Below are 115070 nucleotides of genomic sequence, written 5' to 3' on the forward strand. Positions count from 1 at the left end.
GTTATTTTTATCTGCTATAGCCAAGAGGCGGCCCCGACAGGGTGGGCGGGGCCGCCTCTTCGTCGTTGAGGGCCGCTGCCACGTACGCGCAAGCGGCGAAGCCGCTTCCTCATTCACCACCTGAGCAGCTCACACCGCCACGGGTTCCGACACGTCGTCTGGCGAGGACGCCGCGACGCCGTGTCTGGCATGCATCAGGAGTGGCGCACGGAGTCCAGGCGGCGTGTCAGGTTCCGCCACCCGCACCGCTGAGCAGGGTGACCGAAGACAGGTTCCGGATCAGTACAGGAAGCGCTGGCCCGGGTCGACCTTGATGTGCAGGAGGCTGGGGCCTTGCTTGCCGGCGAACTCCTCGGGCAGGGCTTCGGCCAGCTCCTCCGGGGTCTGGATGAGCTTGGCCGGGCAGCCGAGGCTGGTGGCCAGAGAGACGAAGTCGATCCCGCCCAGGTCCACGCCCGGCAGCTTGCTGCCACCGGCGGCCTCGCCCAGCACGGCCACCGCGGCGTACCGCGAGTTGTCCATGATCACGAACGTGACGGGTGCCTGCTCGCGCACGGCCGTCCACAGCGACTGGATGCCGTACATGCTCGAACCGTCGCCGAGCAGCGCCACCGTCCGCCGCGCGGTGTTGGCCATGCCGACGCCGACCGCGGCGCCGACGCCGTAGCCCAGCGCGCCGGAGAAGCCGGTGAAGAACCCGCCGTCGGTGGAGCGGACGGGGAAGTACTCGTGCAGGTCGTTGCGGTGGCTCGGGGTCTCCTCGACCACGGCGGCGTCGGCGGGGAGCTGCCCGACGAGGGTGTCGAAGACGTAGGAGGCCGTCATCGGCGTGCTGGCGGCGGGCTTCTCGGGCCGGGCCATGGTCGTCGGCGCCGACCGGTCCAGGTCCTCGACCAGCGCGTTGACCTGCGGAACCGCGTGCGCCATCGTGCCCATCACGCCCCGCCCGGAGCGGGCGCGGGCCAGCACGTCGGCGTCGTCGTTGACCAGGAACAGCTCGGGCAGCGCGACCTCGGCCTCACCCCGGTAGACGTGGTAGGTGAACGCCGGAGCGCCCCACACCACGACCAGGTCGTAGCCGGAGAGCTCCTGGCTGAGCAGCCGCTGCTCGGGCTGCAGGAACCCGGCGAAGCACGGGTGGTCCTCCGGGAAGGAGCAGCGCGGCGACATCGGCGGTGCGTAGACGGCGGCCTTGGTCTTCTCGGCCAGCCGCACCATCTCGTCCACGACGCCGTCGGCGTCGACCGCCGGGCCGGTCACGAACGCGGGCCGCTCGCAGTCGCGCAGCGCCTCGGCGAGCCCGGCGATGGCCTGCGGGTCGGGCGCGAAGCCCGGTGTGCGCGGGCGCGCGGGGACCTCCACGCCGGGCTCGTCCCAGTCGTCGGCGGGCACCGACAGGAAGACCGGACCGTACGGCGGGGTCGTCGCCATCTGGTAGGCGCGCACCAGCGCGGCCGGGACGTCCGCGGCCCTGGCCGGCTCGTAGCTCCACTTCACGTAGGGCTTGGGGAAGTTCGGCGCCTCGGTGGCACCCAGGAACGGTTCGTTGAACATCAGGCTGCGGGTCTGCTGACCAGCGGTGATGATCATCGGGGTGCGGTTGCGGTAGGCGGTGAACACCGCGCCCAGCGCGTGCCCGACACCACCGGCCGAGTGCAGGTTGACCAGCACCGGTTCGCGGCGGGACTGCGCGTAGCCGTCGGCCATCGCGACCACCACGGACTCCTGCAGCCCGAGCACGTAGTGGAAGTCGTCCGGCCACCCCGTCAGGAAGGGGACCTCCGTCGTGCCCGGGTTGCCGAACACCGTGGTCAGCCCGAGCTCACGCATCAAACCCCGGGTGATGTCGCGAACCGTGCGATCCTCGCTGCCCATTCGTACTGCCTCCTCGCCCCACCGATCGTCGTGCTCCATCACAGCAGACCGGCTTCGTTAGCGGTAGTAAACATCAGATGCCCCGAACGTCCCCGAAGCACACGGTCTTGCGGGTGAAGACGTAATAGCCCTCGTTCTCCCCGCACGCGGACTCCGGGTCCTGCCCACCGACGACCCTGGTGACCTGGTCCTCCGACCGGGAGCACTCGATCTTCAACGGCAGGACGCCCTCGTCCTCCTGGAAGGGCGTCAGGCAGTCGCCCACCTTGACGTCGAGGACGACGCAGTAGGCGTTGCCCTCGGAGTAGTTGACGTAGTCGTCGCCGCACTCGGCGAGCCCGCGGTCCTGGACGTCGACGACCTCGTAGTCCGACTCGGCCGAACCGCAGTCGGCGGAGGCCATCGGACCACCCCGCTCGTCGAGCAGCTCCACGCAGTCGCCGGCCTCGACCCGGTTGCCGGCGATCACCGCCAGGGAGATCCCGATGATGCCCCCGGCCAGCAGCAGCACGCCGCCGACGACGAGCCCGACGATGAGACCGGTGCGCTTCTTCTTCGGCGGCGGCGGAGGTGGTTGCTGGTTGCCCGCGACCTGGCGCCAGAAGGCGTCGGAACCCTGCTGCGGGTACGGGTAGCCCTGCTGCGGGTGCTGACCGGGCCAGCCGCCCGGATACGGCCCGGACTGCGCACCGTGAGGATCCGGTTGCGGTGGGTAGGTCACAAGTCCTCCGTGGTCGAGTTCGCCACCCGCAATCTACCCAGCCAGGGAAAACGCGTTCCTACGCGGCATCGCGGCGCAGCACGAACACGAACGGCGCGGCCATGCCGCGCAAGTCCATCGCGCACAGCAGCGTGTCGTCGTCGACCTTGCGGAACGGGTCCTGGATCGGCAGCGCGTCGTAGACCATCGCCGCCGAGGACACGCCCCGGTACTCGACCATCCGCAGCCGCGCGCGGGGTTCGCTCGTGGTCATCAGCGGCATCACGATCCGGAACAGCTTCGCCACGACGGGGTTGTTGAGCTTGTCGGCGATGCCGAGCATCAGTCCGACCGGCATGAACGCCGGGTTGATGCTCACCACGCGACCACCGGAGGCGGCGAACAGCAGCGGATGGGCGTCCTCGGGGCCTCCGAAGCGCTTGCCGTACCAGCCGAACCGCTCCAGCAGCCCGTCGAACGGGTTGCCGGTGTCGATCCCGTTGCCCCGCCAGGTGCCCACCAGCTCCTCGACCCGCACCGGGGGCAGCGAGTCGAACAGTTCCAGCACGTCCTCCAGGCGGGCCCCGGGCTCCAGCTCCCGCAACCGCTCCCCCGCGTTCTCCGCAGCCATGTCACTCCTCGCACCCGAACAAGATCGACGAAACGCTCCCACCAGCCGGGCACCACCACAATCCCCCGACCGCCGGGCGACGCACCTGCCCGGGAGACCCTCCGGCCCGGGCGAGCAGGCGATGTGTGTCACTTCGGGCCCCCGCTGGGACTGGACCCGGCGGGGGCGGTGTTGCCCGGGTGGAATACTGGGCCGGGAGTCCTGCCGGTGGCTGCCGACAGTGTTGATCACCTGCGGAAACTCCACCCGATCCCCGAGGGAGCGCTCACCTTGACCGACGGACCTCTGATCGTCCAGTCCGACAAGACGTTGCTGCTCGAAGTCGATCACGACCTCGCCGACGACGCGCGCACCGCCATCGCACCCTTCGCCGAGCTGGAGCGCGCGCCGGAGCACGTGCACACCTACCGGATCACGCCGCTCGCGCTGTGGAACGCGCGCGCCGCCGGGCACGACGCCGAGCAGGTCGTCGACGGACTGGTCCGCTTCTCCCGCTACCCCGTGCCGCAGCCGCTGCTGGTCGACATCGTCGAGACCATGGGCCGCTTCGGCCGGCTCCAGCTGACCAACGACCCCGCGCACGGCCTCGTGCTGGTCTCCGTGGACCGCGCCGTGCTCGAAGAGGTCCTGCGCAACAAGAAGATCGCCCCGATGTTCGGCGCCCGCCTCGACGACGACACCGTCGTGGTGCACCCCAGCGAGCGCGGACGCCTCAAGCAGATGCTGCTCAAGGTCGGCTGGCCCGCCGAAGACCTCGCCGGCTACGTCGACGGCGAGGCGCACCCCATCGAGCTGGAGCAGAACGGCTGGAACCTGCGCGACTACCAGCGCCAGGCCGTGCAGTCGTTCTGGGCCGGTGGCTCCGGCGTCGTCGTGCTGCCCTGCGGCGCGGGCAAGACGCTGGTCGGCGCAGCGGCCATGGCCGAGGCGGCGGCGACCACGTTGATCCTGGTCACCAACACCGTCGCGGGCCGCCAGTGGAAGCGCGAGCTGATCGAGCGGACCTCGCTGACCGAGGAGGAGATCGGCGAGTACTCCGGGGAGAAGAAGGAGATCCGGCCGGTCACCATCGCGACCTACCAGGTGATCACCCGCCGCTCCAAGGGCGAGTACAAGCACCTGGAGCTGTTCGACTCCCGCGACTGGGGCCTGGTCGTCTACGACGAGGTGCACCTGCTGCCCGCCCCGGTGTTCCGGATGACCGCCGACCTGCAGTCCCGCCGCCGGCTCGGCCTGACCGCCACCCTCGTGCGCGAGGACGGCCGGGAAGGCGACGTGTTCTCGCTGATCGGCCCCAAGCGCTACGACGCCCCGTGGAAGGACATCGAGGCGCAGGGCTGGATCGCGCCGGCGGAGTGCGTCGAGGTGCGGGTGACGCTGACCGACAACGAGCGCCTGCAGTACGCCACCTCCGAGGCCGAGGAGCGCTACAAGCTGTGCGCGACCGCGCGCACCAAGGCCCCGGTGGTCAAGGCGATCCTCGACCAGCACCCGGACGAGCCCGCCCTGGTCATCGGCGCCTACCTGGAGCAGCTGCACGAGCTCGGCGAGGCGCTGGAGGCGCCGATCATCGAGGGCTCGACGAAGAACAAGGAGCGCGAGGAGCTCTTCGACGCGTTCCGGCGCGGCGAGATCAACCGGCTCGTCGTGTCCAAGGTCGCCAACTTCTCGATCGACCTGCCCGAAGCCTCGGTCGCCGTGCAGGTGTCGGGCACCTTCGGGTCCCGGCAGGAGGAGGCGCAGCGGCTCGGCCGGCTGCTGCGGCCCAAGGCCGAGCGCAAGCAGGCGCACTTCTACTCGGTCGTCTCGCGCGACACCTTGGACACCGACTACGCCGCGCACCGGCAGCGGTTCCTCGCCGAACAGGGCTACGCCTACCGGATCGTGGACGCCGATGACCTCCTCGGCCCGGCCCTTCCGGACGTGGGGTGACGGAAACTCCGGGTGAGCCCCGGATAGCTGTCATCCAAAAGGGGTCCGCGTTCGGCTGCTTTGCAGCTACCGTTGCGATGAACGAACGCAGCGTCTGAGCTGCAAGACACTGGAGATCGGATGGAAACCGAGCACCAACGGCCGGCGATGGGCGGTGCGCACCGCTTCGTCGGCCTCGCGGAGAACCTGGAACGGTACGCCGGCGCCCCCACGGGAGCCGAGCCGCCGAACGTGAACGGCACCAACCGCGGCTACGGTCTGGTGTTCTTCCACCTCGAAGAACTCCATCTGACGACGGTGATCAGCAGCGGCCTGCGGTTCCAGCCGCTCGGCGCCCACCCCGCTCAGGAGCTGGCCTGCACGGTCTACCGGGAGCAGGCCGAAGCCGCCCGCCACCTGGTCGACCTCACCTCGGAACTGCTGGTGCAGAACCGCACCTTCCTGGTTCCCGACCAGATCGTGCCGAACGAGAAGCCGCTGCTGCCGGGCACCGAGTTCCACGGCGTCCTGGCCAGCGGGCATCCGATCTTCCCGTCGGAGTTCACCCGCTTCACCGACCCGGAGGGCGTCGAGCAGCTCCAGGTCTTCACCCTCCTCCCGGTCACGCTGGGCGAGCTCAACTACATCCTCGACCACGGCGTCACCTCCCTGCGGCAGCAATGGGCCCGCTTCGAGGTGGACGTCTTCGACCTCGGCCGCCCGAGCGTCGCCTGACCCCACCCGACGCGCCTGATCACTCGTCAACCCGATTTCAGTGGAAGTCCGGAACCGGATTCCAGTGGGAATCGGGGGTCGGACTTCCACTGAAATCGGTGCACCTCGAGGGCGCGGAGGCGGGTCCGGGCTGAAAGGATTGGGTCATGGCGAGCTTCGATCCTGCGGAACTGGACGCCGTGCGGGTGTACGCGTTGCCGATGCGGAACCGGTTTCGCGGGATCACCGTGCGGCGCGGGGTGCTCATGTCCGGGCCTGCCGGGTGGGGCGAGTTCTGCCCGTTCGAGGACTACGACGACGCCGGCTCCGTTCCGTGGCTGAAGGCGGCGTTCGAGGCGTGCGGTGAGCACTGGCCGGAGCCCGTCAGGGACAGGATCCCCGTCAACTGCACCGTTCCCGCCGTGTCCGCCGAGAAGGCCGCGCAGATCGTGGCGCGCTCCGGGTGCCGGACCGCGAAGGTCAAGATCGCCGATCCCGGCCAGACCGCCGCCGAAGACCTGGAGCGGGTCGCCGCCGTCCGGGACGCGCTCGGGCCCGACGGCGCGATCCGGATCGACGCCAACGCGGCGTGGGACGTCGACACCGCCATCAGCCGCATCCGCGAGCTCGACGCCGCCGCTCACGGCCTGGAGTACGCCGAGCAGCCGTGCCCGAGCATCGAGGAGCTCGCCGCCGTGCGGCGCAAGGTCGACGTGCGCATCGCCGCCGACGAGAGCATCCGCCGCGCCGAGGACCCGATGCGCGTGGCCGTGGCCGGAGCGGCCGACGTGGCGATCATCAAGGCGGCGCCGCTGGGCGGAGTCCGCCGAGCGCTGCAGGTCGCCGAGGCGTGCGGTCTGCCGTGCGTGGTGTCCTCGGCGGTGGAGACCAGCGTCGGTCTGTCCGCGCAGCTGGCGCTGGCCGGTGCGCTGCCCGAGCTGCCGTTCGCGTGCGGGCTGGGCACCATGACGCTGCTCGACGGCGACGTGGTCGCCGATTCGCTGCTGCCCGAGCAGGGGTTCCTGCCGGTGCTCTCGAAGCCCCCGGAGCCCGACCCGGCGCTGGTCGCGGCCGCCACTCCGCCCGCCGACGTGCAGCGGTGGTGGCTTGACCGGCTCGGCCGGGTCGGAGCCCTCCTGCGGGACTGAGCCCCCTTACGAGGCGCGCTTGCGGGCGCGGCGCTTCTTGAAGCGGCGCAGCACGATGAACGCCACCAGGAGGCCGATCGCCGCGGGGGCGGCCCGCTTGAGGACCGGTGCGCCCGCGGTGCCCAGCAGGTCGATGGCCTCGTCGTTGGCGGCCGGCTCGGCGACGGTGGTCGGGCTCGGCGAGTCGGCGCTGGCCGGGGTGACCCGCCAGCTGGTGTCCTTGCGGGCCGAACCGACCGCGGCGCCCGCGGCCGCCGAACCCGCCGCCGCGGCGGCACCGTTGCCGTTCGCGCCACCCGGGGTCTCGGTGCTCTGCGGCTCGGCCGACGCCTTCTCCTGCGCGGCCGGGGCCTCCTGCTCGGACTCCAACTTCTTGGCGAGGTTGTCGGCGAACTGGTTCAGGATCTTGCCGCCCACCTCGGAGATCAGGCCGCGACCCAGCTGAGCGGGCTTGCCGGTGACCTTGAGGTCGGTGTCGACCGTGCCGGAGGTGGTGCTGCCCTCGTCGGTCAGCGTGACCACGACCGTCGCGGCGGCGGTGCCGCTGCCCCGCGAGTCCTTGCCGCTGGCGTCGATGACCAGGCGGCGGTTCTTCTCGTCGATGTCCTTGAAGACACCGGTTCCCTTGTACAGCAGCGTCACCGGTCCGAGCTTGACCTTCACCGAACCGGCGAACTCGTTGCCCTCGGCCTTGGTGAGCGTGGCGCCGGGCATGCACGGAGCGACCCGCTCGGGGTCGGTCATCGCCTTCCACGCCGCATCGATCGGCACCGGAACGCTGAACGTGTGCTGCATTTCCACTGGAAGGTCCTCCTGATTGACCGTGCTCGGCTCAGGCGCAGAGCCATCGTTTCAGTCTGAAGCTATAACGCAGTCCACCCACCAGCCTCCCAGGCCGGACGGCGCGCCGATAGCCCGATCGGCTCAGCGGGAAGGACCACCCGCCCACGAGAACGATTCGGGTCTGGCGGCAATTCCCCTGGATCGCCGCCAGACCCGATCTTCGCCGGAGCGGATCAGCCGCCTGCCGCCGCCAGCACCGCACGTCCCGTCAGCACCTCGGCGAGGTGCTCCCGGTAGTCGGCATCAGCGCTGGAATCGCCTGTCGCGCTGGTGCCTTCGGTCGCGTGCCGGGCGGCCGCGCGGACCGCGTCGGCCGTGGCCTGCTGGCCGACCAGCGCCTGCTCCACACCCATCGCGCGGATGGGGGTGGCGCCCATGTTGGTCAGCGCGATGCGCGCTTCGGCGATGGCGCCGCCGGAAACCCGCACCGCTGCGGCGACTCCGACGATCGACCACGCCTGGGCGACGCGGTTGAACTTCTCGTAGTGCGCGTTCCAGCCGGTCCACTTCGGCATCCGCACCTCGACCAGCAGGTCGGTGGGTTCCAGCGCGGTGGTGAAGTAGTCGACGAAGAACTCCGAGGCCGGGACGGTGCGCCGGCCCGAGGGACCGGCGATGACCATCTCCGCGTCCAGCGCGAGCGCCGGGGCGGGCAGGTCACCGGCCGGGTCGGCGTGCGCCAGCGAACCGCCGAAGGTGCCCCGGTGGCGCACCTGCGGATCGGCGACGGTGCGGGTGGCCAGCGTGATCAGCTCGGCGTGCTGCCGGATCAGCGGGTCCCGCTGCACCTCGTGGTGGGTGGTCATGGCGCCGACGACGAGCGTGTCACCGTCCTCGCGGACGCCCCGCATCTCGGGGATGCGACCGACGTCGACGATCGTGCTCGGATCGGCCATCCGCATCCGCAGCACGGGCAGCAGGCTCTGCCCGCCGCCGAGCACCTTGGCGTCCTCGCCCGCCGCCGCCAGCGCGGCGACGGCCTCGTCCACGGTCGAGGGCGCGACGTATTCGAACTGGGCCGGGATCACCGGGCACCTCCCTGGGGATTCATCGAGCCGAGTCCGCCGCCGGCCTCCGGCGCCGTCTTCCCGGACGCGCGAGCTCCGGTCACCGCCCGCCACACGCGCTGCGGCGAGCAGGGCATCTCGACGTCGTTGACGCCCATCGGGCGCAGCGCGTCGACGATCGCGTTCACCACCGCGGGTGTGGAGGCGATCGTTCCCGCCTCCCCCACGCCCTTGACGCCCAGGGCGTTCGAGGTCGCGCGGGTCTCGGTGCGGTCGGTGGTGAACTCCGGCAGGTCCGCCGCCGAGGGCACCAGGTAGTCGGCCAGCGTGCCCGTGGTGAGCGTGCCGCCCTCGTCGTAGACGGCCTCCTCGTAGAGCGCCTGCGCGATGCCCTGGGCGAGCCCGCCGTGCACCTGGCCCTCCACGATCAGCGGGTTGATCACCGATCCGATGTCGTCCACGCACACGTACTTGCGGATCTTCACGTGCCCGGTCTCGGTGTCCACCTCGGTCGCGCAGAGGTGGGTGCCGTGCGGGAACGAGAAGTTCTCCGGGTCGAACGTCGCGTCGGAGTCCAGGTTCGGCTCCACCCCGTCGGGCAGGTCGTGCGCGGCGAACACCGCGAGCGCGACCTCCCCCATCGCCACACCCCGATCGGTGCCGCGCACGCCGAACCGGCCGGAGGAGAACTCCAGGTCCTCCTCGGCGCATTCGAGCATGTGCGCGGCGATCGGCCGGGCCTTGTCGATGACCTTGTCGGCGGCGGCGACCACGGCCATGCCGCCCACGGTCAGGGAGCGGGAGCCGTAGGTGTCCATGCCGCGCGGTGAGACCTGGGTGTCGCCGTGCAGCACCTCGACGTCCTCGAAGGCGACGCCGAGCCGGTCGGCGACGATCTGGCTCCACGCCGTCTCGTGCCCCTGGCCGTGCGGGGACGAACCCGTGACGACCTCGACCTTGCCGGTGGGCAGCATGCGGATCGCCGCGTGCTCCCAGCCGCCCGCGCCGTAGGACAGCGAGCCCAGCACCCGCGAGGGCGCCAGCCCGCACATCTCGGTGAAGGTGGAGATGCCGATGCCCAGCTGGACCGGGTCGTTCTCGCGACGGCGCCGCTCCTGCTCCTCGCGCAGCGAGGTGTAACCGAACAGCTCCATCGCCTTGTCGGTGGCGGCCTCGTAGTTGCCCGAGTCGTAGGTCAGGCCCGCGACCGTGTCGTAGGGGAACTCGTCGTGGGCGATCCAGTTCTTGCGCCGCACCTCCATGGGCTCCATGCCCAGCTCGGCGGCGAGTTCGTCCATCATCCGCTCGATGCCGAAGGTGGCCTCCGGTCGTCCGGCGCCGCGGTAGGCGTCGGTCGGCGTCTTGTTGGTGAACACGTTGGTGCAGCTGAAGTGGTACGCCGGGATCTTGTAGATCGAGTTGAACATCAGCGCGCCCAGGATCGGCACGCCCGGGGTGACCAGCCGCAGGTAGGCGCCCATGTCGGCGAGGAGTTCGACCTTGAGCCCGGTGATCCGGCCGTCGCGCGTCGCCGCCATCGACAGCTTCTGGATCTGGTCCCGGCCGTGGTGCGCCGACACCATGGTCTCCGACCGGGTCTCGGTCCACTTGACCGGACGGCCGAGCCGCTGCGCCATCAGGAACGACAGGACCTCCTCCGGCGTGACCTGGAGCTTCCCGCCGAAACCACCGCCGACGTCGGGTGCGATGACCCGGATCTTGCTCTCGGCGACGCCCAGCGTCATGGCCAGCATGACCCGCAGGATGTGCGGGACCTGGGTGGCCGACCAGACGGTGATCTGCTCACCGGTCGGGTCGACGACGACCGAGCGCGGCTCCATGAACGCCGGGATCAGCCGCTGCTGCCGGAAGGTCCGCTCGACGACGACCTCCGCGCCGGACAGGGCCTGCTCGACGTCACCGCCGGTGCCGGCCTCGGCCGAGTCGAAGGTCCACACGGCGTTGGTGTTGGTGCCCAGGTCCTGGTGGACCAGCGGTGATCCCGGTTCGATCGCCGAGGGCATGTCCAGCACGACCGGCATGTCCTCGTAGTCGACGTCGATGGCGTCCATCGCGTCGCGCGCCTCGGCGGCCGAGCGGGCGGCGACCATCGCCACCGCTTCACCCGCGAAGCGCACCTCGTCGACGGCCATCGCCGGGGCCGCCGGGGCCTTCATGTCCTCGGTGATCGGCCACGCGCAGGGCAGGCTGCCCTGGACGTCGGCGATGTCGCGGCCGGTGACTACCGCGACCACGCCGGGAGATTCCTTGGCGGCCTCGGTGTCGATCGCGGTGATCTTGGCGTGCGCCATCGGTGAGCGCAGGATCGCCAGGTGCAGCGTTCCGCTGGGCGCGAGGTTGTCGGTCCAGCGCGTGCGGCCGGTGATCAGCCGCGCGTCCTCCTTGCGCTTGCGGGAACGCCCGAGTTCCGGCTCTGCCACAGCGGTCATGACTGGCGACCTCCCGTGGCCTCGGCGCCGGTCCGCTCGTCGGCGGGCTTGCGCTGCATGGGCGTGTCATCGGTGTGCTCGGCCGCGGGGCCCGCACCGGGTTCCATGCGCTGAGCGGCGTCGCGCACCGCTCGGACGATGTTCTGGTAGCCCGTGCAGCGGCAGAGGTTTCCCTCCATGCCCTCGCGGACCGCCTGCTCGTCGGGTTCGGGGTCCTCGGCCAGCAGGTCCAGCGCCTGCATGATCATGCCGGGGGTGCAGAACCCGCACTGCAGCGCGTGGTTGTCGTGGAAGGCCTCCTGCAGCGGGTGCAGCTTGCCGTCCTGGGCCAGTCCTTCGATGGTGGTGACGTCGTGGCCGTCGGCCTGGACCGCCAGGACCGAGCACGACTTCACGCTGTGGCCGTCCATGTGGACGGTGCAGGCACCGCAGTTGCTGGTGTCGCAGCCGACCACGGTGCCGACCTTGCCGAGCCGCTCGCGCAGGTACTGCACGAGCAGCGTTCTAGGTTCCACTTCATCGGTGTACTTGGTGCCGTCTACGTTGACGGTGATGCGGGACATGGAACGGCCTCCTCGCCAGGAGCGCGGACGTTCGGGAACACGACTATCCGCCGAGTGACGGATGTCACTCCGCTAGAGGGTCCTACTCCGTCCCTGCGAGAGCAAGCGGGCTCAGTCGTGGTGGATCGGGCCCTCCACGTCCGAGAGCCTCACACCGCGGCCGCCCCAGCGCAGCGCGATCAGCTCCGCGGCGATGGAAACGGCGGTCTCCTCCGGGGTCCTGGCACCCAGGTCGAGACCGATCGGCGAGGACACGCGGGAGAGCTCCTCCTCGGTGACGCCCTCCTCGCGCAGCCGCGTCAAGCGGTTCTCGTGCGTGCGGCGCGAACCCATCGCGCCGATGTAGCCGACGTTCATGCGCAGGGCTTCCTTGAGCACCGGCACGTCGAACTTCGGGTCGTGGGTGAGCACCATGACCGCCGTGCGCTCGTCGAGGCGCCCCTCCTCAGCCTCCTGGGCGAGGTAGCGGTGCGGCCAGTCCACGACCACGTCGTCGACGCCCGGGAACCGGCTGTTGGTCGCGAACACCGGACGCGCATCGCACACCGTCACCCGGTAGCCGAGAAAAGCACCCATCCGGGCCATGGCGGCGGCGAAGTCGATCGCGCCGAAGACGAGCATGCGCGGCGGCGGCTCGAAGGAGTTGACGAACACCCGCATGCCCTCGCCGCGGCGCTGCCCCTCCGGGCCGTACTCGATGACACCGCTGCGACCGCTGGCCAGCATGCCGCGCACGTCGTCGACCACCGCGTCGTCCACCCGCGACGCGCCGAGCGTGCCGCGCACCCGCTCGCGCCAGATCAGCAGGTGGGTGCCGACCTTGGCCTGCTCGGGGTGCTCGATGACGGTCGCGACCGCCACCGGCTCCTCAGCGCGCACCGAAGCGGCGACCTCGTCGAGGTCGGGGAAGGTCTCGCGGTCGATCCGCTCGACGAAGATGTCGAGGATCCCGCCGCAGGTCAGGCCCACCGCGAAGGCGTCGTCGTCGCTGACGCCGTAGCGGCGCAGCACCGGCTCCGAACCCTGCAGGACCGTGGAGCCCTCCTCGTAGACGGCGCCTTCGACGCAGCCACCGGAGACGCTGCCCACGGCCTCGCCCTCCTGCGTGACCAGCATCGACGCACCCGGCGGGCGAGGGGCGGAGCGGAAGGTGGCCACCACGGTGCCCAGCCCGACGGACTCGCCGGCCTCCCAGCGCTTGGTCAAGTCATCCAACACGTCACGCACGGTGCACCTACCTCCACGGGCCGTCCTGGCCCCTCCAAGCATCCACCCGGGTCGGCGTCAGGCGAAACCGACCGGGACGCCGGGGAGCTGCTCCCCGGACTGGGACAGTCTGCGAACCCACGACCAGATGTCTTCCAGCGACCGCAGACTGTGACCGGCCACCATTCGGTCAACGTGCGGGAGGGCCGCCACAATTCCGGATTGCACGGGTTGATACCCGTCGTGGCCCGCGTGCGGGTTCGCCCAGATCACGCCGCGAGCCAGTCGGCGCAGCCGGCGCATCTGCTCGGCCAGGTCGGTGGCGTCGCCGCGCTCCCATCCGTCGGAGAACAGCACCACGACGGAGCCGCGCGCCATGCCGCGCTGCCCCCACCTGTCCAAGAACACCCGGAGAGTGTCGCCCAGTCGTGTGCCGCCGGAGAAGTCGGGGACCGCGCGAGAAGCCGCCTGCAGCGCGGATTCCGGATCGCGCTGGCGCAACTGCCTGCTCACGCGGGTCATCCTGGTGCCGAGCGTGAAGACCTCCGTGCTCGCCGGAGCCCGGCGGACCACGACGTGCGCGAAGCGCAGCAGCGCGTCCGAGTACGGGCTCATCGAACCGGAGACGTCGATGAGCAGCACGACGCGGCGCGCACGCCGCGAGCGGTGCTGCCGGGGCAGCCGCACCGGCTCGCCCCCGGACCGCAGCATCGCGCGCAGCGTGGCGCGCGGGCTCAGCGCTCCGCGCTTGCCGGGTTGGCGCCGCAGCGCCGGGCGCGTCGGAGGTTCGGGGCGCAGCACCGCCAGCATCCGGCGCAGGTGGTCGCGCTCGGCCGCGCTGAGCTCGGTGACATCGCGGTTGCGCAGCACCTCCGCGTCGCTGGCGGCAGCCGCGAGGGGATCGTCGGACTCCCCCTCGCCCTCGCCGTCGGACGTCTCGGCGGTCAGCGCCGCGATCTTCGCGGGGCGCGACACCGGCTTCCCCGGCTGCTCCACCTGCATCGGCTCCGCGCTGAACCAGGTCTCGAAGGCCGCGTCGTAGCGGGCGACGTCGTCGGGCTCGGAGCACAGGGTCAGCCGACCGGCCCAGTACACGCCCTCGCGCTCCTCCACCCCCACCTGCTCCACGGCGGACAGGAAGCTCTGCACCCGGTTCGGCCCCACGGCCATCCCCGAGTGCCGCAGAGCCCGGGCGAACCCCACCAACCCGGTCACGGTCTCCGTCATCAACACCCCTCCAGGTCACCCCTAGTGCACCGGACTTCAGCGGAAATCGGGGACCGGATTTCCACTGAAACCGGGGACCCGAGTTCCACTGAAACCGCGGTCCCGAGTTCCACTGAAGTTCGGTCAGGGAGGGGTGAGGACGCCTGATGAGCGGACTCGTTCCGCGTCCTCCCGGTACTTGAGGACCGCGCCGAGGGTCGTCGCGGCGGTCTCCGTGTCGAGGGAGTCCGCGCCCAGGGCCTGGAGGGCCTGGGTCCAGTCGAGGGCCTCGGCGACGCCCGGGGGCTTGAGGAGCTCCATCTGGCGCATCCGCTGGAGGGATGCCGCGACCTGCTCGGCCAGGCGACCGTCGACGCCCGGCAGGCGCCGGCGCAGGATGGCGACCTCCCGTTCCAGGTCCGGGTGCTCCAGCCAGTGGTAGAGGCAGCGGCGCTTGAGGGCGTCGTGGACCTCGCGGGTGCGGTTGGAGGTGAGGATGACGATCGGCGGCTCCTCGGCGCGGACCTCGCCGTACTCCGGGATGCTGACCGCGTACTCCGAGAGCACCTCCAGCAGGAACGCCTCGAACTCGTCGTCGGCGCGGTCGATCTCGTCGACCAGCAGCACGCACGGCGCCTCCTGCAAGGCGCGCAGCAGCGGCCTGGCCAGCAGGAATCGCGGGGTGTAGAGGGAGGACTCGGCGGCGTCGGCGTCGAGCTCACCGCCGGAGGCGGCTTCCAGGGTGCGCAGGTGCAGCAGCTGCCGCGGGAAGTCCCAGTCGTAGAGCGCCTGGGCCGCGTCGATGCCCTCGTGGCACTGCAGGCGGATCAGGTTCACGCCGAGCGCCGCCGCCAGGGCCTGGGCGAGCGCCGTCTTGCCGGTGCCCGGTTCGCCTTCGGTCAGCAGCGGGCGACGCATCCGCATCGCCAGGAAAGCCGCGGTCGCGATCCCGTCGTCCGGCAGGTAACCGGTCTCGTCCAGCGCCGCCGCGACCTCGGCCGGTGATTTCATCTCGAGAGCGTCAGCCACCCCCCGAGCCTATTCGACCGGACGCATCCACCCCATAGGATGCGCGTCGGTCGAACTAGAGGTGGGGCATGAGCAGGTTCAAGGGGTTCCCGGCGCACGTGGAGAAGCACGTCGGACGCGTTCGGGGTGCCGACAGCCGGAGCGCCGGTGGGCGGGAGCGGGCCTACAACCTCGTCTACTGCGACCACGCCGACGGCACGCACGTGACCGTGCTGACCAGCGGACTTCGCGAGCACACCGCCGGGGCACCGCTGCCTCAGGAGCTGCTGTGCACGCTGCGCCGCGATCAGGAGGTCTACGCCAAGCACCTGGTGGGCGTGGTCGCCGAGCTGCTCACCGAGTCGCAGGCGCGCGTCGGCTACGGCGCGCTGATCATGAACGACCGCATCCTGCTGCCGGACACCGCGATCGCGGGCGCGATGGCCGCACCGCACCCGTACCTGGGCGACGAGTTCGACGTCCTGCTCGACGAGGGCGTCCCGGTCCTGCAGCTGATCACGCTCGTCCCGATCACCCGCGCGGAGTCGCAGCTCGTGGCCCGCTTCGGCCGCGACGCCCTCTACGACAGGTGGGAAGCCCAGAACACCGACCTGGTCGACATCTACCGAGACGACGCAGGCAGCGGGCAGTTCTAGTCCGGCCCGACCGGGTTGATCGCGGACGGGCCGGACTAGAACCGCCGCCTAGCGCAGGCCGGGGGCCTCGGTCAGGAAGGTGTCGAGGACTCCGTCGGCGACCAGGACCTGACCCGCCGGGCGGACCTCCGCGGTCGTGGAGCGGATGCGCTTGGCCGCGTCCACCGCCCAGCGCGCCTCGTCGAAGCGCGCCTTGGCCATCGCCTCGTCGCCGGAAGCCCGGGCTTCCAGGCCGTCGGCCGTCGCGAGCAGGGCCTGACCCCACTGGTCGGTCGCGGTCAGCCAGTGATCGGTGTCGGTGACGAAGTCCCTCGGCGCCCCCGCGCGAATCCGCTCCGGGGCGCCGGCGACGAGCTCCGCGTAGGCCCGCAGGTCCCGCACCGCCGCGCGGCGGTCGCCACCCGCCCACGCCTCGCGGAACGCGTCGAGGCGGCGGGACAGCTCCGGAGCGGGCGGCAGCCAGGCCGAACCGTTGGCGACCGGGGCCATGTGCTCCAGGTCGAAGAACGCCAGCAGCGCTTCCACCGTCGCCGGGTCCGCCTGCACGCCGGGGGAATCACCGGCGAGCCGCTTGCCCGCCAGGTACTCGGCGGCGGCCCGCCAAGCCCGCTGCGGGTCGAAGTCCTCGTCGTTCCAGGCGAAATCGGCCGCACCGATCTCCACGACCTTGCTCGCCGCCGCCTGGTTCATCGGGTTGACCACGTCACCGGCCAGCTGGTCGCTGAGACCGCGCTCCCGCTTGTCGTAGGAGCCGAGCATGATCCGGCCGCGGGAACCGTTGAAGTCGTTGACCGGGTAGTTGTCCCACAGGAAAACCTTGCGGCCCCAAACGGTTTCGGCCTGCTTGGCGTCGGAAACGGTGATCTGGCGCGGGATCACGCCGTCACCGGTCCACATCACCAGCACCCTCGGGTCCAGCGCTCCGCGGATCGCCGTCTTGTACTCCGAGTCCTCGACGTCGGAGTACTCGGTCGGCACGAACTGCAGCGGCGCCACCCCGGGATGGGTGTCGACGAACTCGCGCTGCACCTTGTTGAGCAGGTCGGCCTGCGCCCGCCCGGCCGAGCCCTCCGAGGGGCGGCCGTAGGCGCGCTCGTCACCCGCGCAGTTCCAGCGCGTGTAGGAGATGTCGTCCAGCGGCAGCGAGAAGTCGCGGATGCCCTCGTCGTACATGGCCTGCAACTTCGCCTGCAGCGCCTGGAAATCGCGCGGGTCGCTGTAGCAGATGGAGTTGCCCGGCGAGAGCGCGAAGGTGAACTTCACGTGGTGCGCACCGGCCTGCCGGATCAGCTCGCGGACCTCCCCGAGCTCCTGCGCCGGGTAGGGCTCGCGCCACTTCTCGCGGTGGTACGGGTCGTCCTTGGGCGCGTAGATGTAGGTGTTGAGCTTGACGTCGCCGTAGAACGCCAGCTGGTCCATCCGCTCCTGGTGCGTCCACGGCGGGCCGTAGAAGCCCTCGATCGCGCCGCGCAGCGGCATCGCCGGCCGGTCCAGCACGGTCACGCCCGCGATGCGGCCGGGCGAGACGAGCTGCCGCAGCGTCTGCACCCCGTAGTAGGCCCCGGCCGGGTCGGAGGCCCCGATGAACACCTCGAACTGGGTGTCCGGGCGCGCGGCGAGCACGTACGCCTCCTCCTCCATCGGGACGGGGGCGTTCATGCGCGTCTCCTGCAGGCCCTTGACCACGGCCGGCGAGGTGCGCTCGCCGATCCGCACCCGCAGCGAGGCGTCGGTGGCGGGAGCCCCCGGCTCGCGGATCGCGACCTCGTCGGCCCCGGCGAGTTCGAGCACCTGCTGGGCGAGGTCCTTGGTCTGCTGGTCGACCAGCGGGTCCACCACGACCTCGACCTTGCCGCGGACCGCGACGTCGTCACCGATCCTGTCGAGCAGCTCCGGCTGCGGCACCACCGACGGCACGCCCTCACCGGGCAGCGCGTCGGAGCTCTGCGGGGCCGGTTGCTCCGGTGGAGGCGCGGAGTTCGTGCACCCGGCCAAGGCCATGATCCCGGCCACGCACACCGCGAACGACCTGGACAAACCGCGCATCGAGCTCCACATCCAATCCACCGGCGACGTCCCCAGTTCAACACACCCGCAGATGACCCGACCGGGTCACCTGCCCGCGTGACGCAAAGCAGAAGGGCCGCCCCCGACGGGGACGGCCCTTCTCAGCTTGGGACTGGACTCAGAAGCCCATGCCACCCATGCCACCGGTCGGGTCGGCGGCGGCAGCCGCGTCCCCGCCCTTCTCCGGCTTGTCCGCGACCACGGCTTCGGTGGTCAGGAACAGCGCGGCGATCGACGCGGCGTTCTGCAGCGCCGAGCGGGTGACCTTGGCCGGGTCGATGACGCCGGCCTGCACCAGGTCCTCGTACTCGCCGGTCGCGGCGTTGAGGCCGTGGCCGGAGGTGAGGTTCTTGACCTTCTCCGCGACGACGCCACCCTCGAGACCGGCGTTGACCGCGATCTGCTTGAGCGGAGCCTCGACGGCCAGCTTGACGCTGTTGGCACCGGTCGCCTCGTCGCCCTCGAGCTTGAGGCCGTCGAAAGCGGTCTGCGCGGCCTGCAGCAGAGCCACGCCACCACCGGCGACGATGCCCTCCTCGACCGCGGCCTTGGCGTTGCGGACCGCGTCCTCGATGCGGTGCTTGCGCTCCTTGAGCTCGACCTCGGTCGCCGCACCGGCCTTGATGACCGCAACACCGCCGGCCAGCTTGGCCAGGCGCTCCTGCAGCTTCTCGCGGTCGTAGTCGGAGTCCGAGCGCTCGATCTCGGCGCGGATCTCGTTGACCCGGCCGGCGATCTGCTCGTCGTCGCCCGCACCCTCGACGATGGTGGTCTCGTCCTTGGTCACCACGACCTTGCGGGCCTGGCCCAACAGGCTCAGGTCAGCGGTGTCCAGCTTGAGGCCGACCTCTTCGCTGATGACCTGACCACCGGTGAGGATGGCCATGTCCTGCAGCATCGCCTTGCGGCGGTCGCCGAAGCCCGGGGCCTTGACGGCGACGGACTTGAAGGTGCCGCGGATCTTGTTGACCACCAGGGTCGACAGGGCTTCGCCCTCGACGTCCTCGGCGATGATCAGCAGCGGCTTGTTGGCTTGCATGACCTTCTCCAGCAGCGGGAGGAGGTCCTTGACGTTGGAGACCTTGCTGCTCAGCAGCAGGATGTACGGGTCGTCGAGGACGGCCTCCATGCGCTCCGTGTCAGTCACGAAGTACATCGAGATGAGGCCCTTGTCGAAGCGCATGCCCTCGGTGAGCTCGAGTTCGAGCCCGAAGGTGTTGCTCTCCTCGACGGTGATGACGCCTTCCTTGCCGACCTTGTCCATCGCCTCGGCGATGAGCTCGCCGATCTGGCGGTCGCCGGCGGAGATCGCGGCGGTGGCGGCGATCTGGTCCTTGGTCTCGATTTCCTTGGCGTTCTTGAGCAGCTGCTCGGCGATCGCCTCGGTGGCCTTCTCGATGCCCTTCTTCAGAGCGATCGGGGAGGCGCCGGCCGCGACGTTGCGCAGACCCTCGCGAACCAGGGCCTGGGCGAGCACGGTGGCGGTGGTGGTGCCGTCACCCGCGACGTCGTCGGTCTTCTTCGCGACCTCCTTGACCAGCTCGGCCCCGATCTTCTCCCACGGGTCCTCGAGCTCGATCTCCTTGGCGATCGAGACGCCGTCGTTGGTGATGGTCGGCGCGCCCCACTTCTTCTCGAGCACGACATTCCGGCCCTTGGGGCCGAGCGTCACCTTGACGGCGTCGGCGAGGGTGTTCATGCCGCGCTCAAGACCGCGGCGGGCGTCCTCGTCGAACGCGATCATCTTGGCCATTGCGGTGTGGTCCTCCACCTGTCTGGACGCCGACGGTGCACACTGGGGCGTGCACGACGGCAGGACTCTGCTCGGCCAGGCTCGGTGCCCGCGACGGACGATCGCGCGACGACGCCGTCATGTGGCGCCGCCGGAACGACCTCACCGTCCCGACCTGGCACTCAACCTTGATGAGTGCCAGTACCGTGTTTAGCACTCACCGATGGCGAGTGCAAGCGACCTGCCTCGGTCTCACCCTCCGGCGGTCGGCACCGACGTGGGCAGCTCGGCTGTCGAAGGCGTGCTCCCGGAGCTCGAACCGCTCCCGGACGTGGCCATCACCACGAACAGCAGCACGATCACCAGCAGCGCGACGCCCACCAGCACCGGCACGATCCACTTCGCCGCGCCGCCCGACGAGGTCTTGGTGAACGACGAGGACCCGGCGGGCATCGGCGGGCGCAGCCGCACCGGCTGCTGCTGGTAGCCGGGGTAGGACTGCTGCGGGTACGGCCCGGTCTGCTGGGGCATCTGCTGGGGCATCTGCTGCGGGAACGGCTGGGACGCGGGGTTCGCGGGCTGCGGCACCGGCTGCTGCGCGACGCGCGGCGGCGCCGGGGCCTCCCCGGCGGCCGGGCCGAGCGCGGCGCGGGCCGCGGCGATCAGGTCCTGGCAGCTCGCGTAGCGCTGGTCGCCGCGCTTGGACATGCCCCGGCGCAGCACGTCGTCGATCGGCGGCGGCAGCAGCACCAGCGATCCGGGCGTGGGCGGCTCGGCACCCAGGTGCCCCTGGATGACCTCCTGGACCGAGCCCGGGAACGGCGGACGCCCGGTCAGGCAGGCGAAGAGCATGCAGGCCAGCGCGTACTGGTCGGTGCGGCCGTCGACCGGCTCGCCGCGCAGGTGCTCGGGGGCGGCGTAGGTCGGCGAGCCCAGGAAGTCGCCGGAGGACGTGCGGTGGCCGGTCGCGCCGCGCCGGGTCAGCCCGAAGTCGGCGAGGTAGACGTGCTCGTGCGACGACTCGCGCGAGGTGACCAGCACGTTGGCCGGCTTGAGGTCGAGGTGCACCAGACCGCGCTCGTGCAGCATGTCCAGCGCTTCGGCGATCTGCCCGAGCAGCTCCAGGCTGCGCTTCGGCGAGATCGGCCCGTCGGAGATCAACCCCGCCAGATCGGTGCCCTCGACCAGCCGCATCGCGATGAACAGCATGCCGTCGACCTCGCCGAAGTCGTACAGCGGCACGATGTTCGCGTGGTCGATCGCCGAGGTGTTGCGGGCTTCGTCGACGAAGCGCTCGCGGAACTCCGCGTCGCCGGTGATGTGCTCCCCCATCACCTTCAACGCGACCTTGCGGCCGAGCCGGACGTCGGTGGCGCGGTACATCACGCTCATCCCACCGCGACCGAGCACGCCGTCGATCTTGTAGTGGCCGAGCCTACGACCGGTCAAATCTTCCGACACGTCCCGCAGCCTAACCGGCTGAGATCACGTGCGGGTGCGGGTTTCGCGGGAGGACGCGCTGCGGCCCGGTCCCCCGACCGGGAGAACCGGGCCGCACGACGACCTGGTGCGAAGTTCTCTTCAGACCTTGCGAACGCCGTCGGCTTGAGTTCGGCCATCGCGGCCGGCTTTCACCTCGAATTCGACCCGATCCCCTTCAGAAAGGGTGCGGAAACCAGACATGTCGATTGCGGAGTAATGGACGAACACATCGGATCCACCGTCCGTCGCGATGAATCCGTAGCCCTTCTCCGAGTTGAACCATTTGACCGTGCCGACCGCCACGGCGTCCTCCTCAAGAAATGTGATGCACGGCGCTAGCGCCGCTGGAGCATCGGCCACACTACTCCGGAAAATCGGGCTCGTCGCGGGTCCGGCAATACGACTTTTCCGTTAAACGCTGGGCCGAACGGGTGGCCTCTCCGGACACGTTCCGTCATCAACGGGAGCTAATTCCCCCGACTGTCGCAATCGCTTTCAAACCCGAACCAGAACCGGCAACGAATGCCCCGAACGGGAAAGGCGCTCGCGATGACGATCGGCGCGAATGGGTCAGACCAATTGCGGTCCGGCGCAATGAGCGATCGTTTTCAACGAGCGAAATCAGGAACGCGGACCGAGGCCATTCGCGCGCAACCAGCCGACCAGGCCGCGCGGGTTGCGGGTCTGGGTCAGCACCTGTCCCGGCCCGGCGAAGTCGAAGACCAGGCCCTCGCCGCTCTTGAGCGACTGCGCCACGCCCTGGTTCATCTGCCGCAGCTGGCTCTGCACCGTGTCGGCGTAGGCGACGACGTGACCGGTGTCGATCGTGATGTACTCGCCGGGCTGCAGGGTGACCACGTCCAGCGCGCCGTAGCAGGCCACCACCGCCGAGCCGTGCCCGCTGAGCCGGGTGAGGAACCCGCCCTCGCCGCCGAAGAGGTTCTGGAAGCCGCCCCACTGGGCCTCGACCTGCACCGTGCTCGCCGAGGCCAGCCAGCAGCCCTTGGTCACGCACCAGCCGACCCGGCCGTCGAGCTCCAGCACGTTGAGATCACCGGGCAGCGTCGGCGCCACGTCGACCCAGCCGCCCTGCTGCGGTGCCGTGTAGGTGGAGACGTAGAACGACTCGCCGCCCAGCGCGGATCGGGCCAGCGACTTGAGAAAACCGCCCTGCGCGCGCGACTCGACGGTCACCCCGTAGCTGGTGGCCAGCATCGACCCGGACTCCACCCGCACCGGCTCCCCCGGTGCCAGCATCAACCGGGCGACCCCGTACGACGGCGTGTGACGAGTACGGACCTGCACAGCACAACCCCCTTTACCGGCCCCACCGGTCGGCGCGGGCACGGCGATTCTATGTAGGTGGTGCCGAGGCCGGGGAAGTCCGCGCCACACCCGGAGAACCGGTGCTGGAGAGCGCGGGCGCCGGGCGAACCGGGCATTGTGCCATCGCGCCGTGGAGCGACCAATCCCACGCCGATGGCGACACGGCGGGTGCCGATGACAGATGATGCGTGCGTGTCGTCCAACAACCCCGCCCACGAGCTGACGTCGGTCGCCGATCACCGGGCGAAGGTCGCTTCGCTGCTGACCCGCACGCCGGTCGAGACCCGTCCGCTGCAGAACTGCCTCGGCCTGGCCCTGGCCGAGGACCTGGTCGCCCCGATCTCGCTGCCGCCGTTCAGCAACTCCGCGATGGACGGCTACGCGGTCCGCTCGGTCGATCTGACCGAGGCGACGCAGGACGAGCCGGTGAAACTGCCGGTCTCCGAGGACATCCCGGCCGGCCGGGTGGACGTGCCGCCGCTGCAGCCCGGCACCGCGCACCGGATCATGACCGGCGCGCAGCTGCCCCCGGGCGCCGACGCGGTGATCCCGGTGGAGCGCACCGACGCCGGCACCGAGACGGTGGCGCTGTTCGGTTCCGTGCAGCCGGGCGCCCACGTGCGCCGCGCGGGCGAGGACGTCGCCGCGGGAACCATCGTGCTCACCGCGGGCACCAGGCTGGGCGCCGCGCAGCTGGGCGTGGCCGCCGCCGTCGGCATCGCCGAGCTGCCCGTGCACCGGCCGGTGCGGGTGCTGGTGCTCTCGACCGGCTCCGAACTGGTCGCGCCCGGGGAAGAGCTGCAGCTCGGGCAGATCTACGAGTCCAACGGGCTGATGCTCGCCGCCGCCGTGCAGGAGGCCGGGGGTGAGCCGACGATGCTGCGCTTCGTGCCCGACGACGTCGACGCCTTCCACGAGGTCCTGCAGGCCCACCTGGACTCCGCCGACCTGCTGATCACCTCGGGAGGGGTCAGCGCAGGGGCGTACGAGGTGGTCAAGGACGCCCTGGCCGGCAACGGCGTGGAGTTCACCAAGGTCGCGATGCAGCCGGGGATGCCGCAGGGCTGCGGCCGCTACCGGGACGCGTTCGCGGTCGTCACGCTGCCCGGCAACCCGGTGAGCTCGATGGTCTCGTTCGAGGTCTTCGTGCGTCCGGCGATGCTGGCCGCGGCCGGGCACGCCACGACCACGCGGCACCGGCGGCAGGCCGTGCTGGCCGAGTCGCTGGTCGCCCCCTCGCGCAGGCAGCAGTTCCGGCGCGGGGTGTTCGACCCGGCATCGGGCGAGGTCAGCCTGCAGGGAGCCCCGGGTTCACACCTGCTGGGTAGCCTCGCGAGGGCGAACTGCCTGCTGGCGATTCCGGAGGACGTGACCGAGATGCCCGCTGGGTCCACTGTGGACGTGGTGTTGCTGGACTAGATCAAGTCGATATCGCTTGTCCCACCATCGTTGACGGTTCGACTTCCGGTCGCGAAGACTGCGAGTCCGACCTTCCACTTCCCCTCCGGAGTTTTGCACGTGCGTGGCCCCTGGCGCGCCGCCTTGGCGCTGGCGTTGCACATCGGTTTCTTCGTCGTGTCCCTCGGCCTGGTCACCGGCCTGCTGCTGATGGCGGGCATGACCTTCCGCCGCGACACCGTCGGAGGGATGAAGGTCGCCTTCGCCGCCGTCGTCGTGGGCGCGATCTTCGTCATCGGCCTGCGGGCGGTGCTGCGCAACCGGGTCCGCCCGCGCGGCGTGCCCGTGGACCGGGTCTCCCAACCCAACCTGTGGCGCACGATCGACCAGCTCGTCGACGCCACCAACTCCCCGCTGCCCGACGAGATCCGCATCACCTCCGAGCCGAGCGTCGTCATCCGCGAGGACACCGCGCTGCTCGGACTGCGCACCCGCACCCGGTACCTGGAGATCGGGCTGCCGATGCTCGCGGCGCTGACCACCTCCGAACTCGGCGCCGAGCTGGCGCACGCGGTCGGTCGACTCACCGGCCGCAGCAAGCTGACGGTGACCGCCCACCGGGTGCTGGCCAGCGTCCAGCGCACCGTCGACGGGCTCACCACGGGCCCGGTGAAGTGGCTGTTCGTCGGGTACGCCCGGTTGTTCACCGCCATCGCGGTCACCACCACCAAGGAGCTCGTGCTCGCCGGGGACGCCGCCGCGGTGCGCGTCGCGGGCAAGCGGACCGCGGTGATGGCGCTGCGCAAGTCCGTCGCTGTCGAGATCGGCTGGCGCGAGTACGCCGACGCGTACCTGAGCATGGCCGCCGGCATCGGCCACGCGCCCGACGTGCTGCTGGGCTTCCGCAGCTTCATGGACCACCCGGCGCGCAAGCCCGCGCTGGCAGAGCGCGCCAAGCAGGCCATCGCCGAGGAGCGCGGCGAGCTGCCGGTGCGCGCCAGGGTCGAGCTGATGAAGCGGCTCAAGGCCGCCGACAAGGAGGCCGACGAGCGCCCGGCGTTCGCGATCCTGCGCAAGCCGCGCAACGCCGTTCCCGAGCTGGAGGACCGGCTGCTGGTCGACTCGCTGGGCCCCCGGATGCAGTGGCCGGAGGTCGTCCGGCAGGCCGGCGCGGCGCAGGCCGCCGAGAAGGCCGCGCAGCTCAGCGCGGCGGCCCACCAGTGCGGGCTGGGCGTGGACCCGACGATCCAGGGCATCCTCGCCGCCATCCACCGCGGCCACGGCCGCGATCTCATCAACCCCGTGCTCAACCCGGGCCTGCACCCGTCGATGATCGACCAGACCGCCGAGGACACGCTCACCGAACTCCTCGGCTGCACCGTCATCGACGCGCTGATCTGCGCCCGCCGCGCCCACCACGAGCTGGACTGGGGCGGCCCGCCCGCGGTGCGGCTGGCCAACGGGCGCCCGCTGGACCCCGACCGCCTGGTCCGCCCGGCCGTCGCCGACCCGCGGCTCATCCCCGGGCTGCACCGGGTGCTGGTCGACCTGGGCGTCCCGCTGCACCACACCCGCGAGCCCGCCGAGGAGCCGGAGCCCTCGCTGGCCGGGATCGTCAGCCCGGTGCAGTGCTCCGGCGAGGCCTACGACCTGCTGGTCAGCGACCGCGGCCTGCTGCTGCTGCCCAGCGACGCCAGCGCCGCGAAGCGGCTGCTCGCGGGCACCCTGGCCCGGCTCAGGGAGGCGGAGCAGGAGCAGCTCAGCGAGCTGGCCTCGCAGCCGGTCAACGAGCTGCGAGAGCGCTCCGGAGCGCAGTGGGTGGACAGCCGCGACGTGGCCAGCGCCCGCCTGCACCAGGAGAAGGCCGGCTGGTCGCTGGAGATGGACCTCTACCTCGACGAGTACGCGATGTCGACGCTCGACGAGGTGCGCGTGGCCCCGGGCAACGACGACGGCGTGTCCGTGCTGACCCTGCACAGCACCGCCGACGGCGTCGAGCACGGAGATCCGTACCACGGGCTGGACGAGCTGATGGGAGCCCGCATGGAGCTGGACGAGCCCGCCCTGTCCCTGGAATGACCGCCACCCTGACGTGGAGACCCCAGGCGTCTTGTTGACGCGGAGTTACTGAATGCGTTCCCAACGTCCTCCGTTAGCGGCTACGGAGATGCTGTGAACTCAATTACACTAGAAACCGCGTCACGAAACGTTGATCACCTCCGTCTCCTTCGTGTCCGCAACGGCACCCTCGCTTGCCGGGTGTCGCGGACCGCGAAAAGAGGGCCGTGCGCCGTCGGGGGGCGCACGGACCCGAAATCAAAGAGGCCGTTCGGCACCTACGGGGAGGCGCCGAACGGCCTCTTTGTTCTCTTGTGGGGGGGTCGTGGTCGTTCTGCTGAGCGGTGCGGGTGGGGGAACCTGAGCGGCTCCGTGGACTCCGCGCGCCACTCCTCATGCATGCCAATGCACATCGTCGCGGCGTGCTCGCCACGAAGCCGCTCAGAACCCCCGGCGGTGCAGGTTGCTCAGGTGGGGCAAGGAGAAAGCGACTGCGTCGCTTGCCTGACGGTTGGGGGGTTCACCCGTACGTGTGACTCTTGGTCGTGTGGGCGGTAGCATTCCGCTTGAGATACGTGCAGGTCATGTGGGTTGTTCTTGATCGACTGCGCCCCCTGGCGACGGTGGGAACGAGGCGTCCGCGATGCTGTACGTCTACGGCGCAGGCAGGACTACCGCGCCGCGCTGACATGACCTCCGACGCAGGGGCGCGACTACCTCGATGAGCAGCACCCAAGAGAGCCCGCTGGCGCACCTGATCGCGCTGGCCAAGGACACCGTTCCGCCGATGCACCCGGCAGGCAGGCCGTTCGTCATCGGCGCCGCCGTCGCCACGCTGGTGCTCCGCCGCATCTGGCGCCCGCTGGGCGTGGTCGGCGCCGTGCTCACCGCCTGGTGCGCGTGGTTCTTCCGCGAGCCCGCCCGCACCACCCCGACCCGCGAGGGCCTGGCCGTGGCCGCCGCCGACGGCGCCGTCGCGCACGTCGAGAGCGCCGTGCCGCCGGCCGAGCTCGGCTTCGGCGAGACGCCGATGATCCGCATCAGCACCTTCCTGACCATCTTCGACGTGCACGTCCAGCGCGTCCCGGTCAGCGGCAAGATCGACAAGATCGTCTACCGGCCGGGCAAGTTCCTCTCCGCCGACCTGGACAAGGCCAGCGAGGACAACGAGCGCAACTCGATGGCCATCCGCGCCCAGGACGGCACCCGCGTCGCCGTCGTGCAGATCGCCGGCCTCGTCGCCCGCCGCATCGTCTGCGAGGTCGCCGAGGGGGACACCGTGACCGCGGGCAACACCTACGGCCTCATCCGGTTCGGCTCCCGCGTGGACCTCTACGTCCCCGCCGACAGCAAGGTCCTGGTCGAGCCCGGCCAGCGCACCATCGGCGGCGAGACCCCGCTCGCCGAACTGCCCAGGGGGAAGCGCGACCGATGAGCATGCGGACCACCCCCGGCGTCCGGCTCCTGCCCAATGCGATCACCGTCCTGGCGATGTGCGCGGGCCTGTCCGCGATCCAGTTCGCCCTCAACGGGCAGCTGACCTTCGCGATCGGGTCCGTCGCCGTCGCCGCGGTGCTCGACGGCCTCGACGGCCGGATCGCCCGGCTGCTCGACGCCACCTCCAAGATGGGCGCCGAGCTGGACTCCCTGGCCGACGCGATGTCCTTCGGCGTGGCCCCGGCGTTGACGCTCTACGCCTGGCACATGCAGGACAACCGGGCCGGTTGGGTGGTGTCGCTGATCTTCGCGGTCTGCATGGTGCTGCGGCTCGCCCGGTTCAACACGCTGCTCGACGACGCCGAGCAGCCGCCGTTCACCAAGGAGTTCTTCGTCGGCGTGCCCGCCCCCGCGGCCGGCCTGCTGGCGCTGCTGCCGCTCGCCCTGACCGCGCACTTCGGCTACCCGGGTTGGTGGGCCAACCAGAGCGTGGTCATGGTGTGGATGGTGCTAATCGCCGCGCTGGCCGTCAGCCGGGTGCCCACGCTGTCGCTGAAGACCGTGAAGGTCCCGCCGAAGTTCGTGGCCCCGCTGCTGGTGGGCGTCGCGCTGCTGGCCGCGCTGGTCGTGGTGTTCCCGCTGATCTCGCTGGCCGTCGCGATGGTGCTGTACCTGCTGCACGTGCCCTACGCGGTCTACCGCTACCAGTGGCTCTCGCGGCACCCGGAGGCGTGGGACGCCGCTCCCCGGGAGCGCCGGGCGATCCGCCGCAACACCCAGCGCCGGCTGGGCATCCGCCCCCCGCTGCGCCGCAGCGTGGCCGGTGCAGCGCGCCGCGTGCGACTCCCCCGCCGCCCCACCGGGCCGGGGCACCCCCGGCGCAGCTGGCGCCGCCTCGAACTCCGCCGCAACCGCGACGACTACTGAGGCACGTGGCGGTTCTGGTCCGGGCGAGATCGACATCGATCGTGGACCGTTCGGACCAGAACCACCCTGCCCCCACCCCCGCTGACCACGTCGCTAGCCGCTGCGAGCGGCTAGGGTCGGTGGGGTGGCTTCGATCAGCTTGACCGCCCGCGTCTCCACGTCCGCCCGCGACACCCGGCGCGGGGTCGTGCGGCTGCACCCCGAGGTGCTGGACGCCCTGGACCTGCGACCGTGGAGCGCGGTGCGACTCACCGGCGCGCGCGAGACCGTCGCCCTGGCCGCCGCCGCGGAGGGCACCTCACCGACCGGGTTCCTGCTGCTCGACGACGTCGCGCTGCTCAACCTCGGGGTGACCGAGGGCTCTTCCGTGGCCGTGGCCCCGGCGCAGGTGGAGGTCGCCAAGCGGGTCTCGATCACCGGCTCGCGGATGGCGCGGGCGACCGTCTCTCCCGAGACCGCCCGGCTGGCGCTGACCGGCAAGGTCTTCTCCCTCGGCGACGCGGTGTCGCTGCTGCCGCAGGACCTCTCGCCGTCCTCCTCGTCCCGCGCGGGTGAGGTGCGGCGCCAGATGTCCGCCGCCATCGGCCTGACCTGGACCAACGAGCTGATCACCGTCGCCGCGACCGAGCCCGCCGGCGCCGTGGCCGTCCAATCGTCCACAGTGGTCGAGTGGCTGGACGGGGCGAACTCCGAGAACCGCTCCGCCGCAACCGAGTCCCCGTCGCAGCCCGCGGCGCCGGAGCCCGTCGACGAGCCGCACGCCGCCGTGCCGCTGACCGACCTGGTGGGCTCGCGCGACACCGCGCGCCGCCTGACCGAATGGCTCCGGCTGGCCTTCGACCAGCCCGAACTGCTGCGCAGGCTCGGCGCCGAACCCCGGCTGGGCGCGCTCATCAGCGGCCCGCCCGGCGTCGGCAAGGCCACGCTGGTGCGCGCCGTGTGCGCCGAGATCGGCGCCGAGCTCGTCGAGGTCGCCGCCCCGACCATCGCCGCCCTGGAGGCGCGCACCGCCGCCACCCGGCTGCGGGAGGCCGTCGACCGCGCCACCGCCGCCTCCGGCGACGGGGTCCTGCTGCTCACCGACGTCGAAGCGCTGCTGCCGGAGTCCGACCCGCCGCCGCTGGCCACCGTCGCCCTGGAGACGATCCGCGACGCCATCGGCCGCGACGAGCTGGCCGTGATCGTCACCAGCTCGAAACCGCAGTCCGTCGATCCGCGGCTGCGCGAGCCGGGCCTGGTCGACCGCGAGCTCACCATCGGGCTGCCCGACGACACCACCCGCGCCGACCTGCTCGGCGTGCTGCTGCGCGGCGCCCCGCTCGACGAGGACATCCGGTTCGCCGAAATCGCCGAGCGCACACCGGGTTTCGTCGCCGCCGACCTGCTCGCGCTGTGCCGGGAAGCCGCCCTGGGCGCCGCGCTGCGCCACCGCGACGATCCCGCCGACCCGCGCATCCGCCGCCAGGACCTGCTGGACGCCCTGACCTCGGTGCGGCCGATCTCGATGTCCACATCGGACAACCTGCAGACCGGCGGGCTCACCCTCGACGACGTCGGCGACATGACCGAGGTCAAGCAGGCCCTCGCAGAGACGGTGCTGTGGCCGCTGCAGTATCCGGATTCGTTCACCCGCCTGGGAGTCGATCCTCCCCGCGGCGTGCTGCTCTACGGCCCGCCCGGCTGCGGCAAGACCTACCTCGTGCGGGCGCTGGCGGGCAGCGGCCGGCTCAACGTGCTCACCGTCAAGGGCGCGGAGCTGATGGACAAGTGGGTCGGCGAGTCCGAGCGCGCCGTCCGCGAGCTGTTCCTGCGCGCCCGGGGAGCCTCACCCGCGCTGGTCTTCCTCGACGAGGTGGACGCGCTGGCGCCGCGACGGGGTCAGTCCTCGGACTCCGGTGTGTCGGACCGGGTGGTCGCCGCCCTGCTCACCGAGCTCGACGGCGTGGAACCGATGCGCGACGTCGTCGTGCTGGCCGCCACGAACCGCCCGGAGCTCATCGACCCTGCCCTGCTGCGCCCCGGCCGCCTGGAACGCCTCGTCTACGTCCCGCCGCCGGACGCCGAAGCCCGCCAGGCCATCCTCACCGCGGCGGCGAAGAACACCCCGCTGTCCGACGACGTCGACCTGGCGGAGCTGGCCGGAACCCTCGACGGCTACTCGGCCGCCGACTGCACGGCCCTGGTCCGCGAAGCAGCGCTCACGGCCATGCGGGAATCGATCACCGCGGCCGAGGTCACGGCCACCCACCTCGCCACCGCCCACAAGGCGGTCCGCCCGTCCCTGGACCCGGCCCAGCTCGAAACCCTCGCCGCCTACGCCGACAACCACCGCTGACCCCATCACCACGCGAAAGCCCAGCCCCACCCCTGACCAGGACGTACACGCCCGAGCGCGGGGGGTGATTCGAATTTCGCGCGAAATTCGAGTCGGAACTTTCGCGTTCGAATTTCGCGCGAAATTCGAACGGCCCTGAGCACGGCGTCGCGGACGTGCGGGTGCGTGCGGGCCGAGGGCTCGAACTTCGCGTGGGTTCGAGGGGTCACTTCCCGACGGAAGGACCCTTGTAGTCGTTGGTGATGATGGCGATGAGGCCTGGTGTGGCGTCCTGTATCCCGTCGAAGCGGGCGTCGGCGCGGGCGCCGATGCGGGCGGCGAGCTCCTTGGCCTGGCGCTCCTCGTCGGTGCCGGGCCGGAAGTAGACCGTGGTGGTCGGGATCTTGCCCTTGGCGTAGTTGCCGACCTCGGGCACGTCGTACCCGGCCTTGCGCAGGTCCTCGGCGGCGCGGTGCGCCAGCCCGGAGATCGTCGAGTTGTTGTAGACCCGCACGATGATCTGCTCGCTGCCCTTGCCGGACCCGACCGGGACGTCCTGCCCCGAACCCGGGGTCTGGGCGTTGCCCGGACCCGGCTGCTCGGTCGTCGGCGGTTGAGCCGCCGGGGGCTGGACCACCGGCGGCTGCGCGGCCGGAGGCTGGACCGGCGGCGGCTGCACGGGCGGAACGACCGGGGACGGCGCGGGTTCCGGCGGCGGCTGCACCTGCGAGGTGGGCTCCTGCGGCAGCGGTTGGGCGGTGTCCGAGGACTCGCCGGACATCAGGGTCACGGTCCCGAACACGGCCGCGAGCACGCCGATTCCGATCAGACCCAGGCCGATCAGCTTGGCCCCGCCGGGCCCGCCGGACGGTTCCCCAACACTCATCAGTGCAACTCGATTCCCAGTCGTTGAGCGGCCCTCGCGCGCTGTCGTGCCGCCCGTGCCTTGCGCAGTCTCTTGATCAGCATAGGGTCCGCGCTGAACGCGGCGGGGGAATCCAGCAGCGTGTTGAGCAGTTGGTAGTACCGCGACGCGGACATGTCGAACAGTTCCCGGATCGCGATGTCCTTCTTGCCCGAGCGCTTCCACCACTGCGCTTCGAAGGCGAGGATCCCCAGCTCCCGATCGGTCAGATCCCGGTCCGCGGGGCCCTGTTCGGGCTCGTCCGGCGGCGGTTCGACGATCCGCTCGATGGGCTGGGTGATCGGCTCGGCGAGGGTCAGCCGCCGACGCTCCGGCGCCTGCTGACGCCCGTGCGTGCGCGCGAGTTGTTCGCACTGACGGGCGATCTCCTGCGCGGTCAGCATCTGAGCGGCGTCCATCCGGCTCCTCGCCTCGCGATTCGGTCGCGGAGAATCACATGGCTGTCATTCCCGGTGACCAATTGAACCATGCCGTGATCCGGACGGTGAGCCGATCACACCCCCGTTTCGCGCGCAAGAGCGCACCCGGCCGGGCCACCTGGGCAACCGATAGAGTCCGCGCATGGCTGTTCACCCCATCCGCGTCTACGGCGACCCCGTGCTGCACAACCCGACTCGCCGGGTGGAGCGCTTCGACGACGAGCTGCGCGCTCTCGTCGAGGACATGTTCGAGACGATGGCCGCCGCGAACGGGGTGGGCCTGGCAGCCAACCAGATCGGTGTCGACCTGCGGTTGTTCGTCTACGACTGCCCGGACGACGAGGGCGTGCAGCACCGCGGTCTGGTGATCAACCCCGAGCTGACGACCTCGGACGTCCCGGAGACCATGCCCGACCCGGACGACGACTGGGAGGGCTGCCTGTCGGTCCCCGGCGAGTCGTACCCGACCGGCCGGGCGAGCTGGGCGAAGGTCACCGGGTCCGATGTGGACGGAAAGCCGGTGGAGGTCGAGGGAACCGGGTTCTTCGCGCGCTGCCTGCAGCACGAGACCGACCACCTCGACGGCTACGTCTACCTGGACCGGCTCACCGGCAGGCACGCCCGCGCGGCCAAGAAGATGATCAAGCGCAACGAGTGGGGCGTGCCCGGCCTGAGCTGGGACCCGGCCGAGATGGGCGACCCGTTCGCCGAGTGAGCCGCGTGCGGCCGGACGGATGAACCTGTTGTCATCGGCCGCCGCTCCCCCGTAGCCTCGGCCGCGAACAAGTCAATCCGCGGGAGCTCGCACCAACAGCGGGCTGAGAGGGCGACTGGAGAACTCCGGGGTCGCCGACCGCACGAACCTGACCGGGTAATGCCGGCGTAGGGAGTGGACGGCAATGGCCGACGTGTATCCGAACGCATCCGGAATCACCACGGGACCCATCGAGGGGTCCCGAAAGGTCTTCAGCAGCACCGAAACCGGGCTGCGAGTGCCGTTCCGCCGCATCGAGCTGACCAACGGTGAGCACCTCGACGTCTACGACACGTCAGGGCCGTACACCGACGACAACGCCACCGTGGATGTCCACAGTGGACTGCCTCGAACGCGAGCGGGATGGCAGGACGGACGCGAGCACAACACCCAGCTGGGCTGGGCGAAGGCGGGCGCGATCACCCGCGAGATGGAGTACATCGCGCACCGCGAAGGGGTTTCGCCGGAGTTCGTGCGCGACGAGGTCGCCTCGGGCCGCGCGGTGATCCCGGCGAACCGGTGCCACCCGGAGAGCGAGCCGATGATCATCGGCAAGAACTTCCTGGTCAAGGTCAACGCCAACATCGGCAACTCCGCCGTCACCTCCTCGGTCGAGGAGGAGGTGGAGAAGATGGTGTGGGCGACCCGCTGGGGCGCCGACACGGTGATGGACCTGTCCACCGGCAAGCGCATCCACGAGACCCGCGAGCGCATCCTGCGCAACTCCCCCGTGCCGATCGGCACCGTGCCGATCTACCAGGCGCTGGAGAAGGTCGACGGCGATCCGGCCTCGCTGACCTGGGAGATCTACCGGGACACCGTGATCGAGCAGTGCGAGCAGGGCGTGGACTACATGACCGTGCACGCGGGCGTGCTGCTGCGCTACGTCCCGCTGACCGCCCAGCGCGTGACCGGGATCGTCTCGCGCGGCGGGTCGATCATGGCGGCCTGGTGCCTCGCGCACCACAAGGAGAGCTTCCTCTACACCCACTACAGCGAGCTGTGCGAGATCCTGCGCGCCTACGACGTGACGTTCTCGCTGGGCGACGGCCTGCGGCCGGGCTCGATCGCCGACGCCAACGACCGCGCCCAGTTCGCCGAGCTGGAGACCCTCGGCGAGCTCACCCACATCGCCCGCGAGCACGACGTGCAGGTGATGATCGAGGGGCCCGGTCACGTGCCGATGCACAAGATCGCGGAGAACGTCCGGCTGGAGGAGGAGCTGTGCGGTGAGGCGCCGTTCTACACGCTCGGACCGCTGACCACCGACATCGCACCGGCCTACGACCACATCACCTCCGGCATAGGCGCGGCGATGATCGCCCAGGCCGGCACCGCGATGCTCTGCTACGTCACGCCCAAGGAGCACCTCGGCCTGCCGAACCGGGACGACGTCAAGACGGGCGTGATCACCTACAAGATCGCCGCGCACGCCGCCGACCTGGCCAAGGGGCACCCCCGAGCCCAGGAGCGGGACGACGCGCTGTCCACCGCCCGCTTCGAGTTCCGCTGGACCGACCAGTTCAACCTGTCGCTGGACCCCGACACCGCACGCGCCTTCCACGACGAGACGCTGCCCGCGGAACCGGCGAAGACGGCCCACTTCTGCTCCATGTGCGGCCCGAAGTTCTGCTCGATGAAGATCACCCAGGACGTCCGCAAGTACGCCGAGGAGCACGGCCTCACCAGCGTGGAGGCCATCGAGGCGGGCATGGCGGAGAAGTCCGAGGAGTTCACCCGCACCGGCGGCGAGGTCTACCTGCCGCTCGCGGCCCAGGACTGACGGAGCGCTGGGGCGGCTCCTGCCGAGCCGCCCCAGCGTCAGAACTCGTCGGTGGGGATGGTGAGGTCGAACGGCGCCGGCAGCTCGACCGGCTTTCCGAACGGGAACCGCTCGCGCATCCGGTAACTGCCCTCATGCGGTTCCGAGTGCAGGAAAACCGCCGGGCCGTCCGCAGCGAAGCGGTCGATCAACGAGTACAGCGGCACCTCGGCTTGCCCGTAGGCCCACAACTTCTCCTTGCGGTCAACATCGGCGTTGCCCTTCGAGGTGATCTCTGCGACCAGCAACGCCCGTTCCACCGGCACTGGGCCCGGAGTGTCATCACTCGGCAACTCACCGAACGGAATCACTGCGATGTCCGGAACGAACAGACACCGCCGAAGCGGTATCGCGACTCCCGCAGTCTGAAAGACACCCCATTCATCCGGGATGGCCCGGTCCAGTGCTCGCTGCACACGAGCCGCGATTGCGTTATACGGATAACCCGGCGGCGGGGACATGACGATGGTCTCCTCAACGATCTCCGCGCGCCAAGCCTTGTCCGGCAGGTCCAAGTGCTGCCAGGTCTGCACCAACTCGTCCCACGTCGAGTACGACGGTGCCGGAGCAGCATTCATAGCGCGGTCACCTCCTGTGTTGTTGTCATCACGCACAGTACTCACCGCCTCTGACAATCTTGTGATCTGCCTGGTCACGAGCCTATCCGGAAACCATCGAGGCGTCAGCAGCTACGCCGTCGGAGGGGATCACGCGGCACGTAGCATTCTGGGAATGCACGACGAGACCGCTCCGCCCACCGCGCTGACCATCGCCGGATCGGATTCCGGCGGAAGCGCGGGCATGCATGCCGACCTGCGGACCTTCTTCGCCTGCGGGGTGCACGGCATGACCGCCGTGACGGCGGTGACCGTGCAGAACACCGTCGGCGTGACCGGGCTCGTGGAGATCCCGCCGGAGACGGTGGCAGCGCAGATCGACGCGGTGGCCTCCGACATCGGCGTCGGCGCGGCCAAGACCGGGGTGCTCGCCTCGGCCGCCACCATCGACGCCGTCCTGGACGCCTGCGACCGGCACGGGATCGGGCGCGGCGGCAGGACGCCGTTCGTGGTGGATCCGGTGGCCGCGTCGCGCAGCGGTGAACCGCTGCTGCGGACGGACGCGCTCGACGCGCTGCGCCACCGGGCGTTCCCCCGGGCCACGCTGGCCACCCCGAACCTCGACGAGGTGCGGCTGCTCACCGGCATCGACGCGCGCACCCGCGAGGACCTGCTGGACGCGGCCAAGGCGATCCACGCCTTCGGACCGGAGTGGGTGCTGATCAAGAGCGGTCACCTGCCCGACGATCCCGAGTGCGTCGACCTGCTCTTCAACGGCACGGAGTCCATCGAGTTGCCCGGCCCGCGCTACGCCACCGAGCACACCCACGGCGCCGGCGACGTGTTCGCCTCGGCGATCACCGCCGCGCTGGCCAAGGGCGCCTCGATGCCGGACGCGGTGCGCGGGGGCAAGCGGTTCGTCACCCGCAGCGTCGCCGACGCCTACCCGCTCGGCTCCGGAGTGGGACCGGTCTCGACCTTCTGGCGGATCAGCCCTCGCTCGTACTGACCAATCATTTGAGTGATTCTCGTCCGCATTCTGTAACCCGATAGGTGCTACTCGTCGACATATGTTGGAGAGGGGCGTAACTCCAGGCGCGGAACCTGGAGGGCGCGGCGAGGGACGACAGGGGTTTGCGAGAGCGTGGCTAGAGCGGTGTTGACAAGGGCACGGGGATGGATGGCCACCGAGGCGGGTGCGCCGGATCCTCGGCAGCGCCAGTACGTGCTGCTGGTGGTGCTCGCCGTGATCGCCGGAACGTTCGCGGGCTGGTTCTTCGAGCTGCAGACCCCGGTGCTGCTGGGAGCGCTGACCACCGTGCTGGCGCTGACCGCCACCAGCGGTCAGGCGCTGCGCTCCGACCTGCGCAGGTTCATGTGGCTGACGCCTGCGCTGGTGCTGATGATGGCCGTCGGCCCGATGCTGACCAAGGTCCCGGTGCTGGCCGGGCTCGCCGTCGCGGTGGTCGTGTTCGGCACCGGGATGCTGCCCGCGCTGGGTGAGCACTACCGCATCGGCGGGCAGATCTTCGCCGCCGCGACCCTGGTGACCACCACGACCGGCATCGGCAACGACCAGCCGTTCCTGGTCCTGCTGGCCTCGACCGCCGCCGGTGGGCTCTTCGCGCTGCTGCTGCGGGTGATCACCGGGGTCGGCGACCCCGGGCACGCGACCCGCGTCGCGGTGGCCCGGACGCTGCTGACCCCCGGTCCCGGCGTGCTCGAATCAGCCGCCGCCGCGTGGCGCGCCGACGGTTCCAGCACCTGGCTCGGGCAGGTCCTGGCGGGTTCTGCGCGGTTCCGAGCCGCCCGCGAGACGCTGCTCGCGCAGGCCCAGCAGAGCGACCGGATCGAGGCCGAACGGCTCCGCGAGATCGTCGCCGAAGCCGACCTGGTCGCCGCCGAGCTCGCCCGCGCGATCCGCTCCCGCGCCTGCACCGGCCTGCCGATGGCCGCCCGCCGCGACCCCGCCCAGGCCGTCATCGCCCGGGGCGGGCGGCAGGACATGCCCGACGCCGTCGCCGGCGTGAACCAGGGCCTGGACCGGATCCGCGCCGCCGTGGTCAACCGCGACGAGAGCCCGGTGCCGCCCGCCGAGGACGGCGCCCTGCGGGAGCGGCTGCTGGGCGCGGTGCGCGCGCACCTGTCGTTCCGGTCCTCCCTGTTCCGGCACGCGCTGCGCTGCACGCTGGCCGTCGCGGTCGGCATGGTGATCGTGCTGCTGCTGCGCGATCCGTCGGCGTCGAGCCTGCTGCTCGCGCTGTACGTGGTCCTCGCTCCGGCGGCCCGCGACAGCATGACCGGCGCGCTGGAACGCACCGGTGGCGCGGTGCTGGGCGTGACCGCCCTGGCCATCCTGATCACCCTGCTGCCGGGCGCCTACCTGCTGATCCCGCTGGTCATCGGCGGAATGCTGCTGAACATGCCGAGGCTGCGCGCCGAGTACCAGGTGGTGCTGGGCTGCCTGATCGTGATCACCGTGGTGGATCAGGCGATGGCGCTGGACCGCCCGCTGGTCAACGTCGGGATCAGCTTCGCCGCCAACACGGCGGTGGGTGCGGCGATCGCGCTGATCGTCGGCTACGTGAGCTACCTGGTGCTGCCGAGCAGCATCGTCCCGGACGTGCGCGGCGCGGTCCGCTCCACCGTCTGGTCGGTCTCGGAGCTGCTGCGCAGCGTCCGCGCCTCCGGCCAGGGCGCCGATCTCCCGAAGGCGCTGCAGGCCGCGAACGTGCTGGCGCTGCGCCGCACCCAGGACCTGCTGGGCATGCCCGCGCTGCTGGACGGCACCGGCGAGGAGACCGACGACAACCACGCCACCCGCGCCGCGGCGATCGCGCTCGACGCGCTCCGCCAGGACGTCGCCACGCTGGCCTTCCGGCCCGCCGAGGAGCGCAAGGTCGCGGTCCCGGCGCTGCGCGCGGTCGACGACCTGCTGGGCGGCAAGTCCACGGCGAAGATCCCCGACATCCCGGCCAGCGGCGCCCCGGCCTCGGAACTCCTGGCGAGCTCCCTGGTCGAGAACGCCCTCCACGCCCGCCAGGCCATCGACCGGACCTTCGGCTACGACAACCCGTGGAAGAGCTACACGATCAGCTTCGTCCGCCCCGAACGCCTCCACATCCGCTGAGACCGGGGGTCGGTTTCGCCGCGCGTCTCGGCCGGTCAGAGAAGGCCCGGGTTGGGGCTCGAACAACCCCAACCCGGGCGAGCGGTCAGACGCCGTAGGGGTTGTCCGGCACCCACGGGCCATTGCCCCAGTTGCGGGGATACCCGGTCGCCATCGGCCTCCTGTGCGCGAGGGCCCACATGATCGGGCAGCAGACCTGCGAAATCAGAAGCATGAGCACGTACATGTATTCGGAATTCATTGATCCTCCTTGAGTTCGTTCGGAACGAAAACGACGCTATCCACCCCGAAACGGGATTGTCGAATCTATTCGCAATAGCCGCCAAAAATCCGCCAGGCAGCCGATAAAACCCCTTGGCGAGAACTTGGCAAAAACAAATACCCCCGCCCGAATCCGGCAAACCGAATGGCAGATTCCTGGCGAGATCGTGGCGAGAATCTGGCGGAGACCTGGCAAGTTCTCGCCATCCTCCCTGTTCAGAGTTGACCTTGCCTCAACAGCTGTCTAACCTCCGGCGGTCTTGACGCCTGGGGGACTTGCTGGAATGACTTTGAGTCGAGAGCTGCTCGACGCCGTGGAGAGCCTGAACAAGGGACTCGGCGTCCGCAAGCGAGACCTGCGCAAGAAGCTGGGACCACTGCGCAGGACGTGGCAGATCGAAACCACCAATGCCGCCGAGGTGATGGCGCGGACCATCATTCGCGTGCGCCAGTCCGTAGCCGATCTCGATGCCGCGAAGCTGGAGATCGCAAGGGTCAGCTACAACCTCGATCCCGATCCCGTGCTCAACCCCCTCAATCACGGTGACCGCATCAAGGAGCTCAGCAAGCGCCTGGGGAAGGGAAATTCCGCGCGGACCCTCGACCGCGGCGTCGAGGTCATACGTGATCACATCGCGGGAAAGCTGAACAGGCCCTGGCCGCCGATCTCGCCGGACGAGATCAGAGCGGTTCTCGATCAGGAGCGGAGCCCCGCCGTCGCGGGAGCGGCACCCGTCGCCGGCTCGGGGGCTCCGACCACCCCGAGAACAACACCCCTGAGCAGTTCGATCACGATCACGCAAGGACCTCAGGCAGCCTCCGACTACTTGGTTCAGCGCTTCCTCGCGAGCCCGCTGCTCGTTCCGCGCAACGACAAGCACGTCGCCGCAGTCGCCGACATGGCGAGTTTCGGGAGCTGGATCTGCGCCTTCGAGGACATGGGGCGACTCGACGCCTATCGCAGGGCGGCACAACCGGACTGGGGCGGAACACCTCTGAACCTGACCGGCGCCGAACTCATCGCCCACTTGCGTCGCCGCGGCCGCCGCGTGGGCATTCTGGTGAACCCGCTGGCCGACCGCGACGGCGACCTCACCGGAACCCTTCCGCTGCCTCCCGAACTGATCGAGCAACTCCGACAAGCGCAAACATCAGAGCAATGAGCGGGTAGTTGCCCGATCAATTTCAGAATCGGGGAACCAGCCACGGCGAGAAGGATCAGTGCGGTATCTTCTCGCGCATGACTCGAGCGACGGAGCCGATTCGTGGCCGCTTCTCCGCCGACCCGCAGGAAATGCGCGAGTCCGCGAACAGGGTCCGCAAAACCACCCACGACTTCAGCTCCGGGTCCGTTCTGAAGTACCAACTCGGTGCCGGCGAGGTCGGCAACGAAACGCTCAGTGCGGAGCTGGCCGAATTCCAGCGCACCTCGTCGGCGACCTTCGACCTCTTGCTCGCCGATTCGACCGAGCTGGTGAACCGCGTGGTCGACGCGGCCCGCGACTACGAGGACCTCGACAACGGATTGGCAGACCGGCTCTCCGCGATGCTGCGGGACCAGTAGCGAGCGAGAACCGATGAACGACCTGATCCCGATTCGCGGCAACGCCCTCGGCCTCGCCGGCGAGTGCGATCGGCTCAAGGCCCTCGCCGACCGGCTGGAGTCCGTCGGCGAGACGATGCGCCTGGTCCGCACCGCCACCTGGGAAGGACCTGCTCGCGATCGCTACGACGAGGTCCAGTCGGCGATCGCGCTGAACTGGCTGCGAGTAGCGGACTCACACCGTCAAGCGGCCACCGCGCTGACCGGCTACAGGGGCACGCTCGAATACCTGCAGACGCTCAGCAACTCGCAGCTGGCAGAAGTGCGGGAGAGCGGGTATCAGCCGGACGCCGTCGCGATCGCGCGGACGAATCTCGATCGTTGGCACCTCCAGCTCGACGGCGAGGGGCGGCGAGCCGCCGAGGTGATCAGGAAGGCGAACCTGGAACTCGTTTCCCTGCGCCGCGTGCTGGGCGTCGTCCCGCAGCAACGGGCACCGGAGCCCGAGGAAAGAACCCCAGAGCCGAAAGCGACCTCGGAGCAGACGCAGGACCAAGAGGCGCCTTCACCTCAGACACCGACTGCGTCGCCCTCGCCCGCGCTCGCGTTCGTCGACAACGACGAGTACCGACGCCTGCTGCGCGATCTGAACGCCGCAGTGCTCGACGCCGTGCAGAGGTGATCAGCAGCGGAGCGGTTTGGGCCCGACCATGATCGACGTCCGTTTCGCCTGGTCAGGTCGGACCAAAACCGTCGGGGGTCAGCCCATGGGCGTGCCTGGGCTTGAGGCTTGGGCCCAGAAGCGCTGGGGGATCCTGCCCGCTTGGGAGGCCAGGCGGCCCGCTTCGACGGCGCTGCGCATGGCCGTGGCCATGCGCTCCGGGTCCTGGGCGCGGGTGACGGCGGTGGCCAGCAGGACCGCCGAGCAGCCGAGCTCCATCGCCAGGGCGGCGTCGGAGGCCGTGCCGATGCCCGCGTCGAGGACGATCGGGACGGTGGCGCGGGACACGATCATCTCGATGTTGTGCGGGTTGCGGATGCCCAGCCCGGTGCCGATCGGCGAGCCCAGCGGCATGACCGCCGCGCAGCCGACCTCCTCCAGCTTCAGCGCCAGGACCGGGTCGTCGTTGGTGTAGGCGAGGACGACGAAACCCTGGTCCACCAGCTGCTCCGCCGCGTCCAGGAGCTCGATCGGGTCGGGCAGGAGGGTGTCCTCGTCGGCCACCACCTCCAGCTTGACCCAGTTGGTCTCCAGGGCTTCGCGGGCGAGCTGCGCGGTGAGGACCGCTTCGGCGGCGGTGCGGCAGCCCGCCGTGTTGGGCAGTGCCTCGATGCCGAGCTTGCGCAGCAGGTCGAGGACACCGGTGCCGCCACCGGCGTCGGCGCGGCGCATCGCGACGGTCGTCAGCTCGGTTCCGGAGGCGATCAGCGCGCGCTCCAGCACGGCGAGGTTGTTCGCCCCGCCGGTCCCGGTGATCAGCCGCGAACCGAACTCGCGGCCGGCGATCAGCAATGGGTCGTCCACGGTCACCCTCCTTGCACTGCGGTGAGGACTTCGATGCCTGCGTCGGCGTGCAGCTCCGTGGTGGGCCACGACGCGCGCGGCACCACCGCGCCGTCCAGCGCCACGGCCACGCCTCGTTCCGGCACGCCGAAGTCGTCCAGCACGGACGCGAGCGTGGCGCCCGCGGCGACCTCCCGTGCGTCGCCGTTGATCACGACGTTCACTGCTGCCCTCCCAAACGGCTCGGATCGGTGGCCTTGATCAGCGGTTCCGGCTCTTCGCCGCGCAGCAGCGCCAGCACGGCGTCGACGGTGACCGGCGTGAGCAGGAACCCGCCCCGGTGGTGTCCGGTGGCGGCGAGCACTCCCGGCTCCAGCCAGCCGATCACCGGCAGGTTGTCGGTGGTGCTCGGGCGCAGCCCGGCGGTGGCCTCGACCAGCGCGTACTCGGCGATGCCCGGCATCACGGTCTCGGCGTCGGCGAGCAGGTCGCGGACGCCGCCGACGGTGACCTCGGTGTCGAAGCCGACCTCGTGCTGGGTGGCGCCGAGCACCACTCCCCCGTCGTCGCGCGGCACCAGGTAGCAGGGCCTGCCGCGCACCGGGCCGCGCACGGTGCGGGTCGGCGGGGGCAGCGCGGTGGCGCGTCGCCGGAGCCGCAGGATCTCGCCCTTGACCGGGCGGATCCGATCGGTGAGCGCCGGGTGCAGCGAACCCGAGTGCGCGCCTGCGGAGATCACCGCGACGTCGCACTCCACAGTGGACTCGGCGAGCTCGACCGCGCCTGCCCGGACCGCCTCGGCGCGTTCGGCGATGAACTCCACGCCCGCCGCCTCCGCCGCTGCCCGCAGCGCGGTCAGCGCCAACCGGTTGTCCACCGCGAGATCACCCGGGACCTCCAGCCCACCGCGCACCGCCGGGCCCAGCGAGGGCTCCCGCCTGCGCAGTTCGCGGCCCGTCAACCGGGTCACGCTGCGGCCCAGCCCGGCCAGGTATCCGGCGACGTTGTCGAGCTCTTCGCGGTCGGCGCCGTCGACGCCGAACATCAGCGTGCCCTCGGTGCGCAGCCCGGACGGCAGACCGGACGCGCGGCCGAGCTCATCGGCGAAGTTCGGCCAGCGGTTCAGCGACGTCGAGCCCAGTTCGAGCAGTTCTTCCTCGCCGGGCCACGCCTCGGCGAGTGGTGCGAGCATCCCGCCCGCGACGTACGAGGCACCTGAGGCGGGGGCCGGATCGACCAGGCTCACCCGGTTCCCGGCCGCTGCGGCGCGCCAGGCCACCGACAGGCCCACGACTCCGCCGCCCACCACGACGACATGATCGGTTCGTTTCCCAGACAACTCCACGCTCCCTGCGCCGGCATGACCCGGATCAGGTTCGACGGTCGGAGCCCTGCGCTCCCTCTCAGCCCGGTCCGCCGGGCTCCCGTGCTCACCACCGTCCACCGTACCCGTCAACAGATCGCCACGTCAGCGCCTGGTCCGGAGGATCTGCTGAAAGGGATCACCTCGCTTGGCGGTGGAGTTGAGTCCCGCGCGTGAAACAGCGGCTAGCCGCGTTTTCGCAACAGCTAGGCTGGGGACATGCCTGGATTGGACGGCTTCGGGATTCGCGCTCGCCTGGCCGAGGCGAAGTTGTACCTGTGCACCGACGCTCGCAGCGAGCGAGGTGACCTCGCGGAGTTCGCCGACGCCGCGCTCGCCGGTGGTGTCGACATCATCCAGCTGCGCGACAAGGGCCCGGGCGGTGCTCCGCTGGAGGCCCGCCACGAGCTCGCCGCGCTGGAGGTGCTGGCCGAGGCCTGCGTGCGGCACGGTGCTCTGCTGGCGGTCAACGACCGCGCGGACGTCGCGCTGGCGGCGGAGGCCGACGTGCTGCACCTGGGCCAGGACGACCTGCCGGTGGACCTCGCCCGCCGCGTCGTCGGCGACCAGGTGGTGATCGGTCGCTCGACGCACGACATCGCCCAGGCCGACGCGGCGGCGACCGAGCCGGGCGTGGACTACTTCTGCACCGGGCCGGTGTGGACGACCCCGACCAAGCCCGGACGTCCCGCCGCGGGCATCGACCTGGTCCGGCACACCGCCGAGCACCGGGGGCACGGCCGTCCGTGGTTCGCCATCGGCGGCATCGGTCCCGAGAACGTCGACGAGGCGATCGAGGCGGGTGCCGAGCGCATCGTGGTGGTCCGCGCGATCACCGCCGCAGACAACCCCGAAGCCGCCGCCCGCGACCTGCGGGCGCGGCTGCCCTGATCTGACGACGAACGACCCCCGGGGCCGAAGATCCCGGGGGTCGTCGTGCGTGACGTGGTGTCAGCGGGAGCCGCTGTCAGGCGATCACTGGGTCAGCAGGGAGACGCCGTAGGCCGACAGGGCCTCGTTGACCGGCTGGAAGTAGGTCGTGCCACCGCTGGTGCAGTCGCCCGAACCGCCCGAGGTCATGCCCTGGGCCTGGTCGCCCGAGATGAACGAGCCACCGGAGTCGCCCGGCTCGGCGCAGACGTCGGTGCGGGTCAGGCCCTCGACGGTGCCCTGCTCGTACTGCACGGACTGGTTCTTGGCCTCCAGCGTGCCGCAGTGCCAGCCGGTGGTGGAACCGGAGCGGCAGATCGACGCGCCCTCCGAGGCCACCGTGGAACCGGCCACGGCGACCGTGCCGCCGTTGTAGTCGTTCACCGCGGCCTGCGGGGTGTCGTCGGTGCCGACGGAGATGAAGGAGTGGTCATCACCGGGGAAGGACGAGCCCTCGAAGGTGCCGCTGGGCTCGGTGGTGGTGTCGCCCGTCCCGCCGCAGTGGCCGGCGGAGACGAACCCGCCCTCCACGGCGAAACCGACGGAGCAGCGAGCGCCGCTGCCGATGTAGTAGGCGTTGCCACCCACCACGTCCATCAGCGTCCGGGGCTGCTCCTGCGACTCGACGACCTTCACCGCTTCCGCGGGCACGCCCGCGGCCTGCGCGAACTGCGCGGCCTCGGCGGCGGCACCCGGCTTGACAGTGACGACGACGGCGTTCTGCTTGTTGCTCGCGTACCAGCCGGTGACGCTCTTCGGCGCCTGCGCCTTGCCCGCGTTGAGGCCGTCGACGACCCCGTTGAGCTGCTGGGTGCTGAAGGCGACCTGGCGGACCTCGGCACCGGCGGCGCGGACCTGCTCGGAGCGGGCGGCGTCGGTCACGCCGACCACGAGCTTGCCCGTGGCGGAATCGAAGTAGGCGCCGCCGAAGGAGTCGGCTAACGCGTCGCGCAGGGTGCTCTCGGTGCGCTGAGCGGCGGACTCGAGCTGGAGCCGGTCGAGGGCCTGCTCCTCGGTGAGGCCGAGGTCGCGCTGCATCGCGTCGAGCAGCGTGCCCGCCACCGGGACGGCGGTGGGTGCGGTGGCGGTGGCCGGCATGGTCAGCGCGGCGACCGTGCCCGCGGTGACCAGAACGGTCCCGGCAATGCGAGCCGCGAGTCTACGTTTCATCTCGTGTCTCCCTTGTAATGACCTGATCTCTCAAGGCCCCGTCGCCGGTCCAGTATCAGATTTTCTCAGGGGAATCACATCCAGCTTTTAGCGCAATGTGCGCAAAACAACTCCGATTGCCTCTTGATCAACATCTGAATGAGGCGCATTTCACCGTTTTTCGCATTTATCGGATCGGCAGCTCCGGAGCGGCCGACTCGGGTGCCGGTTCGGTGGTCGAGGATTGCGTTGCGGGCGAACCGGTTTCGCTCGGCTGCTGCGTCGCTGGTTGCGTCGGCGGCGCGCTCGGGGCGGGTTGTTGCGAGCTGGTCGGCGGAGCGGATGGTTCCGGCGTCGGCGTCTCACTGGTCGGCGCCGGTTCGCTGGTCGTGGGCTCGGCGGGCTCGGTCCTGACCGGAGCCCGCGGGGCGGGCTGGAGCACCCGGCCGAGCGTCGTGCCGTCACCGCCGGACAGCGGGCGGCCGGTGAGGCCCTCGAAACCGGTCACCAGCAGCATGCTCACCGCGAACACCGCCGCGCAGGTCGCGCCGACCAGGGTCCAGCGCCCCCACCTGCGGCGCGGCACCGGCGGGGAGAGCACGGTCCGGGTGCCGGCGCGCTCGGCGGCGGGTTCCTCGACGGCTTCGCCACCCGGCCACTGCAAGCCCGTGACCTCGATCTTCCGGGTCGCCGCCTCGGTTCCGGAGACCTGGGTGGACTGGGTCCGGCGCTGCCGCAGCACCGAGGCCCGCGCGGCGGCGACGACCGCCTTCTCCCTGGTCTTCTCGATCGACCGCTGGTAGAGCGCGCCGCCGATCGTGATGATCACGCTGGTCAGGCCCGCGCCCACGACGGTTCCCGCGACGCCGAGCCGCGAGCCCAGGAAGGCCGCCGTCACCGACGCCAGCGCAGCGCCACCGACCTGCGCCGGTGACACCTGCGTCTTCTTCTCGCTCTGCTTCTCCGGCTGATCTTCAGCCGAATCCGCTCCGCCCCTCGCCATTTCCCTCACACACGCAATTGGAGTCGCACATCTGCATCACCAACGCGCGCGCGGGGCCGGATTGCTCCGCCTCGGCCTCTTTCGTGAGGACTCCCACGACGTGTAACGAAAAGCGGTGTCGCTGCGCGAAAACGCGATTGCGCACCGTTATGCGATCAAGCGGGCGGGTTGAGCCGCGCGACGAACTTGTACCGATCTCCGCGGTAGATGGAGCGGACCCATTCGACCGGTCGGCCCTCGGTGTCGAAGGAGTGCCGGGACAGCAGCAGCATCGGCAGGCCGACGTCGGAGCCGAGCAGCTCGGCCTCCTCCGGGCTGGCCAGGGCGGTCTCGATGGTCTCCTCGGCGTGCCCGAGCTCGACCTCGAAGGTCTCCCGCAGCACCTGGTAGAGCGACCCGCCGGACTCCAGCTTCGCGGTCAGGCCGCGGAAGCGGGCCAGCGGCAGGTGCGTGGTCTCTATCGCCATCGGTTCGGCGTCGGCCAGCCGCAGCCTGCGCAGCCGCAGCACGGCGGAGCCGGCCTTGGTGCCCAGCAGGACGGCGAGCTCCTCGTCGGCGGCTTCCTCGACGACCTCGAGCAGCCGGGAGGTCGGCTGCCTGCCCTGGGCGCGCATGTCCTCGGTGTAGGAGGACAGCTGGAGCCGCTGGGCGACCTTGGGCTTGGCGGCGAAGGTGCCCTTGCCCTGCACGCGGAGCAGCCGGCCTTCCACGGTCAGCTCGGCCAGCGCCTGGCGGACGGTGGTGCGCGAGACGTCGAACTCGGAGGCCAGCGAGCGCTCGGTCGGGATCGGCGAGCCGGGCGGCATCGACCTGAGCAGGTCGAGCAGGTGCTGCTTGAGCCCCCAGTACTTCGGTTCCCGTGGTGCGCGGCCCTGCGAATCCGCCCCGCCGGACACGGTCGTGTCGAGCATCGTTCCTCCTACCCGCCGCAGCCTGACCTCCGAGCATGCCCGACCGCGCGGCCCCGCGAAACGCGTCTCCGGCAGATCGTCCGCACTGATCAATTCAGACTTTGGTGTGCGTGCACACTAACGCCGATTCCTGTTGACAATGAGTGTCGCTCACCACAATCCGCGACGCCCCGGCGGCTGTGGTGAAGGCGACCATCGGACGAACGATGGTGCTCTCCGGTTCCGGACCGGGTAGAATTGGTCTGGACCTTATGGAAGGGATGGGCCGAGATGTCCGCCACCCCCGGCACCCACATGAAGCACGAGATCGGCCAGCAGCCCGCGATCTTCGCGGACCTGCTGGCCGCGCAGGAGCAGTTCGCCGAGGTCGCGGCGGTCATCGCCGAGCGCCGTCCGCGGTTCGCGCTGCTCGCGGCGCGCGGCTCCAGCGACCACGCCGCGCTGTACGCGAAGTACCTGATCGAGGTGCTCCTGCAACTGCCCGTCGGCCTGACCTCACCCTCGACCACCACGCTCTACGGCGCACGTCCGGACCTCACCGACGTGCTGCTGCTGACCGTCAGCCAGAGCGGCGGCTCGCCCGATCTGGTCGCGGTCACCGAGTCCGGCCGGGCCAGCGGCGCGCTCACCGTCGCGGTCACCAACACCACGGACTCCCCGCTCGCCTCGGCCGCCGAGCTGTCGCTGAACATCCGAGCCGGGGCGGAGCAGGCGGTCGCCGCCACCAAGACCTACAGCGCCACGCTGCTGGCGTTGTACCTGCTCATCGATGCCATTCGCGGCGGACGTGCCGCCCTGGCCCGAACCCTCCCGGACCTCGCGGCCACCACGCTCGCCGACCCGGCCGACCCGGTCGAGGAGGCCGTGCAGCGGTACCGCTTCGCCGGCCGGATGGTCACCACCGGACGCGGGTACTCGCTGGCCACCGCGCACGAGACCGCGCTGAAGCTGGCCGAGACCAGCTACCTGTCGGCCCGCTCCTACAGCGGCGCGGACCTGCTGCACGGCCCCGTCGCCGCCATCGACGCCGAGACCGCGGTGCTCGCGCTGTGCAGCGCGGGCCTGGGCGGCGAGTCGACGCGCGAGGTCGTCGAAGCCGTGCACCAGCGCGGAGCCGACATCTGCGCGATCGGCTCGGCGGCGTCGAAAACCCCGGCCGCGCACCGGATCCCGGTCCCGGAGTCGGCCGAGGAGATCGCTCCGATCCTGGAGATCCTGCCCGCCCAGCAGCTGGCCCTGGGCCTGGCGCTGGCCAGGGGCATCGACCCCGACAACCCCCGCGGCCTGCAGAAGGTCACCAAGACGACGTGAGAGGTCAGAGGTTGTAGATCTCGCGGGCGGTGGTGTCGAAGACCGCCGCCCGCTCCGCATCGCTGAGCCCGGCGGTCAGGTCCTTGGCCACGCCGAGGACCTCGGCGTAGGAAGCGGCGAGCAGGCAGACCGGCCAGTCGGAGCCGAACATGATCCGGCTCGGCCCGAACGCCTCCAGCACCACCTCGGCGTAGGCACGCAGCCGGGACGGGTCCGGTTGCGCCGCCCAGTCGTCCTGCGTGACCAGGCCGGACAGCTTGCAGACGACGTTCGGGTGCGCGGCGAGCGCGCGGATCCGGCTCGCCCACGGTTCGAGCTCTCCCGCGGCCACGTCCGGTTTCGCGCAGTGGTCGAGCACGAACGTCATCTGCGGGAACTGCCCGGCGGCCTTGATCGCGGCGGGCAGCTGGTGCGGGCGGACGAGCAGCTCGTAGAGCAGCCCGGAGTCCTCCACCGCGCCGAGCCCGGCAAGCACGTCGGGCCTGATCAGCCAGTCCGGGTCGGGCTCGTCCTCGACCTGGTGCCGGATGCCGCGCAGCCAGCCGCCGGAGGGATGGGTCTGCAACCGGCCGATCCGCTCGCGGGCGTCCTTGGCGGTGAGGTCGACCCAGCCGACGACCGCGGCCACCCGGTCGACGGTCTCGGCCAACACCAGCATCTCGGGGGTCTCGTCCGGATCGGCGACCGTCTGCACCAGCACGGTCGCGTCCACCGAGGTTCCCCGCATCGCGGCCTGCAGGTCAGCCGGGCGGAAGTCGCAGCGCAGCGGATCCATCTCCGGGCCGGTCATCCAAGGCTGGTCGCGGACGTCGAGATCCCACAGGTGATGGTGGGTGTCCACGGTCATCGAGCGCCTCCGCGAATGTCCACATCGGACTGAACGCGGCAGGCGCTCGTACAGGCGTCGCCCATGTTTTCTCTTCTCCCCGACGGATGAAACGACGTGTCGATGTATATCGGCTCTCCGCGTCGGAGACCAGGGCTCGAATTGGCCACTTCCCGTCGCGGCGCCCGCCGATCGCGCCGCGCGAGAGTACAAAGAGCGCATGCACGGTGATGACACGGCCCTCGTCCTCGGTCTGGATGTCGGCGGCACCAGCAGCCGCGCGCTGGTCAGCGACCTGACCGGCCGCGTGCTGGGCACCGGTGAAGCCGCGGGCGGCAACCCGAACTCGCACCCCGCGCCCGACGCGGTCGCGCAGATGGCCGGCGCCGCCCGCGACGCGCTGGGCGGCCACGACCCGGCTGCGGTGCGCGGATGCGTGCTCGGCATGGCCGGGGTGAGCAAGATGGCCGATCCCGCGTTCGGCGAGTTCTTCCGCAGCGAGTGGGCCCGGCTCGGGTTGGGCTGCGAGACCACGCCGGTCAGCGACGGCGTGGTCGCCTTCGCCGCGGGGACCCCGGAACCGACGGGCACGGTGCTCATCGCCGGCACCGGCGCGGTCGCCGAACGCGTCGAGGACCACCGCACCGCGGGCACCATCGGCGGCTGGGGGTGGTTGCTGGGCGACGAGGGTTCGGCCTACTGGCTGGGCCGCGAAGCCGTGCGCGCCACCCTGCGCGCGCTGGAGCGCGGTGCCCCGGTGGAGGGGCTGGTCGAGGCGGTGTGCGGTCACCTCGGCGTCGCTCCGGAGCGCAAGGCGGTGATCACGGCGGCCAACGCGAGCAAACCGATCCACCTCGCCGAGCTCGCACCGCTGGTCACGGGCGCGGAGGACGACGCGGCCGAGGACATCGTGCACCGCGCCGCCGTCCTGCTGGCCGACACCGCGGCGACGGCCCGACCCGATCAGCACTCCCCGGTGGTCCTGGCCGGTGGTCTCCTCCACCCGGACAACCGCATCGGTCAGGCGCTGCGCGCCGAGCTCGAAGCCCGCTCCTGGCCGGAACCCCGCACCGCAGGCCCCGGTGCAGCAGCCGCAGCCTGGCTAGCCGCCCTCCCCCTCACCCAAGACCCGAACTCCCTGCACAAAACCCTCCTCCCCTGACCCCACCGGATTTCCACTGGAGTCCGGGACCCGTTTTCCACTGAAATCCGGTCCCGGACACTGAAATCGGGGGTTGGAGTTCCGCTGAAATCGGGTCAGGAGAGGCCGACCTCGGTGAGGGCGTTGCGGATGACCTGGAGTTCGGACTCGTCCGCCTCGACCAGGGGGAGGCGGGGGGCTCCCACCTCGTGACCGAGGAGGTTGAGGGCCGCCTTGACCGGGATGGGGTTGGTGGTGACGCCCAGAGCCGAGTAGAGCGGCTTGAGGGAGGCGTCGATCTCGGCGCGGCGGGCCGGGTCGGTGACCATCTGCTTCATCTGCGGGCCGACCAGGTGGCTGGCGACGAGGATGCCGCCGACGGCGCCCAGGTCCAGGGCCTGCGCGAAGCCGTCGTCGTTGCCCGCGTAGAGGCCGAGGCCGTCGATCTGCGCCAGGGCGTCGTTGTCGGCCTGCTTGACGTAGTCGAGGTTGTCGATCTGGCCGAGCTCGGCGAGCAGGTCGTTGTCGAGCGACAGGCCGATCCGCGACGGGACGTTGTAGAGCACCACCGGCTTGTCGGTGGCCTTGCCGATCTCGGTGAAGTGCCGGACGAGCCCGCGCCGGTTGGGCTTGTTGTAGTACGGGGTCACCGACAGGATGCCGTCGGCGCCGATCTCGGTGACGCGCTCGGTCATCCAGCAGGCGTGCGCGGTGTTGTTGGAGCCGGTCGAGGCGATCACCGTGACGCCCTCGGGGCGTTCACCGACGGCCAGCTCCACCAGCCGCAGGTGCTCGGCGTCCGACAGCGTCGGCGCCTCGCCGGTGGTGCCGCACACCACGACACCGTCGGAGCCGTTGGCCAACAGGTGCCGGAACAGGTTCAGGAACGCTTCTTCGTCGACCTTCTGCCGGTCGTCGAACGGGGTCACGATCGCGGTGATCACGCTGCCGAGAGACATGAGCGCATTGTGCGCCCGCGCCTCGGAGGTGTCACATCGCGGGCTCCCTCGGATGGCGCATGCCCGGGTGGTCGTCGGGCAGCGAGCGGCGCAGCACCCACCAGCTCGCCGCGATGCACACCGCCACCAGCGGCCAGGTCAGCACGACCTGCGCGATGGTCAGCGCCCCGGTGGCCCCGGCCAGCCACAGCGGGATGAACACGACCAGCCGCACCACGTACTGGCCGACCCACACCCAGCTCGCCCGGCTGTAGGCACGCATCAGATCGGGGTCGCGCCGCCACTTGCGGCCCTGCCGCAGGGCGACGCCGACGACCACGCCCAGCAGCGGCCAGCGGATCGCGATGCTGGTCATCCAGGCCAGCGCGCTCAGCGCGTTGCTGGCCAGTCGGGGCAGGAAGAAGTCGGCGGCGTCGCCGGTGCGGATCGCGATGAGCGCTCCCAGCATCACCGCCAGCAAGCTGATCAGGACCGCGAGCGGGCGAGCGCCCTTGCGGAGCCGGCAGCCGCCGAGGACGGCACCGACCACCACGGCCGCCGCGCTGCCGATCACGATCGACTCGCCGCCGAAGAACCAGCCGGCACCGAAGGCGACCGGCGGCAGGCTCGCGTCGATCGCGCTGCTGCGCCCGCCGAGCAACCGCATGAACGAATCGCGATCGTCCCGGCCCGTGTCCGTCTGCCCCTGCGTCACGACACTAAGCCTGCCCTAACTTCCGCGGGGGGCCAAACCCCGGCCTCATGACCGGGTGGCTCTCCCGGCGAAACGGTCACCCCACCTCTACCCGAGGCGGCGGGCTCGTTCCACCAGCGTCGCGATCTCCGCGGCGATCGTCGGCTTGTCGGCGGGCTGGCAGGCCACGGCGTCCTGGCCGTCGACCCGCTCGCCCCGCATCGCGTAGCGGCCCTGGTCGGTGTCGAACCAGATGAGGTTGGGCACGCGCGCCCGCCGGGCACCCGCGACGACGAAGTGACCGAAGCGGAACTTCGGCCTCGACGTCACCGCGCGCAGCTCGGGCAGGCCCTCGATGTCGGCGTCAGCGGGCATGCCGCCGCGCCGGTCGGCGACCGCGCGCAACGCGGGACCCGCGCCGACCGGGGCGTCCGGCAGCAGGTCGGCGGCGGTGCGCGGCAGGTCGCTCGGCGGAAGGAAGGTCATCCGCATCCCCCGGCCGTCGAAGATCCCGAGCACGCCGACCTCGCCGGTGGCCACCACGCGCGCGGCCAACCGGTGCCCGGCGCGGACGTCGAACAGCCCGGCCGCGGCGATCGACACCTCCGAGCTGCACAGCAGGTACAGCGCGTCCTCGACCTCGGGTTCCGGGCGCCCGTTGCGGGCCAGCCCCGCGGACTCCAACTCCTGCCACACCCGCTGGGCGACGACGTTGCGGTCCTCCGGGAGCTCCGCGATGCGCGGCAGCTCGAACGGGTACTGCCGAACGGTGAGGTTCAGCTGCTCACCGAGCAGATCGACCGCGGGGGCCGACAAGGTGATCGTCTCAACCATCACAGCTCACATTTCGCGTCAGCGGTAGCCAGTGTTATCAGTGCGCCCCGGCCCGACCGGCCCGAAGGCCGGTTCGCCAGGGTTTCGCCGCGTCAGAAGTCCCGGAAGCTCGCCGGTGACTCGCCGAGCACCGGCGGTGCCACGAGACGGCCGCCGTCATCGTCGTCCCACAGCTCGTCGGCCTCGATGAGGAACTGCGGCACGGCGCCGCTGCCGGTCTCGCCCGGCTTGTAGCCGGAACCGGCGCGCAGGTCGTCGCCACCCTCGCGGCGCTCTTCCTTGAAGTCGTCCGCCGACCACGAGGTGTTGCGCCCGTACCCGGCGCGACCCGTGCCGTTCGCCCAGGCACCGGCCGAGCCCATCGGGCCGAACCCGCCGTCGGCGCGTTCGTTGATCTTCGGCGTGCGCGCCGTCCTGCTCTTCGGACGCTCCTGGTCCTGCTGGGGCGGTTCCGGTGGGCGCGGAGGCTCCGGCCGGCGCGGCGGTTGCTGCGCGACCGGCTGCTCGGGCTGCTGCGGAGCCGGCGGAGGCCCCGGTCGTGGCGGTGGTGCCATCGGCGGCGGGCCCTGCGGACGCGGCGGGCGCTGCTGCCCGCCGTTCGGCGGCGCGGGCGACCCCGCAGGTGGCGAGGGGTGCTGCGGAGGCGGAGGCCCGGCCGGGCGACCCGGTGGCGGGCCTGCCTGCGGCATCGGGCCGCTCGGCGGACCCGGCGGCGGGCCCTGCGGGCGCGGACCGCTCGGCGGGCCGACCGGTGGCATTCCCGCGGGCGGGCTCGGAGGCGGGCCGTCCGGGCGCTGGGCGGCGTCCGGACGCGGCGGTAACGACGCCTGCTCCGCGAAGGGCGCTTCCGGCGGCTCGGACATCGGAGGCTCAGGCCGCGGGGGCTGGGCTTCCGGCGGCTCGGGCATCGAGGGCTCGGGCGTCGGCGGGTGAGCCACCGGCTGCTCGGGCATCGGCGGCTCAGGCATGGGCGGCCGGGCCATCGGCGGGTGGGGCGGGCGTGGCGCCTCGACCGGTGGCGGTGCGTCGGAGACCTGCGGAACCGGACCGCTGGGCGGACCGTCGGTCAGCGGGCCGCGCAGGACTCCGTCGCGCACCTGCGGCTGCGGACCGCTGTCCGGAGCCGGATTCGGCGCGGGACGCGGGTTTTCGGCGGGCGGGAGCAGCGAACCGCTCAGGCTCGCGCTCTCCGGCCGGCCGTGGCGCGGTTCGTCGGGCTCCAGGGAACCGGACATCTCGGCCGGTCGCGCCGGAGCGCCACCCAGATCGCCCGACAACGAGGGCAGACCGCCGGTGGACGGGCGCGAGGGTTCGGTGACGGGCCTGCTGGCCGGTCCGGACCCGCGCTGCTCCTGCTCGAAGCGGTCGGGGAGTTGTTCCGCCCGCTGCCAGAACGCGAACGGGTGCGGTTCGGCGGCGAGGGCGGCCATCTCGGAGCGCACGTCGAAGTGCCCCGGGCGCTGCGCCGGCGGAGCCGGGCGCGCGGGAGGTGCGGGCGGTGCGGGAGGCGGACCTCCGGGTCCGGCGTCGCTCAGCGAACCTCGCAGCGGCGGGTCCGCTCGGCGCCTGCCTCCCGGTTCCGGAGCTCGCCGGTTCGGTGCCTCGAAGCCCGCCGGCCCCGGCGCGGACGCCGGATTCTGCGGTGCCGTCACGATTCCCCCAGATCTGCAGGACGGTTGCGGAGACCGACGATCAGAGTCGCGGTCCTCGTGGAATCGACGCAATGCCCCATGTCGTCGTTCCCCATCAACCGGACACGACGACAAGCGCGCGAAACACCCGCTCCGGCGTCCTGCGAGCGGACGCGCGTCGAGCTGTGACCTGCAGCGATCGCGTCATCGTGAGCCCCCTTGTCACTTCTGTTACCGCCGAAGGACATTAGCAGCTGGCGTTCACCCGTATCGGTGTTTCCTGCCAAGATCCACCTTCTCGGCCGGTGACGAGCGGATACACCGCACATCAAGGAAGAGCATCGTTTCGGCAAAGTCAACAGACCAATCGGACATATTTTCTAGACTTGCCAGTGCCGTTTGTCACTTGGCGGGAACCTTCGGTGGCGTAGGTACGTTCCCGAGGGCCACTGTTGATTTCGCACCACCACGGGGTGCGGGGATGAGCAGGAGGGACGAGTCGAAATGGGATCGGGGCGCTGGGACAGCTTCGTCGCGCTGGGAGACAGCTTCACCGAAGGTCTGGCTGATGCCACTGCCGAGACCGACGTCTACCGGGGGTGGGCGGACCGGTTGGCGCTGCACATCGCCGAGCACGACCCGGATCTGCGCTACGCCAACCTGGCGGTGCGCGGGAAGCTGATCCGCCAGATCGTCACCGACCAGGTGCCGCAGGCCATCGAGCTCAAGCCGTCGCTGGTCGCGCTGACCGCGGGCGGCAACGACATCATCCGTCCGGGCAGCGACCCCGACCTGGTCGCGGCGCTGTTCGAGGACGCCGTGAGCCGGCTCCGCGCGGCCGGGGCCGACGTGCTGATCGGCACGGGTTTCGACACCGCGCGCACCCCGGTGCTCAAGCACGTGCGGGGCAAGGTCGGCACCTACAACTCGCACCTGCGCTCGATCGCCGACGCGCACGGCTGCTACGTCATGGACCTGTGGTCGATGCGGGTCCTGCAGGACCCGCGCGCGTGGTGCGAGGACCGGCTGCACCTGTCCGCCGACGGCCACCGCCGCGTCGCGCTGCGCGCCTGCGACACCCTCGGCCTGCCGACGTCGGAGGACTGGAACGAGCCCTGGCCGGACCTCGACGAGCGCAGCTGGCAGGAGCAGGCCGCCGAGGACATCAAGTGGGCCCGCGAGTACCTGGCCCCCTGGATCAGCCGCCGCCTCCGAGGGGTCTCCAGCGGAGACGGCCGCACGGCCAAACGCCCCTGCCTCGAAAAACTCCCGACGAACTGCGGCTAGAGAACACGAAAGACCGTCAGGCAAGCACCGAAGGTGCTTCCTCCTTCACCACCTGAGCAGCTGGCACCGCCGGGGGTTCGCCAGCCGTGCTGTGGCGAGCACGCCGCGACGCCGTGTAGTGGCATACATCAGGAGTGGCGCGCGGAGTCCACAGCGCGGCTCAGGTTCCCCCACCCGCACCGCCAAGCGGGACCACCAAGGGACAAAAGAAAAACAGACGCTCGGGCGGCTCCCCCGAACCGTCCGAGCGCCTGCACACCCCCACACCCGGGAGCCCCGGATGCCCTGAACCCCCTCGTGGTCGTCCCGACCGCGTACGGCCGGGACGACCGGGGCGACAATCCCCCCTAGGACTTCCCCCAGAGCCGCCCTCGTGCGGATCAAGCACGGATTGATCCGCACGATCAAGTTCGCAGCCGGGACTACACGTCCGCTAAACGCGGACTAAACGCTCTGTCCAGCGATCTCGTCGAGGCGCTGGCGGACCTCTCTGACCTTGGGAGATCCCTCCATCTCGAAGATCGCGAGGGCCGTTTCCCAGCGGGTGCGCGCGACCGGGATCTCGCCGCGCAGCCTCGCGGCGTCGCCGAGGCCGAGGTTGGCCGAACCCTGGCGCACCGCCGAGCCGCACTGGCGGGCGACGTCGAGGGCTTCGTGGTGGAAGCGCTCGCCGTCGTCGAGCCTGCCGAGCTCGATGCTGACCTCACCGCAGTTGTTGAGCACCATGGCCAAGGTCTCCAGGTCGTCGGCCTCGCGGTAGAGGTCCTCGGCCTCGCGGAGGTACCGCAGCGCGGCTTCCAGCTCGCCGTTGACCTGCTCGACCATCGCGAGGTTGTTCAGCGCGCCCGCCACGAAGTAGCGGTCGCCGAGCGAGCGGTAGACCTTCAGCGCGTCCTTGGAGTGCACCTTGGCCTCGTCGTAGCGGCGCAGCCGGAACAGCACGCTGGAGAGGTTGACCTGCGTCATCGCCAGCCGTTCGGAATCCCCCGTCTGCACGGCGACCTGGTAGGACTCCTCGTAGTGCGCCAGGGCCTCGTCGAGGTTGCCGGATCGGGCGCAGGCCACGCCGAGACCGGCGGACATGAGCACCTTGCCGACGGGATCGCCGACGGCGCGGGCGGATTCGGCGCCGTCGGAGTAGACGCGCATCCAGTCCTCCCACGGGCAGCGGACCATCAGGTAGTTGAACTGCAGGCGGGCCAGCGGCCAGGCGAGGTCGTGCAGCCCGGCGGCGTTGGCGGCGCGGACCGCGGTGACGAGGTTCGGCCACTCGGCGTCGAACCACTCCAGGGCCTGCGAGCGGGACCCGATGTCGGGGTGGTGGTCGCCGGCGTCGGAGAAGTCGAGCTCGTCGCGGGCCGGGCGGAGGAAGCGGCGCGCGTGGTCGGCGGCGCACAGGTAGTAGCGCAGCAGCCGGCGCAGCGCCTCGGTGTCGCCTTCGCCGGCGGGGAGTTCGCGGGCGTAGGCGCGCAGCAGGTCGTGCATGCCGAACCGGTCCGGTTCCGGCTCGGTGACCAGGTGCGCGAGCGCCAGCGCGCGCAGCCGGCGCTGAGCGCCCGCCGGGTCGGTCCGGCACAGCGCCGCCACCGCGTGCGCGGTGAAGGTCTGGCCGGGCACCAGGCCCAGCATCCGGAAGGTCTCGGCGTGCAGCGGCGGCAGGCTGCGGTAGGAGATGTCGAAGGCGCGGCGCACGCTGGTGTCGGCGTCGTCGTCGATGTCCAGCGCCTGCAACCGGGTTCGCTCGTCGGTGAGCTCGTGCACCAGGTCGGAGACGCCGCGGGCGGGGTTGGCGGCCAGCCGGGCGGCGGCGATGCGCAGCGCCAGCGGGAGTCCGCCGCAGAGCTCGGCGAGTTCGGCGGCGGCGTCGGGTTCGGCCGCGGACTTGCCCGGCACGCCCGCGCGGTCGAGCAGTTCGATGGCGGTCTCGGTCGACAGGGTCTCCAGCGGCAGCACCCGGGCGCCCGAGCGCACCACGAGCCCGTCGAGCCGGCGCCTGCTGGTCACCACGACCACCGAGGCGGCGCTGCCCGGCAGCAGCGGCAGCACCTGGTCGGAGTCGCGGGCGTTGTCCAGCAGCACCAGCACCTTCCGCTTGGCCAGCAGCGACCGGTAGAGCGCGGTGCGGTCGTCGAGCTCGACGGGGATCGCGTCGGCGGCCACGCCGAGCGCCTTGAGCATGCTGGTCAGGGCCTCGCCGGGGGTGAGGGGTTCGTGCTCGGAGTCGAAGCCGCGCAGCGAGGCGTAGAGCTGGCCGTCGGGGAACTCCTCGGCGACCCGGTGCGACCAGGTCAGCGCGAGCGCGCTCTTGCCGACGCCCGCGGTGCCGGTGAGCACCGTGATCAGGCTGGAGCTCTCCTCGTTGGCCTCCCGCATCGCGTCCAGCGTCGACACTTCCAGCCGCCTGCCGACGAAACCCGCCGGAGCGGGCGGCAGTTCGGCGGGCACGGGTCGGCGGATGCCCAGGCCGGGTTCGACCCGGCTGGGGTGGTTGCGCAGCGCGGGGTCGTCGCGCAGCAGCTTCTCGTAGAGCTCGCGGAGTTCCGGTCCGGGGTCGATGCCGAGCTCGTGGGACAACCGGTGCCGCAGCTCGTGGAAGCGGGCCTGCGCCTCGGCCCGGTGCCCTGCGCGGTAGTTGGCGAGCATCAGCTGACCGGTGAGCCGTTCCCGCATCGGGTGCTGGTCGACCAGGGTGGACAGTTCGGCGATGAGCTGGTGGTGCCTGCCGAGTTCCAGGTCCGCGGCGACCCGCTCCTCCAGCGCCAGCAGCCGGAGCTCGTCGAGGTTGGGCGCCACCATCCGGTAGAGCCTGCTGCCTGCGATGTCGGCGAGCACGGGCCCGCTCCACAGCGACAGGGCCTCGGTGAGCAGGCGTGATCGCTCGGCGGGTTCGAGTCCGTGGGCGCGGTTGATGAGGTTGCGGGCGCGGTGGGCGTCGATCCGGTCGCCGTTGACGCGCAGCAGGTATCCGGGTGCCCGGGTGATGATCTCGGGCCCGTCCTTGCCGAAGAACTTGCGCAGCCGGGAGACGTAGCCCTGGATGATGGTGCGCGCGCTGGCGGGCGGTTCGTCGTCCCACAGGGTGTCGATCAGCCGGTCCATCGGCACGACCTGGTTGGGTTCCAGCAGCAGGCAGGCCAGCAGCGCCCGAACCGGCATGCGGCCCGTTTCGAGGGGGACGCCGTCCAGGTGCACCTCAAGCGGACCGAGCAGGCGGAATTCGAACCCTGCGGTCCTCTCTAAGCTGCCGTGCGGCGTCATTCTCACCCAAATTCGACTTCCGGCCTGTCCCCCGCGCCCGACACACGGTAGCGATCGGCCCTGCGCGCCAGGCCGACGCGTTCATCAGGGTCACACCAATGGAGTATGCCCGAATTACCAGGTGGAAGATCGGATTCCCATTTTTCGAGCGCGTTCACGCAGGGCGCGAGTCCCGGAACCTCTCCCAGCGGGAAAGGCGGGCAAGTAAAGTCTGAGGGCGTCGATCACCCGAACGAGTGGCGTGCAGGACGCCGCGGAAGGAGCACCACCCGTGCCGACGACGTCCACAGTGGTCGATCGCGCGGTGGGCTGCCTGCTCGGCGGCGCCCTCGGCGACTCGCTCGGCACCCTGGTGGAGTACGCGCCGCTGGAGGACATCCGCGCCGAGTTCGGCCCCGACGGGCTCACCGAACCCGCTCCCCAAGCGATGCTCGGCGACGCCACCCAGATGGCGCTGTTCGCCGGTGAGGGCTACCTGCACGCCTGGACCACCGGCAACAGCGGCGGGCAGTGGCGACCGGTCGAATCCACCGCCGCAGCGCTGCGCCGCTGGCTGCTGACCCAGCAGGAGGACAAGCCCGCCCCCGGCGCCACCGGACTGCTCGCCGAACCCGAGCTCTACGTCAGCCGCGCACCCGGGCTGACCAGCCTGCGCGCGCTCGAAGAACCCGAGCTGGGCACGCCGGACCGGCCGCGCAACACCTCCAAGGGGTGCGGCGGCCTGGACCGCAGCACCCCGATCGGCTTCTCCCCCACGCCCGAGATGGCCTACCAGCTGGCCTGCCAGTGCGCGGCTCTCACGCACGGCGGCGTCGGCGGCTGGGCCTCGGCGGGCGCGCTGGCGCTGATCGTGCACCTGGTCGCCGTGCAGCAGCGACGGCTGCCCGCTGCGGTCGACCAGGCCGCGGGCCGCGTGCTGCGGGAGGACTACGAGACCGCCAACGCCCTCGCCGAAGCCGCCACCCTGGCGCGGCTCGGCGCCAGCGTCGGGCACATCGAACGCCTTGGCCAGGGCTGGGTGGGCCCGGAAGCGCTGGCCATCGGCGTCTACTGCGCGCTGGCCCTGCCCAAGCCCGAGCAGTTCGGCGACGCCATCCGGCTGGCGGTCAACCACTCCGGGCACAGCGATTCCACGGCGGCGGTCACCGGCAGCATCCTCGGCGCCCGCCACGGCACGGCCGTCCTGCCCCGCCCGTGGCTGGCCCGGCTCGAACTGGCCGACGTCATCGAGCGCATCGGCCACGACCTCGGCGCCTCCTGCTCGGGCGAGCACTTCAACGAACGCCGCTACCTCGGCCTCGCCTGACCGAGCGGCGCATTCGAATTTCGCGCGAATTCGAGGCCGAAGTTCGGGGTTCGAATTTCGCGCGAAATTCGAATCCCACCCCGATCGCCCGGCCTTGACCTGCAACAACACGCCCGAGCGCGGGGGGCTGTTCGAATTTCGCGCGAAATTCGAACAACTCGTTGGGCGTGGGGCTCACTCGGCTGGTGTTGTGGGGAGCGCGGGGCGCAGCGCGGAGACGGCGGTGCCCAGGTAAGCGATGTTGAACGCGATGTGGAACGCGACCAGCGCCCTCGCCGGCTGGGTCACGGGGTGGATGTCGCCGAAGCCGACGGTGCCCGTGACGGTCAGGGAGAAGTACAGGGCGTCGGTCTTGGTGCTCAGTCCCGCCACGGCGTCCGGGGCGTGCGCGGCCATGGCGTAGTAGACGGCCGCGAAGAACAGCACCGCCAGGTAGAAGGCCGCCACCACCCAGGCGATCGACGTGCGCCCCGAGCGGTACCCGCGGACCTGGGAGTAGACGAGGGCCGCGATGACGATCAGGCCGACCGCGAACGCGGCCACCGCCCAGACCGTCCCGCCCAAGCCGCGCTCGCCGACCGGCAGCAGGTAGTAGCCGGTGGTGCACAGCGCCACCGCGAAGGCGGTGCTGGCGAGGTTGTACGTCCTGGGCACGGCCGCCAGCCTCGGTCAACGCCGACGGCCGCGCCAGTCAGGCCGGGACGGGGGCCCGGGATGCCCGGGCGAGCCGGCGGGTGCCGATCGCCCGGCAGACGAGGTAGATCACGAACGAGATGATCGTGACGAAGGCGCTCACCGGAGCGCCGGGAGCCAGCGAGAGCAGGATGCCGCCCAGGACCGCCACCTCCGCGAACACCACGGCCAGGACGGTCGCCCGCACCGGGCTCGCGGTGACCCGCGCGGCGGCCGCGCCGGGCGTGACCATCAGGGCCAGGACCAGCAGCGCACCGACGGTGTAGACGCCCAGCGCCGTCGCGACGCCGACCAGGACCGCGAACAGCGGGGTCAGCACGCGGGTCGGCACACCGCGCGCGGTCGCCACGTCCGGGTCGACGCTGGCGAACAGCAGCGGCCGGTAGACGAAGGCCAGCACCACCAGCACGACGATCGCGGAACCGCTGAGCAGCAGCACGTCGGAGGAGTCGACCCCGACGATCTGCCCGACCAGCAGGCTGAACTTGTTCGCCGTGCGCTCCGGGTTCAGCCACAGCAGGAACACGCCCACGCCGAGCCCGAAGGACAGGATCGCGCCGATCACCGAATCGCGTTCGCTGTGCTTCTGCCCCAGCAGGCCGAGCAGCAGCGCGGCCACCACCGCACCCGCCAGCGCGCCGGCCCCGACGCTGGCGCCGACCAGCAGCGCGGCGGCCGCGCCGGTGAAGGCCAGCTCGGCGGTGCCGTGCACGGCGAAGGACATCTTGCGGGCGACCACCAGCGGCGCCAGGCATCCCGACACCAGGCCGAGCGCGGCGGCGGCCAGCAGCGCCTGCTGCACGAACGGGTAGCCGAGCAGGTCGATCATGGTGTCGAAGTCGAACACCTTGCTCAGCGACTCCATCACGTCGTTCACGCTTCTTCCGCCCCCACCACGTGGTGATCGTCGTTCTCGGCTCCGGCCACGACCAGCCGCCCGCCGACGCGCGCGACCTCGACGTCGGTGCGGTAGAGCTCCGAGAGCGTTTCGGAGTTCATCACCTCGTCGGGAGTGCCGATCCGGAACCGGCCGTCGACCAGGTACAGCACCCGGTCCACCAGTGGCAGCACCGGGTTGATCTCGTGCGTCACGAACAGCACGCCCGCGTTGGTGCGGCGGGCCTGCTCGGCGATCAGCCGGGAGACCTTGCGCTGGTGCGAGAGGTCCAGCGACAGCAGCGGTTCGTCGCACAGCAGCACCGACGGGTCGCTGACCAGCGCCTGCGCCACCCGCAGCCGCTGCTGCTCACCGCCGGAGAGCAGCCCGACCGGCATCGTCGCGTACTCGGTGGCCTCGACCGCGCGCAGCGCGTCGGCGACCCGGCGCTTGCGCTCGCGGCGACCGCCGATGCCCAGGCCCCAGTGGTGCCCGTCGAGACCGAGTCCGACGAGGTCGCTGCCGCGCACGGTCACGTTGGCTTCCAGCGCGCGCTGCTGCGGGATGTAGCCGATCCGGTCGCTGCCGCGCCGGGCCGGTTCCCCTCCGATGTGGACGATCCCGGAGTTGAGCTCCTGCAGGCCGAGCAGCACGCGCAGCAGGCTGGTCTTGCCGGACCCGTTCGGGCCGAGCACGGCCACGAACTCGCCCGGCGCGACGTCCAGGTCCAGGCCGGACCACAGGGTCCGCTCGCCGTAGGCCAGCGTCGCGCCGCGCAGCGAGACGGCCGGAGACCCGGCGGCGGCCTCAGCCGCCACCGGGCCCGGGGTGGTTTCCGCGACTCGTTCTGAGGTCATCGGTTGAGCGCACCTTGCAGGGCGGTGATCTGCGCGTCCATCCACTGCACGTAGCTCTGGCCCTGCGGCAGGGTCTCGGTCATCTCGACGACCGGGATGCGCTGCGAGTCGGCGGCGGTGCGCACGTTGCGGGTGACCGGCGATTCGGTCTGCGGGTTGTAGATCACGGCAACGGCCTGGCGGGCGTTGATCGCGTTCTGGATGTCGGCGACGGCGGCGGCCGACGGGTCGGTCTCGGCCTCGATGGCGTTGACGAACGAAGGCGGGGTCACGTCGTTGAGCTTGGCGGCCTCGACCATGTAGTGCGCCACCGGTTCGGTGACGATCACCGGCTTGCCCTGGTGAGCTGCGGCGATCTCGCCGACGCGGCCCTCCAGACCGGCGACCTGCTGCTCGAACGCCGCGGCGTTGGCCTCGAACTGCTGGGCCTTGGCGGGCTGCATCTTGCCGAGCTCGGCGGCGACCTTGTCGGCGACCTCGTGCACGGCGTGCAGGTCGTACCAGACGTGCTCGTTCACGGAGTGGTCGTGCCCGGCGTGCTCGCCGGCGTGGGGCTCGCCCTGCGGCGGCGCGGGCTGCTCACCCGCGTGCTCATCGGCGTGCGGCTCACCAGCGTGCGGCTCTCCGGCAGGCTGCTCACCCGCGTGCGGCTCACCAGCGTGCGGTTCGCCCGCGTGCGGTTCACCGGCGTGCTCACCCGCAGGCTGCTCACCCGCGTGCGGCTCACCCGCGTGCTCGCCCTCCGGCGGCGCGGGCTTCTCCTGCTCGGAATCGACCGCCTGCACGGTCGGCTTGGGGTTGTCGCCCAGCACCTGGGTCATGAACTCGTCGTAGCCGCCGCCGTTGAGCACCACCAGGTTCGCGTCGCTGATCTTCGCGGCGTCCTGCGGGCTGCTCTCGTAGGAGTGCGGGTCGGCCGAGGCGTCGTTGATGATCGACTCGACCTCCACGGCGTCGCCGCCGACGGCCTGCGCGACGCTGCCCCACACGCTGGTCGAGGCGACCACCTTGATCTTGTCGTCGGGCCCGGGGGCGGCGGTCTCACCGGAGGAACAGCCGGTCAGCGCGATGGCGCCGACGGTCAGTCCGGCTAAAGCGGTCACAGCAGGGCGGCTGCGGACGGTCATGGATGCACTCCCGGGTGATCAGGTCAGGACGCTGTCGAGCGACTCCAGATGCGAACGGTAACGGAAACCGTTGTCAACTTCAGTCTAAGCACCCTTCAACCAAACGCTCCAGCACCAGGCGTATTTCCGAACGCGACATCGACCACATGCAGCAAGAACGCCTCCGCCCGGAATCCAGGCGGAGGCGTTCGCACGATCACCTGCCCCGCAGGAGACGGCGGCGATCGAAACTGCTCTCAGATCTCGCGCGAGCCGAGATCAGGCGGCCAGGCGGTCGCCCGTTTCGGGGTGGAACAGGTGCACCTCACCGGCGTCGCGGAGGGCGACCTTGACCTGCTGGCCCAGGGCCGGAGGCGTGCGGCCGTCGGCGCGGACCACGAAGCGCTCCGAGGAGCCGCCGACCGAGATCGAGCCGTGGATCAGCGCGTCCGCACCCAGCTCCTCGACCAGCTCGACGGTCATGTCCAGACCGTCGGCGTCGCTGGAGGTCAGCTCCAGGGCCTCGGGACGGACGCCGAAGGTGACCTCCTCGAGGTCGCCGGCAGCGGCCAGCGCCTCGCGGGACAGCGGCACCGTGGTGCCGTCGAGCACCGCGCCCTCGCTGGTCAGCGGGACCGTCTTGAGGTTCATCGCCGGGGAGCCGATGAAGCCCGCGACGAACGCGTTGGCCGGGTTCTCGTAGAGCTCGCGCGGAGTCGCCACCTGCTGCAGCAGACCGTCCTTGAGCACCGCCACGCGGTGGCCCATCGTCATCGCCTCGACCTGGTCGTGGGTGACGTAGATGGTCGTGGTCCCCAGCCGCTTCTGCAGCGCGGCGATGTTGGCGCGGGTCTCCACGCGCAGCTTCGCGTCCAGGTTGGACAGCGGCTCGTCCATCAGGAAGACGCTGGGTTCGCGGACGATCGCGCGGCCCATCGCGACCCGCTGGCGCTGACCACCGGAGAGCGCCTTGGGCTTGCGGTCCAGGTACTTCTCGAGGTCGAGCATCCGCGCCGCCTCGGTCACCTTCTCGTTGATGACCGCCTTGGGCGTCTTGCGGAGCTTGAGCGCGAAACCCATGTTCTCGGCGACCGTCATGTGCGGGTAGAGCGCGTAGGACTGGAACACCATCGCGATGTCCCGAGCCTTGGGCGGAGTGTTGGTGACATCGTTGCCACCGATGGAAATACCACCCTCGTCGATGTCCTCAAGCCCGGCCAGCATGCGCAGCGCCGTGGACTTTCCGGAACCGGAGGGCCCCACCAGAACGAGGAACTCGCCATCGGCGACGTCCAGTTCCAGCTGGTCAACCGCCTTGACCGGCGGGCTGCCGGGGTAGACGCGAGAGGCGTTGACGTACGCGACCTCAGCCATTTGTGACACCCTTCACTACAATCGGTCCCCGAGAAAGTAGCGTCGTTTTGACCGAACGTCACCCCACCGACTGTCCCAATTCCGGAGCGTGATCACCCGGCGTCGCTCCGTGTTCATCATTCGAACATCAGTGGGACGTAGGTCATGCTCGCTTCACGCTCGGGTTCTGAACCGTTACGGTTCCTCCATGGCGCGGTCAACGAATGCCCGGCGGCCTGCGACCCTCGCGTCGCTCGCTGCGGAACTCGGGGTTTCCCGGACGACGGTGTCGAACGCCTACAACCGTCCGGATCAGCTGTCCCCTGAGCTGCGCAAGCGCGTCCTGGAGACGGCGCGGCGGCTCGGCTACCCGGGACCGGACCCTGTCGCACGCTCGCTGCGCACCCGCAAGGCGGGTGCCGTCGGCCTGCTGCTCACCGAGAACCTCTCCTACGCCTTCCGCGACCCCGGCGCCGTCGGATTCCTGGAAGGACTCGCGCTGGCCTGCGAGGACGCCGGTCAGGGCCTCACCCTCATACCGGCCAGCCCGGAGCGCGAGGACGTCGCGGCGGTGCACCGCGCCGGTGTCGACGGCTTCGTCGTCTACTCCGTTCCCGAGGACGACCCGCACCTGGCCGCCGTGCTGGAACGCCCCGTGCCCGTGGTGGTCTGCGACCAGCCGCGCCTGGACAACCTCGACTGGGTCGGACCGGACGACCGCAAGGCCATCAAGGCCGTCGCCGACCACCTGATCGGACTCGGGCACCGGCGCATCGGCGTGCTGTGCATGCGCCTGGCGCGCGGCCGCAACGACGGCCCGGCCACCGTGCAGCGGCAGGCCAACGCCAGCTTCCACGTGCAGAAGGCCCGGTTGACCGCGCTCGCCGAGGAGTTCAGCGAGGCCGGCGTGGACTGGACGACGGTGCCCGTCGTGGAGCGCTTCGACCACACGCTGGACTCGGGCGCCTCCGCCGCCGCTCAGGCGCTGGAGATCGACCCGGAGATCACCGCGCTGGTGTGCACCTCGGACATCCTGGCGCTCGGCGCGCTGCGCGAGGCCGAGAACCGCGGCCTGCGCGTGCCGGAAGACCTGACCATCACCGGTTTCGACGGCATCCCGGACGCCGAGCGCGCCGGGCTCACCACCGTCCGCCAGCCCTGGCTGGAGAAGGGCCGCGCGGCGGGCCGCCTCCTGCTGGAGACCAGCGAACCGAGCCGTCCCAGGCACATCCAGCTCGAAACGCAGCTGATCACCGGCTCGACGTCGGGTCCGCCCCGCTCCGGCGAGGAGTTCTGGTTCGGACCGTAACCCCTGACCAGCACTGCTCGAATTTCGCGCGAAATTCGAACGCCGAAGTTCGGACTCGAATTTCGCGCGAAATTCGAATTCCCCACCCGGCCGGGTGACTGCGCGTGGGAACCCGGTGGGGTGCGTGGTCAGTAGTTGGCCCACTCGCCCTGGGCGTAGTCGAGGATCGTGGGGTGCATCAGCGTCGAGGGCGTGAGATCCGGGAGCCGGGCGCGGTCCGGCGGGAAGGTCTGCGCGGCCCGCAGGGTCTCGGCGTCGAGGGAGCGCAGCGGCGGAACGTCCTGCGGCAGGCGGGGTTCCGACGGCTCCTCCCCCTGCGTGAACAGGTGGAACCCCCACTCCCCGAAGGCGGGCACCGACACCTCGTAGGGCGTGGTGCGCAGGCCCAGCGAGCGCAGCGTGGCCTCGACGCACCAGTACGCCTTCGGCGCGAAGTACGGCGAGCCCGCCTGCACGACCGCCCGTGCGTGGTCGGACATGGCCTGGGAGACCAGGCCGTAGAACTCCGCCGAGTACAGCTTGGCCGTCGCGGTCGAGTCCGCGTCGGGCATGTCGACCATGACGACGTCGTAGCGCTCGCGGTTCTCCCGCAGCCAGCTGAAGGCGTCGCCGGCCACCGCGCGCACCCGCGGGTCGTCGAAGGCGTTGCGGTTCAACGAGGACACGCGCGGGTCCGTGCGGGCCAGCTCCAGCACCGCCGGGTCGAGGTCGACCAGCGTCACCTCCCGGACGTCCGGGTAGCGCAGGACCTCCCGCAGCGCCAGGCCGTCTCCGCCGCCGAGCACCAGGACCCGCCCGCGCGGACCGTTCATCGCCGGGTGGACCAGCGCCTCGTGGTAGCGGTACTCGTCGACGGAGCTGAACTGGAGATCGCCGTTGAGGTACATCCGGGTGTCCTTCGCCCCGCTCAACGACACCGACTCGGTGAGCACCACGTCCTGGTAGGGCGAGCGCTCGGCGTGCACCACGGGATGGGCGTAGAGCGCCTGGCGCGCGGTGACCTCGAAGTCGTCGGCGTAGGCGTACGCCCCCAGCAGCATACCGCCGACCAGCATCGACGCGCCGATCAGCAGCAGCCGGGCGCGCTTGGTCAGCTCGCGGCGGAACACCGTGAGCACCAGTCCCAGACCGGCGGCGGCGTTGAGCATCCCGACCAGCAGGGCGCCCTGCACCTGCCCGAACAGCGGCAGCAGCAGGAACGGGAAGGCCAGGCCGCCCACGAGCCCACCGACGTAGTCGGCGGCGAACAGGTCGGCCACCGCCGAGCCCGCGTCCTGCCTGCGGATGCGCTGCAGCAGCACCATCAGCAGCGGGATCTCGGCGCCGATCAGCAACCCCAGCACCAGCGCCGTCGCGATCAGCGCGGGCAGGTACAGGCTCAACCACGCGAACGCCGCGTACAGCGCGAGAACGCTGAGCCCGCCGAGCAGCGCCAGCAGCAGCTCGATGCCGGCGAAGGCGGCGGCGGCCCACGGTTGCAGGGGTTTCGCGGCCAGCGCGCCGATGCCCATCGCGAAGACCATCAACGACAGCACGATCGACGCCTGCCCGATGGTGTCGCCGATCAGGTAGCTGCCGAGCGCGACCAGCGCGAGCTCGTAGACCAGTCCGCACGCGGCGCAGACGAACACGGCCACCAGCACCGCGAACCGCGCGGTGCGGCCTCGCGGTGCTTCGGTGGTCTCGTCCTGCGCCGGAGCGGCTTCGGTGGTCGTCAATAGATCGCTGCGGCCATGAGCACCGCGAGCACCACGTGCGCAGCAGCCGACACCCAGGTGGCCGGGTGCATGTCCGGCGAGGCCAGCTCGTCACCGAGCTTGCCCGGCGTGATGGCATCGATGAGCAGGAACGACAGGCTCATCAGCACCAGACCGAGCAGGCCGTAGGCGACCGTGCCGACCAGGCCGAGCAGCAGGTCGTCGGCGCTGGCCATGATCGCGGTGGTGAGGATGACCCCGACGCCGAGCAGGCCGGAGACCAGCAGCAGCGCGGCGTTCGGGTTGCGGTTGACCCAGATCAGGTCGCGCAGCTTGCCGGGGGTGGCGAGGTCGACGAGCACGTAGCCGAGGGCCATCATCGCCACGCCGATCACCCCGTAGGCGACCGCGGCGAACAGGCCGGCGAGCAGTTCGTTGAGCAAGGTGGTGTGCCCTTCCCGTGTCGTGGTGCGTCAGCGCGGGAGCCCGGCCGGAGCCGCCCGCGGAGGTCGTGGTCGGTGCGCGAGTCCGCTCATCATTTGCCGACTCCGGGTCCGCCGCCGCGGAAGCTCTCGCCGCGCGTGGACGTCCAGCCCCACACGTGCCCGACGTGGCTGTGGTAGCGGTGGTAGGCGCGGTCGGCGTCCATCAGGTGGATGACCGATCCGCTCTGGTGCGGCTGGATGATCACGGCGTCGTCGGAGTAGCGCAGGTAGATGCCCGAGGCGTCGGAGGACTGAGCCTGCGGTCGCCACTTGGCGGTGATCTCGGCGGCGACGGTCTTCGGCGGCTTCGGGCTGGTGTAGGCCTCGTTGTCGTCGTCACCGGCGATGTCGAGGTGCGCGGCGCGCGTGTAGTTGTGCGCGACGTAGCCGCGCGCCCCACCGCCACCGGCGAAGATCATCACCAGCCCGACGATCAGGGCGATCACCACGGCCACCGCCGCGATGACGATCCAGTACCTGGGTTTCATCGATCAATCCGCCGTCGGGTAGATGAGAACGTCGTAGCGGCTGAGCTTCTCGCCCGCCGTGGCCTCCCACGCGGCGCCGCCGTAGGACTCGAAGCCCAGCAGCGCGCCGTCGGAGGTCTCGTAGTCGTGGTAGCGCACGGTTCCCTCGGCATCGAGACCCGTCGTGGCCTCGCTGCGGAAGTTCGCCTCGCCCGACTCGCCCGAGCGGTAGGTGCGTCCGTCGTGCTCGACGGTCGCCTCGCCCGGGGCGCCGACGCCGGTGACCGGCGTCCACAGCGTCAGGATCAGGTCCGGGTCCTCCTCGACCGCCAGCCACACCTGGGTGCCCTTGGCGTCGTCGAGCAGGTGCTCCGACCAGCCCCAACCGCCCTCGTCGAGCCGGAGGCTCCCGCGCACGGTGTAGGTGGTCGAGCGGATCTCCACGATGTCCCCGGCCTTGAGCGCGCGGGGATCACCTCGCAACGAGTCCTGGTCGCCGGTCCCGAAGGGGTCCTGCGGCACTCCTGCCCGGGACTCCCCCTGCCGGGCCGCTCGCCGCGCTCGCATCCCGAGCACCACGGCAACGACCGCGACCACGACCAGCAGCAACACCAAGACGACCAGCAGCTCGGTCATTCCGGTACGCCCCTTCCGCACGATTTCAGCGCCGAGGCTATCGCCCGCAGATCACCCGAGTGGCCCAAAACCCCGAAACGTGACCTGCGGCGGCGGGAAAAGCCGAACGGGCCGGTCACCAAGCGGTGAACGGCCCGTTCGGGGATCGATCAGGCGGACAGCAGCTGGGCGCAGCGGATCAGGCCCAGGTGGGAGTACGCCTGCGGGTGGTTGCCCAGGGAGCGCTCCGCGATCGGGTCGTACTCCTCGGACAGCAGGCCGGTCGGCCCCGCGGTGTCCACGATCTGCTGGAAGAGCTCCTCCGCCTCGGTGCGGCGACCCGTGAGCAGGTAGGACTCGATCAGCCACGCCGCGCAGAGGTGGAAACCGCCCTCGTCACCCGGCAGACCGTCGTCCCGCCGGTAGCGGTAGACGGTGGAGCCGCTGCGCAGCTCCGCCTCGATCGCGGTGACGGTGGCGCGGAACCGCTCGTCGGACGGGTCGATCAGCCCCGACAGCCCGACGTAGAGCGACGCCGCGTCGAGGTCGGAACCCTCGTAGGCGGTGGTGAACGCCTGCACGTCCGGGTGCCAGCCGTTCTTCACCACGTCCTCGGAGATCTGGTCGCGCAGCGGGACCCAGCCGTCCTCGACCTTGCGGCCGTAGGTCTCGGCGATCTTGATCGCGCGGTCCAGGGTCACCCAGCACATCACCTTGGAGTAGACGTGGTGCCGGGGCGCGTCGCGCTCCTCCCAGATGCCGTGGTCGGGCTCGAACCAGCGCTTGCCGACCGCGTCGGCCATCGCCGTGACCAGTTCCCAGTCGTTGTCCCGGACCGTGCCGGTGGCCTGCGCCAGGTGCGCGATGAGCTCCACGACCGGACCGAACACGTCCAGCTGGACCTGCTGGTCGGCGAGGTTGCCGACGCGCACCGGACGCGAACCGGCGTAGCCGGGCAGGCTGTCGATGACGGCCTCCGGGCCGAGGCCGGTGCCCTGCAGCGAGTACAGCGGGTGCAGCCGCTCCGGGCCGGGAACGGTCTCCAGCACCCGGTGCAGCCAATCCAGGAACGCCTTCGCCTCGGCGTTGGAACCCAGCGTGACCAGCGCCTGAGCGGTCATCGCGCCGTCCCGCAGCCAGCAGTAGCGGTAGTCCCAGTTGCGGACGCCGCCGATCTCCTCCGGCAGCGAGGTGGTCGCGGCCGCCATGATCGCGCCGGTGTCGGAGTGCACGAGGCCGCGCAGCGTCAGCGCCGAGCGGGCCACCAGGTCGCGCTCGACCTCCGGCAGCGACAGGGTCTTCATCCACTCCGACCAGTACGCCTCGGCCTCGGCTCGGCGGGCGGGCTCGTCGGTGGGCGTGAGGTCCTCGGTGCCGCCGCGCATCTCCAGCACGACCGGCTCGCCCTCGGTGAGCTCGATGACGGCCTTCGCCGACTGGTGCACGCCGTCGGAGGCGATCTCCCACTGCACGCCCGGCGAGTACACCACCATCGGCTCGGAGGTGCCCTGCACGCGCAGGCCACCGGCCTCCGGGGTGATTCGCACCGGCACCTGACCGAACTCGGGACGTGGTGCGAACTCCACCGACACCGTGGTGCTGCCGCTGATGACCCGCACCAGGTCGGTGCGGTGGCTGTCGGTGCCGTGCGCGAGGTAGTCGGTGACCAGCAGCCGCGACCAGCGGGTCTCGACCGTCATGGTGTTGGGCACGTAGCGCTGGCCGAGCGGCAGCGGGCTGCGCTGGCCGCCGTTGCCGCCGACGTGCGGGCGGATGCTGAAGTGACCGGCGGCGGGCCCGCCGAGCAGATCGGCGAACACCGCTGCCGAGTCGGGGCCGGGGTGGCACATCCAGGTCATCCGGGCGTCCGGGGTGACCAGGGCGATGTTGCGCTCGTTGGACAGCATGGTCAGCCGCTCGATGGGCGGCGCCTGCTCGCCGTAGAGCCAGGTGCGCCGCTCCTCCATGAGGAACGCCAGCACGGTGGCCACGTCGGTGGTGCTGCTGATCCGGTGCGCGGCCAGCGAGTCGCCCTCACCGACCTTGATGCCCAGGTCAGGGCCCTGGAGCCGGGCGAACGCCTTCTCGTCGGTGACGTCGTCGCCGAGGAAGATCGCGGCGGTGGCACCGACCTGGTGGCGCAGCGCGTCGAGGGCGTTGCCCTTGTCGGTCTGCACCACGGCCAGCTCGATGACGGCCTTGCCCTCGGTGACCTGCACGCCGTCCCACTGCGCGGGGCCGTTGCGGACGGCGTCGACGACGGCCTCCGACACGTCGTGCTCGGCGCGGCGGACGTGCACCGCGACGCTGGCGGGCTTGGCCTCCAGCGTCACGCCGGGCTGCCCGCGCACGATGTCCTGGACGGCCACCTGGAGTTCGGTGCGCAGCTGGGTGGCCTCGGGTTCGAGGCCGTGCACGAAGCCGACGTCGAACTCGGAGCCGTGGCTGCCGACGAGGTGGACCTCCGCGGGCAGCCGGGACAGGGTGGCCAGGTCGCGCAGCGCGCGACCGGAGATCACCGCCGTGGTGGTGGCGGGCAGCGCGGCGAGCGACCGCAGCGCGTGCACCGATTCGGGTAGCGGTTTGGCCTGAGTCGGATCGGCCACGATCGGTGCGAGCGTGCCGTCGTAGTCGCAGGCGACCAGAAGTCGAGGCGTCCGCGCGAGCTGCACGATCACGCGTCGCAGCTCCGCAGGCAGGGCTTCGGCGGTCAACGCCATACTCCTTGGGGGCGGGTCAAGTCTGGATGGATCGATCCGGAACGCCTGCGGCGATGACCGTCTGCTGGCGACCGGTTCTGCTCAGTATCGCCGACGTCGTGCGATCCGTGTTCCGGACCGGTTACCGCCAGCTACTCCACGAGGGGTGCGCCCAACGCTTCGAGGAACGACCGCGCCCAGCGGTCGACGTCGTGCGTGAGCACTTGCCTACGCAGAGCGCGCATCCTACGGCGGCCCTCCGCCTCGTCGATCTCCAGGGCGGCGAGCAGCGCGTCCTTCACGCCGTCCAGGTTGTGGGGGTTCACCAGGAAAGCGCTGGTGAGTTCCGCGGCGGCTCCGGCGAACTCGCTGAGGACCAGTGCGCCACCCAGGTCGTAGCGGCAGGCGACGTACTCCTTGCAGACGAGGTTCATCCCATCGCGCACCGGGGTGACGACCATGACGTCGGCGGCGGCGTAGAGCGCGACGAGGTCCTTCTTGTTCACCGACGTGTGCAAATAATGCACGGCCGGGTGACCGACCCGCCCGAAGAGACCGTTGATCCGGCCGACCTGGCCTTCGATGTCCTCGCGCATCTGCTTGTAGTGCTCGACGCGCTCCCGGCTGGGCGTGGCGACCTGGATCATCGTCACGTCCTCGGCCTTGATGTGGCCCTCGGCGAGCAGCTCGTGCATCGCGTGCAGCCGCACGTCGATGCCCTTGGTGTAGTCGAGCCGGTCAACGCCGAGCATGATCTTGCGCGGATTGCCCAGGTCGGCGCGCAGCTTCTTGACCCGCTGCTGGACGTCCTTGCTGCGCGCCAGCTTGTCCAGCTCGGTGGAGGCGATGGAGATCGGGAACGCGCCGACCCGCACGGTCCGGTCACCGACCTGCACGACACCCGGCCGGTTGCGCACGCCGACCTGGCCGCGGCTGGGCTCGAAGCCGGCGAGCCTGCGGGCCAGCCAGAGGAAGTTCTGCGCGCCGCCGGGCCGGTGGAACCCGACCAGGTCGGCGCCGAGCAGGCCGCGCACGATCTCGGTCCGCCACGGCAGCTGCATGAACAGCTCGACCGGCGGGAACGGGATGTGCAGGAAGAAGCCGATCCGCAGGTCGGGCCGGAGCTCGCGCAGCATCGCCGGCACCAGCTGGAGCTGGTAGTCCTGCACCCACACGGTGGCGCCTTCGGCGCTGACCTCGGCGGCGGCTTCGGCGAAGCGGCGGTTCACCCGCTGGTAGGCGTGCCACCAGGAGCGGTCGAAGACCGGCGGCACGACCACGTCGTGGTACAGCGGCCACAGCGTGGCGTTGGAGAACCCCTCGTAGTACTCGGCGAACTCCTGGGCCGACAGCCGGACCGGGTACAGCTGCATCTCGTCGTCGTCGAAGGGCTCGACGTCGACGTCGGCGACACCCGGCCAGCCGACCCAGGCTCCGCGACGGGCGCGCAGGAACGGCTCCAGCGCGGTGACCAGCCCACCCGGGCTGTGCTTCCAGCGCTCGGTGCCGTCCTCCAGCTTCTCCAGGTCGACGGGAAGCCGGTTGGCGACCACGACGAAGTCCGCCCGGTTGGAACTCCTGTTGGGCCCGTCGCCCTCGCTCACCGGAAACCCTCCTGCCGTGTATCCACCTGTAGTTGTGAGGCTACTTAACCCGCACCGCCGCCGCGTGCTTCGTGTGGACCAAACACACCCGCGTGTTTCGGTCCGGATGGGGTCTTAACTTCGTTCCCGTTGCGGAACGCGGCAAGTCGGCGTTCAGTCCAGGCGCCGTCTGCTGGGGCGCAGCGGTCCGGACAGCCTCGGTCCGGAGATCCGCCGCTCCAGCCGGCCCAGCCTGCTGCGCACCGGCTGCGCCAGGTACTCGCCGAGCACCACGCCCGCACCCAGTGCGAGCCCGGTGGCCACCGCCAGCATCAGCGTCGTCACACCGGCCGGGCTGCGGAGCACCGACAGCTCGAACAGGCCCCGGTAGGTCGCCAGGCCGGGCAGCAGCGGCGACACGGCGGAGACCGCGACGACCAGCACCGGGATCTCCAGCCGACGGGCGACGATGCCGCCCGCGAAACCGACGATGGTGGTGGCCACGGCCCCGGCCAGCACCGGGTTGAGCGCCAGGGTGTCCTCCCTGATCAGAATCGCGTGCGCCCCGGCCGCCACACCACCGCCGATGCCCGCGATCAGCAGCGGGCTCGGCGGCGCGTAGCTGGCCAGCGCGAAGCACGCCGAGGTGGAGGCACCGGCGAGGATCTGCACGGACAGTTCCAGCGCCGGTGTGCCCACCTGCGCTCTGCCCAGCGATTGGGCGTCCAGCCCGGCCACGGTGTCGCCGCCTATGCGCAGCCCCACGTACAGCGCCAGGACGACGCCCGCGATCAGCCCGGCGGTCATCATCGCCAGTTCGGCCATCCGTCCTGCCGCCGTGACGTTGTAGCCGGTGATGGCGTCCTGCATGGAACCGACGACGGTCATGCCGGACAGCAGGACGATGATGCTCGCGGCGATCGCCAGCGGCGGGTTGTGCAGCACCCCGACCGCGAAGGCGCCCAGCGCGAGGCTGGTGGCGACCACGCCGCCGACGGCTTGCTGGAAGAAGAACGGCAGGGCGCGCTTGTTGAGCAACCGCCCGATGCGGTCGACCAGCGCGGTGGTGCCCGCGGCGACCAGCGGCAGGAACGGGTCCTCGGCGACGCCGAGCAGCACGGCCAGCGACGCGGCCATGCCCGCCCAGGCCAGGGTCGCGACCCAGCGCGGGAACGGGTGCGGCGCGGTGGTGATCCGGTCCAGCTCGGCGTAGGCGTCGCTGGCGCTGATCTCGCCCGCGGTGATCCGCCGCAGCAGCTTCTCGACGTCGGCGAGCCGCGTGTAGTCGATGGAGCGGTTGCGGACGACGCGCAGCGAGGTGATCGGCGGCTGCTCGGTGCCCCGGTAGCAGGAGACGGTGATCGACGTGTAGATCACGTCGACCTCGCAGTGCGGCAGACCGTAGGCGCTGACGACGCCGATGATGGTCGCGGTGACGTCGGAGGCACCGGCACCGCTGGCCATCTGCACCTCACCGATGCGCAGGCCGAGGTCCAGGACCAGGTGAACGGTTGATTCGTCGGGCAGCGAGGGCCCGAAGACGACGTTGCGAGAGCCCGGGACGATCGTCTGCTCGGGGTCGCGCCGCCGCAGCACACCACGCGCGCGCTGCGTGATTCCCACCGCGGTCTTTCCTTCCTGCCGCGCCCCGCGAGCGGAGCGCCGCCGTGGCTGATCTTCCCCTCGGGCATCGCCTGTCATGAGCGGACCGTTGCACTCGGCATCTGTGGCTTCCATCACCTGGTCGTCGCGGCAAGCGCGGCCGCTTCCCAGCCCGGGTGCCGCGGCGCTTACGATGTTCGCGCACACATCGTTCGTGCGTCGCCGCTGTAGCTCAGCTGGTAGAGCGCCCGCCTTGTAAGCGGATGGTCAGGGGTTCGAGTCCCCTCAGCGGCTCCGAGCGTACCTGACCAGGCCTTTTAACTGACCGGGTACGGCTGTGTCCGTTCCGCCACAGCCATCGGGGTGAAATTTGGTCCCGAGACCAGCGAAAATGTAACGCACTGCCCTCAACCTGCGATTACGACCCACCTTTTCGGCGGGTCGAAGATCACTTCATCAGGGGCGCTGGACATCGGACGACCTAGACCTATACCGTTCCTGCGGATGTCGATCGTGAATTCTGGTGGGGTTTGCTGGTGCGCATTGTCGTTGACGATCTGACAGGTCCGGAGATCGAGGCTTTCCTGCACGGCCATCTCAGCGAGATGCGGGCGATCTCCCCTCCCGGGAGCACGCACGCGCTGGAGCTCAGCTCCCTGCGCCGACCTGGGGTGACGTTCTGGTCGGCGCGCGAGGGGGACACCGTGCTGGGCTGCGCGGCGATCAAAGAAATCGATCTTGAACACGCCGAGGTCAAATCAATGCGAACCGACCCCGGGCACAAGAATCGCGGAATCGCGTCACAACTGCTGAAGCACATCATCGGCGAATCGAAACTCATGGGCTACACCCGGCTGAGCCTCGAAACGGGTTCCGCGGAATTCTTCGAGCCGGCGCGCAAGCTCTACCTCAAACACGGCTTCGCCTACTGCGAACCGTTCGCCGAATACCGCAAGGACCCCAACAGCGTCTTCATGACCAAGGTCCTCTGACCCTCCGGCGGGCAGCACCCCCGGGCACGATCGTCACCAGTGGACGGTTCCGGTCCGAACCGACCGGACGAAGCGGACACGACACGGGTCGGCTCGGACCGAACCCGCCCGGCTCCGCGGGTCCGCCTCGGCGATGCGGCGCATCATGGGGGCGTGGGCGCTGAGGTGACGATGACCGATCGGCTGTTCCGCGCGGCCGTGTGGCTCAAGGGACTGGACGCCGTGGCCCAGCTGGCCGGCGGCCTGCTGCTGATCTTCTTCCCACCGCACGCGCTGACCCGGATCGCGCACGGCGTGGTGACCCGCGACCTCCTCGGCCCGCCGACCGGTCCGCTCGCCGGGCACTTCGAGGAGGCCGTGCGCCACTTCTCCGGTGGCGCCCGCGCTTTCGTGATCGGCTACCTGCTGGTGCACGGCCTGATCAAGCTCGTCCTGGTCATCGCGCTGCTCCGCAAGGCCGTCCGCTGGTACCCGGCCGCGATCACCGCGCTCGGGCTGTTCGTGCTCTTCGAGCTGGTGCGCGGCGTGCAGACGCACTCGTGGGTGCTGCCGGTGCTGACCGTGCTGGACGTCGTCATCATCGTGCTGGTGATCAAGGAGTACCGGGAGTTGCGCCGAAACCCCGCCTGACGGAACGATCTCCGCGATACCCGGACACCGGCCGAGTCCGAATTCCGTTGGGAAATACGTGGAATTGCAGTGCGGTGATTTCCCATTAATTGGCGAGTTGTGCTCAAGCAATGGACAGCATCACTCTGTCGAGTGAAGGTCGATTTCGGTCCTCGCCCCATCCGCGAACCGAAGGAGACCAACGTGTCGCTCGTCCGCAATCTCGCCGGACTCGCCGGTGCCGTGATCGCCGGCGGCCTGCTGGCGGTACCCGCCCAGGCAGCAGATACCGCTCCGCAGGACGTCCAGCCTTACATCATCGATGGCCGCGAGGTGGACAGCGCGCCTTGGGCGGCCCGCCTGTTCGTCAACGACCAGGAGACCTGCACCGCGTCCATCATCGCCCCCGAGTGGGTCCTCACCGCTCAGCACTGCGTCGCCGACGCGGCCGACGGCAACGGCCTGAGCTTCAACATCGGTGACGTCGACCAGACCAAGGGCGAGCACGCCAGCGCCATCCCCGGCGAGGTGCACATCCACGACACCGCCGACGTCGCGCTGGTCAAGATCGACCACGCGGTGCAGACCGAGTACGCCCCGCTGGGCGATGCCGGCACCGTCAACCCCGGCGACACGGTCCAGACCTACGGCTGGGGCGCGACCTGCACCGACAAGCCGGAGATCGAGTGCCAGGCGCCGATCCTCAAGGTCGCCGACGTCAACGTGACCGGCGTCAACGGTGACTGCACCGACTACCGCGGCGGCCAGGCCATCTGCGCCTCGCGCGGTGACGGCATCCCGGCCGGTGGCGACTCCGGCGGCCCGATGTTCGCAGGTGACAAGCAGGTCGGCGTGGCCTCCACGAGCGACCGCGCGACCTCGACCGCGTACGTCAACATCACCGAGTACCGCGACTGGATCTCGTCGCTGGCCGGAGTCTGATCGACCTCTTCCCACGGGGACCCGGACGCAGGCACGGGTCCCCACACGCGGGCGCACTCGCCCGGGACGTGCCGGTCCCGGAGAGTGCGCCCGCTGCCATTTCCACCGGATCCGGCGGTATTCGCAACACCGGAAGATTTCCTGCACGGCGATGATCAATCACTCTTGAATTTACCGTTTCCGCAGGTCAGAGCACGCCGGAAATTGTCCTGCAAATCCCAGAAGATGGGGGCTAGCACCGGCCGAGACGGCGGATCAACGTTTCTGTAGTGCTTCTCACGTGTAAAATTGCGAATCGCCTGGTAGATGCCGGAAGAAAGGCGCCAGAACCTGACTCAACACGGATGTTCTGTTAAGTTGGCAAAACATGACCGGCGATAAACCGAGCCATAAACACGAAGATCGAAATGGCGGAAGCGGTTCAGCCGGACGGTTGGAGATCGACACTCCGGTCGTCGCGGACGGCCCAGAGCTCTACCGGATCACACGCGATTCGGCAGTGCTCGATGTGAACTCGTCCTACGCATATTTGCTGTGGTGCCGGGACTTCTCGCAGACCTCCGCGGTGGCGCGTGTCGACGGTGCGGTCGTGGGCTTCGTGACCGGATTCATCCGGCCCGACGCCCCGGACACCATCGTGGTGTGGCAGATCGCCGTCGATGCCTCCCAGCGCGGGGGTGGCGTGGCAGGCAAGCTGCTGAACCACCTGCTCGACCGCGTGCAGGGGCGCGGCGTGCGGTTCCTGGAGACCACGATCACCCCGGACAACACCGCGTCGATCAAGCTATTCAGCGCACTGGCGCGCGACCGAGCCGCAGAGATCAACAGCAGCGAGTTGTTCACCGCTGACCTGTTCCCCGACTCGCATCTGGGGGAAGACCTGTACCGCATCGGGCCGCTCGACGCCGCCTGAGGAACACCCAATCTTGTTCGTCCCGCCAAGCGCCGGGCGCCCGCGCGCCGTCGGCCGAACGGAGGATCCGTGAACGACATCTTCGCCAGCCTTGAATCGGAAGTCCGCAGCTACAGCCGAACGTGGCCGACCACGTTCGACCGCGCGGTCGGCAGCTACCTCTACGACGTGGACGGCACCGGCTACCTCGACTTCTTCGCGGGCGCCGGCGCGCTCAACTACGGCCACAACAACCCGGCCCTGAAGCAGAAGCTGCTCGACTACATCGCGCGTGACGGCGTGACCCACGGCCTCGACCAGGCCACCAAGGCCAAGGCCGAGTTCCTGGAGAGCTTCAACTCCAACGTGCTCCAGCCGCGCGGCCTCAACTACAAGGTCCAGTTCCCCGGCCCGACCGGCACCAACTCGGTCGAGTCGGCGCTGAAGCTGGCCCGCAAGATCACCGGCCGCGAGTCGATCATCAGCTTCACCAACGCCTTCCACGGCATGACGCTGGGCTCGCTGTCGGTCACCGGCAACTCGATGAAGCGCGGCGGCGCGGGCATCCCGCTGGTGCACGCCACCCCGATGCCCTACGACGACTACTTCGACGGCCAGGTGCCCGACTTCCTGTACTTCGAGCGCATGCTCGAGGACAGCGGCTCGGGCCTCAACGAGCCGGCGGCGGTCATCGTCGAGACGCTGCAGGGCGAGGGCGGCATCAACTCGTCCCGTCCCGAGTGGCTGCGCGGCCTCTACGACCTGTGCCAGAAGCACGGCATCCTGATGATCGTCGACGACGTGCAGATGGGCTGCGGCCGGACCGGTCCGTTCTTCTCCTTCGAGGAGGCCGGCATCCAGCCCGACATCGTCTGCCTGTCCAAGTCCATCGGCGGCTACGGCATGCCCCTGGCGGTGACGCTGATCAAGCCGGAGCACGACGTGTGGGAGCCGGGCGAGCACAACGGCACCTTCCGCGGCAACAACCCGGCGTTCGTGACCGCCAGCGAGGCGTTCCGGCTGTACTGGTCGGACGACGAGCTGGAGAAGGCCACGATCGCCAAGGGCGAGCGGGTCGGCCAGGTGCTGGAGGAGATCGCCGCCGAGCACGGTGGCGCGATCGCCAAGGGCCGCGGTCTGGCCCGCGGTCTGGGCTTCGAGGACACCAACGTGGCGGGCAAGGTCTCCAAGGCGGCGTTCGACCGGAAGCTCCTGATGGAGACCTCCGGCCCGTCCAGCGAGGTCCTGAAGATCATGCCGCCGCTGACCGTCACCGACGAGGAGCTGGAGAAGGGCCTGGCGATCGTTCGCGACTCCGTTAAGTCCGTTCTCGCCTGATTTCGACGCTCATCGCACGGGGTCGGGAGGGTGAAAAGGCCGTCGATCGGCTTTCGCCTCTCCCGGCCCCGGCACGTCGTGCGGCAAGCTGCGTGCGGGCGAGTACCCGCGCAGTGCACCACTGAACAAAGATTCGCAGGAGGAAACGTGATCGTCCGGCACCTCTCGGATATCGAGGACACCGACGCCGACATCAAGACCGAGAACTGGCGCAGCAAGCGCATTCTCCTGGCCAAGGACAAGCTGGGCTTCTCGGTGCACGAGACCACGCTCTACGCCGGCACGGTGAACGACTTCTGGTACGCCAACCACATCGAGGCCGTCTTCATCACCGAGGGTGAGGGCGAGGTCGAGAACAAGGCGACCGGCGAGGTCCACCAGCTCAAGCCGGGCTCGATCTACGTGCTCAACGACGCGGACAAGCACCAGGTCCGCCCGAAGACGACCATGAAGACCGTGTGCGTGTTCAACCCGCCGGTCACCGGTCGTGAGGTCCACGACGAGAACGGGGTCTACCCGCTGATCGTCGAGGACGACGTCGCCAGCTGAGTTAAGCGACGCGCGCGGCGGGTACCCCGATGACAGGGGGGACCCGCCGCGCTGTCTTTGACCACCAGGGTTTTCCCCACGCGCCGACGTGGGGGAACGCGGGCACTTGACGTGTGCCGCTTCTTACCGAGGAACCGAGAACGGCGGGCGGTGTCCACCAGGACATCGGCCCGCTCCGGCGGGAATTCGCGAAGGAGGCGCAACCCATGACCCTCGCTGATCTGAGCACCACGGACCGCTACCCCACCCGGGGCTCCGATTCGACGTTGCTCGATCGGACCGATCCGACCGTCTGGTCCGGTGTCAGCACCGGACCGGCCGCGCAAGACGAGTTGGCCGCTCACGATGCCAAGGGCTTCCACGTGGTGGAGGGACTGCTGTCCCCCGCCGAGGTGCAGGCGCACTGGCAGGAGTTGGAGAGGCTGATGCGCGATGAGAGGGTCCGCAACGACGAACGCACCGTCGTCGAACGTTCGTCGAACGAAGTCCGCTCCATCTTCGAGGTTCACGAGATCAGCGAGCGGATCGGGGCGCTGGCTCGCGATCCGCGAGTGCTGGACCGCGCCCGGCAGATCCTGGGCTCGGACGTGTACGTGCACCAGAGCCGGATCAACTTCATGCCCGGCTACCGCGGTACGGGTTTCTACTGGCACTCGGACTTCGAGACGTGGCACGCCGAGGACGGCATGCCGGCCATGCGCGCGGTCAGCATCTCGATCGCGCTGACCGACAACTACCCGTTCAACGGCGGTCTGATGATCATGCCGGGCGCGCATCGCACGTTCGTGTCCTGCGCCGGTGAGACCCCGGAGGACAACTACAAGTCCTCGCTCAAGCAGCAGAAGGTCGGCGTTCCGGCCGAGGACAACATCACCAAGCTGGCCTACGAGCACGGGATCGAGCAGTTCACCGGCCAGGCGGGCTCGGCCCTGTGGTTCGACTCCAACTGCATGCACGGCTCGGGCAACAACATCACGCCCTACCCGCGTTCGAACATCTTCATCGTGTTCAACAGCGTGGACAACGCCCTGGTCGAGCCCTTCGCGGCGAAGTCCCCACGACCGAACCACGTCGCCTCCAGGGACTTCACCCCCCTGAGGCGCTGATCCAACCCCCGCCCGGAGCCCTCCAGGAGCCAGCCCGGAGCCCTCCAGCGAGGGCTCCGGGCGGGGAGACGCGCGCCGATTCGAATTTCGCGCGAAATTCGAGTGCCGAAGTTCGGGCTCGAATTTCGCGCGAAATTCGAATCCACCCGCGGGACCGGACCGTTCGGAGCGGGCTCAGCGGACGGGGTGGGCGGCGAGGACTGTGCCGATCTCGGCTGCTGCTGCCGGGTCCAGGAGGGGGTACCTGCCTCCGGCGACGAAGCGCTCCGAGAGCTCGAAGGTGATCGTCTCGCCCTCCGCCAGGAAGTTGGCCGTGGCCTGGGCGTTCGTCGCGACGTTGTCCGGGTGCGTGATGGCGATGTCGGCGTAGGTCGCCGCGAGGTACGGGCTGGCGAACTGCGTGAACGAATCGCCCACCATGCGCACCGGCTCGGTGATCATGCCGGGTTTGGGCGAGGACTTCAGGTGCAGCGGCTGGTGGAAGTCGCTGGGCTTGAACTGCGTGTTGTCCGCTCCCCCGTCCGGCGCCAGCGAGTAGGCCTGGATCGGGACCGTGCGGTCCTGGCCCAGCAGGTCCGGGATGTCGGCCGTGTGCGGGTACTGCCGCGACGGCGCCATCTTCCACGTGCCGGTGATCCCCGGCGACAGCCGCTCCGCGAGCTGGTAGACCATCGTCGCGCCGCCCTCGTGGGTCCAGTGCGTGTCGATGTCGTGGTAGATCGGGCGCCCGTTGCGCTCGGCGGTCTGCCGCAGCGGGGCGCGCAGATCGATCGCCCCCGTCGCCTTCGGGACCTCGCGCCAGAACGCCTCCCGCTCGGCGGTGGAGCAGTCCTCGCCCGGGTAGCTCTCCGGCAGGTGCTCCGGGTACGCGGTGGACTTGTCCGGGGCGATGACCAGCTGGAACTTCCGGCCCGAGGACTCCACCACCTTGCGCCAGGCGCGCAGCCCGGCGATCACCTCCTCGGTCGACCGGGACGGGACGCAGCGGTAGGACACGTCGTGGCCCAGGTACAGCCAACCGTCCTTGCCCTCGATGACCGGCGGGAACACGCTCTCGTCGATCGGCGGCTTCGCGTCCACCTGCCCCGCGCCCACCGGCGAGCTGTGCGAACCGCCCGCCAGCGGAGCCGGTTCGCCGAAGACCCCCCTGCTGATGCCGTTGACCGCCTGCACCGCGCCCTTGCGGAACGGCAGGTGATCGGTGGCCCACCCGTTCAGACCGGTGAAGAACCCGAAACCCTCGGTGACGCTGGGGAACTCGGCCAGCGGCCGGTTCTCCAGCTGCTCCGGCCGCGCGCCGAACAACCAGCTGCTCAACGGGGCGCTGAAGAACGCCAGCGCGCAGATCAACGCCACCAGCTGACGCCTGCCGTGCCGAGGCCGGTGCAGCGGGTGCTCCCGCGGCAACCACGCCTCGTGCACCGGCGGCAGCTCAGGTGTTCTCATCGCTCACGCCCTCGTGATACATGTTGAGCAGTTGCTTTGCGGTGCAGGTAGCCGAACCTGAGCGGTTCCGTGGACTCGGTGCGCCGCTCCTGATGTATGCCAATACACGGCGTCCCCGGCGTACTCTCCACGAAACCGCTGGCGAAACCGCGGCGGTGCGAGCTGAGTCCCACACCTGAAACGGTGGCTCCGGCGCATCCATGGTCAGCTCCTAGAACTGGTAGTACAGGAACGGGCTGAACGTGCCGGTGGCGACCAGCAGACCCGAGTAGCCCAGGCCCGCCGTGAGGACCGCCGCGCGCACCGCGTACGCCTCGCGGGTGCGAACGGCCTCCAGGAAGGGGCCGGTTCCCGAGCCCGCGGGCAGCAGCACCACGATCAGCGCGACCAGCAGGAAGACCAGGCGCTGGTGGGTCACCGACGCCGAGACGATGTCGGTCAGCCCCGCCAGGTCCGGCACCAGCATGTGCCCCAGCATCCCCAGCGCGCTGCCCAGGTCCGGCGCGCGGAAGAACACCCAGCCGACCACCACCAGCAACATCGTCAACGCCCGCCGGCCCAGCCGGAAGCGCCGGTCCGACGGTGCCGTCGACCAGCCGAAGCGGCGTTCCAGCACCAGCAGCGAACCGTGGAAGAGCCCCCACACCAGGTACGTCCACGCCGCGCCGTGCCAGAAACCGGTGAGCACGAAGATGATCGTCAGGTTCCGGTACGTCTTCGCGGTGCCCAGCCGGTTGCCGCCGAGCGGGATGTAGACGTAGTCGCGGAACCAGCGCGACAGCGACATGTGCCAGCGGCGCCAGAACTCGGTGATCGTCACCGAGGAGTAGGGCCGCGCGAAGTTCTCCGGCAGCCGGAACCCCAGCATCCGGCCCAGCCCGATCGCCATGTCCGAGTAGCCGGAGAAGTCGAAGTACAGCTGCATCGTGTAGCCGATCGCGCCCAGCCAGGCGATCGCGAACGTCATGTCGTGGGCGGGAGTCGCGAAGCAGGCGTCGACCATCGGCGCCAGCGTGTCGGCGATGACGACCTTCTTCGTCAGACCCCACGCGAAGCGCGGGAAACCGGCCGCGATGTCGTCGAGCCGGTGCGTGCGGCGCTGCGGGAGCTGATCGGCGATCTCCCGGTAGCGCACGATCGGACCCGCCACCAGCTGCGGGAACATCGCGATGTAGGTGATGAACGAGACCGGGTCGCGCAGCGCGGGCCGCTCGCCCCGGTAGATGTCCACCACGTAGGAGATGTGGTGGAACGTGTAGAACGAGATCCCGATCGGCAGCGCCAGCTGCAGCACCGGGTAGTCGCCGCCGAACCAGCGCGCCAGCACCGCCAGCTGCTCGGTGGCGAATCCCGCGTACTTCCAGATCAGCAGGATCGTCAGGTTGAACGCGACCACGCCGATCAGCAGCCACCGGCGGCGTTCCCGCTGGCCCGGCCACTCGGCACCCGGTTCCAGGCGACGGCCGACCAGGAAGTTCACCGCGATGCACGCCAGCAGCAGCACCGTCGTGCCGCCCGCGCCGCTGGCGTAGAACACGAGGCTGGCGACCGCGACGACGACGTTGCGCCCGCTTCGAGGTGCCACCAGCACGACCGCGAGCACGGCCGGCAGGAAGTACCACAGGAACAGCGGTGAAGCGAACGACATGAAGGGCCTCGGGTGCGGGAGGCCCACGCCTCCTCGGTCGGTTACCGGAGAAGGAGCCTAACCGAGGCCCGCACGCCGCATGCCCGGAATGGACCGGGCTCTCACCCTCACCTGATCCGGCGCCGCCTGGCCACCTCGGACAGCACCACACCGGCCGCGACCGAGGCGTTGAGCGACTCGACACCGGTGGACATCGGGATCGACACCGTCTGGTCGCAGGTCTCCCGCACCAGGCGGGACAGGCCCCGGCCCTCCGAGCCGACGACGACCACCAGCGGACCGGTGGCCAGCTCCAGCTCGTCGGAGGTGATGTCGGAATCGGCGTCCAGGCCGATGACCATCAGCCCGGCTTCCTTGTAGTCCTTGAGCGTGCGCGTCAGGTTGACGGCCTTGGCGACCGGCAGCTTCGCCGCCGTGCCCGCGCTGGTCCGCCACGCCACCGCCGTGATGCCCGCGCTCCGGCGCTGCGGCACGACCACGCCGTGCGCGCCGAACGCGGCCGCCGAGCGGATCACCGCGCCGAGGTTGCGCGGGTCGGTGACCCCGTCCAGCGCCACGATCAGCGGCGGCAGACCGGTGTCGTGCGCGGCGGTCAGCACCTCGCCGGGGTGGGCGTACTCGAACGGCGGCACCTGCAGGGCCAGACCCTGGTGCATCGCGTTGCTGGTCAGCCGGTCGAGCTCCACGCGCGGCACGTCGAGCACCGGGATGCCGCGGTTCTTGGCCTCGCGGACCGCCTCGGTGACGCGGTCGTCGACGTCGATGCCCTGCGCCACGTACAAGCCGGTGGCCGGGACGCCCGCGCGGACGCACTCCACGACCGGGTTGCGCCCGGCGACGAGCTCAGGCGCGTTCTCGGCCGAGGCCTGGCGCTTCGCGCGCTGCTGGTCGGCCTTGGCGCGCTGGTCGGCGCGCTTCTTGGCCGGGTGAGTGACGCGCTCCTCGGCCTTCGGCGTCGGGCCCTTGCCCTTGAGACCGCGGCGTCGCTGCCCGCCGGAACCGACGACCATGCCCTTCTTGTTGGTCTTGCGCACACCACCGCGGCGCTTGTCATTGCCGGCCACGAGTTACCCGTCTTTCAATGTCCACGTCGGACCGTCGGGGGTGTCCTCGACGGCGATCCCGCCCTCCTGCAACCGGTCCCGCAGCAGGTCGGCGGTGGCGAAGTCGCGCTCCGCACGCGCCTTCTGGCGCTGTTCGAGCACCAACCGCACGGCTTCGCCGAGCGCGTCGTACGCGGCGTTGCCGCCGTCCTCGGCCCACTGCGGCGACAGCGGGTCCAGACCGAGCACGCCGGTCATCGCGCGCACCGCGGAGGCGGCGGCGCGGGCCGCCTCGTCATCACCGCGGTCCAGCGCGGCGTTGCCCTCTCGGACCGCCGCGTGCACCGCGGCGGTGGCCTGCGGGGTGCCCAGGTCGTCGTCGAGGGCCTGGGCGAAGTCCTCGGAGACCTCGCCCGGCTCGACCGAACCGGTGCGGTCGACGACCTTGCGGACGAAGTTCTCGATCCGGCCGAACGCCGAAGCCGCCTCCTTCAGACCGGCTTCGGAGAACTCGATCGTCGACCGGTAGTGCGGCGTCACCAGGTAGTAGCGCAGCTCGACGGCTCGGGCGCGCTCCAGCACCGCCGGGATGGACAGCACGTTGCCGAGCGACTTCGACATCTTCTCGCCGCTCATGGTGACCCACGCGTTGTGCATCCAGTACTGCGCGAACCCGTCACCCGCCGCGTTGGACTGCGCCAGCTCGTTCTCGTGGTGCGGGAACACCAGGTCCAGGCCGCCCCCGTGGATGTCGAACTCGCCGCCCAGGTAGAAGGTGGCCATCGCCGAGCACTCCAGGTGCCAGCCCGGACGACCGTGACCCCACGGCGTCGGCCAGCTCGGCTCACCCGGCTTGGCGCCCTTCCACAGCGTGAAGTCGCGGGGGTCGCGCTTGCCGGAGGCCAGCGACTCGCCCTGCTGCACCTCGTCGAGGCGCTGCCCGGACAGCCGGCCGTACTCGTCGCCGTAGGAGGCGACGTCGAAGTAGACGTCTCCGCCGGAGGCGTAGGCGTGACCCTTGTCGATCAGGCGCTGGATCAGGTCGATCATCTGCGTGACGTGCCCGGTGGCGCGCGGCAGCACCGACGGCGGGAGGCAGCCGAGCCGGTCGTAGGCCGACTCGAAAGCGCGCTCGTGCGTGGACGCCCACTCCCACCAGGGCCGACCGGCGTCGGCGGCCTTGGTGAGGATCTTGTCGTCGATGTCGGTGACGTTGCGCACCAGGCGCACGTCGTAGCCCGAGTGCTGCAACCAGCGCCGCAGCACGTCGAAGTTCAGCCCGCTGCGGACGTGACCGACGTGCGGAACGCCTTGCACGGTGGCACCACAGACATAGATCGACGCCACTCCGTCGCAGCGCGGGTGGAACTCGCGCGTCGTGCGGGTCGCTGTGTCATGTAGGTGCAGGCTCACGCCCCCGATGGTACGGGGAAGCACTTCGGGGCAATCACGACAGGCCGATTGTCGTCAAGGGCGATCCGAAGCCCGGGTTTTCAGCGCAGCAGGTCTCCCACCGCGTCGATCAGGCCGGTCGGGCGCTCGGCGGTGGGCGCCGGGTCGACGATCGCGACCTGGCATCCCACAGCGGCGGCGCCGCCGTCGGCCTCCTCGCTGTCACCGACCATCAGCGCCTCCTCGGGAGCGACGCCGAGGCGCTCGCAGGCCCGCAGGAAGATCTTCGGGTCCGGCTTGATCACCTCTTCGAGGTAGGACAGCAGGAACTCGTCGACGTGCTTGCTGATGTCGAGCCGGTCGAAGGCCGGGCGGATGTCGAAGGCGATGTTGCTGATCACGCCGACCTTCACGCCCTGCTCGTGCAGCCGGCGCAGCACCTCGGCGGTGTCCGGGTACGGGGTCCACTGATCGGGGTCGATCAGCCGCGCGTAGAGGCTCTCGGCCTGCGCGTCCGGGACTCCGGAGCTGCGCAGCACCTCGACGTAGACCTTGCGGTGCAGCACGGGGTCCAGGTCGCGGTTGTCCCAGGCTTCGATGAACTCGTCACCGAGCTCGGTGATCCGGCCGGTCGGAGCGGTCATCCGGCGCATGATCTCGGCCTGCGCGGAGAGGTCGAAGGGGCTGCCGTCGGCGTCGGTGAGGTCGGAGTACCAGGACGGGTTCTCCTCCAGGCGGAACAAGGTGCCGGAGAAGTCGAAGATCACCGCTCGCAGAGTCACACCAGCAACGGTATGCGGGTTCGGCGAAGCGGACATGAACATGCGGTCAACCTCACGACCGGGAGCGAGGAATTCCCCCGTTCGCCGCGTCCCGTTCCGGGAGCGGGCGGTTCCGGAGCGAACCGCCCGTCCTCCTCACGCTAGAGCTGCCCGCACTGGACGCGAGATTCCGTATTGTGGAAGTGGTGGCTCTGGTCGTTCTTCATCGGGAGGACTATGGCCGCAACGCTCGCCGAGGCGCTCAGCCACAGCAGCACGACCGCCAGCGCGAGGTCGAGCTCGTCGCCGAGCGACCAGAGCACGACCGACACCGGCCACATCACCAAGGGCTGCACAACGAGCAGCCGACGCACCCACCGGTTCCGCTCGATCAACATGGTTCGAGCATCCCGCGCGGGGACCCCGGATCAGAAGAGCGCCGCCCCTGAGTTTTCCCGGACTCCAACTACCCGACACACCGGGGTACCTGCTCGTTACTCAGCGGAAAACCAACGCGGTCGCGACCGCCGCGATGCCCTCGCCGCGACCGGTCAGGCCCAGCCCGTCCGAGGTCGTGCCCGCGACCGACACCGGAGCTCCGACCGCCTTCGACAGCACCTGCTGCGCCTCCTCGCGGCGCTTGCCGATGCGCGGGGCGTTGCCGATCACCTGCACCGCCGCGTTGCCGATCGCGTAGCCGGCGGCGTCGATCCGGGCGCGGACCTCCTCCAGCAGCTCCGCGCCGTGCGCCCCGGCCCAGCGGTCGTCGCCGGTCCCGAACACGGCGCCCAGGTCGCCCAGGCCCGACGCCGACAGCAGTGCGTCGCACAGCGCGTGCGAGGCCACGTCGCCGTCGGAGTGCCCGGCGCAGCCGTCCACGCCCGGCCACTGCAGCCCGGCGATCCAGCACTCGCGGCCGGCCTCGACCGGATGCACGTCGACACCCTGCCCGACGAACGGCAGACGATCAGTCACTTGGGGGAACTCTCCTCGGTGGCCAGCACGGCCTCGGCAACCGCCAGGTCGAAAGCGGTCGTGATCTTCAAGGCGTCGGGATGTCCGTCGACGGTGCGCACCTTGCCCCCGACGCGCTCGACCAGCCCGGCGTCGTCGGTGGCGATGTCGCCCGCAGCGGCGTAGGCCTGCCGCAGCACGTCGATGTTGAAGCCCTGGGGGGTTTGCACCGCCCGCAGCGGTGCGCGGTCGACGGTCTCCACGACCGTTCCCGAGTCGTCGACCTTCTTGATCGTGTCCGTCACGGGGAGTACCGGGATCACGGCGGGCGCACCGGCCTCCACCGCGGACACGACATCGCGGATCATGGTCGCCGGGGTGAAGCACCGCGCGGCGTCGTGCACCAGCACGACCCGGGCCTCCGGAGCCACCTCCGCGACAGCGCTCAGCGCCAGGCGCACCGAGTCGGTTCGCTCGGCGCCGCCTGGCACCACGTGCGCGTTCGGCAGCGTGGCGAGCTCGGCCGCCACGACCTCGACCTGGTCGGGCGGCGAAGCCACCACGACGTGCTGCACGCAGCCCGAGCCCAGCAGGCCCCGGACCGCGCGCAGCAGTAAAGACTCACCCTTCACCGGAACCAGCGCCTTGGGCGTGCCCAGCCCCAAGCGCACCCCGCGACCAGCTGCGGGGACCAGCGCGACAACGCTCACGCTTCAGCCGTTTCCGATGATCAAACCGCGGCGGCGAGGACTTCGTCCAGCAGTGTTTCCGCCTTGCCTTCGTCAGTGCCCTCCGCCAGCGCCAATTCGCTGACCAGGATCTGACGGGCTTTCGCCAGCATTCGCTTCTCGCCTGCGGACAGGCCACGATCCTTCTCGCGTCGCCAGAGGTCGCGCACCACTTCGGCCACCTTGTTCACATCGCCGGAGGCGAGTTTCTCGAGGTTGGCCTTGTACCGACGAGACCAGTTCGTGGGCTCCTCGGTGTGCGGGGCCCGCAACACGTCGAAGACTCGATCCAGACCCTCTTGACCGACGACGTCCCGAACACCGACGATCTCGGCGTTGTCAGCGGGAACGCGCACCGTCAGGTCGCCCTGCGCGACCTTGAGGACGAGGTACTGCTTCTCCTCGCCCTTGATCACACGAGTCTCGATTGCTTCGATGAGCGCGGCACCGTGGTGCGGGTAGACGACGGTCTCTCCGACCTTGAAAACCATGTGTCCTCTGCCCCTTTCGCTACCCCCACTTTAACACGTAGGGCAACTGGGCCTCGACCACCTCACCATCCGTAATTGCAGGTCAGAGCATGGACGGGACTTGACAAGACCCGCTCCGACGTGCAAGGCAGCCCTCTTCGGCCCTGTGAAACCATCCACTATGGACCGTCCGGACGGGTGGTCTCCCGGGCCTGTCGGAGCCCCGCGATACGTAGTTCGGCAAGCCCCTGCACGACCCCCGGGGGGTGGGGATTAAGCTCCACGTGGTTGTCCGGCAATCAGGAAGGGACGCTGCAACCGTGAGCCGCCCTCAGCACCTCAAGGCCGTCCGCCTGCGGTTGATCCCGGCCGCACTCGGACTCGGCGCCGTCGTCGCCCTCGCTGGCTGCAGTGCCGGTCAGATCACCGAGACCGACACGCAGGTCGCCGCAGTCAACGGCGGCAGCGGTGACGCGAAGCAGGTCGCCGTCCGCAACGCCACCCTCTCCTTCCCGACCGAGGGCGCGTTCTACCGCGCCGGCTCGTCGGCGCCGCTGGAGCTCGTCCTGAGCAACGAAGGCCCGGACGACAAGCTCGTGCGGGTCACGAGCCCGTACGCGGCATCGGCGCAGGTCAGCGGCACCAGCGACCTCCCGAGCAACACCGCTCTGCACGCGACCGGGCCGTCGGCGCAGCCGGCGACCGCCGACCAGCGCACCGTGCAGATCACGCTGAACGGGCTCAAGCAGGACATCACGCCCGGCGTGACCATCCCGGTGACGTTCGTGTTCGCCAAGGCCGGTCAGGTCACCATCCAGGTGCCGATCGGCGAGGACCACAACCCGCGCCCGGAGCACGGCAGCCCCACGCCGGGAGGCCACCAGGCCGGCGGCGGTCACTGACCCGAAGACCTCACCTGAAGCCCGGGAGCGCCCCCAGCGCCCCGGGCTTCAGCGCGTTCACACCCCGTCTCACCCCCACACCACCCCACCCCCAACCCGGATTACCGCCGTATTCAGGAACCTGATTACCGCCGTATTCCGGGGCCTGATTACCGCCGTATTCCGGGGCCTGATTACGGCCGTAGTCCGGGACACGATTGCGGCCGTAGTCCGGCTGGATCGCTGGGGTGGCCGGGGGCCTTCGCTCGTCGGGGTTGGTGTGCGTGAGTCGGGTGGGGTGATCGTCGGGGTGGGTGGATAGCCTCGGCGCGTGCCGCCCAAGACTCGTTCTCCCCGTCCTGCGTTCCGCTGCGCCGATTGCGGCCACGAGGTCGCCAAGTGGGTCGGTCGGTGCCCCGGGTGCCAGGCGTGGGGAACCATCGAGGAGGCCGCGCCCGCCCGGCCTGCGCTGGCGAAGGTCTCGGCCGGTGCGCCGAGCACCCCGGCGCGGCCGATCGCCGAGGTCGACCTGGACTCGGCGCGGTCGGTGTCGACCGGCATCGGCGAGCTGGACCGGGTGCTGGGCGGCGGGATCGTGCCCGGAGCCGTCGTGCTGCTCGCCGGAGAACCAGGTGTGGGGAAGAGCACACTTCTGCTGGAGGTCGCGCACCGGTGGGCCTCCGGGTCCTCCCCCGGCGCGTCCCTGTACGTCACCGGCGAGGAATCGGCGGGCCAGGTCCGGCTCCGCGCCGAGCGGACCGACTCGGTGCACCCCGAGCTGTTCCTGGGCGCCGAGAGCGACCTGTCGGCCGTGCTGGGGCACGTCGACGCGGTCAAGCCCGGCCTGCTGATCGTCGACTCGGTGCAGACCGTCCAGTCGCCCGACTCCGACGGCAGCCCCGGCGGCGTGACGCAGGTGCGCGCGGTGACCACGGCGCTGGTGGCGCTGGCCAAGGAGCGCGGGCTCCCGGTCGTGCTGGTCGGGCACGTCACCAAGGACGGCGCGGTCGCCGGGCCTCGCGTGCTGGAGCACCTGGTGGACGTGGTGCTGCAGTTCGAGGGCGACCGGCACTCCTCGCTGCGGATGCTGCGCGGCGTGAAGAACCGCTTCGGCCCGTCGGACGAGGTCGGCTGCTTCGAGCAGCGCGACGACGGCATCGCCGAGGTGCTGGACCCGTCGGGCCTGTTCATCAACCGGCAGGAAGCGGCCGTGGACGGGACGGCGGTGACCGTCATGGTCGAGGGCAAGCGCCCGCTGCTGGTAGAGATCCAGGCGCTGCTGATGAAGACCGAGATGGCCATGCCGCGCCGGTCGGTGAGCGGGCTGGACTCGGCGCGGGTGTCGATGATGCTGGCGGTGCTGGGCAAGCACGGGCACATCCCGACCGGCTCGCACGACGTGTTCGCCGCGACGGTGGGCGGCACCAAGATCGGTGAGCCGGCCGCCGACCTGGCGATCGCGATGGCCGTCGCGTCCTCCCAGACGGGACGGCCGCTGCCGCCGAACCTGGTGGTGATCGGCGAGGTCGGGCTCGCGGGTGAGATCCGCCGGGTCAACGGCGTGGGACGGCGCTTGGCGGAGGCCGCGCGGCTCGGGTTCGACCGCGCGCTGGTGCCACCGGATCCGGGACCGCTGCCCAAGGGCATCAAGGTCACCGAGGTCGCGACCATCAAGGACGCCCTGAAGCTGGTCCGCCGCCGCAAGCAGGACTCGGATTAGGGAACCACCCGGAACGGGGTGGGCGCGCCGGAGATCGAGGTGAGCCGGGCGACCGCCAGGTAGTCGCCGGGCGGCACCCGCTCCTGGCGGGCGGCGCAGCCCGGAACCGAGGTCAGTCCCTGCCAGAGCACGTCGTTGCGAACGGGTTCGCCGGGTTCGAGGACCGGCCGCTCGTTGGTCGATTCCGCGTAGCAGTCGTTGCTGGACCACACGTGACGTCCGGCGGGGGTGGTCACCTCGATCTCGCGGAGCATCCGGTTCAGGTCGCGCACGCAGGGGCGGGGACCGGTGTTGGTGACGACGACGGCGAGCCCGATGCGCTCGCCCGTCCGGAACGCCGGCTGCCCGACTTCGGAGGCCACGCGCAGCGTCTGGTCCGGGCACGCTTCCGGCCCGTGATCGGCGGCCACCGCCACGGGCTGCTCCGGCGGTCTGGCCACGTGCTGCTGGGTGGTGGCGGACGGTTCACCGGTGCCGGTGATCAGGGCGACCACGCCCCACCCGAGCAGTGCCACGACTAACGCGGAGACGGAGATCGCCACGACGCGGCGACGCCAGTACACCGCGGGAGGCAACGGACCGTTCGGATCAAGCACGAACCGACCGTAACCCGAAGGCTACGCTGAATGGACCCCTCGATGATCGCCCGATGGGGCGTATCCGCTGCTGCGGAACGTGATCAACGGGCTTCTTCCGGGCGATCACCGGTCGCCTGGCAGTATCTGAAGACGCCATGAACACTCCCACCACCGGAGCCGACACCCGGCTCGACCTCGACGCCCTGGCCGACTGGTTCACCGCCACCGCCCGCCCGCTGCCCTGGCGCGCCGCCGGCGTGACGGGCTGGGGCGTGCTGGTCAGCGAGACGATGCTGCAGCAGACGCCGGTCAACCGCGTGCAGCCGATCTGGGAGGAGTGGATGCGCCGCTGGCCGCGTCCCTCCGACCTCGCCGCCGAATCGCAGGGCGAGGTGCTGCGCGCGTGGGGCAAGCTCGGCTACCCGCGTCGCGCGCTGCGCCTGCACGAGGCCGCCGGGCGGATCGCCGCCGAGCACGGCGACGTGGTTCCCTCCGATGTGGACACCCTGCTCGCCCTGCCCGGCATCGGCGCCTACACGGCCCGCGCCGTGGCGGCCTTCGCCTACGGCAGGCGCGCTCCGGTCGTCGACACCAACGTCCGCCGGGTCGTGGCCCGCGCGGTGCACGGCGCCGGCGACGCGGGACCGCCGTCGACCAACCGCGACCTCGCCGACGTGGACGCCCTGCTGCCCGCCGAGGACGCGCCCGCGGCGACGCTGTCGGCGGCGTTGATGGAGCTCGGGCAGGTCGTGTGCACGGTCCGCTCGCCGAGCTGCGAGCGGTGCCCGATCGCCGCCGACTGCGCCTGGCAGCACAACGGCCGACCGGCCTACGCGGGCCCGCCGAAGAAGGTGCAGAAGTTCGCGGGCACCGACCGGCAGGTGCGCGGCAGGCTGCTGGACGTGCTTCGCGGTGCGAGCGGCCCGGTCACCCGCGATCAGCTCGACGCGGCGTGGAACGAGGCCGGTCAGCGCGATCGCTGCCTGGACTCCCTGCTGGTGGACGGGCTCGTCGAGCAGACCGACGACGGCCGCTTCGCCCTCCCCGGAGAGCGCTGATGGCCGACGCGCTGGTGTTCCGCTTCGACGACGAGACCGAGTCGCGGATCCGCGACCTCTGGAAACGCCTCGGCGAAGCCGGAATCCCCGGCGCCGGCGACCGCCCGAGGGTGACGCTCGCCGTCGCGGGCAGCATCCCTCCCCCGGCGCGCAAGGCGCTGCGCGGCGAGCTGGAGCTGCTGTCGATCCCCGATCTGTGGCTGCACACGCTGGGCACGCTGCCCGGTGACGAGCGGATGCTGCTGCTGGGAGCGGTCGTCGACACCGAGCTGCTGGCGGTGCACTCGGCCGTGCACGACGTGCTCGCGGGCAAGGTGAAAAACCCGTCGGCCTACTACTTCCCGGGCGCCTGGATCCCCTGCTGCGTGCTCGCCAAGGGCCTCGACACCGATCAGCTGGCCACCGCCTTCAGCACCCTTCTCCCACCCGAGCCGGTGCGAGCGGCGGTGCGCGAGATCAGCGTCGTCGACACCGGCACCGGCGACGCGGAAACCCTTCTGACGACCAGGTAGCCGTCGGACAAGCGGCGAAGTCGCTTCTCAGTGCCCCACCAAAGCAACTCGCACCGCGGGGGGGTTCTCAGACGTCCTCCGGGGAGGACAGCCGCAGCGCCGCGCATCGACATGCTCAAGTCGCGGATCCCGGAGCCAGAGGACGTCTGAGGTTCCCCCACCCGCACCGCCCGGCAAGCCGACCACGATCTTTCCGCTGAAGTTGCCGACCTTGGGTTGAGCGGCCACTTTGGACGTGCACGACCTCCACTACTGCGGGAGGAGAGCTGATGTACGTCCTCGGCGCGGGAATCCTCGCGCACGGGATCGCCGCGAAGGGGCCGGAAGGCGTCGTGTTCGCCAACCTGGATCTTCGCGTCGAGCCCGGTTCGCTGACCGTGGTGACCGGGCCGAGCGGTTCCGGGCGCACGTCGCTGCTGCTCGTGCTGTGCGGACGGCTGCGGATCATCACCGGCGAGCTGGACGTCGACGGGTTCCCGCTGCCGCGCAAGGCCCGCAAGGTGCGCAAGCTGATCCGGCCGGCCCGGCTGCGGCCGGGATGCGAGCTGGAGCCTCGGCACCGGGTCCGGGAGGCGATCACCGAGCGCAGGCTCATCAGCGGCACCAACAAGGCCTCCATCGAACTGGGCCTGGAGCTCGTCGGGCTGGACGTGGACCGGTCGCTGCTGATCAACGAGCTGCCCGCGGAGGAGCAGCTGCTGCTCGCGGTCGCCCTCGCCGCCGCCCCGGCGCCGGCCGGGATCGTGGTGGACGACGTCGACGCGGGCCTCACCCAGTCCGGCCGGGCGCGGGTGTGGGCGGCGCTGCACGAGGTCACCAGGATCGGGATGACGGTGATCGCCAGCTCCACCGACCGCCCGCCCGGGGACGTCAACGTGGTGCGCCTGCCCGCGGGCCGGTTCTACGAGCCGACCGCGGAGATCGAGCTGGCGGGGAAGGCCGGCAGGTGAGGGCCGTCCGGCTCGCCTGGCTGGAGTTGCGGCGCTTCCGCGGTCCGCTGCTCCGGCTGGTCCCGCTGGTCCTGATCCTGGTGCCGCTGCTGTACGGGGCGCTGTACCTGTGGTCGAACTGGGACCCCTACGGCAAGCTCAACCGGGTTCCGGTGGCGGTGGTCAACAACGACCGGGCGGTGGACCGCAACGGCGAGCACCTCGACGCGGGCGTGCAGTTCATCCGGCAGCTCAAGGTCAACGACGTCTTCGACTGGCGCTTCGTGCGCGGCACCGAGGCGCGGCGCGGGCTCGCCGAGGGGCACTACTACTTCGTCATCGAGGTCCCGTCCGATTTCAGCGCCAAGCTGGCGGCGGCCGCCGACGGCGACCCGAAGCGGGCGGCGGTGCGGCTGACGAAGAACGACGCCAACGGCTACATCGCCGGGATCATGGCCGACACCGTCGAGACCGAGCTGCAGAACCAGATCAACGCCGCCGCGCACGCCAGCTACGCCCGCGCGCTCTACGGCGAGCTCGGCCACATGCGGGAGAAGCTGCAGGCCGCGTCGGAGGCGTCGAAGAAGCTCGTCGACGGCACCGGGCTGAGCATGCAGGGCACGGCCGCTCTCACCAGGGGGCTCGGCGGGGTGCGGGACGGCACGAGCCTGGTCTCCAACGGCGTGCGGGACATCTCGGAGGCGACGGCCCGCCTGGACGGGCAGCTCAACAGCATCGCCGACTTCACCGCCGATCAGCTTCCCGGCGCGGTCAACTCGCTGGTCCACGCCAGCGGTGTCGCGGTCAGCGGGCTGACGTCGATCTCCACCGCGACGGGGATGCTGGAGCAGCAGGCCGCCGACGGGCTCTCCGCGGTGCAGCGGCTCGGTTCCGCGCACCCGGAGCTGCGCGGTGATCCGGCCTACCAGCAGGCCCTGGACACCTCCCGCCGACTCGCCGGTGGCGCGTCGGCGGCCGATTCCCGGGCGCGGGAGTCGCTGCGAACCGCGGAGGAGGCCAGCCGCCGGGCGCGGGCGCTGCAGGCCAGCATGGGGCCGCTGCAGGAGCGGGTCCGGTCGATCACCGCGCCGGTGGACACCCTGCACTCCGGGACGACGCAGGTGGCGGCGGGCTCGCAGGGCATCACCGGCGGCCTGAACTCGCTGGTGGCGGGCAGCACCGTGCTGCAGACGGGCGCGGGTCAGCTCAACGGCGGCTCGAAGGACCTGCAGAAGATGATCAACGACACGCTGCACCGGATCCCGCCGACCAACCCGACCCAGGTCGCGCGCGCCGCCGAGGTCCTGGGCTCGCCGACCGAGATCCGCACGGCCAACCTCAACCCCGCCTACGTCTACGGACGCGGTCTGGCCCCGTTCTTCTTCGCGATCGCGCTGTGGGTGTTCGGGCTTTTCGCGTACCTGCTGCTCAAACCGGTGAACCTGCGGGCGCTGGCGGACCGGATCAACCCGTTCTCGATCGCCGTCGCCGGGCTGCTGCCCGCCGCGGCGCTCGGCGTCATCGGCGGTCTGGTGCTGTTCGCGGTGGTCAACTTCGGTCTCGGGCTCAACCCGGTGCACGTGCCCTGGACGCTCGGGATCCTGTCGCTGGCGGCGGTGACGTTCGTGGCCATCGACCACCTGCTGCGCACCGCGCTCGGCGCGATCGGCGACCTGCTGTCGCTGGTGCTGCTGATCGTGCAGCTCACCGCGTGCGGCGGCCTGTACCCGATGGAGACGGCACCGGGCCCGTTCCAGGCGATCCACCCGTTCCTGCCGATGACCTACCTGGTCGACGGGTTGCGGGTGACGATCTCGGGCGGCCTGGCGATGCACCTGTACCGGGACGTCGCGGTGCTGGGCGGCGTGCTGCTGGGGGTGGTGCTGCTGACGACGCTCGTGGTGCACCGGCAGCGCACGTGGACGCTGGGGCGCCTGCACCCGCAGATCGAGCTGTGAGGCGCAGCGGGAGTGAGATCGACGAGACACGGTGCTCGGCGGGAAACGCTCGTAGGGTTGAGCCATGGCTGTTGTGAAGATCAATGCGATCGAGGTCCCCGAAGGTTCCGGTCCGGAGCTGGAGAAGCGCTTCGCCTCCCGCCACGGCTCGGTCGACGACGCGCCCGGCTTCCTGGGATTCGAGCTGCTGCGCCCGGTCAAGGGCGACAACCGGTACTTCGTCTACACGAAGTGGGAGACCGAGGAGGACTTCCAGAACTGGGCCAACGGCCCGGCCAAGGAAGCCCACGCGGGCGAGCGGAAGAACCCCGTCGCCTCCGGCTCCAGCCTGCTGGAGTTCGAGGTCGTGCTGGGCTCGCACCCGGAGAAGTGAATCAGCCGGCGACGCGCAGGGTCGTGAACACGGCCCTGTGGTCGCTGCCCGGGATGTCGATGACCTCGTAGTCCTCCGCGCGAACGCCGCCCGAGGACAGCACGTGGTCGATGGCCACCGGCGGGGCGGTCCAGTCCGCGGGCCACGTCGGCGTCAGACCCGCCCCCACGGTGGCTGCGGCGTCGAGGTAGCCGCGGCCGATGAGGTCCTTGAGCCGAGTGTGGTCGAGGGTCGCGTTGAAGTCGCCCGCCATCACCCGGGGCTGCCCGGTCAGCGACGGCTCGGGCAGCGCGACCAGGTCGTGCGCCCAGACCCTCGCGGTGTCGGCCCCCATCGGGTAGAGCGGGTGGACCGCCACGAACTCCACGTCCCGGCCCACCGGCACGTTCACCAGCGCTGACGGTTGCGCCAGCGTCGTCGGGGGCACCAGCGCGAGCTCGCGCAGCGGGTAGCGGGAGACGATCCCGGTGCCGTCGGCCTTCGGTCCCGGCTGCACGACCCGGTTCGGCAGCTCCGCGAACAGGCCCGCCCGATCGAGCTCGGCGACCATCTCCGGGGTGAGCTCCTGGAGGCTGAGCACGTCCACCCGCCTGCCCCGGACCTCCTCGACGATCTTGGCGGCGTCGGCGGCGCCGAAGTAGGTGTTGACCGACAGCACCCGCAGCGGCTCGCCCTCAGCGGCCACCTGGTCCGGCAGCACGCGCGGGACGACGGTGTAGATCAGCGCGGCCGTCGCCAGCAGCGCGAAGAGCACGTTCAGCCAGCGCCGCAGCAGCAGCCCGAGCAGCACCAGGACCGCCCCGGCGACCACCGCGTACGGCGTCAGCGCGGTCAGCGCCACGGTGTAGCGCTCGACGTCGAGCTCGACGATCGGCAGCGCCGCCCAGCCCAGGAAGGCCAGCGTGAGCAGCGACAGCAGCGCCGTCATGCAGCCACCGCCGGGTTTGCGGGCGATGTCGTCGTCCACCGGCTCGTCGACCACCTCGTGCGCCGTGCGCGTCATCCTTGCCTCCGTCTGCTCCCCAGCCCCCGGCCATCCGGACGTTCGGCGCCCCCGAATGGTTGCGTTCCAGCCTGCCAAAGATCACCGGACACGCCGAGGAGTGCCACAGGTCACACGCGCTCGGGGCGAAACATCGAAATCCGCTGGAATCATGGAATAAACGGACAAACGACCCCCGGAGTTCGCCCCGCATGGATCTGACGACGACAGCCGCCACGTCCGCCCAGCCCACCGGCTTCACGGCCTGGGTCATCGGGGTGATGGAAACCCTCGGCGGTCCCGGCGCGGGCATGATCATCGCCCTGGAGAACCTCTTCCCGCCGATCCCGTCCGAGCTGATCCTGCCGCTGGCCGGGTTCACCGCGAGCCGCGGCGACATGTCGCTGCTCGGGGCGATCCTGTGGACCACGCTGGGCTCGCTGGTCGGCGCCCTCGCGCTCTACTGGCTCGGCGCGAAGCTGGGCCGGGAGCGGACGCGCGCGATCGCGGCGAAGCTGCCGCTGGTGAAGCTCTCCGACGTCGACAAGACCGAGGCGTGGTTCGCCAAGCACGGCGTGAAGGCCGTGTTCTTCGGCCGGATGATCCCGCTGTTCCGCAGCTTCATCTCGCTGCCCGCCGGGGTCGAGCAGATGCGGCTGAGCACGTTCGCGCTGTTCACGACGCTGGGCAGCCTGGTCTGGAACACGATCTTCGTGCTCGCCGGCTACCTGCTCGGCCAGCACTGGTACCTCGTCGAGCAGTACGCGGGACTGCTGTCCCGGGCCGTGGTGATCACCTCGGTGCTGACCGTCGTGGTGTTCGTGGCCCTGCGGATCCGCAACAACCGCCGGGACCAGGCGATCGCGGAGGCGCCCACGGTCCAGTTCGCCCGCGTCCAGGCCGACCACCCCACCGAGGAGATCCACCGGATCCGCTGATCCGCGCGACCGGGCCCAGACGGCGAACGGCCCCCGCACCGAGTGGGTGCGGGGGCCGTTTCGCGTCGGTGGATCAGGACTCGGTGTTGCCGTTGTCCTGCTTGTCCTCGCCGTGGGCGGAGACGCCGACCGGCGGGGCGTCCGGCACCGCGGACGGCTTGGGCTCACCGCGGAAGGTGAAGGTGGCCTTGTCGTCCGGCCCCTCGCCTTCCCAGCCCTCGACGTCGACGATGACGATCTGACCCGGCTCGACCTCGCCGAACAGGATCTTCTCGGACAGCTTGTCCTCGATCTCCCGCTGGATCGTCCGGCGCAGCGGCCGCGCACCCAGCACCGGGTCGAACCCGCGCTTGGCCAGCAGCTTCTTCGCCGTGTCCGTGAGCTCCAGGGCCATGTCCTTGCCCTTGAGCGCCTTCTCCACGCGGTTGGAGAGCAGGTCGACCATCTGGACGATCTCGGACTCCGTGAGCTGGTGGAAGACGATCACGTCGTCGATCCGGTTGAGGAACTCCGGCCGGAAGTGCTTCTTCATCTCCTCGTTGACCTTGGACTTCATCCGCTCGTAGTTGGACTCAGCGCCCTGACCACTGGAGAAGCCCAGGCCGACGGCCTTGGAGATGTCCTGCGTTCCGAGGTTGGAGGTGAAGATCAGCACCGTGTTCTTGAAGTCCACCGTGCGGCCCTGGCCGTCGGTGAGACGACCGTCCTCCAACACCTGCAGCAGGGTGTTGTAGATCTCCTGGTGGGCCTTCTCGATCTCGTCGAACAGGACCACGGAGAACGGCTTGCGGCGGACCTTCTCGGTGAGCTGGCCGCCCTCCTCGTAGCCGACGTACCCGGGCGGGGCGCCGAACAGCCGCGAGGCGGTGTAGCGGTCGTGGAACTCACCCATGTCGATCTGCACGAGCGCGTCGTCGTCGCCGAAGAGGAACTCCGCGAGCGCCTTGGACAGCTCGGTCTTACCGACACCGGACGGGCCGGCGAAGATGAACGAACCGGACGGGCGCTTCGGGTCCTTCAGACCGGCGCGAGTGCGGCGGATCGCCTGGGACACGGCCTTGACCGCGTCGTTCTGGCCGATGATCCGCTTGTGCAGCTCGTCCTCCATGCGGAGCAGACGGGTGGTCTCCTCCTCGGTGAGCTTGAAGACGGGGATGCCGGTCCAGTTCGCCAGCACCTCGGCGATCTGCTCGTCGTCGACCTCCGCGACGACGTCCAGGTCACCGGCCTTCCACTGCTTCTCGCGCTCCTCCTTCTGGCCGAGGAGCTGCTTCTCCTCGTCCCGCAGGCGGGCGGCCCGCTCGAAGTCCTGCGCGTCGATCGCGGACTCCTTCTCGCGGCGGACCTCGGCGATCTTCTCGTCGAACTCGCGCAGGTCCGGCGGAGCGGTCATGCGGCGGATGCGCATCCGCGCGCCGGCCTCGTCGATCAGGTCGATCGCCTTGTCCGGCAGGTACCGGTCGTTGATGTAGCGGTCGGCCAGGTTCGCCGCCGACACCAGGGCGCCATCGGTGATCGACACGCGGTGGTGCGCCTCGTAGCGGTCCCGCAGACCCTTGAGGATCTCGACGGTGTGCTCCAGCGACGGCTCGCCGACCTGGATCGGCTGGAAGCGGCGCTCCAGAGCCGGGTCCTTCTCGACGTACTTGCGGTACTCCTCCAGCGTGGTGGCACCGATGGTCTGCAGCTCACCACGGGCCAGCATCGGCTTGAGGATGCTGGCGGCGTCGATCGCGCCCTCGGCGGCACCGGCACCGACCAGCGTGTGGATCTCGTCGATGAACAGGATGATGTCGCCGCGGGTCTTGATCTCCTTGAGCACCTTCTTCAGGCGCTCCTCGAAGTCACCGCGGTAGCGGGAACCGGCGACCAGCGAACCCAGGTCGAGGGTGTAGAGCTGCTTGTCCTTGAGCGTCTCGGGCACCTCGCCCTTGACGACCTGCGACGCGAGGCCCTCCACGACCGCGGTCTTGCCGACACCGGCTTCACCGATGAGCACCGGGTTGTTCTTGGTGCGGCGCGAGAGGACCTGCATGATCCGCTCGATCTCCTTGTCCCGGCCGATGACCGGGTCGAGCTTGCCCTCGCGCGCTGCCTGCGTCAGGTTGCGGCCGAACTGGTCCAGCACCAGCGACGACGACGGCGTGCCCTCGCCGCGGCCGCCGGCCTCCGCCGGCTCCTTGCCCTGGTAACCGGACAGCAGCTGCAGCACCTGCTGGCGCACCCGGTTGAGGTCCGCACCGAGCTTGACGAGCACCTGGGCGGCGACGCCCTCGCCCTCGCGGATCAGCCCGAGCAGGATGTGCTCGGTGCCGATGTAGTTGTGGCCGAGCTGCAGCGCCTCCCGCAGCGACAGCTCCAGCACCTTCTTGGCCCGTGGGGTGAACGGGATGTGTCCGCTGGGGGCCTGCTGCCCCTGGCCGATGATCTCCTCGACCTGCTGGCGCACGCCCTCAAGCGCGATACCCAGCGACTCCAGCGCCTTGGCGGCGACACCCTCACCCTCGTGGATCAAGCCCAGGAGAATGTGCTCGGTGCCGATGTAGTTGTGGTTGAGCATCCGGGCCTCTTCTTGGGCCAGGACAACCACCCGCCTCGCGCGGTCGGTGAACCTCTCGAACATTCGCACTCCCTGACTGCTGCGCCGGCGGTCTAGTTCCGGGACACGGCTTTAGCGCTACGCCGCGATCCACGACGGGTTCAGCACTCTTGGGGACCACTGTAGTAGCCAACCCCGGTCGCGGTCCGTGCCCGCTACGCCACATTCTTGCCCGGCACTGTGCCCAACGGCGCGTTGGCCTGCAGGATTCCTGATCTCGGCGCCGTTCCGCTGAGCGCGAACAGCGCGCGTCGGATCGTGACGCACCGTGTTCACGGCTGAGCGCCGGACCCTTCTCCGGCCCGCCTTCCCCCGATCGGGACCACCATGGGAGTACCCGCAACGGGATCGGGAATCACGCGGGCCCGGAGGTCGAAGACGTCGGCCAGGAGCTCCTCGGTGAGCACCTCGCCCGGCTCGCCCGACGCGACCACGGCGCCGTCCTTCATCGCGACCAGCCGGTCGGCGTAGCGGGCGGCCAGGTTGAGGTCGTGCAGCACCATCACCACGGTCCGGCCGCTCTCGTCGTGCAGCCTGCCGACCAGCTCCAGCACGTCCACCTGGTGCGAGAGGTCGAGGTAGGTCGTGGGCTCGTCGAGCAGCAGCAGGTCGGTGCCCTGCGCCAGCGCCATCGACAGCCACGCGCGCTGCCGCTGACCGCCGGAGAGCTCGTCGAGGGTGCGTTCGGCCAGGTCACCGATGCCCGTCATGGCCAGCGCCTCGGCCACCGCCGACTCGTCGTCGCTGGACCACTGCCGGTACCAGGACTGGTGCGGGTGCCGTCCGCGCGCGACCAGGTCGGCCACCGTCAGGCCCTCGGGCGCCGCGGGTGACTGGGGCAGCACGCCGAGGACCCGGGCGACCTCCTTGGTCGACATCTTGTGGATCTTCTTGCCGTCCAGCAGCACCTCGCCGCGCTGCGGCGCCAGCAGGCGGCCGAAGGCGCGCAGCAGCGTCGACTTGCCGCAGCCGTTGGGTCCGATCACCGCCGTGATCGTGCCGCCGGCGACCTCGAAGTCGAGGCCGTCGACGACGACGCGCTCGCCGTAGGCCAGCTTCAGGTCCCGGGCCCGGAGGCGGTCGGCGACAGCCCGGGCCTGGTCCTGCTCGGGGCGGGTAGAGGCGGACGCGGTCATGCTCGGACCTCCCGGTACCGACGGATGAGCAGGTAGATCAGGTACGGGGCGCCCAGGATCGCGGTCACGATGCCGACCGGCAGCTCCAGGGTGCCGAACGCGGTCCGGGCGATCACGTCCGAACCGACCACCAGCGCCGCGCCGAGCACGGCCGAGGTCAGCAGCGGCGGGCGCGAGGTGCGCGAGACCCGCAGCGCGATCTGCGGGGTGGCCAGCGCGACGAACTGGATCGGGCCGGCCGCCGCGGTGGCGATCGAGGCCAGCACGACCGAGGCGAACAGCAGGAAGCCGCGCGCGAGGTCCATCCGCACGCCGAGGCCGCGGACCGTGTCGTCGTCGAACTGCAGCGCACCCAGCACGTGGGCGCCGACGAGGGCCAGCGGGACCAGCACGGCCAGCGCGATGGCGGTCGGCACCACGTGCTCCCAGCCGCGCGCGTTGAGGCTGCCGGTCAGCCACACCATGGCGCGACCGGCGTCGTTGACGTCGCCGACGGTCAGCAGCCAGTAGACGGCGTTGCCCGCCAGCGCGCTGACGCCCACGCCGACCAGCACCAACCGGTAGGAGTCCACCCCTCGCCGATAGGCCAGCAGGTACACGGCGACGCCGGTGACCAGGCCGCCGACCAGCGCCACCACCGGCAGCCCGTAGTCGGACAGCGCACCGGACAGGCTGCCCGCCGTCCCGGCGAACACGATCACCCCGACGGCCGCGCACCCGGCGCCCCAGGTGATGCCGAGCATGTCCGGGCTGGCCAGCGGGTTGCGCGCCAGCGCCTGCATGATCGCGCCCGCCAGGCCCAGCGCGGCACCCACGAGCAGCGCGGTCAGGCCGCGCGGCATCCGCAGCTCCCAGATGATGATCGACTGCGCGCGGTCGCCGCCGCCGAACAGCGTGCTGAGCACCTCGGCCGGGCTGATCTGGTACTCGCCGATCCCGACGTCGAGGACGAACACCGCCAGCAGCACCACGAGCCCGCCGACCAGCGCCAGCAGCGGCCGGAGCCGGAACACGCCGGAGAACGGGCCCACGCGCAGCGGCCGCCGCCCGGTGACCTCCTCGACCGGCCGGTCCTGAACGGTCGCCGTCATAGCCGCACCAACTTCCGGCGTCGCACGAGAGCGATGAAGAACGGGGCGCCGACCATCGCCAGCATCACGCCCACCTGCACCTCGGCGGGCCGGGCGACGATGCGGCCGAGCACGTCGGCCAACAGCACCAGCGAGGAGCCGAGCAGCGCGGCGAAGGGCAGCAGCCAGCGGTAGTCGGCACCGGTGAAGTAGCGGGCGACGTGCGGCACGACCAGGCCGACGAAGCCGATCGGTCCGCAGATCGCGACGGCCCCGCCGACCAGCACGCTCACCGCGGCGATCCCGGCGCGGCGCGCCCAGACCACCCGGTGGCCCAGCGAGCTGGCCACGTCCTCGCCCAGCGACAGCGCGTTGAGGCTGGTCGCGTTGGCCAGGCCCAGCACGAGCCCGACCACCACGAAGGGCGCGACCTGCGGCAGCACCGACGGATCGGTGATGGCGATCGAGCCGACCTTCCAGAAGCGGTAGGTGTCCATCGTCTGCTGGTCGGTGAGCACCAGGGCCGAGGTGATCGCGTGCAGCAGCGAGCTGATCGCCATGCCCGCCAGCGCCAGCGTCACCGGCGTGGCGCCGCCGCGGCCCATCGAGCCGATCGCGAACACCGCCAGCGCGCCGATCAGCGAGCCCGCGAATCCGAACCAGATGAAGCCGAACAGCGTGGTGATGCCGAAGGTGTAGACGGCGAGCACGACGCCGAGCCCCGCGCCCTGGGTGATGCCGAGGATGCCGGGGTCGGCGAGCGGGTTGCGCGTGTGGCCCTGCATCAGCGCACCGGCCAGACCGAGCGCGGCTCCGGCCAGCACGCCGGCGACGGTGCGCGGGATCCGCAGCTCCTGGATGATCAGGTCGTTCTCGGTGCCGCCGGGCGCGACCAGGCCGCTCCAGACCTCGGCGAGCGGAATCGTCTTGGCGCCGACCGCGATGCTCAGCACGACGCTGGCCAGCAGCACGAGCAGCAGGATCCCGATGCCGGTGAGGCGGCGGGAGCGTCTGCGCTTCAGGCGCTCACCAGGTGCGGCGGACGCGGTTTCCGACGTGGGCGGCTCGGTGAGAGCCTCCGTTCGAGCCACGTCCCACTCCCCTTCGGTGTTCACCCGGACGTTGCCCAGGTTAGGACAACCTAAGCCGCACGGACAGAGCGGGTTCGGATGTTCGCCATCACAGCCGCGAGCGGCGGGAGTTGTTCGAGACCTCGGACGAAAAGTGGAGGAGCTGTTGCGGATGTGCGGCCCGGACCGTTACGCCAGCGGTTTTCCGGGAAAGTTGATCAATCGCGGGGAAACCGCGTAAATGAGTTATCCGAACGCAACAAAAGGCGTTCACCGGGCCCCGACGACCCGGCAAACGCCTCTTGAACGCGACTTTCAGTTCGCCTGGTGGTACTGCTCCACGATGTCGGCCGGGATACGACCGCGGTCCGACACCTTCAGGCCGCGCTTGCGCGCCCATTCCCGAATGGCCTGGTTCTGCTCGCGGTCCGCACTGGTGGAACCACCGGTGGAACGCGCGGCCGCACCCGGACGCGGACCCGGCTTCTTGCGTCCACCGGCGCGGCGCGCGTTGGAGACGTAGTTGGCCAGCGCCTCCCGCAGATCTCCGGCATTGTCGGCGGAAAGGTCGATCTGGTACGACACACCGTCCAATCCGAACTCAACGGTTTCGTCGGCCTGCCCACCATCCAGATCGTCGACAAGGGTGACAGTGACCTTCTGCGCCATCTTCGAAGTCCTCCCCGAGCAAAAAATTGTGCTTTAGCGGGACAGCAACCATCTGCCGGGAGCGGAAACCCCCTCGCCAGAACGCCAGCCGCACTTGGGCAAGTACGGCAGCGACACTTGGAAGTGCGCCAATAGCCGTCGCCGACACATTCTGGGGTCAGGTTAGCGCAGGGACTCCGATAATGCACTCATCCGGTCCACAAAATTCTGTTGAGCCACCCTGATCGGGTCATTCCGGGCGGACCAACGGGAACAGGATCGTCTCCCGGATACCGAGACCGGTCAACGCCATCAACAACCTGTCGATACCCATTCCCACGCCACCGCTGGGAGGCATTCCGTACTCCAGAGCGCGCAAAAAGTCCTCGTCGACCGGCATGGCCTCGTCATCTCCTGCCGCCGCGAGCAGGGCCTGCTCCTCCAACCGCTGCCGTTCCACAACCGGATCCACGAGTTCCGAGTAACCGGTCGCCAGCTCGAACCCGCGAACGTAGAGATCCCACTTTTCCGCAACACCCGCCTTCTCGCGGTGCTGACGTGTCAACGGGGAGGTCTCCACCGGGAAGTCGCGGACGAAGGTGGGAGCGGTCAAATGGTCACCGACGGTGTGCTCCCACAGCTCTTCCACCAGCTTGCCGTGACCCATCTTCGGATCGACCTGCACACCGAGGGCGTCCGCGTGCTTGCGCAGCGCTTCAACCGGAGTTTCCGGGATCACCTCGGATTCCAGCGCTTCCGACAACGACTCGTACATCGTCAGCGTCGCCCACTCACCGGAGAGGTCGTACTCGGTTCCGTCGAACCACGTGACGACCTGAGAACCGGAGACCCGTTCCGCCGCTTCCTGGATGAGCGACCTGGTCAGATCGGCCATGTCGTTGTAATCGGCGTAGGCCTGGTAGAACTCCAGCATTGCGAACTCGGGCGAGTGGGAAGAATCACTGCCTTCGTTCCGGAAGTTTCGGTTGATCTCGAAAACCTTCTCGATCCCACCGACAACGCAGCGCTTCAGATACAACTCCGGCGCGATGCGCAGGAACAGGTCGATGTCGAAGGCGTTGGAATGCGTGGTGAACGGGCGAGCGGCGGCACCGCCCTGCAACGTCTGCAGCATCGGGGTTTCCACCTCGATGTATCCGCGCTGTTCGAAGGAATCACGCAGCGAGCGCTGCACCGCGGCCCGGGTGCGCACCGTTTCCGCGGCCTGCTTGCGCACGATCAGGTCGACGTAGCGCTGGCGGACTCGCATTTCCTCGCCGAGTTCCTTGTGCATGACCGGAAGCGGACGCAGCGACTTCGCCGCCATCCGCCATTCATCGGCCATCACCGAAAGCTCACCGCGCCGGGAGGTGATGACCTCACCGTGCACGAAGACGTGGTCGCCGAGGTCCACTTCGCCCTTCCAGGACGTCAGCGACTCCTCACCGACCTGCTTGAGGCTCAGCATCGCCTGCAGTTCGGTCCCGTCGCCGGCGCGCAGCGTGGCGAAGCAGAGCTTGCCGGTGTTGCGCAGGAACATCACGCGGCCTGCCACACCGACCTGCTCGCCGGTCGCGGTGTCGGGCTCCAGGCCCTCGTGGGCGGAGCGGATTTCGGCCAGTCCGTGCGTGATGGGCAGCGTCACCGGGTACGGGTCGACTCCGGCGTCGAGCAGGCGCTCCCGCTTCTCCCGCCGGATCCGCATCTGTTCCGGCAGGTCTTCGACGCCGTCAGCGCTTGCCGGGGGATTGGAAGTGTCCTGGTCAGTCACGCAAAACAGGGTACGTAGTGACTTGAATTGGGCTTCCGGCGGCCTGCTTAGCGGTGCGGGTGGGGGGACCTCAGACGTCGTCTGGCTCCGGGCGCCACTCCTGATGTGTGCCAATACTCCCCGGACGACGCCTGAGAACCCCGGCGGTGCAGGTTGCTCAGGTGGGGCAAGGAGAAAGCGCCTGCGGCGCTTGCCTGACGGTGCGGGCCTTGCCGCTCGGCGGCTTTTTTGATCAGCGGAAGTTGCGGTCGTAGACCAGGCGCAGGCCCAGGAGGGTGAGGTCCGGGACGTGGTGGGTGATCGTCGTGGATTCGGAGAAGACCAGCGGGGCCAGACCTCCGGTGGCCAGCACCGTGGTGGGGCCTCCGTGGGTGGCTTCGAGTTCATCCACGATTCGGCGGACGAGTCCGTCGACCTGACCCGCGAATCCGAAAAGAATTCCGGATTGAAGGCATTCCACCGTGTTCTTTCCGATGACCGAGCGCGGCCGGACCAACTCCACCTTGCGCAACTGCGCCGCCCGGGAGGCCAACGCGTCGAGCGAGATCTCCACACCCGGCGCGAAGGCGCCGCCGAGGAATTCGCCCTTGGCGGAGATGACGTCGATGTTCGTCGAGGTGCCGAAGTCCACGACCACGCAGTTCGTGGCGTGGAGGTGGTGCGCGGCCAAGGTGTTGATCACCCGGTCCGCGCCGACCTCCTTCGGGTTGTCCACGAGCAGCGGAACGCCCGTGCGCACGCCCGGCTCCACCACCACGCGCGGCACGTCGGTCCAGTAGCGCTCCAGCATCACCCGCAGCTCGCGCAGCAGCGCCGGGACCGTGGACAGCGCGGCGATGCCGGTGATCCGCTCGGCGTAGTCCCCGATCAGCCCCCGCATGGTCAGCGCCATCTCGTCGGCCGTCATCCGCGGCTCGGTGCGCATCCGCCAGTCCCGGACCAGCGTCGCGGCGAGATCCGGCGGGTCATCGACGTCGTCGTAGAGCCCGAGGACGATGTTGGTGTTCCCGACGTCAATGGCCAGCAGCACGGAAAAGGATCCCTTCACACGAAAAGCACAGGTCAGGCAACCGGCGAAGCCGGTTTCTCCTCACCCCACCTGAGCAACCCGCACCGCCGCGGGTTCTCAGACGTTCTCTGGGGAGGACAGCCGTAGCGCCGTGTATTGGACATACATCAGTCTCGGATCCCGGAGCCAGAGGACGTCTGAGGTTCCGCTTCTGGCACCGACAAGCACGGGGACCACAGAGCTCTTGATCAGTTCTCCGGCTGCTGAAGCAGGGCGTCGAGCTTGGCGGCATCGTCTGTCTCCGCATCGGCCTGCGAACTCAGGAGCCCCGACCCCTCCGGCGCATGGCCGGGATCGACCCCGAGATCAACCGGCTTGTTGTCGGCGTCGACGAAGATCACCTTGGGCTTGAAGTTGCGGGCTTCGAGCTCGTCCATCACGCCGTAGGCGATGAGGATGACGATGTCACCGGGCTCGATCAGGTGCGCGGCGGCGCCGTTGATCCCGATCACCCCGGAACCCCGCTCGCCGGTGATGACGTAGGTCTCCAGCCGGGCGCCGTTGGTGACGTCGACGATCGCGACCTGCTCCCCTTCGAGCAGGTCCGCGGCCTCCATCAGGTCCTTGTCGACGGTCACCGAGCCGACGTAGTGCAGGTCGGCCTGGGTGACGGTGGCCCGGTGGATCTTGGACTTCAACATCGTGCGGAACATCGCTGACCTCCTAGGGCCGGTTCACTCGCCGAGCAGGACCATCGCGTTGTCGATCAGCCTGGTGGCGCCGACCTTCGCAGCCACCAGCAGTCGCGCTTCACCCGAGGCCGGAGCCGGTCCCAGCTCGGGGTCCCGCAGCTCCAGGTAGTCCGGCTGCACCAAGGGCTCGGTGGCCAGCACCTCGCGCGCGGCCTTGAGCACCGCCTCCGGGCCGCCGACGGCCGCGTGCGCGCCCGCGGTCAGCGACGCCGAGATCGCCAGGGCGGCACGCCGCTGGTCGGAGTCGAGGTAGACGTTGCGGCTGGACAGGGCCAGCCCGTCGGACTCGCGGACGGTCGGGATGCCCTGGATCTGGGAGTCCAGGTCGAACTGCCGCGCCATCTTCCGGATCAGGACCAGCTGCTGGTAGTCCTTCTCTCCGAAGAAAGCCAGGTCGGGGCGCACGATGTTGAGCAGCTTGAGCACCACGGTCAGCATGCCGTCGAAGTGCCCCTTGCGGGTCGCGCCCTCCAGCTCCTCGCCCAGCGGCCCGGCGTGCACCGACAGCTCGCGCCCGCCGCCGTACATCGCGTCCACGGTGGGCGCGAAGACCAGGCCCACGCCGGCCTCGCGGCACGCCTCGACGTCGGCGTCGAAGGTGCGCGGGTAGCGGTCGAAGTCCTCGTTCGGGCCGAACTGGAGCGGGTTGACGAAGATCGACACCACCACGACGGCGTTGATGTCCTGCTTCGCCCGCTTGATCAGCTCCAGGTGACCGCGGTGCAGCGCGCCCATCGTGGGCACCAGGTGCACCTTGCGGCCGGTCGCCCGCAGGGCGCGGGTGACGCGCGCGAGCTCCGCCGGGTCGGCGTGCACGGTCAGCTCACCGCGCTGGTAGCCGGGGTTGTTGGTCATCGTCGACTCCATGTCTCCGCCGCGAAGATCGCGGATCAAGCCTGTTCCTCGTCGAGGGCCTCGTGCACGCGCGCGGCGACGTCACCGCGCAGCAGGCCGCTCCGCTCGGCCCGGACCGCCGTGCGGCGGGCCAGTTCCCGGTAGCCGGGAACGACGTCCGGGTCGGCGTCGGACAGCGCGCGCAGGTGCCCGCGCACGGTTCCCGAATCTCCGCGCACCACCGGACCCGTGTAGGCCCGGTCGCCGAGGCGCAGCGCGTTGTCCAGCGACGCCGACAGCAGCGGCGCCATCACCCGGCCCGGGACCTCCACCCCGGCGTCGCGCAGCAGCTGCTGGCACTCGTTGACCAGCGTGATCAGGTGGTTCGCGCCGTGGGTGAGGGCCGCGTGGTACAGCGGGCGGGCCTCTTCGGGCAGGCGCACCGGCTCCATGCCCAGCTCGATCGCGATGCTCTCCGCGACGCTCCAGCCGGTGAGCTCGTCGGCGGTGATGACCATGCAGGCGTCGGACAGGCGCTGGACGTCCTCGGCGCGGCCGGTGAAGGTCATCGCGGGATGCATGGCCATCGGCAACGCGCCGATGGCGGCGGCCGGCTCCAGCGCGGTCACGCCCTGCGAGCCCGAGGTGTGCATGATCAGCTGCGAGCCGTGCAGCGCGTCGGCGGTGACCAGGCCCTGCACCATGCCCGGGATCGCGTCGTCCGGGATCGCCAGGACCAGCAGTTCGGCCTTGCCCGCGACCGCGTCCGGCGGCTCGACCGGCACACCGGGCAGCAGCTCCTCCGCGCGACGCAGCGAGGCGTCCGAGACGGCGGAGACCGCGACGACCTCGTGCCCGACCCGCTGCAGCGCGGCGCCCAGCACGGCACCCACCCGACCAGCGGAGATCACTCCAACGCGCAGCCGTGGGCCCGTGGGTTCAGCAGACATCGCCACGTGTTCCTCCCATACCGTTCCAGTCCCGCTACCGGGTACCAGACAGCGCCGCGAGAGTAGCCCCAACACCCGGTGCCGGGGCTACTCCCCGACCGTCAAAGGTGGCGAGAACCACGCGAACGAGCCCGCTCACCCGCGCGGCTTCGGGACTCGGCGGGTCAGCTCGTCGATGTTGATCCTCGCGGTCTGGATGGCCTCCTGGCGCCCTGCCGCCGAGCGGCGGGCCTGCTTGAGGTCGGCGATCAGCTTCTCCCGGCGGGCGCGGCGAGCGGCGCTGGTGGTGCGGCCCGCCTCCGAGCGGTGCTGCAGGAACGCCAGCTCGGTGACCGCGATCTGGTAGTCGCGCACCGACTTCGCGGCCTGACTTCCCGCGTGCCGCTTGACCTTGCGCAGCCAGCCCTGCCTGCCGGTCAGGCTCGCCAGCAGGTCGATCTCGCTGCGCGCGACGAGCCCGGCCCGCTCCAGCTTCGGCAGCTGCGCGATGACGATGCGCTGCTCCCGCTTGCGCTGCCACACGATCAGCGCGAGCGTGCCGAGGAACACCGGCACCATGATCAAGAAGTAGACGTTGATGAAACCGGCCCCACCGAGGAACGTCGCCGAGTTCCACACCGCGTGCAGCAGCACCGCCACCAGGTAGCCGGCGATCAGCCAGCCCAGCTGCTTGAGCCGGGTGCGAGCGCCCCACGCGAAACCGACGGCGATGCCGAACATCGCGGTGAACAGCGGGTGCGAGAACGGCGCCAGCACCCCGCGCAGCACGAACAGCGCCACGACCGCTCCCCCGGTCACGCCGCCGTCGGCGAAGGCCTTGCCGAAGTAGAGGATGTTCTCGGTGAAGGCGAAACCGGCGGCGGTCAGCGACGCGTAGACGATGCCGTCGACCAGACCGTTGAACTCGGCGCGGCGGCGCATCCACAGGCCCACCACGAACACGGCCTTGGCGGCCTCCTCCACCAGCGGCCCGATCACCGCGGTCAGGAAGAACTTGTGATCGGCCTGGCCCAGCAGCAGGTTCGCCACCGACTGCGAGGTGTTGTTGAGCAGCAGCGAGCAGGCCGTCGCACCGCCCGCGCCCCACAGGAACGCGCCGACCATCAGCATCGGCGGCTCGGGCTCCCAGCGGTCGATCCAGACCGTCGCGGCCACCACGACACCGACCGGCAGCAGCGCGGCGACCGCGCCGAACACGGCTGGCAGCGCACCGACCTTGGACGTCGTGATCCCCAGCATGATCAGCCCGATCATCCCGAGCAGGATCAAGCCGGCGATCGGCCAGCCGACGGCGTGGTGCTTGCGGCTCTGCAACCGGCGCGCGCGGGAGACGTCAGCGACCGGCTCCGCGTGATCATGACTCGACACGCCCCAGACCCTAGAGAACCGGATCCGCGACTGACCGAATGGTTCTGCTTTTGTTCCCCTGACCGTTGTCCGCCGGGGAACTCACGAGCGGCGACGGCGGCGGGGCTGGCCGTCGGCGCTGCCGCCGTACGCGGCGAGGAGGTCGTTGACCGACGTGCCCGCGGTGTGCGCGCCCGCCGGGTCGGGGCTCGGCTTCTCGTAGGCCGTGCGATCCGGGCGCTGCGGTCCCGGGCGACTCGGGAAGGCCTGGGACATCTGCGGTTTCGGGGCCTGCGGCTTCGGCTGCTCGAGCGGGACCTCGCCGGACAGCCGGGCCATCACGTCCGTCTTGGCCGCGGCCGGCGTCGGGGCGGGCTGCTGCTGGACCGGCTGCTGGATCGTCTTCGGCCGCTGCGGGCGGTGCTGGACGAGCTGCGTCTCGCCCTGCGGGCGCTCGCCGAGCGAACGCACCCGAGTGGACTCGGCGCGCAGCGCGACCCGCTCGAAGAGCACGTCACCGCCGATCACCTGCTCCAGCGTCGTCCGCAACTTCGCCAGCTCGGCCTGCAACGCGCGGATCTGACCGTCGGACTCCTCCGACGCCCGGCGCCGGGCCTCCGCCTGGGCTTCCAGCTCGTACTCGCGCCGCGCGGCGATCTCGCGCTCCAGCTCCAGCTCGTAGATCCGCTGCCGATCGGCGGCGGCCTGCTCGCTCTCCAGGACCCGGTGCCGCAACCGCGCCACCGCGAACGCGCCCAGCAGCGCGGCCCACAGCGCGGCGATCAACCCGAGGCGGAGCATCCGGGCGTCGTTGCTGAGGACCAGCAGCGACGTGGCGGCCGCCGCGAGCACGAGCGCACCGCCCCACAGGAGGGTGGATCGCCCGTTGCCGGGGTCGGTCTCGGTAGTGCCGCGCTCGGACATGGCGCCCACCGTACAAGGCGGTTACCAGTTCGAGATCTGAAGGTGCGCCGAACCGTTCGCACGTTGCTCGCAGCAGCGGAACGGTGACTGCTCCGAACAGCCCATCGGGTGGGCGGTTTCACTCGTCCTCGTGAGGATCATCCGGCTCATCGGGATTGCGCAGGCAGTGCTCCAGCCACAGTCCCGCGCCGATCAGCGCCCCGGCGCTGACCAACCCGACGACGGCGGCGAAGGTGTCCGACCGCGCGGCGTCCACCGAGCTCATCATCGGCAGCAGGTGCGCCAGGAGTCCGATCCAGACACCGGCCATGATCGCCCCGGCCAGCGACGACGCCTTCGCCAGCGCCACGGCCCGCGCCGCCGTCAGCGCCTCGACCGGCTCGACCCCGGGCTTGCGCCGCACGCGAGGCCGCAACACCGCCGCCAGCACCACGTCCACCGCGGCGATCAGCAACAGCGTCGCCCCCGCCAGCAACGGCAGAGGCGGCAGCTCCCCGTACATCAGCTGGCAGAGCAGGAAGATCACCACGGCCGCCACCAACCCCGCGGCCACCAACTGCCCGGGCTTGGTGAACGTCATCTGCTCAGTGCTTCGCGGAGACACCCCACCAGCATCCCACCTCCCCCAACCCGGCGGTCGCCTCCCCAGGACCCGGATTTCA

104 protein-coding genes, 1 tRNA gene and 1 riboswitch are annotated in these 115070 nt (G+C 70.3%); of the genes, 38 read left to right on the plus strand and 67 right to left on the minus strand.

Annotation, left to right across the window (positions count from 1 at the left end):
• Positions 1-279: 279 nt before the first annotated feature.
• The 3 genes from mdlC to KBO27_RS28710 form a co-directional block, all read right to left on the minus strand.
• The gene (gene mdlC / locus KBO27_RS28700) at positions 280-1875 is read right to left on the minus strand and encodes a benzoylformate decarboxylase (protein WP_210972996.1); all 1596 of its coding nucleotides are present in this window, start codon (positions 1873-1875) and stop codon (positions 280-282) included.
• Positions 1876-1948: 73 nt separating this feature from the next.
• Positions 1949-2596, minus strand: coding sequence for a hypothetical protein (locus tag KBO27_RS28705; RefSeq protein ID WP_210972997.1), 648 nt, complete (start codon positions 2594-2596; stop codon positions 1949-1951).
• A gap of 58 nt (positions 2597-2654) precedes the next feature.
• Positions 2655-3206, minus strand: coding sequence for a DUF4334 domain-containing protein (locus tag KBO27_RS28710; protein WP_210972998.1), 552 nt, complete (start codon positions 3204-3206; stop codon positions 2655-2657).
• Positions 3207-3476: 270 nt separating this feature from the next.
• On the opposite strand from KBO27_RS28710, the gene KBO27_RS28715 reads away from it, so the two are divergent.
• From KBO27_RS28715 to KBO27_RS28725, 3 genes are all read left to right on the plus strand, one after another.
• Positions 3477-5138: a DNA repair helicase XPB gene (locus KBO27_RS28715; RefSeq protein ID WP_210972999.1), complete on the plus strand. Its 1662-nt coding sequence runs from the start codon at positions 3477-3479 to the stop codon at positions 5136-5138.
• A 120-nt stretch (positions 5139-5258) separates the two neighbouring features.
• Positions 5259-5852 carry a suppressor of fused domain protein gene (locus KBO27_RS28720; protein ID WP_210973000.1) on the plus strand — a complete coding sequence of 198 codons (594 nt, stop codon included), beginning with the start codon at positions 5259-5261 and terminating at the stop codon, positions 5850-5852.
• Positions 5853-5998: 146 nt separating this feature from the next.
• Entirely contained in the window at positions 5999-6979 is a 981-nt protein-coding gene (locus KBO27_RS28725; RefSeq protein WP_210973001.1) for an o-succinylbenzoate synthase, read from the plus strand.
• Positions 6980-6985: 6 nt separating this feature from the next.
• Here the strand turns inward: KBO27_RS28725 and KBO27_RS28730 are convergent, their stop codons facing one another.
• From KBO27_RS28730 to KBO27_RS28760, 7 genes are all read right to left on the minus strand, one after another.
• Positions 6986-7780, minus strand: coding sequence for an SRPBCC family protein (locus tag KBO27_RS28730; RefSeq protein WP_210973002.1), 795 nt, complete (start codon positions 7778-7780; stop codon positions 6986-6988).
• Positions 7781-7995: 215 nt separating this feature from the next.
• Positions 7996-8850 carry an FAD binding domain-containing protein gene (locus tag KBO27_RS28735; protein ID WP_210973003.1) on the minus strand — a complete coding sequence of 285 codons (855 nt, stop codon included), beginning with the start codon at positions 8848-8850 and terminating at the stop codon, positions 7996-7998.
• Positions 8847-11279: a xanthine dehydrogenase family protein molybdopterin-binding subunit gene (locus KBO27_RS28740; RefSeq protein ID WP_210973004.1), complete on the minus strand. Its 2433-nt coding sequence runs from the start codon at positions 11277-11279 to the stop codon at positions 8847-8849. The genes KBO27_RS28735 and KBO27_RS28740 overlap by 4 nt, the downstream gene beginning before the upstream one ends.
• On the minus strand, positions 11276-11842 hold the full coding sequence (locus KBO27_RS28745; protein WP_132676662.1) for a (2Fe-2S)-binding protein: 567 nt from the start codon (positions 11840-11842) through the stop codon (positions 11276-11278). The genes KBO27_RS28740 and KBO27_RS28745 overlap by 4 nt, the downstream gene beginning before the upstream one ends.
• A gap of 111 nt (positions 11843-11953) precedes the next feature.
• The gene (locus tag KBO27_RS28750) at positions 11954-13069 is read right to left on the minus strand and encodes an XdhC family protein (RefSeq protein WP_132676660.1); all 1116 of its coding nucleotides are present in this window, start codon (positions 13067-13069) and stop codon (positions 11954-11956) included.
• 57 nt (positions 13070-13126) lie between these two features.
• Entirely contained in the window at positions 13127-14275 is a 1149-nt protein-coding gene (locus KBO27_RS28755; RefSeq protein WP_210973005.1) for a vWA domain-containing protein, read from the minus strand.
• Between the two features lie 123 nt (positions 14276-14398).
• Positions 14399-15265, minus strand: a complete 867-nt coding sequence (locus KBO27_RS28760) for an AAA family ATPase (protein ID WP_210973106.1) — start codon at positions 15263-15265, stop codon at positions 14399-14401.
• 86 nt (positions 15266-15351) lie between these two features.
• Here KBO27_RS28760 and KBO27_RS28765 point away from each other — a divergent pair, with 86 nt between their 5' ends.
• On the plus strand, positions 15352-15918 hold the full coding sequence (locus KBO27_RS28765) for a suppressor of fused domain protein (protein WP_210973006.1): 567 nt from the start codon (positions 15352-15354) through the stop codon (positions 15916-15918).
• 48 nt (positions 15919-15966) lie between these two features.
• Here the strand turns inward: KBO27_RS28765 and KBO27_RS28770 are convergent, their stop codons facing one another.
• The 5 genes from KBO27_RS28770 to KBO27_RS28790 all read right to left on the minus strand — a co-directional run bounded on the left by KBO27_RS28770 (position 15967) and on the right by KBO27_RS28790 (position 22504).
• Positions 15967-17964: a glycoside hydrolase family 84 protein gene (locus tag KBO27_RS28770; RefSeq protein ID WP_210973007.1), complete on the minus strand. Its 1998-nt coding sequence runs from the start codon at positions 17962-17964 to the stop codon at positions 15967-15969.
• A 139-nt stretch (positions 17965-18103) separates the two neighbouring features.
• The gene (gene groL / locus KBO27_RS28775; protein ID WP_132676654.1) at positions 18104-19738 is read right to left on the minus strand and encodes a chaperonin GroEL; all 1635 of its coding nucleotides are present in this window, start codon (positions 19736-19738) and stop codon (positions 18104-18106) included.
• A gap of 231 nt (positions 19739-19969) precedes the next feature.
• Positions 19970-21178, minus strand: a complete 1209-nt coding sequence (locus tag KBO27_RS28780; protein ID WP_210973008.1) for a serine/threonine-protein kinase — start codon at positions 21176-21178, stop codon at positions 19970-19972.
• A 120-nt stretch (positions 21179-21298) separates the two neighbouring features.
• Complete coding sequence (locus tag KBO27_RS28785) at positions 21299-21502, minus strand: cold-shock protein (RefSeq protein ID WP_132623257.1); 204 nt, start codon at positions 21500-21502, stop codon at positions 21299-21301.
• A gap of 318 nt (positions 21503-21820) precedes the next feature.
• Positions 21821-22504, minus strand: a complete 684-nt coding sequence (locus KBO27_RS28790; protein ID WP_210973009.1) for a TIGR00266 family protein — start codon at positions 22502-22504, stop codon at positions 21821-21823.
• Between the two features lie 195 nt (positions 22505-22699).
• Here KBO27_RS28790 and moeA point away from each other — a divergent pair, with 195 nt between their 5' ends.
• From moeA to KBO27_RS28815, 5 genes are all read left to right on the plus strand, one after another.
• Positions 22700-23944 (plus strand): molybdopterin molybdotransferase MoeA, encoded by a 1245-nt coding sequence (gene moeA / locus KBO27_RS28795; protein ID WP_210973010.1) that lies wholly within the window; start codon positions 22700-22702, stop codon positions 23942-23944.
• Between the two features lie 99 nt (positions 23945-24043).
• Complete coding sequence (locus KBO27_RS28800) at positions 24044-26002, plus strand: M48 family metallopeptidase (RefSeq protein WP_210973011.1); 1959 nt, start codon at positions 24044-24046, stop codon at positions 26000-26002.
• 700 nt (positions 26003-26702) lie between these two features.
• Positions 26703-27416 carry a phosphatidylserine decarboxylase gene (locus KBO27_RS28805; protein ID WP_132676644.1) on the plus strand — a complete coding sequence of 238 codons (714 nt, stop codon included), beginning with the start codon at positions 26703-26705 and terminating at the stop codon, positions 27414-27416.
• Positions 27413-28345 (plus strand): CDP-diacylglycerol--serine O-phosphatidyltransferase, encoded by a 933-nt coding sequence (gene pssA, locus KBO27_RS28810; RefSeq protein ID WP_132676642.1) that lies wholly within the window; start codon positions 27413-27415, stop codon positions 28343-28345. Before KBO27_RS28805 ends, pssA begins: the two co-directional genes overlap by 4 nt.
• A gap of 124 nt (positions 28346-28469) precedes the next feature.
• Positions 28470-30680 carry an AAA family ATPase gene (locus KBO27_RS28815; protein WP_210973012.1) on the plus strand — a complete coding sequence of 737 codons (2211 nt, stop codon included), beginning with the start codon at positions 28470-28472 and terminating at the stop codon, positions 30678-30680.
• Between the two features lie 205 nt (positions 30681-30885).
• Here the strand turns inward: KBO27_RS28815 and KBO27_RS28820 are convergent, their stop codons facing one another.
• Both KBO27_RS28820 and KBO27_RS34015 read right to left on the minus strand, forming a co-directional pair.
• Positions 30886-31545: a LytR C-terminal domain-containing protein gene (locus KBO27_RS28820; protein ID WP_210973013.1), complete on the minus strand. Its 660-nt coding sequence runs from the start codon at positions 31543-31545 to the stop codon at positions 30886-30888.
• Positions 31545-31853: a DUF3263 domain-containing protein gene (locus tag KBO27_RS34015; RefSeq protein ID WP_235876874.1), complete on the minus strand. Its 309-nt coding sequence runs from the start codon at positions 31851-31853 to the stop codon at positions 31545-31547. Before KBO27_RS34015 ends, KBO27_RS28820 begins: the two co-directional genes overlap by 1 nt.
• 292 nt (positions 31854-32145) lie before the next feature.
• On the opposite strand from KBO27_RS34015, the gene KBO27_RS28830 reads away from it, so the two are divergent.
• Both KBO27_RS28830 and thiC read left to right on the plus strand, forming a co-directional pair.
• Positions 32146-32718 carry a peptide deformylase gene (locus KBO27_RS28830; protein ID WP_210973015.1) on the plus strand — a complete coding sequence of 191 codons (573 nt, stop codon included), beginning with the start codon at positions 32146-32148 and terminating at the stop codon, positions 32716-32718.
• Between the two features lie 184 nt (positions 32719-32902).
• A complete protein-coding gene (gene thiC, locus KBO27_RS28835; protein ID WP_210973016.1) occupies positions 32903-34540 on the plus strand; it encodes a phosphomethylpyrimidine synthase ThiC in 1638 nt (545 codons plus the stop codon).
• Positions 34541-34578: 38 nt separating this feature from the next.
• Here the strand turns inward: thiC and KBO27_RS28840 are convergent, their stop codons facing one another.
• On the minus strand, positions 34579-35157 hold the full coding sequence (locus tag KBO27_RS28840) for a Uma2 family endonuclease (protein WP_210973017.1): 579 nt from the start codon (positions 35155-35157) through the stop codon (positions 34579-34581).
• A 154-nt stretch (positions 35158-35311) separates the two neighbouring features.
• Between KBO27_RS28840 and thiD the strand changes: the two genes are divergently transcribed.
• Positions 35312-36145, plus strand: coding sequence for a bifunctional hydroxymethylpyrimidine kinase/phosphomethylpyrimidine kinase (gene thiD / locus KBO27_RS28845; RefSeq protein ID WP_210973018.1), 834 nt, complete (start codon positions 35312-35314; stop codon positions 36143-36145).
• 171 nt (positions 36146-36316) lie between these two features.
• Positions 36317-38266: an FUSC family protein gene (locus tag KBO27_RS28850; RefSeq protein WP_246538335.1), complete on the plus strand. Its 1950-nt coding sequence runs from the start codon at positions 36317-36319 to the stop codon at positions 38264-38266.
• Between the two features lie 85 nt (positions 38267-38351).
• Here KBO27_RS28850 and KBO27_RS28855 read toward each other — a convergent pair whose 3' ends face one another.
• Positions 38352-38507, minus strand: coding sequence for a hypothetical protein (locus KBO27_RS28855; protein ID WP_210973020.1), 156 nt, complete (start codon positions 38505-38507; stop codon positions 38352-38354).
• A 310-nt stretch (positions 38508-38817) separates the two neighbouring features.
• Here KBO27_RS28855 and KBO27_RS28860 point away from each other — a divergent pair, with 310 nt between their 5' ends.
• From KBO27_RS28860 to KBO27_RS28870, 3 genes are all read left to right on the plus strand, one after another.
• Positions 38818-39690, plus strand: coding sequence for a hypothetical protein (locus tag KBO27_RS28860; RefSeq protein ID WP_210973021.1), 873 nt, complete (start codon positions 38818-38820; stop codon positions 39688-39690).
• 77 nt (positions 39691-39767) lie between these two features.
• On the plus strand, positions 39768-40091 hold the full coding sequence (locus tag KBO27_RS28865; protein WP_210973022.1) for a hypothetical protein: 324 nt from the start codon (positions 39768-39770) through the stop codon (positions 40089-40091).
• A gap of 13 nt (positions 40092-40104) precedes the next feature.
• On the plus strand, positions 40105-40752 hold the full coding sequence (locus KBO27_RS28870; protein ID WP_210973023.1) for a putative T7SS-secreted protein: 648 nt from the start codon (positions 40105-40107) through the stop codon (positions 40750-40752).
• A 78-nt stretch (positions 40753-40830) separates the two neighbouring features.
• Here the strand turns inward: KBO27_RS28870 and KBO27_RS28875 are convergent, their stop codons facing one another.
• The 3 genes from KBO27_RS28875 to thiO form a co-directional block, all read right to left on the minus strand.
• Positions 40831-41595 carry a thiazole synthase gene (locus KBO27_RS28875; RefSeq protein ID WP_210973024.1) on the minus strand — a complete coding sequence of 255 codons (765 nt, stop codon included), beginning with the start codon at positions 41593-41595 and terminating at the stop codon, positions 40831-40833.
• A gap of 2 nt (positions 41596-41597) precedes the next feature.
• Positions 41598-41798, minus strand: coding sequence for a sulfur carrier protein ThiS (gene thiS, locus KBO27_RS28880; protein ID WP_210973025.1), 201 nt, complete (start codon positions 41796-41798; stop codon positions 41598-41600).
• A complete protein-coding gene (gene thiO / locus KBO27_RS28885; protein WP_210973026.1) occupies positions 41795-42913 on the minus strand; it encodes a glycine oxidase ThiO in 1119 nt (372 codons plus the stop codon). Before thiO ends, thiS begins: the two co-directional genes overlap by 4 nt.
• Positions 42905-43012: riboswitch (TPP riboswitch) on the minus strand. Its footprint overlaps the gene before it by 9 nt.
• A gap of 144 nt (positions 43013-43156) precedes the next feature.
• On the opposite strand from thiO, the gene thiE reads away from it, so the two are divergent.
• Complete coding sequence (thiE, locus tag KBO27_RS28890) at positions 43157-43828, plus strand: thiamine phosphate synthase (RefSeq protein WP_210973027.1); 672 nt, start codon at positions 43157-43159, stop codon at positions 43826-43828.
• Positions 43829-43912: 84 nt separating this feature from the next.
• Here the strand turns inward: thiE and KBO27_RS28895 are convergent, their stop codons facing one another.
• The 3 genes from KBO27_RS28895 to KBO27_RS28905 form a co-directional block, all read right to left on the minus strand.
• Complete coding sequence (locus tag KBO27_RS28895; protein WP_210973028.1) at positions 43913-45037, minus strand: S1 family peptidase; 1125 nt, start codon at positions 45035-45037, stop codon at positions 43913-43915.
• A gap of 166 nt (positions 45038-45203) precedes the next feature.
• Complete coding sequence (locus tag KBO27_RS28900; RefSeq protein ID WP_210973029.1) at positions 45204-45953, minus strand: hypothetical protein; 750 nt, start codon at positions 45951-45953, stop codon at positions 45204-45206.
• A 221-nt stretch (positions 45954-46174) separates the two neighbouring features.
• Complete coding sequence (locus tag KBO27_RS28905) at positions 46175-46930, minus strand: GntR family transcriptional regulator (RefSeq protein WP_132676617.1); 756 nt, start codon at positions 46928-46930, stop codon at positions 46175-46177.
• Positions 46931-47200: 270 nt separating this feature from the next.
• Between KBO27_RS28905 and KBO27_RS28910 the strand changes: the two genes are divergently transcribed.
• The gene (locus KBO27_RS28910; RefSeq protein WP_246538337.1) at positions 47201-48241 is read left to right on the plus strand and encodes an SIS domain-containing protein; all 1041 of its coding nucleotides are present in this window, start codon (positions 47201-47203) and stop codon (positions 48239-48241) included.
• Between the two features lie 4 nt (positions 48242-48245).
• On the opposite strand, the gene KBO27_RS28915 is transcribed toward KBO27_RS28910, so the two are convergent.
• Positions 48246-49088, minus strand: coding sequence for an amidohydrolase family protein (locus KBO27_RS28915; protein ID WP_210973030.1), 843 nt, complete (start codon positions 49086-49088; stop codon positions 48246-48248).
• 199 nt (positions 49089-49287) lie between these two features.
• Between KBO27_RS28915 and KBO27_RS28920 the strand changes: the two genes are divergently transcribed.
• Positions 49288-50229 carry an N-acetylglucosamine kinase gene (locus tag KBO27_RS28920; protein WP_210973031.1) on the plus strand — a complete coding sequence of 314 codons (942 nt, stop codon included), beginning with the start codon at positions 49288-49290 and terminating at the stop codon, positions 50227-50229.
• A gap of 95 nt (positions 50230-50324) precedes the next feature.
• Here the strand turns inward: KBO27_RS28920 and dapA are convergent, their stop codons facing one another.
• From dapA to KBO27_RS28940, 4 genes are all read right to left on the minus strand, one after another.
• Positions 50325-51167, minus strand: a complete 843-nt coding sequence (dapA, locus tag KBO27_RS28925; protein ID WP_210973032.1) for a 4-hydroxy-tetrahydrodipicolinate synthase — start codon at positions 51165-51167, stop codon at positions 50325-50327.
• Positions 51168-51198: 31 nt separating this feature from the next.
• Positions 51199-51813: a DUF3159 domain-containing protein gene (locus tag KBO27_RS28930; RefSeq protein ID WP_210973108.1), complete on the minus strand. Its 615-nt coding sequence runs from the start codon at positions 51811-51813 to the stop codon at positions 51199-51201.
• Between the two features lie 135 nt (positions 51814-51948).
• The gene (locus KBO27_RS28935) at positions 51949-52674 is read right to left on the minus strand and encodes an ESX secretion-associated protein EspG (RefSeq protein ID WP_210973033.1); all 726 of its coding nucleotides are present in this window, start codon (positions 52672-52674) and stop codon (positions 51949-51951) included.
• Between the two features lie 92 nt (positions 52675-52766).
• Positions 52767-54326, minus strand: coding sequence for a hypothetical protein (locus KBO27_RS28940; RefSeq protein ID WP_210973034.1), 1560 nt, complete (start codon positions 54324-54326; stop codon positions 52767-52769).
• A 483-nt stretch (positions 54327-54809) separates the two neighbouring features.
• Here KBO27_RS28940 and KBO27_RS28945 point away from each other — a divergent pair, with 483 nt between their 5' ends.
• Positions 54810-55592, plus strand: coding sequence for an SGNH/GDSL hydrolase family protein (locus KBO27_RS28945; protein WP_210973035.1), 783 nt, complete (start codon positions 54810-54812; stop codon positions 55590-55592).
• A gap of 444 nt (positions 55593-56036) precedes the next feature.
• Here the strand turns inward: KBO27_RS28945 and KBO27_RS28950 are convergent, their stop codons facing one another.
• Entirely contained in the window at positions 56037-58748 is a 2712-nt protein-coding gene (locus KBO27_RS28950) for an AfsR/SARP family transcriptional regulator (protein ID WP_246538340.1), read from the minus strand.
• A gap of 373 nt (positions 58749-59121) precedes the next feature.
• Here KBO27_RS28950 and KBO27_RS28955 point away from each other — a divergent pair, with 373 nt between their 5' ends.
• Positions 59122-60156 (plus strand): ADP-ribosylglycohydrolase family protein, encoded by a 1035-nt coding sequence (locus KBO27_RS28955; RefSeq protein WP_210973037.1) that lies wholly within the window; start codon positions 59122-59124, stop codon positions 60154-60156.
• Between the two features lie 174 nt (positions 60157-60330).
• Here the strand turns inward: KBO27_RS28955 and KBO27_RS34465 are convergent, their stop codons facing one another.
• The 5 genes from KBO27_RS34465 to KBO27_RS28980 form a co-directional block, all read right to left on the minus strand.
• Positions 60331-60810, minus strand: coding sequence for an ion channel (locus KBO27_RS34465; RefSeq protein WP_210973038.1), 480 nt, complete (start codon positions 60808-60810; stop codon positions 60331-60333).
• 37 nt (positions 60811-60847) lie between these two features.
• Entirely contained in the window at positions 60848-61714 is an 867-nt protein-coding gene (locus KBO27_RS28965) for a metal ABC transporter permease (protein ID WP_210973109.1), read from the minus strand.
• An 8-nt stretch (positions 61715-61722) separates the two neighbouring features.
• On the minus strand, positions 61723-62583 hold the full coding sequence (locus KBO27_RS28970; RefSeq protein ID WP_210973039.1) for a metal ABC transporter ATP-binding protein: 861 nt from the start codon (positions 62581-62583) through the stop codon (positions 61723-61725).
• On the minus strand, positions 62580-63710 hold the full coding sequence (locus KBO27_RS28975; protein WP_210973040.1) for a metal ABC transporter solute-binding protein, Zn/Mn family: 1131 nt from the start codon (positions 63708-63710) through the stop codon (positions 62580-62582). The genes KBO27_RS28970 and KBO27_RS28975 overlap by 4 nt, the downstream gene beginning before the upstream one ends.
• 258 nt (positions 63711-63968) lie before the next feature.
• The gene (locus KBO27_RS28980; RefSeq protein ID WP_210973041.1) at positions 63969-65063 is read right to left on the minus strand and encodes an ABC transporter ATP-binding protein; all 1095 of its coding nucleotides are present in this window, start codon (positions 65061-65063) and stop codon (positions 63969-63971) included.
• A 187-nt stretch (positions 65064-65250) separates the two neighbouring features.
• Between KBO27_RS28980 and KBO27_RS28985 the strand changes: the two genes are divergently transcribed.
• Positions 65251-66351 (plus strand): LacI family DNA-binding transcriptional regulator, encoded by a 1101-nt coding sequence (locus KBO27_RS28985; RefSeq protein WP_210973042.1) that lies wholly within the window; start codon positions 65251-65253, stop codon positions 66349-66351.
• Positions 66352-66479: 128 nt separating this feature from the next.
• On the opposite strand, the gene KBO27_RS28990 is transcribed toward KBO27_RS28985, so the two are convergent.
• The 7 genes from KBO27_RS28990 to KBO27_RS29020 all read right to left on the minus strand — a co-directional run bounded on the left by KBO27_RS28990 (position 66480) and on the right by KBO27_RS29020 (position 75520).
• Positions 66480-68069, minus strand: a complete 1590-nt coding sequence (locus KBO27_RS28990; protein ID WP_210973043.1) for a polyamine aminopropyltransferase — start codon at positions 68067-68069, stop codon at positions 66480-66482.
• A complete protein-coding gene (locus tag KBO27_RS28995; protein WP_132678427.1) occupies positions 68066-68491 on the minus strand; it encodes a DUF350 domain-containing protein in 426 nt (141 codons plus the stop codon). The genes KBO27_RS28990 and KBO27_RS28995 overlap by 4 nt, the downstream gene beginning before the upstream one ends.
• A gap of 92 nt (positions 68492-68583) precedes the next feature.
• Positions 68584-69021, minus strand: coding sequence for a DUF4247 domain-containing protein (locus KBO27_RS29000; RefSeq protein ID WP_210973044.1), 438 nt, complete (start codon positions 69019-69021; stop codon positions 68584-68586).
• 3 nt (positions 69022-69024) lie between these two features.
• Complete coding sequence (locus tag KBO27_RS29005; RefSeq protein ID WP_210973045.1) at positions 69025-69636, minus strand: DUF4178 domain-containing protein; 612 nt, start codon at positions 69634-69636, stop codon at positions 69025-69027.
• Positions 69637-69785: 149 nt separating this feature from the next.
• The gene (gene otsB / locus KBO27_RS29010; protein WP_210973046.1) at positions 69786-72335 is read right to left on the minus strand and encodes a trehalose-phosphatase; all 2550 of its coding nucleotides are present in this window, start codon (positions 72333-72335) and stop codon (positions 69786-69788) included.
• Positions 72336-72466: 131 nt separating this feature from the next.
• Entirely contained in the window at positions 72467-73918 is a 1452-nt protein-coding gene (locus tag KBO27_RS29015; protein WP_210973047.1) for an alpha,alpha-trehalose-phosphate synthase (UDP-forming), read from the minus strand.
• Positions 73919-74071: 153 nt separating this feature from the next.
• On the minus strand, positions 74072-75520 hold the full coding sequence (locus tag KBO27_RS29020; protein ID WP_210973048.1) for a threonine/serine exporter family protein: 1449 nt from the start codon (positions 75518-75520) through the stop codon (positions 74072-74074).
• Positions 75521-75720: 200 nt separating this feature from the next.
• Between KBO27_RS29020 and KBO27_RS29025 the strand changes: the two genes are divergently transcribed.
• The 8 genes from KBO27_RS29025 (at position 75721) to thpD (ending at position 81927) form a co-directional block, all read left to right on the plus strand.
• Positions 75721-75793: transfer RNA gene (locus KBO27_RS29025), tRNA-Thr, on the plus strand.
• 242 nt (positions 75794-76035) lie between these two features.
• Positions 76036-76491 (plus strand): GNAT family N-acetyltransferase, encoded by a 456-nt coding sequence (locus KBO27_RS29030; RefSeq protein ID WP_307870679.1) that lies wholly within the window; start codon positions 76036-76038, stop codon positions 76489-76491.
• A 153-nt stretch (positions 76492-76644) separates the two neighbouring features.
• The gene (locus KBO27_RS29035) at positions 76645-77121 is read left to right on the plus strand and encodes a DUF2127 domain-containing protein (protein WP_307870680.1); all 477 of its coding nucleotides are present in this window, start codon (positions 76645-76647) and stop codon (positions 77119-77121) included.
• Positions 77122-77304: 183 nt separating this feature from the next.
• Positions 77305-78042, plus strand: a complete 738-nt coding sequence (locus tag KBO27_RS29040) for a S1 family peptidase (protein WP_210973049.1) — start codon at positions 77305-77307, stop codon at positions 78040-78042.
• 433 nt (positions 78043-78475) lie between these two features.
• On the plus strand, positions 78476-78955 hold the full coding sequence (gene ectA, locus KBO27_RS29045; protein WP_210973112.1) for a diaminobutyrate acetyltransferase: 480 nt from the start codon (positions 78476-78478) through the stop codon (positions 78953-78955).
• 69 nt (positions 78956-79024) lie between these two features.
• Positions 79025-80272: a diaminobutyrate--2-oxoglutarate transaminase gene (ectB, locus tag KBO27_RS29050; RefSeq protein ID WP_210973050.1), complete on the plus strand. Its 1248-nt coding sequence runs from the start codon at positions 79025-79027 to the stop codon at positions 80270-80272.
• Positions 80273-80419: 147 nt separating this feature from the next.
• Entirely contained in the window at positions 80420-80821 is a 402-nt protein-coding gene (locus tag KBO27_RS29055) for an ectoine synthase (RefSeq protein WP_132678446.1), read from the plus strand.
• 206 nt (positions 80822-81027) lie between these two features.
• Positions 81028-81927: an ectoine hydroxylase gene (gene thpD / locus KBO27_RS29060; RefSeq protein ID WP_210973051.1), complete on the plus strand. Its 900-nt coding sequence runs from the start codon at positions 81028-81030 to the stop codon at positions 81925-81927.
• Positions 81928-82101: 174 nt separating this feature from the next.
• Here thpD and KBO27_RS29065 read toward each other — a convergent pair whose 3' ends face one another.
• From KBO27_RS29065 to KBO27_RS29105, 9 genes are all read right to left on the minus strand, one after another.
• The gene (locus tag KBO27_RS29065; protein ID WP_210973052.1) at positions 82102-83373 is read right to left on the minus strand and encodes an alginate O-acetyltransferase AlgX-related protein; all 1272 of its coding nucleotides are present in this window, start codon (positions 83371-83373) and stop codon (positions 82102-82104) included.
• A 211-nt stretch (positions 83374-83584) separates the two neighbouring features.
• Positions 83585-85021 (minus strand): MBOAT family O-acyltransferase, encoded by a 1437-nt coding sequence (locus KBO27_RS29070; RefSeq protein WP_210973113.1) that lies wholly within the window; start codon positions 85019-85021, stop codon positions 83585-83587.
• A gap of 107 nt (positions 85022-85128) precedes the next feature.
• Positions 85129-86085: a 23S rRNA (guanosine(2251)-2'-O)-methyltransferase RlmB gene (gene rlmB, locus KBO27_RS29075; protein WP_210973053.1), complete on the minus strand. Its 957-nt coding sequence runs from the start codon at positions 86083-86085 to the stop codon at positions 85129-85131.
• A gap of 3 nt (positions 86086-86088) precedes the next feature.
• Positions 86089-87477: a cysteine--tRNA ligase gene (cysS, locus tag KBO27_RS29080; RefSeq protein ID WP_210973054.1), complete on the minus strand. Its 1389-nt coding sequence runs from the start codon at positions 87475-87477 to the stop codon at positions 86089-86091.
• A gap of 80 nt (positions 87478-87557) precedes the next feature.
• The gene (locus tag KBO27_RS29085; protein WP_210973055.1) at positions 87558-88238 is read right to left on the minus strand and encodes an HAD family hydrolase; all 681 of its coding nucleotides are present in this window, start codon (positions 88236-88238) and stop codon (positions 87558-87560) included.
• Positions 88239-88378: 140 nt separating this feature from the next.
• Positions 88379-88615, minus strand: a complete 237-nt coding sequence (locus tag KBO27_RS29090) for a hypothetical protein (protein WP_210973056.1) — start codon at positions 88613-88615, stop codon at positions 88379-88381.
• Between the two features lie 100 nt (positions 88616-88715).
• A complete protein-coding gene (gene ispF / locus KBO27_RS29095) occupies positions 88716-89192 on the minus strand; it encodes a 2-C-methyl-D-erythritol 2,4-cyclodiphosphate synthase (protein ID WP_210973057.1) in 477 nt (158 codons plus the stop codon).
• On the minus strand, positions 89189-89881 hold the full coding sequence (gene ispD, locus KBO27_RS29100) for a 2-C-methyl-D-erythritol 4-phosphate cytidylyltransferase (RefSeq protein WP_210973058.1): 693 nt from the start codon (positions 89879-89881) through the stop codon (positions 89189-89191). Before ispD ends, ispF begins: the two co-directional genes overlap by 4 nt.
• 20 nt (positions 89882-89901) lie before the next feature.
• Positions 89902-90390 carry a CarD family transcriptional regulator gene (locus tag KBO27_RS29105; protein WP_132623361.1) on the minus strand — a complete coding sequence of 163 codons (489 nt, stop codon included), beginning with the start codon at positions 90388-90390 and terminating at the stop codon, positions 89902-89904.
• Positions 90391-90689: 299 nt separating this feature from the next.
• Between KBO27_RS29105 and KBO27_RS29110 the strand changes: the two genes are divergently transcribed.
• The gene (locus KBO27_RS29110; protein ID WP_307870681.1) at positions 90690-91271 is read left to right on the plus strand and encodes a copper chaperone PCu(A)C domain-containing protein; all 582 of its coding nucleotides are present in this window, start codon (positions 90690-90692) and stop codon (positions 91269-91271) included.
• Positions 91272-91581: 310 nt separating this feature from the next.
• A complete protein-coding gene (gene radA, locus KBO27_RS29115) occupies positions 91582-92970 on the plus strand; it encodes a DNA repair protein RadA (protein WP_210973059.1) in 1389 nt (462 codons plus the stop codon).
• Here the strand turns inward: radA and KBO27_RS29120 are convergent.
• Complete coding sequence (locus KBO27_RS29120; protein WP_210973060.1) at positions 92967-93566, minus strand: hypothetical protein; 600 nt, start codon at positions 93564-93566, stop codon at positions 92967-92969. The genes radA and KBO27_RS29120 overlap by 4 nt on opposite strands.
• A gap of 137 nt (positions 93567-93703) precedes the next feature.
• Between KBO27_RS29120 and KBO27_RS29125 the strand changes: the two genes are divergently transcribed.
• From KBO27_RS29125 to KBO27_RS29145, 5 genes are all read left to right on the plus strand, one after another.
• Positions 93704-94606 (plus strand): iron-sulfur binding domain-containing protein, encoded by a 903-nt coding sequence (locus KBO27_RS29125; RefSeq protein WP_246538342.1) that lies wholly within the window; start codon positions 93704-93706, stop codon positions 94604-94606.
• The gene (locus KBO27_RS29130; protein ID WP_210973061.1) at positions 94606-95118 is read left to right on the plus strand and encodes a 2'-5' RNA ligase family protein; all 513 of its coding nucleotides are present in this window, start codon (positions 94606-94608) and stop codon (positions 95116-95118) included. The genes KBO27_RS29125 and KBO27_RS29130 overlap by 1 nt, the downstream gene beginning before the upstream one ends.
• 269 nt (positions 95119-95387) lie before the next feature.
• On the plus strand, positions 95388-96068 hold the full coding sequence (locus tag KBO27_RS29135) for an ATP-binding cassette domain-containing protein (protein ID WP_210973062.1): 681 nt from the start codon (positions 95388-95390) through the stop codon (positions 96066-96068).
• The gene (locus tag KBO27_RS29140) at positions 96065-98005 is read left to right on the plus strand and encodes a YhgE/Pip domain-containing protein (protein WP_210973063.1); all 1941 of its coding nucleotides are present in this window, start codon (positions 96065-96067) and stop codon (positions 98003-98005) included. The genes KBO27_RS29135 and KBO27_RS29140 overlap by 4 nt, the downstream gene beginning before the upstream one ends.
• Before the next feature lie 64 nt (positions 98006-98069).
• Positions 98070-98378, plus strand: coding sequence for an antibiotic biosynthesis monooxygenase family protein (locus KBO27_RS29145; protein ID WP_132623375.1), 309 nt, complete (start codon positions 98070-98072; stop codon positions 98376-98378).
• Between the two features lies 1 nt (position 98379).
• Here the strand turns inward: KBO27_RS29145 and KBO27_RS29150 are convergent, their stop codons facing one another.
• Positions 98380-99381 carry an endonuclease/exonuclease/phosphatase family protein gene (locus KBO27_RS29150; RefSeq protein WP_210973064.1) on the minus strand — a complete coding sequence of 334 codons (1002 nt, stop codon included), beginning with the start codon at positions 99379-99381 and terminating at the stop codon, positions 98380-98382.
• A 191-nt stretch (positions 99382-99572) separates the two neighbouring features.
• Here KBO27_RS29150 and KBO27_RS29155 point away from each other — a divergent pair, with 191 nt between their 5' ends.
• On the plus strand, positions 99573-100298 hold the full coding sequence (locus KBO27_RS29155) for a DedA family protein (protein WP_132674485.1): 726 nt from the start codon (positions 99573-99575) through the stop codon (positions 100296-100298).
• 73 nt (positions 100299-100371) lie between these two features.
• Here KBO27_RS29155 and KBO27_RS29160 read toward each other — a convergent pair whose 3' ends face one another.
• The 13 genes from KBO27_RS29160 to KBO27_RS29220 all read right to left on the minus strand — a co-directional run bounded on the left by KBO27_RS29160 (position 100372) and on the right by KBO27_RS29220 (position 114988).
• Positions 100372-102921 (minus strand): ATP-dependent Clp protease ATP-binding subunit, encoded by a 2550-nt coding sequence (locus KBO27_RS29160; protein WP_132684043.1) that lies wholly within the window; start codon positions 102919-102921, stop codon positions 100372-100374.
• A gap of 248 nt (positions 102922-103169) precedes the next feature.
• Positions 103170-104033 carry an ABC transporter ATP-binding protein gene (locus tag KBO27_RS29165; RefSeq protein WP_210973065.1) on the minus strand — a complete coding sequence of 288 codons (864 nt, stop codon included), beginning with the start codon at positions 104031-104033 and terminating at the stop codon, positions 103170-103172.
• Positions 104030-105124: a FecCD family ABC transporter permease gene (locus tag KBO27_RS29170; RefSeq protein WP_210973066.1), complete on the minus strand. Its 1095-nt coding sequence runs from the start codon at positions 105122-105124 to the stop codon at positions 104030-104032. The genes KBO27_RS29165 and KBO27_RS29170 overlap by 4 nt, the downstream gene beginning before the upstream one ends.
• Entirely contained in the window at positions 105121-106194 is a 1074-nt protein-coding gene (locus tag KBO27_RS29175; RefSeq protein WP_210973067.1) for a FecCD family ABC transporter permease, read from the minus strand. The genes KBO27_RS29170 and KBO27_RS29175 overlap by 4 nt, the downstream gene beginning before the upstream one ends.
• A 294-nt stretch (positions 106195-106488) precedes the next feature.
• On the minus strand, positions 106489-106842 hold the full coding sequence (locus KBO27_RS29180; RefSeq protein ID WP_132623387.1) for a histone-like nucleoid-structuring protein Lsr2: 354 nt from the start codon (positions 106840-106842) through the stop codon (positions 106489-106491).
• A gap of 229 nt (positions 106843-107071) precedes the next feature.
• The gene (gene lysS, locus KBO27_RS29185; protein WP_210973116.1) at positions 107072-108526 is read right to left on the minus strand and encodes a lysine--tRNA ligase; all 1455 of its coding nucleotides are present in this window, start codon (positions 108524-108526) and stop codon (positions 107072-107074) included.
• A 298-nt stretch (positions 108527-108824) separates the two neighbouring features.
• Positions 108825-109622, minus strand: coding sequence for a type III pantothenate kinase (locus tag KBO27_RS29190; protein ID WP_132674495.1), 798 nt, complete (start codon positions 109620-109622; stop codon positions 108825-108827).
• 227 nt (positions 109623-109849) lie between these two features.
• Positions 109850-110314 (minus strand): aspartate 1-decarboxylase, encoded by a 465-nt coding sequence (gene panD, locus KBO27_RS29195; protein WP_210973068.1) that lies wholly within the window; start codon positions 110312-110314, stop codon positions 109850-109852.
• A 21-nt stretch (positions 110315-110335) separates the two neighbouring features.
• Entirely contained in the window at positions 110336-111208 is an 873-nt protein-coding gene (panC, locus tag KBO27_RS29200; protein ID WP_246538344.1) for a pantoate--beta-alanine ligase, read from the minus strand.
• A gap of 35 nt (positions 111209-111243) precedes the next feature.
• Positions 111244-112137, minus strand: a complete 894-nt coding sequence (locus tag KBO27_RS29205) for a Rossmann-like and DUF2520 domain-containing protein (RefSeq protein WP_132684048.1) — start codon at positions 112135-112137, stop codon at positions 111244-111246.
• Between the two features lie 135 nt (positions 112138-112272).
• Positions 112273-113505: a PrsW family intramembrane metalloprotease gene (locus KBO27_RS29210; RefSeq protein WP_307870682.1), complete on the minus strand. Its 1233-nt coding sequence runs from the start codon at positions 113503-113505 to the stop codon at positions 112273-112275.
• Between the two features lie 81 nt (positions 113506-113586).
• Positions 113587-114408, minus strand: coding sequence for a DUF6779 domain-containing protein (locus KBO27_RS29215; protein WP_246538346.1), 822 nt, complete (start codon positions 114406-114408; stop codon positions 113587-113589).
• A gap of 118 nt (positions 114409-114526) precedes the next feature.
• A complete protein-coding gene (locus KBO27_RS29220; RefSeq protein WP_210973070.1) occupies positions 114527-114988 on the minus strand; it encodes a DUF3180 domain-containing protein in 462 nt (153 codons plus the stop codon).
• Between the last annotated feature and the right edge of the window lie 82 nt (positions 114989-115070).

Origin of the sequence: Saccharopolyspora endophytica (assembly GCF_018070075.1) — a bacterium.
Classification (GTDB): domain Bacteria; phylum Actinomycetota; class Actinomycetes; order Mycobacteriales; family Pseudonocardiaceae; genus Saccharopolyspora; species Saccharopolyspora endophytica.

Coding starts and splice junctions, on each gene's coding strand:
- KBO27_RS28980 (WP_210973041.1), bottom strand. CDS start 65,063: ATGGCTGAGGTCGCGTACGTCAACGCCTCTCGCGTCTACCCCGGCAGC.
- KBO27_RS28865 (WP_210973022.1), top strand. CDS start 39,768: ATGACTCGAGCGACGGAGCCGATTCGTGGCCGCTTCTCCGCCGACCCG.
- KBO27_RS28985 (WP_210973042.1), top strand. CDS start 65,251: ATGGCGCGGTCAACGAATGCCCGGCGGCCTGCGACCCTCGCGTCGCTC.
- panC (WP_246538344.1), bottom strand. CDS start 111,208: ATGACCAACAACCCCGGCTACCAGCGCGGTGAGCTGACCGTGCACGCC.
- KBO27_RS29215 (WP_246538346.1), bottom strand. CDS start 114,408: ATGTCCGAGCGCGGCACTACCGAGACCGACCCCGGCAACGGGCGATCC.
- KBO27_RS29180 (WP_132623387.1), bottom strand. CDS start 106,842: ATGGCGCAGAAGGTCACTGTCACCCTTGTCGACGATCTGGATGGTGGG.
- KBO27_RS28855 (WP_210973020.1), bottom strand. CDS start 38,507: ATGAATTCCGAATACATGTACGTGCTCATGCTTCTGATTTCGCAGGTC.
- KBO27_RS28915 (WP_210973030.1), bottom strand. CDS start 49,088: ATGACCGTGGACACCCACCATCACCTGTGGGATCTCGACGTCCGCGAC.
- KBO27_RS28910 (WP_246538337.1), top strand. CDS start 47,201: ATGTCCGCCACCCCCGGCACCCACATGAAGCACGAGATCGGCCAGCAG.
- thiE (WP_210973027.1), top strand. CDS start 43,157: ATGCCTGGATTGGACGGCTTCGGGATTCGCGCTCGCCTGGCCGAGGCG.
- KBO27_RS28975 (WP_210973040.1), bottom strand. CDS start 63,710: ATGACCGTCCGCAGCCGCCCTGCTGTGACCGCTTTAGCCGGACTGACC.
- KBO27_RS28720 (WP_210973000.1), top strand. CDS start 5,259: ATGGAAACCGAGCACCAACGGCCGGCGATGGGCGGTGCGCACCGCTTC.
- KBO27_RS28745 (WP_132676662.1), bottom strand. CDS start 11,842: ATGTCCCGCATCACCGTCAACGTAGACGGCACCAAGTACACCGATGAA.
- KBO27_RS28805 (WP_132676644.1), top strand. CDS start 26,703: ATGAGCAGCACCCAAGAGAGCCCGCTGGCGCACCTGATCGCGCTGGCC.
- KBO27_RS29135 (WP_210973062.1), top strand. CDS start 95,388: ATGTACGTCCTCGGCGCGGGAATCCTCGCGCACGGGATCGCCGCGAAG.
- otsB (WP_210973046.1), bottom strand. CDS start 72,335: ATGGCGTTGACCGCCGAAGCCCTGCCTGCGGAGCTGCGACGCGTGATC.
- KBO27_RS29000 (WP_210973044.1), bottom strand. CDS start 69,021: ATGAAACCCAGGTACTGGATCGTCATCGCGGCGGTGGCCGTGGTGATC.
- KBO27_RS29105 (WP_132623361.1), bottom strand. CDS start 90,390: ATGGTTTTCAAGGTCGGAGAGACCGTCGTCTACCCGCACCACGGTGCC.
- KBO27_RS28895 (WP_210973028.1), bottom strand. CDS start 45,037: ATGAAACGTAGACTCGCGGCTCGCATTGCCGGGACCGTTCTGGTCACC.
- groL (WP_132676654.1), bottom strand. CDS start 19,738: ATGGCCAAGATGATCGCGTTCGACGAGGACGCCCGCCGCGGTCTTGAG.
- KBO27_RS29220 (WP_210973070.1), bottom strand. CDS start 114,988: ATGACGTTCACCAAGCCCGGGCAGTTGGTGGCCGCGGGGTTGGTGGCG.
- KBO27_RS28765 (WP_210973006.1), top strand. CDS start 15,352: ATGAGCAGGTTCAAGGGGTTCCCGGCGCACGTGGAGAAGCACGTCGGA.
- KBO27_RS28770 (WP_210973007.1), bottom strand. CDS start 17,964: ATGCGCGGTTTGTCCAGGTCGTTCGCGGTGTGCGTGGCCGGGATCATG.
- KBO27_RS29145 (WP_132623375.1), top strand. CDS start 98,070: ATGGCTGTTGTGAAGATCAATGCGATCGAGGTCCCCGAAGGTTCCGGT.
- KBO27_RS28755 (WP_210973005.1), bottom strand. CDS start 14,275: ATGACGGAGACCGTGACCGGGTTGGTGGGGTTCGCCCGGGCTCTGCGG.
- thiC (WP_210973016.1), top strand. CDS start 32,903: ATGGCCGACGTGTATCCGAACGCATCCGGAATCACCACGGGACCCATC.
- KBO27_RS29165 (WP_210973065.1), bottom strand. CDS start 104,033: ATGACCGCGTCCGCCTCTACCCGCCCCGAGCAGGACCAGGCCCGGGCT.
- KBO27_RS28740 (WP_210973004.1), bottom strand. CDS start 11,279: ATGACCGCTGTGGCAGAGCCGGAACTCGGGCGTTCCCGCAAGCGCAAG.
- KBO27_RS28850 (WP_246538335.1), top strand. CDS start 36,317: ATGGCCACCGAGGCGGGTGCGCCGGATCCTCGGCAGCGCCAGTACGTG.
- lysS (WP_210973116.1), bottom strand. CDS start 108,526: ATGCGGATCCGGCGGGAGAAGCGGGAGCGCCTGCTCGACGCCGGAGTC.
- KBO27_RS28830 (WP_210973015.1), top strand. CDS start 32,146: ATGGCTGTTCACCCCATCCGCGTCTACGGCGACCCCGTGCTGCACAAC.
- KBO27_RS29005 (WP_210973045.1), bottom strand. CDS start 69,636: ATGACCGAGCTGCTGGTCGTCTTGGTGTTGCTGCTGGTCGTGGTCGCG.
- KBO27_RS28950 (WP_246538340.1), bottom strand. CDS start 58,748: ATGCCGGTTCGGGCGCTGCTGGCCTGCCTGCTGCTGGAACCCAACCAG.
- KBO27_RS28760 (WP_210973106.1), bottom strand. CDS start 15,265: ATGAAATCACCGGCCGAGGTCGCGGCGGCGCTGGACGAGACCGGTTAC.
- KBO27_RS29205 (WP_132684048.1), bottom strand. CDS start 112,137: ATGTCTGCTGAACCCACGGGCCCACGGCTGCGCGTTGGAGTGATCTCC.
- KBO27_RS29170 (WP_210973066.1), bottom strand. CDS start 105,124: ATGACGGCGACCGTTCAGGACCGGCCGGTCGAGGAGGTCACCGGGCGG.
- KBO27_RS29090 (WP_210973056.1), bottom strand. CDS start 88,615: ATGTTGATCGAGCGGAACCGGTGGGTGCGTCGGCTGCTCGTTGTGCAG.
- KBO27_RS29125 (WP_246538342.1), top strand. CDS start 93,704: ATGAACACTCCCACCACCGGAGCCGACACCCGGCTCGACCTCGACGCC.
- panD (WP_210973068.1), bottom strand. CDS start 110,314: ATGTTCCGCACGATGTTGAAGTCCAAGATCCACCGGGCCACCGTCACC.
- dapA (WP_210973032.1), bottom strand. CDS start 51,167: ATGTCTCTCGGCAGCGTGATCACCGCGATCGTGACCCCGTTCGACGAC.
- KBO27_RS29155 (WP_132674485.1), top strand. CDS start 99,573: ATGGATCTGACGACGACAGCCGCCACGTCCGCCCAGCCCACCGGCTTC.
- mdlC (WP_210972996.1), bottom strand. CDS start 1,875: ATGGGCAGCGAGGATCGCACGGTTCGCGACATCACCCGGGGTTTGATG.
- thpD (WP_210973051.1), top strand. CDS start 81,028: ATGACCCTCGCTGATCTGAGCACCACGGACCGCTACCCCACCCGGGGC.
- pssA (WP_132676642.1), top strand. CDS start 27,413: ATGAGCATGCGGACCACCCCCGGCGTCCGGCTCCTGCCCAATGCGATC.
- KBO27_RS28905 (WP_132676617.1), bottom strand. CDS start 46,930: ATGCTCGACACGACCGTGTCCGGCGGGGCGGATTCGCAGGGCCGCGCA.
- KBO27_RS29070 (WP_210973113.1), bottom strand. CDS start 85,021: ATGTCGTTCGCTTCACCGCTGTTCCTGTGGTACTTCCTGCCGGCCGTG.
- KBO27_RS28920 (WP_210973031.1), top strand. CDS start 49,288: ATGCACGGTGATGACACGGCCCTCGTCCTCGGTCTGGATGTCGGCGGC.
- KBO27_RS28945 (WP_210973035.1), top strand. CDS start 54,810: ATGGGATCGGGGCGCTGGGACAGCTTCGTCGCGCTGGGAGACAGCTTC.
- moeA (WP_210973010.1), top strand. CDS start 22,700: ATGACAGATGATGCGTGCGTGTCGTCCAACAACCCCGCCCACGAGCTG.
- KBO27_RS28725 (WP_210973001.1), top strand. CDS start 5,999: ATGGCGAGCTTCGATCCTGCGGAACTGGACGCCGTGCGGGTGTACGCG.
- KBO27_RS28965 (WP_210973109.1), bottom strand. CDS start 61,714: ATGGAGTCGCTGAGCAAGGTGTTCGACTTCGACACCATGATCGACCTG.
- KBO27_RS28870 (WP_210973023.1), top strand. CDS start 40,105: ATGAACGACCTGATCCCGATTCGCGGCAACGCCCTCGGCCTCGCCGGC.
- KBO27_RS28820 (WP_210973013.1), bottom strand. CDS start 31,545: ATGAGTGTTGGGGAACCGTCCGGCGGGCCCGGCGGGGCCAAGCTGATC.
- KBO27_RS28935 (WP_210973033.1), bottom strand. CDS start 52,674: ATGGTTGAGACGATCACCTTGTCGGCCCCCGCGGTCGATCTGCTCGGT.
- KBO27_RS29130 (WP_210973061.1), top strand. CDS start 94,606: ATGGCCGACGCGCTGGTGTTCCGCTTCGACGACGAGACCGAGTCGCGG.
- KBO27_RS29160 (WP_132684043.1), bottom strand. CDS start 102,921: ATGTTCGAGAGGTTCACCGACCGCGCGAGGCGGGTGGTTGTCCTGGCC.
- KBO27_RS28970 (WP_210973039.1), bottom strand. CDS start 62,583: ATGACCTCAGAACGAGTCGCGGAAACCACCCCGGGCCCGGTGGCGGCT.
- KBO27_RS29065 (WP_210973052.1), bottom strand. CDS start 83,373: ATGAGAACACCTGAGCTGCCGCCGGTGCACGAGGCGTGGTTGCCGCGG.
- thiD (WP_210973018.1), top strand. CDS start 35,312: ATGCACGACGAGACCGCTCCGCCCACCGCGCTGACCATCGCCGGATCG.
- KBO27_RS28930 (WP_210973108.1), bottom strand. CDS start 51,813: ATGCGGTTGCTCGGCGGGCGCAGCAGCGCGATCGACGCGAGCCTGCCG.
- KBO27_RS28710 (WP_210972998.1), bottom strand. CDS start 3,206: ATGGCTGCGGAGAACGCGGGGGAGCGGTTGCGGGAGCTGGAGCCCGGG.
- KBO27_RS28840 (WP_210973017.1), bottom strand. CDS start 35,157: ATGAATGCTGCTCCGGCACCGTCGTACTCGACGTGGGACGAGTTGGTG.
- KBO27_RS29150 (WP_210973064.1), bottom strand. CDS start 99,381: ATGACGCGCACGGCGCACGAGGTGGTCGACGAGCCGGTGGACGACGAC.